This window comes from Mediterraneibacter massiliensis, from assembly GCF_001487105.1.
Lineage (GTDB): Bacteria > Bacillota > Clostridia > Lachnospirales > Lachnospiraceae > Mediterraneibacter > Mediterraneibacter massiliensis.
Genome location: NZ_LN913001.1, coordinates 770,069 through 885,411, shown reverse-complemented (window position 1 = coordinate 885,411; position 115,343 = coordinate 770,069). Strand labels below are relative to the sequence as shown.

The 115,343-nt window shown below is 42.8% G+C and carries 113 protein-coding genes, 1 tRNA gene and 5 pseudogenes (2 of these 119 running past the window's edge); 27 read left to right on the top strand and 92 right to left on the bottom strand.

The features are described 5' to 3' along the window. Positions 1-946, bottom strand: partial view of an arginine--tRNA ligase gene (argS, locus tag BN3282_RS08455; protein ID WP_059070341.1) — the 5' portion only. 821 nt of this gene lie to the left of the window's left edge; 946 of the gene's 1,767 nt are visible here — the first part of the coding sequence; it begins with the start codon at positions 944-946; the stop codon falls past the left edge of the window. 180 nt (positions 947-1,126) lie between these two features. On the opposite strand from argS, the gene BN3282_RS08450 reads away from it, so the two are divergent. The 4 genes from BN3282_RS08450 (at position 1,127) to BN3282_RS08435 (ending at position 3,994) form a co-directional block, all read left to right on the top strand. Continuing rightward, complete coding sequence (locus BN3282_RS08450; protein ID WP_059068303.1) at positions 1,127-2,035, top strand: deoxyribonuclease IV; 909 nt, start codon at positions 1,127-1,129, stop codon at positions 2,033-2,035. A gap of 104 nt (positions 2,036-2,139) precedes the next feature. Then, positions 2,140-2,511, top strand: a complete 372-nt coding sequence (locus tag BN3282_RS08445) for a GntR family transcriptional regulator (RefSeq protein ID WP_059068301.1) — start codon at positions 2,140-2,142, stop codon at positions 2,509-2,511. Beyond that, a complete protein-coding gene (locus BN3282_RS08440) occupies positions 2,508-3,206 on the top strand; it encodes an ABC transporter ATP-binding protein (protein ID WP_059068299.1) in 699 nt (232 codons plus the stop codon). The genes BN3282_RS08445 and BN3282_RS08440 overlap by 4 nt, the downstream gene beginning before the upstream one ends. After that, positions 3,200-3,994, top strand: coding sequence for a hypothetical protein (locus BN3282_RS08435; RefSeq protein ID WP_059068296.1), 795 nt, complete (start codon positions 3,200-3,202; stop codon positions 3,992-3,994). The genes BN3282_RS08440 and BN3282_RS08435 overlap by 7 nt, the downstream gene beginning before the upstream one ends. A gap of 107 nt (positions 3,995-4,101) precedes the next feature. Here BN3282_RS08435 and BN3282_RS08430 read toward each other — a convergent pair whose 3' ends face one another. The 4 genes and pseudogenes from BN3282_RS08430 to BN3282_RS15195 all read right to left on the bottom strand — a co-directional run bounded on the left by BN3282_RS08430 (position 4,102) and on the right by BN3282_RS15195 (position 5,485). Next, positions 4,102-4,434, bottom strand: a complete 333-nt coding sequence (locus BN3282_RS08430; RefSeq protein ID WP_059068294.1) for a branched-chain amino acid transporter permease — start codon at positions 4,432-4,434, stop codon at positions 4,102-4,104. After that, a pseudogene (locus tag BN3282_RS08425) lies at positions 4,425-5,129 on the bottom strand (AzlC family ABC transporter permease). The gene BN3282_RS08430 and the pseudogene BN3282_RS08425 overlap by 10 nt, the downstream one beginning before the upstream one ends. Before the next feature lie 62 nt (positions 5,130-5,191). After that, positions 5,192-5,263, bottom strand: a tRNA-Arg gene (locus BN3282_RS08420). Positions 5,264-5,311: 48 nt separating this feature from the next. After that, positions 5,312-5,485, bottom strand: a complete 174-nt coding sequence (locus BN3282_RS15195) for a DUF5688 family protein (protein WP_205408536.1) — start codon at positions 5,483-5,485, stop codon at positions 5,312-5,314. 139 nt (positions 5,486-5,624) lie between these two features. Between BN3282_RS15195 and BN3282_RS08415 the strand changes: the two genes are divergently transcribed. Continuing rightward, the gene (locus BN3282_RS08415; protein WP_059066375.1) at positions 5,625-7,373 is read left to right on the top strand and encodes an IS1634 family transposase; all 1,749 of its coding nucleotides are present in this window, start codon (positions 5,625-5,627) and stop codon (positions 7,371-7,373) included. A 97-nt stretch (positions 7,374-7,470) separates the two neighbouring features. On the opposite strand, the gene BN3282_RS08410 is transcribed toward BN3282_RS08415, so the two are convergent. The 14 genes from BN3282_RS08410 to BN3282_RS08345 all read right to left on the bottom strand — a co-directional run bounded on the left by BN3282_RS08410 (position 7,471) and on the right by BN3282_RS08345 (position 22,122). Then, a complete protein-coding gene (locus tag BN3282_RS08410; RefSeq protein ID WP_242866623.1) occupies positions 7,471-8,448 on the bottom strand; it encodes a DUF5688 family protein in 978 nt (325 codons plus the stop codon). A 251-nt stretch (positions 8,449-8,699) separates the two neighbouring features. After that, complete coding sequence (gene efp / locus BN3282_RS08405; RefSeq protein ID WP_059068290.1) at positions 8,700-9,257, bottom strand: elongation factor P; 558 nt, start codon at positions 9,255-9,257, stop codon at positions 8,700-8,702. A 119-nt stretch (positions 9,258-9,376) separates the two neighbouring features. Next, positions 9,377-9,877: a YqeG family HAD IIIA-type phosphatase gene (locus BN3282_RS08400; RefSeq protein WP_059068288.1), complete on the bottom strand. Its 501-nt coding sequence runs from the start codon at positions 9,875-9,877 to the stop codon at positions 9,377-9,379. Next, the gene (locus tag BN3282_RS08395; protein WP_059068286.1) at positions 9,877-10,662 is read right to left on the bottom strand and encodes a shikimate kinase; all 786 of its coding nucleotides are present in this window, start codon (positions 10,660-10,662) and stop codon (positions 9,877-9,879) included. Before BN3282_RS08395 ends, BN3282_RS08400 begins: the two co-directional genes overlap by 1 nt. A gap of 219 nt (positions 10,663-10,881) precedes the next feature. After that, a complete protein-coding gene (locus BN3282_RS08390) occupies positions 10,882-11,565 on the bottom strand; it encodes a peptidoglycan recognition protein family protein (protein WP_059068284.1) in 684 nt (227 codons plus the stop codon). Positions 11,566-11,734: 169 nt separating this feature from the next. Further along, the gene (locus tag BN3282_RS08385) at positions 11,735-12,178 is read right to left on the bottom strand and encodes a GNAT family N-acetyltransferase (RefSeq protein ID WP_059068282.1); all 444 of its coding nucleotides are present in this window, start codon (positions 12,176-12,178) and stop codon (positions 11,735-11,737) included. Positions 12,179-12,309: 131 nt separating this feature from the next. Beyond that, the gene (gene guaB, locus BN3282_RS08380; protein WP_059068280.1) at positions 12,310-13,764 is read right to left on the bottom strand and encodes an IMP dehydrogenase; all 1,455 of its coding nucleotides are present in this window, start codon (positions 13,762-13,764) and stop codon (positions 12,310-12,312) included. Between the two features lie 243 nt (positions 13,765-14,007). Then, a complete protein-coding gene (gene groL / locus BN3282_RS08375; protein WP_059068278.1) occupies positions 14,008-15,633 on the bottom strand; it encodes a chaperonin GroEL in 1,626 nt (541 codons plus the stop codon). 60 nt (positions 15,634-15,693) lie between these two features. Next, positions 15,694-15,978 carry a co-chaperone GroES gene (locus BN3282_RS08370; RefSeq protein ID WP_059068276.1) on the bottom strand — a complete coding sequence of 95 codons (285 nt, stop codon included), beginning with the start codon at positions 15,976-15,978 and terminating at the stop codon, positions 15,694-15,696. Positions 15,979-16,118: 140 nt separating this feature from the next. After that, the gene (locus BN3282_RS08365) at positions 16,119-16,433 is read right to left on the bottom strand and encodes a hypothetical protein (RefSeq protein WP_059068274.1); all 315 of its coding nucleotides are present in this window, start codon (positions 16,431-16,433) and stop codon (positions 16,119-16,121) included. A gap of 66 nt (positions 16,434-16,499) precedes the next feature. Next, positions 16,500-17,279, bottom strand: a complete 780-nt coding sequence (codY, locus tag BN3282_RS08360; RefSeq protein WP_059068272.1) for a GTP-sensing pleiotropic transcriptional regulator CodY — start codon at positions 17,277-17,279, stop codon at positions 16,500-16,502. A gap of 93 nt (positions 17,280-17,372) precedes the next feature. Then, positions 17,373-19,445: a type I DNA topoisomerase gene (gene topA / locus BN3282_RS08355; protein WP_059068270.1), complete on the bottom strand. Its 2,073-nt coding sequence runs from the start codon at positions 19,443-19,445 to the stop codon at positions 17,373-17,375. A 31-nt stretch (positions 19,446-19,476) separates the two neighbouring features. Continuing rightward, entirely contained in the window at positions 19,477-20,574 is a 1,098-nt protein-coding gene (dprA, locus tag BN3282_RS08350) for a DNA-processing protein DprA (protein WP_059068268.1), read from the bottom strand. A 6-nt stretch (positions 20,575-20,580) separates the two neighbouring features. Further along, positions 20,581-22,122, bottom strand: a complete 1,542-nt coding sequence (locus BN3282_RS08345) for a YifB family Mg chelatase-like AAA ATPase (RefSeq protein WP_059068266.1) — start codon at positions 22,120-22,122, stop codon at positions 20,581-20,583. A 341-nt stretch (positions 22,123-22,463) separates the two neighbouring features. Between BN3282_RS08345 and BN3282_RS08340 the strand changes: the two are divergent. Continuing rightward, positions 22,464-22,727 (top strand): annotated as a pseudogene (locus tag BN3282_RS08340) (sigma factor); the annotation flags it as partial. 29 nt (positions 22,728-22,756) lie between these two features. Continuing rightward, positions 22,757-23,347, top strand: a complete 591-nt coding sequence (locus tag BN3282_RS15190; protein WP_205408535.1) for a helix-turn-helix transcriptional regulator — start codon at positions 22,757-22,759, stop codon at positions 23,345-23,347. A 207-nt stretch (positions 23,348-23,554) separates the two neighbouring features. On the opposite strand, the gene BN3282_RS15050 is transcribed toward BN3282_RS15190, so the two are convergent. The 5 genes from BN3282_RS15050 to BN3282_RS08315 form a co-directional block, all read right to left on the bottom strand. Next, a complete protein-coding gene (locus tag BN3282_RS15050) occupies positions 23,555-23,722 on the bottom strand; it encodes a hypothetical protein (RefSeq protein WP_162858230.1) in 168 nt (55 codons plus the stop codon). Between the two features lie 44 nt (positions 23,723-23,766). Further along, entirely contained in the window at positions 23,767-23,976 is a 210-nt protein-coding gene (locus tag BN3282_RS08330) for a hypothetical protein (RefSeq protein ID WP_059068262.1), read from the bottom strand. Positions 23,977-24,033: 57 nt separating this feature from the next. Beyond that, the gene (locus tag BN3282_RS08325; protein WP_059068260.1) at positions 24,034-24,921 is read right to left on the bottom strand and encodes a rolling circle replication-associated protein; all 888 of its coding nucleotides are present in this window, start codon (positions 24,919-24,921) and stop codon (positions 24,034-24,036) included. Between the two features lie 227 nt (positions 24,922-25,148). After that, entirely contained in the window at positions 25,149-26,324 is a 1,176-nt protein-coding gene (locus tag BN3282_RS08320) for a hypothetical protein (RefSeq protein WP_059068259.1), read from the bottom strand. Between the two features lie 17 nt (positions 26,325-26,341). Continuing rightward, positions 26,342-26,743, bottom strand: a complete 402-nt coding sequence (locus BN3282_RS08315) for a hypothetical protein (protein ID WP_059068256.1) — start codon at positions 26,741-26,743, stop codon at positions 26,342-26,344. Positions 26,744-26,888: 145 nt separating this feature from the next. On the opposite strand from BN3282_RS08315, the pseudogene BN3282_RS15565 reads away from it, so the two are divergent. Beyond that, positions 26,889-27,083 (top strand): annotated as a pseudogene (locus tag BN3282_RS15565) (helix-turn-helix domain-containing protein); the annotation flags it as partial. A gap of 84 nt (positions 27,084-27,167) precedes the next feature. Here BN3282_RS15565 and BN3282_RS08310 read toward each other — a convergent pair. Then, positions 27,168-27,479, bottom strand: coding sequence for a type II toxin-antitoxin system RelE/ParE family toxin (locus BN3282_RS08310; RefSeq protein WP_059068254.1), 312 nt, complete (start codon positions 27,477-27,479; stop codon positions 27,168-27,170). After that, positions 27,463-27,729 carry a type II toxin-antitoxin system Phd/YefM family antitoxin gene (locus BN3282_RS08305; protein WP_059068253.1) on the bottom strand — a complete coding sequence of 89 codons (267 nt, stop codon included), beginning with the start codon at positions 27,727-27,729 and terminating at the stop codon, positions 27,463-27,465. The genes BN3282_RS08310 and BN3282_RS08305 overlap by 17 nt, the downstream gene beginning before the upstream one ends. Positions 27,730-27,945: 216 nt before the next feature. Here BN3282_RS08305 and BN3282_RS08300 point away from each other — a divergent pair, with 216 nt between their 5' ends. After that, complete coding sequence (locus tag BN3282_RS08300; RefSeq protein ID WP_059068250.1) at positions 27,946-29,637, top strand: recombinase family protein; 1,692 nt, start codon at positions 27,946-27,948, stop codon at positions 29,635-29,637. Next, positions 29,627-29,989, top strand: a pseudogene (locus BN3282_RS08295) (sigma-70 family RNA polymerase sigma factor); the annotation flags it as partial. The gene BN3282_RS08300 and the pseudogene BN3282_RS08295, both read left to right, overlap by 11 nt. Positions 29,990-30,087: 98 nt before the next feature. Here BN3282_RS08295 and BN3282_RS08290 read toward each other — a convergent pair. The 7 genes from BN3282_RS08290 to BN3282_RS08260 are packed head-to-tail and all read right to left on the bottom strand — an operon-like array spanning position 30,088 to position 38,247. After that, a complete protein-coding gene (locus tag BN3282_RS08290) occupies positions 30,088-31,071 on the bottom strand; it encodes an ornithine cyclodeaminase family protein (protein ID WP_059068248.1) in 984 nt (327 codons plus the stop codon). Between the two features lie 33 nt (positions 31,072-31,104). Further along, a complete protein-coding gene (locus tag BN3282_RS08285) occupies positions 31,105-31,605 on the bottom strand; it encodes a 4Fe-4S dicluster domain-containing protein (protein ID WP_059068246.1) in 501 nt (166 codons plus the stop codon). Further along, complete coding sequence (locus BN3282_RS08280) at positions 31,593-32,876, bottom strand: NAD(P)/FAD-dependent oxidoreductase (RefSeq protein WP_059068244.1); 1,284 nt, start codon at positions 32,874-32,876, stop codon at positions 31,593-31,595. The genes BN3282_RS08285 and BN3282_RS08280 overlap by 13 nt, the downstream gene beginning before the upstream one ends. A 2-nt stretch (positions 32,877-32,878) precedes the next feature. Next, complete coding sequence (locus tag BN3282_RS08275; protein ID WP_059068242.1) at positions 32,879-35,026, bottom strand: molybdopterin-containing oxidoreductase family protein; 2,148 nt, start codon at positions 35,024-35,026, stop codon at positions 32,879-32,881. 15 nt (positions 35,027-35,041) lie between these two features. Continuing rightward, on the bottom strand, positions 35,042-35,764 hold the full coding sequence (locus BN3282_RS08270) for a maleate cis-trans isomerase family protein (protein ID WP_059068240.1): 723 nt from the start codon (positions 35,762-35,764) through the stop codon (positions 35,042-35,044). A gap of 11 nt (positions 35,765-35,775) precedes the next feature. Beyond that, on the bottom strand, positions 35,776-36,843 hold the full coding sequence (locus BN3282_RS08265; RefSeq protein ID WP_059068238.1) for an NAD/NADP-dependent octopine/nopaline dehydrogenase family protein: 1,068 nt from the start codon (positions 36,841-36,843) through the stop codon (positions 35,776-35,778). Between the two features lie 18 nt (positions 36,844-36,861). Beyond that, on the bottom strand, positions 36,862-38,247 hold the full coding sequence (locus BN3282_RS08260; protein ID WP_059068236.1) for an MmgE/PrpD family protein: 1,386 nt from the start codon (positions 38,245-38,247) through the stop codon (positions 36,862-36,864). 55 nt (positions 38,248-38,302) lie between these two features. Here BN3282_RS08260 and BN3282_RS08255 point away from each other — a divergent pair, with 55 nt between their 5' ends. Next, positions 38,303-39,220, top strand: coding sequence for a LysR family transcriptional regulator (locus tag BN3282_RS08255; RefSeq protein WP_059068234.1), 918 nt, complete (start codon positions 38,303-38,305; stop codon positions 39,218-39,220). On the opposite strand, the gene BN3282_RS08250 is transcribed toward BN3282_RS08255, so the two are convergent. The 11 genes from BN3282_RS08250 to mtaB form a co-directional block, all read right to left on the bottom strand. Beyond that, entirely contained in the window at positions 39,210-40,646 is a 1,437-nt protein-coding gene (locus BN3282_RS08250) for an SLC13 family permease (protein ID WP_059068232.1), read from the bottom strand. The two genes, BN3282_RS08255 and BN3282_RS08250, sit on opposite strands and share 11 nt — an antisense overlap. A 167-nt stretch (positions 40,647-40,813) precedes the next feature. Then, entirely contained in the window at positions 40,814-41,887 is a 1,074-nt protein-coding gene (gene mobB / locus BN3282_RS15045) for a molybdopterin-guanine dinucleotide biosynthesis protein B (RefSeq protein ID WP_082667508.1), read from the bottom strand. Beyond that, the gene (locus BN3282_RS08240; protein ID WP_059068229.1) at positions 41,884-43,107 is read right to left on the bottom strand and encodes a molybdopterin molybdotransferase MoeA; all 1,224 of its coding nucleotides are present in this window, start codon (positions 43,105-43,107) and stop codon (positions 41,884-41,886) included. The genes mobB and BN3282_RS08240 overlap by 4 nt, the downstream gene beginning before the upstream one ends. A 228-nt stretch (positions 43,108-43,335) precedes the next feature. Then, positions 43,336-44,559, bottom strand: a complete 1,224-nt coding sequence (locus BN3282_RS08235) for a peptidase U32 family protein (protein ID WP_059068227.1) — start codon at positions 44,557-44,559, stop codon at positions 43,336-43,338. Continuing rightward, positions 44,556-45,209 carry an O-methyltransferase gene (locus BN3282_RS08230; RefSeq protein WP_059068225.1) on the bottom strand — a complete coding sequence of 218 codons (654 nt, stop codon included), beginning with the start codon at positions 45,207-45,209 and terminating at the stop codon, positions 44,556-44,558. The genes BN3282_RS08235 and BN3282_RS08230 overlap by 4 nt, the downstream gene beginning before the upstream one ends. Before the next feature lie 3 nt (positions 45,210-45,212). After that, positions 45,213-46,883, bottom strand: a complete 1,671-nt coding sequence (locus BN3282_RS08225) for a ribonuclease J (protein WP_059068223.1) — start codon at positions 46,881-46,883, stop codon at positions 45,213-45,215. A gap of 131 nt (positions 46,884-47,014) precedes the next feature. After that, entirely contained in the window at positions 47,015-47,488 is a 474-nt protein-coding gene (locus BN3282_RS08220; protein ID WP_059068221.1) for a Fur family transcriptional regulator, read from the bottom strand. A 76-nt stretch (positions 47,489-47,564) separates the two neighbouring features. Next, positions 47,565-47,825, bottom strand: coding sequence for a DUF1292 domain-containing protein (locus BN3282_RS08215; RefSeq protein ID WP_059068219.1), 261 nt, complete (start codon positions 47,823-47,825; stop codon positions 47,565-47,567). Beyond that, complete coding sequence (gene ruvX, locus BN3282_RS08210) at positions 47,812-48,255, bottom strand: Holliday junction resolvase RuvX (RefSeq protein WP_059068216.1); 444 nt, start codon at positions 48,253-48,255, stop codon at positions 47,812-47,814. The genes BN3282_RS08215 and ruvX overlap by 14 nt, the downstream gene beginning before the upstream one ends. A 6-nt stretch (positions 48,256-48,261) precedes the next feature. Beyond that, positions 48,262-48,525: an IreB family regulatory phosphoprotein gene (locus BN3282_RS08205; RefSeq protein WP_059068214.1), complete on the bottom strand. Its 264-nt coding sequence runs from the start codon at positions 48,523-48,525 to the stop codon at positions 48,262-48,264. 109 nt (positions 48,526-48,634) lie between these two features. Next, positions 48,635-49,945 carry a tRNA (N(6)-L-threonylcarbamoyladenosine(37)-C(2))-methylthiotransferase MtaB gene (gene mtaB / locus BN3282_RS08200; RefSeq protein ID WP_059068212.1) on the bottom strand — a complete coding sequence of 437 codons (1,311 nt, stop codon included), beginning with the start codon at positions 49,943-49,945 and terminating at the stop codon, positions 48,635-48,637. A gap of 115 nt (positions 49,946-50,060) precedes the next feature. Between mtaB and BN3282_RS08195 the strand changes: the two genes are divergently transcribed. Continuing rightward, the gene (locus tag BN3282_RS08195) at positions 50,061-50,294 is read left to right on the top strand and encodes an HPr family phosphocarrier protein (RefSeq protein ID WP_059068210.1); all 234 of its coding nucleotides are present in this window, start codon (positions 50,061-50,063) and stop codon (positions 50,292-50,294) included. A 65-nt stretch (positions 50,295-50,359) separates the two neighbouring features. Here BN3282_RS08195 and thiI read toward each other — a convergent pair whose 3' ends face one another. From thiI to pflB, 14 genes are all read right to left on the bottom strand, one after another. Next, positions 50,360-51,541 (bottom strand): tRNA uracil 4-sulfurtransferase ThiI, encoded by a 1,182-nt coding sequence (gene thiI / locus BN3282_RS08190; RefSeq protein WP_059068208.1) that lies wholly within the window; start codon positions 51,539-51,541, stop codon positions 50,360-50,362. 56 nt (positions 51,542-51,597) lie between these two features. Further along, positions 51,598-52,752, bottom strand: a complete 1,155-nt coding sequence (locus tag BN3282_RS08185) for a cysteine desulfurase family protein (protein ID WP_059068206.1) — start codon at positions 52,750-52,752, stop codon at positions 51,598-51,600. Between the two features lie 43 nt (positions 52,753-52,795). Further along, entirely contained in the window at positions 52,796-53,533 is a 738-nt protein-coding gene (locus BN3282_RS08180; RefSeq protein WP_059068204.1) for a 16S rRNA (uracil(1498)-N(3))-methyltransferase, read from the bottom strand. A gap of 15 nt (positions 53,534-53,548) precedes the next feature. Then, positions 53,549-54,502: a 50S ribosomal protein L11 methyltransferase gene (gene prmA / locus BN3282_RS08175; protein WP_059068202.1), complete on the bottom strand. Its 954-nt coding sequence runs from the start codon at positions 54,500-54,502 to the stop codon at positions 53,549-53,551. Continuing rightward, positions 54,499-55,401, bottom strand: coding sequence for a glycoside hydrolase family 25 protein (locus BN3282_RS08170; RefSeq protein ID WP_082667507.1), 903 nt, complete (start codon positions 55,399-55,401; stop codon positions 54,499-54,501). Before BN3282_RS08170 ends, prmA begins: the two co-directional genes overlap by 4 nt. 2 nt (positions 55,402-55,403) lie before the next feature. Beyond that, positions 55,404-55,838, bottom strand: a complete 435-nt coding sequence (locus tag BN3282_RS08165) for an MOSC domain-containing protein (RefSeq protein WP_059068197.1) — start codon at positions 55,836-55,838, stop codon at positions 55,404-55,406. A 1-nt stretch (position 55,839) separates the two neighbouring features. Next, positions 55,840-56,889, bottom strand: a complete 1,050-nt coding sequence (gene moaA / locus BN3282_RS08160) for a GTP 3',8-cyclase MoaA (RefSeq protein WP_242866621.1) — start codon at positions 56,887-56,889, stop codon at positions 55,840-55,842. Next, positions 56,837-57,340, bottom strand: a complete 504-nt coding sequence (gene mog / locus BN3282_RS08155) for a molybdopterin adenylyltransferase (RefSeq protein WP_059068193.1) — start codon at positions 57,338-57,340, stop codon at positions 56,837-56,839. The genes moaA and mog overlap by 53 nt, the downstream gene beginning before the upstream one ends. A 16-nt stretch (positions 57,341-57,356) precedes the next feature. Next, entirely contained in the window at positions 57,357-57,860 is a 504-nt protein-coding gene (gene moaC, locus BN3282_RS08150) for a cyclic pyranopterin monophosphate synthase MoaC (protein WP_059068191.1), read from the bottom strand. Positions 57,861-58,016: 156 nt separating this feature from the next. Next, on the bottom strand, positions 58,017-59,849 hold the full coding sequence (locus tag BN3282_RS08145; RefSeq protein WP_059068189.1) for an ABC transporter ATP-binding protein: 1,833 nt from the start codon (positions 59,847-59,849) through the stop codon (positions 58,017-58,019). After that, positions 59,842-62,082, bottom strand: a complete 2,241-nt coding sequence (locus BN3282_RS08140; RefSeq protein WP_059068187.1) for an ABC transporter ATP-binding protein — start codon at positions 62,080-62,082, stop codon at positions 59,842-59,844. The genes BN3282_RS08145 and BN3282_RS08140 overlap by 8 nt, the downstream gene beginning before the upstream one ends. Before the next feature lie 22 nt (positions 62,083-62,104). Then, a complete protein-coding gene (locus BN3282_RS08135; protein WP_059068186.1) occupies positions 62,105-62,542 on the bottom strand; it encodes a MarR family winged helix-turn-helix transcriptional regulator in 438 nt (145 codons plus the stop codon). Between the two features lie 295 nt (positions 62,543-62,837). Further along, positions 62,838-63,569: a pyruvate formate-lyase-activating protein gene (gene pflA, locus BN3282_RS08130; protein WP_059068184.1), complete on the bottom strand. Its 732-nt coding sequence runs from the start codon at positions 63,567-63,569 to the stop codon at positions 62,838-62,840. A gap of 2 nt (positions 63,570-63,571) precedes the next feature. Continuing rightward, entirely contained in the window at positions 63,572-65,824 is a 2,253-nt protein-coding gene (pflB, locus tag BN3282_RS08125) for a formate C-acetyltransferase (protein WP_059068182.1), read from the bottom strand. 263 nt (positions 65,825-66,087) lie between these two features. On the opposite strand from pflB, the gene BN3282_RS08120 reads away from it, so the two are divergent. Both BN3282_RS08120 and BN3282_RS08115 read left to right on the top strand, forming a co-directional pair. Further along, a complete protein-coding gene (locus BN3282_RS08120) occupies positions 66,088-66,477 on the top strand; it encodes a BlaI/MecI/CopY family transcriptional regulator (protein WP_059068180.1) in 390 nt (129 codons plus the stop codon). Positions 66,478-66,495: 18 nt separating this feature from the next. After that, a complete protein-coding gene (locus BN3282_RS08115; protein WP_059068179.1) occupies positions 66,496-68,256 on the top strand; it encodes a BlaR1 family beta-lactam sensor/signal transducer in 1,761 nt (586 codons plus the stop codon). 36 nt (positions 68,257-68,292) lie between these two features. On the opposite strand, the gene BN3282_RS08110 is transcribed toward BN3282_RS08115, so the two are convergent. Next, entirely contained in the window at positions 68,293-69,525 is a 1,233-nt protein-coding gene (locus BN3282_RS08110; RefSeq protein WP_059068177.1) for a DUF6070 family protein, read from the bottom strand. Between the two features lie 184 nt (positions 69,526-69,709). On the opposite strand from BN3282_RS08110, the gene BN3282_RS08105 reads away from it, so the two are divergent. Continuing rightward, positions 69,710-70,192, top strand: a complete 483-nt coding sequence (locus tag BN3282_RS08105) for a GNAT family N-acetyltransferase (protein WP_059068176.1) — start codon at positions 69,710-69,712, stop codon at positions 70,190-70,192. A 68-nt stretch (positions 70,193-70,260) separates the two neighbouring features. On the opposite strand, the gene BN3282_RS08100 is transcribed toward BN3282_RS08105, so the two are convergent. The 10 genes from BN3282_RS08100 to BN3282_RS08055 form a co-directional block, all read right to left on the bottom strand. Next, on the bottom strand, positions 70,261-71,220 hold the full coding sequence (locus BN3282_RS08100; protein ID WP_059068173.1) for a carbohydrate kinase family protein: 960 nt from the start codon (positions 71,218-71,220) through the stop codon (positions 70,261-70,263). A 34-nt stretch (positions 71,221-71,254) separates the two neighbouring features. Beyond that, on the bottom strand, positions 71,255-72,202 hold the full coding sequence (locus tag BN3282_RS08095; RefSeq protein WP_059068171.1) for a TIGR03943 family putative permease subunit: 948 nt from the start codon (positions 72,200-72,202) through the stop codon (positions 71,255-71,257). 22 nt (positions 72,203-72,224) lie between these two features. Next, positions 72,225-73,325 carry a CobW family GTP-binding protein gene (locus BN3282_RS08090; protein ID WP_059068169.1) on the bottom strand — a complete coding sequence of 367 codons (1,101 nt, stop codon included), beginning with the start codon at positions 73,323-73,325 and terminating at the stop codon, positions 72,225-72,227. Beyond that, on the bottom strand, positions 73,312-74,091 hold the full coding sequence (locus tag BN3282_RS08085; RefSeq protein ID WP_059068168.1) for an exodeoxyribonuclease III: 780 nt from the start codon (positions 74,089-74,091) through the stop codon (positions 73,312-73,314). The genes BN3282_RS08090 and BN3282_RS08085 overlap by 14 nt, the downstream gene beginning before the upstream one ends. Before the next feature lie 80 nt (positions 74,092-74,171). After that, positions 74,172-74,906 carry a tRNA pseudouridine(38-40) synthase TruA gene (truA, locus tag BN3282_RS08080; RefSeq protein ID WP_059068166.1) on the bottom strand — a complete coding sequence of 245 codons (735 nt, stop codon included), beginning with the start codon at positions 74,904-74,906 and terminating at the stop codon, positions 74,172-74,174. Then, positions 74,893-75,549 (bottom strand): ABC transporter ATP-binding protein, encoded by a 657-nt coding sequence (locus BN3282_RS08075; protein WP_059068164.1) that lies wholly within the window; start codon positions 75,547-75,549, stop codon positions 74,893-74,895. The genes truA and BN3282_RS08075 overlap by 14 nt, the downstream gene beginning before the upstream one ends. Next, positions 75,539-76,375 carry an ABC transporter ATP-binding protein gene (locus tag BN3282_RS08070; protein ID WP_059068162.1) on the bottom strand — a complete coding sequence of 279 codons (837 nt, stop codon included), beginning with the start codon at positions 76,373-76,375 and terminating at the stop codon, positions 75,539-75,541. The genes BN3282_RS08075 and BN3282_RS08070 overlap by 11 nt, the downstream gene beginning before the upstream one ends. Continuing rightward, positions 76,375-77,193 carry an ABC transporter permease gene (locus BN3282_RS08065; protein ID WP_059068160.1) on the bottom strand — a complete coding sequence of 273 codons (819 nt, stop codon included), beginning with the start codon at positions 77,191-77,193 and terminating at the stop codon, positions 76,375-76,377. Before BN3282_RS08065 ends, BN3282_RS08070 begins: the two co-directional genes overlap by 1 nt. Continuing rightward, the gene (locus BN3282_RS08060; RefSeq protein WP_059068158.1) at positions 77,190-78,128 is read right to left on the bottom strand and encodes an ABC transporter permease; all 939 of its coding nucleotides are present in this window, start codon (positions 78,126-78,128) and stop codon (positions 77,190-77,192) included. Before BN3282_RS08060 ends, BN3282_RS08065 begins: the two co-directional genes overlap by 4 nt. Positions 78,129-78,180: 52 nt before the next feature. Next, entirely contained in the window at positions 78,181-79,725 is a 1,545-nt protein-coding gene (locus tag BN3282_RS08055; RefSeq protein WP_059068156.1) for an ABC transporter substrate-binding protein, read from the bottom strand. 166 nt (positions 79,726-79,891) lie between these two features. Here BN3282_RS08055 and nrdR point away from each other — a divergent pair, with 166 nt between their 5' ends. Continuing rightward, positions 79,892-80,341, top strand: a complete 450-nt coding sequence (gene nrdR / locus BN3282_RS08050; protein ID WP_059068154.1) for a transcriptional regulator NrdR — start codon at positions 79,892-79,894, stop codon at positions 80,339-80,341. A 73-nt stretch (positions 80,342-80,414) separates the two neighbouring features. Here nrdR and BN3282_RS08045 read toward each other — a convergent pair whose 3' ends face one another. From BN3282_RS08045 to BN3282_RS07995, 11 genes are all read right to left on the bottom strand, one after another. Then, positions 80,415-80,669: a PRC-barrel domain-containing protein gene (locus BN3282_RS08045; protein ID WP_059068152.1), complete on the bottom strand. Its 255-nt coding sequence runs from the start codon at positions 80,667-80,669 to the stop codon at positions 80,415-80,417. Between the two features lie 86 nt (positions 80,670-80,755). Continuing rightward, positions 80,756-81,535, bottom strand: coding sequence for an ABC transporter permease (locus BN3282_RS08040; protein WP_059068150.1), 780 nt, complete (start codon positions 81,533-81,535; stop codon positions 80,756-80,758). Between the two features lie 15 nt (positions 81,536-81,550). After that, complete coding sequence (locus BN3282_RS08035) at positions 81,551-82,612, bottom strand: ABC transporter substrate-binding protein (RefSeq protein WP_059068149.1); 1,062 nt, start codon at positions 82,610-82,612, stop codon at positions 81,551-81,553. Beyond that, positions 82,609-83,409, bottom strand: coding sequence for a nucleoside phosphorylase (locus tag BN3282_RS08030; protein WP_242866620.1), 801 nt, complete (start codon positions 83,407-83,409; stop codon positions 82,609-82,611). The genes BN3282_RS08035 and BN3282_RS08030 overlap by 4 nt, the downstream gene beginning before the upstream one ends. A gap of 12 nt (positions 83,410-83,421) precedes the next feature. Then, entirely contained in the window at positions 83,422-84,204 is a 783-nt protein-coding gene (locus tag BN3282_RS08025) for an ABC transporter permease (RefSeq protein WP_059068147.1), read from the bottom strand. Continuing rightward, positions 84,201-84,947, bottom strand: a complete 747-nt coding sequence (locus tag BN3282_RS08020; RefSeq protein ID WP_059068145.1) for an ABC transporter ATP-binding protein — start codon at positions 84,945-84,947, stop codon at positions 84,201-84,203. The genes BN3282_RS08025 and BN3282_RS08020 overlap by 4 nt, the downstream gene beginning before the upstream one ends. 15 nt (positions 84,948-84,962) lie before the next feature. Beyond that, positions 84,963-85,697, bottom strand: a complete 735-nt coding sequence (locus BN3282_RS08015) for an IclR family transcriptional regulator (protein WP_059068144.1) — start codon at positions 85,695-85,697, stop codon at positions 84,963-84,965. A 410-nt stretch (positions 85,698-86,107) separates the two neighbouring features. Beyond that, positions 86,108-87,211 carry an IS200/IS605 family element RNA-guided endonuclease TnpB gene (gene tnpB / locus BN3282_RS08010; protein WP_059068142.1) on the bottom strand — a complete coding sequence of 368 codons (1,104 nt, stop codon included), beginning with the start codon at positions 87,209-87,211 and terminating at the stop codon, positions 86,108-86,110. A gap of 18 nt (positions 87,212-87,229) precedes the next feature. Continuing rightward, the gene (locus BN3282_RS08005; RefSeq protein WP_059068140.1) at positions 87,230-87,451 is read right to left on the bottom strand and encodes a transposase; all 222 of its coding nucleotides are present in this window, start codon (positions 87,449-87,451) and stop codon (positions 87,230-87,232) included. A gap of 80 nt (positions 87,452-87,531) precedes the next feature. Continuing rightward, positions 87,532-88,095, bottom strand: a complete 564-nt coding sequence (locus BN3282_RS08000) for a chromate transporter (RefSeq protein WP_059068138.1) — start codon at positions 88,093-88,095, stop codon at positions 87,532-87,534. Beyond that, positions 88,095-88,667, bottom strand: a complete 573-nt coding sequence (locus BN3282_RS07995; protein ID WP_117975193.1) for a chromate transporter — start codon at positions 88,665-88,667, stop codon at positions 88,095-88,097. The genes BN3282_RS08000 and BN3282_RS07995 overlap by 1 nt, the downstream gene beginning before the upstream one ends. A 111-nt stretch (positions 88,668-88,778) precedes the next feature. On the opposite strand from BN3282_RS07995, the gene BN3282_RS07990 reads away from it, so the two are divergent. Continuing rightward, complete coding sequence (locus BN3282_RS07990; RefSeq protein ID WP_242866619.1) at positions 88,779-89,696, top strand: LysR family transcriptional regulator; 918 nt, start codon at positions 88,779-88,781, stop codon at positions 89,694-89,696. Positions 89,697-89,737: 41 nt separating this feature from the next. Here the strand turns inward: BN3282_RS07990 and BN3282_RS07985 are convergent, their stop codons facing one another. Continuing rightward, positions 89,738-90,997 (bottom strand): ABC transporter permease, encoded by a 1,260-nt coding sequence (locus BN3282_RS07985; RefSeq protein WP_059068136.1) that lies wholly within the window; start codon positions 90,995-90,997, stop codon positions 89,738-89,740. Then, on the bottom strand, positions 90,998-91,771 hold the full coding sequence (locus tag BN3282_RS07980; protein WP_059068135.1) for an ABC transporter ATP-binding protein: 774 nt from the start codon (positions 91,769-91,771) through the stop codon (positions 90,998-91,000). A 179-nt stretch (positions 91,772-91,950) separates the two neighbouring features. On the opposite strand from BN3282_RS07980, the gene BN3282_RS07975 reads away from it, so the two are divergent. Beyond that, entirely contained in the window at positions 91,951-92,358 is a 408-nt protein-coding gene (locus BN3282_RS07975; RefSeq protein WP_059068133.1) for a DUF3783 domain-containing protein, read from the top strand. Positions 92,359-92,406: 48 nt separating this feature from the next. On the opposite strand, the gene BN3282_RS07970 is transcribed toward BN3282_RS07975, so the two are convergent. Both BN3282_RS07970 and BN3282_RS07965 read right to left on the bottom strand, forming a co-directional pair. Continuing rightward, positions 92,407-94,179, bottom strand: coding sequence for an ABC transporter ATP-binding protein (locus tag BN3282_RS07970; protein WP_118977226.1), 1,773 nt, complete (start codon positions 94,177-94,179; stop codon positions 92,407-92,409). Further along, the gene (locus BN3282_RS07965) at positions 94,169-95,920 is read right to left on the bottom strand and encodes an ABC transporter ATP-binding protein (RefSeq protein WP_059068128.1); all 1,752 of its coding nucleotides are present in this window, start codon (positions 95,918-95,920) and stop codon (positions 94,169-94,171) included. Before BN3282_RS07965 ends, BN3282_RS07970 begins: the two co-directional genes overlap by 11 nt. 194 nt (positions 95,921-96,114) lie before the next feature. On the opposite strand from BN3282_RS07965, the gene BN3282_RS07960 reads away from it, so the two are divergent. From BN3282_RS07960 to trhA, 8 genes and pseudogenes are all read left to right on the top strand, one after another. Then, complete coding sequence (locus BN3282_RS07960) at positions 96,115-96,816, top strand: ABC transporter ATP-binding protein (RefSeq protein ID WP_059068126.1); 702 nt, start codon at positions 96,115-96,117, stop codon at positions 96,814-96,816. A gap of 2 nt (positions 96,817-96,818) precedes the next feature. After that, the gene (locus tag BN3282_RS07955) at positions 96,819-98,432 is read left to right on the top strand and encodes an efflux RND transporter periplasmic adaptor subunit (RefSeq protein WP_059068124.1); all 1,614 of its coding nucleotides are present in this window, start codon (positions 96,819-96,821) and stop codon (positions 98,430-98,432) included. Between the two features lie 33 nt (positions 98,433-98,465). Then, the gene (locus tag BN3282_RS07950) at positions 98,466-99,707 is read left to right on the top strand and encodes an ABC transporter permease (RefSeq protein WP_059068122.1); all 1,242 of its coding nucleotides are present in this window, start codon (positions 98,466-98,468) and stop codon (positions 99,705-99,707) included. Positions 99,708-99,737: 30 nt separating this feature from the next. Further along, positions 99,738-100,127 carry a hypothetical protein gene (locus BN3282_RS07945; protein WP_059068120.1) on the top strand — a complete coding sequence of 130 codons (390 nt, stop codon included), beginning with the start codon at positions 99,738-99,740 and terminating at the stop codon, positions 100,125-100,127. A 121-nt stretch (positions 100,128-100,248) separates the two neighbouring features. After that, a complete protein-coding gene (locus BN3282_RS07940) occupies positions 100,249-101,826 on the top strand; it encodes a DUF975 family protein (RefSeq protein ID WP_059068118.1) in 1,578 nt (525 codons plus the stop codon). 14 nt (positions 101,827-101,840) lie between these two features. Beyond that, positions 101,841-102,170 (top strand): annotated as a pseudogene (locus BN3282_RS07935) (YbaK/EbsC family protein); the annotation flags it as partial. A gap of 213 nt (positions 102,171-102,383) precedes the next feature. Continuing rightward, entirely contained in the window at positions 102,384-103,313 is a 930-nt protein-coding gene (gene arcC, locus BN3282_RS07930) for a carbamate kinase (RefSeq protein ID WP_059068114.1), read from the top strand. Between the two features lie 201 nt (positions 103,314-103,514). Then, on the top strand, positions 103,515-104,174 hold the full coding sequence (gene trhA / locus BN3282_RS07925; RefSeq protein WP_059068112.1) for a PAQR family membrane homeostasis protein TrhA: 660 nt from the start codon (positions 103,515-103,517) through the stop codon (positions 104,172-104,174). 60 nt (positions 104,175-104,234) lie between these two features. Here the strand turns inward: trhA and BN3282_RS07920 are convergent, their stop codons facing one another. The 6 genes from BN3282_RS07920 to BN3282_RS07895 all read right to left on the bottom strand — a co-directional run bounded on the left by BN3282_RS07920 (position 104,235) and on the right by BN3282_RS07895 (position 109,348). Continuing rightward, on the bottom strand, positions 104,235-104,822 hold the full coding sequence (locus BN3282_RS07920; protein WP_059068110.1) for a nucleotidyl transferase family protein: 588 nt from the start codon (positions 104,820-104,822) through the stop codon (positions 104,235-104,237). A 73-nt stretch (positions 104,823-104,895) separates the two neighbouring features. After that, entirely contained in the window at positions 104,896-105,555 is a 660-nt protein-coding gene (locus tag BN3282_RS07915) for a GTP pyrophosphokinase (RefSeq protein ID WP_242866618.1), read from the bottom strand. Positions 105,556-105,662: 107 nt separating this feature from the next. Then, on the bottom strand, positions 105,663-106,697 hold the full coding sequence (locus tag BN3282_RS14670) for an NUDIX domain-containing protein (protein ID WP_082667505.1): 1,035 nt from the start codon (positions 106,695-106,697) through the stop codon (positions 105,663-105,665). A 201-nt stretch (positions 106,698-106,898) separates the two neighbouring features. Then, entirely contained in the window at positions 106,899-108,230 is a 1,332-nt protein-coding gene (locus tag BN3282_RS07905) for an MATE family efflux transporter (protein ID WP_059068108.1), read from the bottom strand. Then, on the bottom strand, positions 108,202-108,849 hold the full coding sequence (locus BN3282_RS07900) for a cytidylate kinase-like family protein (protein ID WP_059068107.1): 648 nt from the start codon (positions 108,847-108,849) through the stop codon (positions 108,202-108,204). Before BN3282_RS07900 ends, BN3282_RS07905 begins: the two co-directional genes overlap by 29 nt. Then, the gene (locus BN3282_RS07895; RefSeq protein WP_059068105.1) at positions 108,830-109,348 is read right to left on the bottom strand and encodes a MarR family winged helix-turn-helix transcriptional regulator; all 519 of its coding nucleotides are present in this window, start codon (positions 109,346-109,348) and stop codon (positions 108,830-108,832) included. Before BN3282_RS07895 ends, BN3282_RS07900 begins: the two co-directional genes overlap by 20 nt. Before the next feature lie 510 nt (positions 109,349-109,858). On the opposite strand from BN3282_RS07895, the gene BN3282_RS07890 reads away from it, so the two are divergent. Further along, positions 109,859-112,582: a BppU family phage baseplate upper protein gene (locus BN3282_RS07890; RefSeq protein ID WP_059068103.1), complete on the top strand. Its 2,724-nt coding sequence runs from the start codon at positions 109,859-109,861 to the stop codon at positions 112,580-112,582. A gap of 526 nt (positions 112,583-113,108) precedes the next feature. Here the strand turns inward: BN3282_RS07890 and BN3282_RS07880 are convergent. Next, a complete protein-coding gene (locus BN3282_RS07880; RefSeq protein ID WP_059068099.1) occupies positions 113,109-114,296 on the bottom strand; it encodes an LL-diaminopimelate aminotransferase in 1,188 nt (395 codons plus the stop codon). A gap of 47 nt (positions 114,297-114,343) precedes the next feature. Then, positions 114,344-115,343, bottom strand: partial view of an amidophosphoribosyltransferase gene (gene purF / locus BN3282_RS07875; RefSeq protein WP_059068097.1) — the 3' portion only. It continues 416 nt past the right edge of the window; the window shows 1,000 of its 1,416 coding nt (coding positions 417-1,416); its start codon lies beyond the right edge, outside the window; the stop codon is at positions 114,344-114,346.

Below are 115,343 nucleotides of genomic sequence, written 5' to 3'. Positions count from 1 at the left end.
AGATCATACAAGGGGGGACTTCCTTCTTATCCGACTCCTCCTGCACATCTACCACAAGAGCGCCTTCATCATAGTGCGCATAACCGCCTTCTTTGAGCATCTCGACCATAGGCGGGATATATTTCTGCGCATCTGCCTCTCCTTTCCAAAGGTCAAATTCTACATGCAGGTTTTGATAATTCTTCTTCAGATCTGTCACAGACACATGCATGATATGTTCCCATACCGCCCGATATCCTCTGTGCCCATTCTGCAGCAGATAGGTTGCCTTAAGTGCCTCCTCCCGATAGTCCTCATGCTCTTTTGCATAGGCACTGGCGGTCGGGTAGATTTCTTCTAACTCCGTGATCGTAAACGGTGCTTCCTTTGGATAGTCCCCCTCGAAAGACTCGTCAAAATACGGAAGATCCGGTTTACGTTTTTTCAGTTCTGTTATGATCAGTCCCATCTGGTAGCCCCAATCGCCCAGATGAATGTCCCCGATCACGGTGTTGCCTTTATATCGGATGATCCTTTTAATACTCTCTCCTATGATCGCTGAACGCAGATGTCCTACATGAAGCGGTTTTGCGACATTCGGTCCGCCGTAATCTATCATGACCGTTCTTTGGTTCTCACATTTTGAGACGCCCAGCATTTCATCCTCTGCCATTTCATTTAAAAATCCAGTGACAAATTCTTTCTTTACTTTCAGATTGATAAATCCTGGATTGACTGCTTCTGCTGTCTCAAAACAGGCGCTGTCATGTAACGCTTCCACTACGTCTTTTGCTATCATAGCAGGGGCTTTTTTATATGTCTTAGCAGCTGCCATCGCTCCGTTGCACTGGTATTCGCACAGATCCGGACGATTTGACAGCGTCACTTTCGCAAACTTTTCATCATATCCCGCTGTTTGAAACGCTTCCCGCACTTCTATCGTAATCTTTTCCAACAGTGTCTTCAATTTTCTTCCACTCTCCGTTCTTTCCAACTTCCCGCAGCCGCGTCTTTTACCGCTGCTTTTATACCATGTTATTCTAACATGTCTCCTTTGTAACGGCAAGCCAATCATTTTCAATATTGCCATTTTCATTCTGTCATTTTATAATGACTGTATTATTATAGAAAGAAAGGAATACAATACATGAAAATAGGTTCACATGTAGGAATGAGTGGAAAGGATATGCTGCTTGGTTCTGCCAGAGAGGCTGTCTCCTATGGTGCCAATACGTTTATGTTCTATACCGGCGCTCCTCAAAATACAAGAAGAAAAGAAATCCAAGAATTAAATATAGACCCTGCCTGGGCATATATGCAAGAGCATGGAATAGACGAGATCCTAGTACACGCGCCTTATATCATCAATCTGGGCAATGCAGTAAAACCAGAGACTTTTTCGCTTGCCGTAGAATTTCTGGACAAAGAGATCCAGCGTACCATTGCCTGTAAAAGCCATCTGCTCATCCTGCACCCCGGTTCCCATGTCGGAGAAGGCGCAGAGGTCGGAACCGCCCAGATCATCAAAGGACTCAACGAGGTGCTCACCAGGGAAACCGACTGCTGTATCGCTCTGGAAACAATGGCGGGCAAGGGCTCTGAGATAGGACGTACCTTTGAAGAACTAGCCGCTATCTATGAAGGTGTAACATATAACGAAAAGCTCCGTGTCTGCTTTGATACCTGCCACACAAGCGACAGCGGCTACGATATCATCCGGCATTTTGATGATGTAATCTCTGATTTTGACCATATACTGGGAAAAGAACAGATTGCTGTCTTTCATATAAATGACAGTAAAAATGTGCCCGGTGCCCGCAAAGACCGCCATGAAAATATCGGATTTGGGCAGATTGGATTTGATGCCCTGCATTATATCGTACACCATAAAGATTTTACAGACATTCCAAAGATCCTGGAAACGCCGTATATCCCTTCAGAGATCCATGCAAAAAAAGCTTACGCTCCGTATAAATATGAAATAGAAATGCTAAAAAACGGGATTTTTGATCCGCAGCTCAAACAGCATATTATAAACGCTCATGAAAAGGAATGAACAAACGGCATAATTTGTGTAAATATCTGTTGACAGCCCCCCCCTTTCATTGTATGATTGTACTATATGTATAGTACAGATAGTAAGAAAACGAGGTGACGCAGATGCCATGGGATTTAGATGATGACCGTCCTATTTATCTACAATTGATGGAACGCATCCAACAAGATATCATTTCCGGGATTTATAAACCCGGCGACAAAATTCCTTCTGTCCGCGATCTGGCTTTAGACGCCGCTGTGAATCCCAACACTATGCAGAAAGCCCTTTCAGAACTAGAACGCAGCGGTCTTGTATATTCCCAGAGAACAAGCGGGCGGTTTATCACAGAAGATGAAGTTATGCTCAAAAAAATGAAAATGCAGCTTGCAGCAGAACATATCCGACAATTTTTCGAGAAAATGCACCAACTGGGTTTTGGGGACGAAGAAACGCTTCATATGATACAGGATGCATTAAAGGGGGAGAAACAATGAAACCAATTTTAGAGTGCCAGGGTCTGACAAAAAAATACGGCAATTTTTTCGCGCTCTCTAATCTGGATCTAACACTGGAGAGAGGGCAGATCGTAGGGCTGCTCGGGCCCAACGGAAGCGGCAAAACAACGCTGATCAAGTTAGCAAACGGACTTTTAACTCCTACGAACGGAACCATCATGATCAACGGCATGTCTCCGGGCGTAGAGACAAAAAAGATCGTCTCCTATCTTCCGGAAAGAAATTATTTAAACACACACATGCGAGTAGACGACATTCTCGCATATTATGTCGATTTTTACGACAATTTTAACCCCGCGCGCGCAGCCTCTATGCTGAAAGATCTGGGGATCGACACACACACCCGACTGCGTTCTCTTTCTAAAGGCACAAAGGAAAAAGTACAGCTCGTCCTCGTCATGAGCCGTGACGCCGATCTATATATCCTGGATGAGCCCATCGGAGGTGTAGATCCTGCCGCAAGAGATTATATCCTCCAGACGATTTTGACTAATTATAACGAAAACGCCACCATACTGATCTCTACTCATCTCATTTCGGACATTGAGAACGTATTAGACAGAGTTGTATTTTTACAGTGTGGTCAGCTTGCTTTAAATGCCACTGTCGATGAAATACGCTCACAGAGAGGAAAATCGGTCGACGCATTATTCCGGGAGGTATTCAGATGCTAGGGAAACTTGTAAAATACGATTTAAAATATGGTTACAAAATCATCCTTATTGTACACGCCATTTTGTTGTTCGCGTGTATCCTGGGACGCTTTATACTGAACGGGGTGGATTTTAACGCCCCCGCTGAAGCCCTGGGCGCTTCACTGGCAATCTTTATCACATTCTTTACGCTTTTGCTCGTGGGGGCATCTTTCGCCACCTGCGCAGTTATTACTGTCCGTTTTTATAAAAATCTGTTTACAGATGAAGGTTATCTCACCTGGACTTTGCCTGCTACACCGCTTGTGCAGCTGTGGAGCAAGATCATCTCCGGTACCATCTGGTGCATCGCAGATATTCTTTTATGTTTTTTGGGGCTGATTATTCTTGTGACGGGTAATAATGTAACTTCCTTATATGTACAGATCGCGCCGGAGATAACGGAGGCACTTGGCATGCCGCTTTCCTCCTTTGCGTTATATCTATGTCTGTTTACACTATTCAGCACGGTCGCCTCTGTCATTATGATCTATGTATCTATTGCGATCGGACAGCTTTTCCCCGGGCACAGGATCCTCTGTTCTATTATTGTCTATTTTGTGCTCACCTTTGTTATACAGATGTTTTCTTTTATCTTCATGATACTCTTTGGGCTTTTCCCAAATGCCAACAATGTACTGATCGGAGACACCGCCGCCCATTACCTGTTTTCCAGTATTGGACTTGGCGTATTTTTAGTAACGATCACTGCCATACCGGAGTATATTGCCACCTACTACATTATGAAAAAGAAAATTAATCTTATATGATTTTCCGCTAGAAACGCACGCTGCCAGGTGCATAAACAAAAGTGGAGAAGATACTTCCTATTCGGGTATATCTTCTCCGCTTTTCTTTTATCACCTTTTACTTATGCTTAAAAGACCACTTGTATCAAAAACATATACAGCACTGTTCCCACGCCTATACTCAACAAATTATTTCTCTTCCAAATATGCAGCACTGCCACAGTCAATACTGCCGCCGCTTCCGGCACGCCATGCGGCGAAGCTGCTATGGCCGTGTCTTTCAGACAATACACGACCAGCATACCGATCACCGCAGGCGTCAGCACCTTACCCAGATACTCTACGACCGCAGGGATCTTCTTTCCTTTCGGAAATACAAGAAAGGGCACTACCCTCGTACAAAATGTCGTCACAGACACTACCAGAATGATCAAAATAGAAGTTCCCGCATTTACCGGCATATACCCGCCTCCTTTGAAAGCTGCTTTCTGGACACAAAGAGTATCAATATGCACAGCAGCATGGTCGGAAATACAAAGTTTGCGCTTCCAAAGATCTGAAGACATACAAACGCTGCCGTCACTCCAATCGCAGCCGGAATCCTGTTTTTCTTCTCCATCCACTGCTCTATAAAAATCACCACGAATAAGGCTGTCATAGCAAACTCAATTCCTTCTGCATTAAAGGGAAGCACGTTTTTTAATATACCGCCGATCGCCGAACCGATCACCCAGTAGCTCTGATCCAAAAGAGCGATGGCAAACAAAAACTTATCTTCTTCTACTTCCTTTGGTATCTTAACCGTACACAAAAGAGAGTATGTCTCATCTGTCAAAGAAAAAATCATATACCACCTCTTCTTTCCCATGTGGTGGAATGTATCTAACAAAGAGAGTCCATAAAATATGTGTCATATATTTACCATCAATGTCATAAACGCAACATGTAGAAAAGAAACGCCCGGCACAAAAAAATTCACCGCCAGATATTGTCCTGAACCGGCATATACCAACACGCTCATCAGCACCGCCCACAAGGCAGAATACCCTTTTTCCGCGTACATCACGCCAAAAGCAATGCCAATAAACAAATATCCCGTCAATACAGGAATCGTGTAAGGAAATGCTTTTTGAAATGCTTGTTTATACCCTCTCATCCTTCTGCCCCTTTCCAACATGTGCTTTCTTTTTTTCTTTCCGCTTACAGACATAAAAAATACACGTCTGGGCGGGATCGAACCGCCGCACATGCCTCCGGAGGGCATTGCTCTATCCACTGAGCTACAGACGTATAAAAAGCAGCACCCTGTATGTTTTTATCCCAACAGAGTAACCTTAATTATCCTAGCATAATTCCAGCAGATTGTAAAGAGCAACCTTTCAGCTTTTTCTTTGAACATTCATAAAAATACGCGTGATCGCTTAAAATTTCTTCCGCAAGGACCTGCGTTCCATTGATCTCTTTTACCATTTTGCTCATTTCTTCCGAATGTGTCCCTTTAGATGCCGGCACGATCACGGGGGTTTGACAGTTGAATAAAGAAAAAAACCTTACAATGCCTATAAAAAGGCACTTTTTTTGTCAAATTTTTTAAATTTATTAGTGCTTGTTTGTGCTAGTTGTGATATAATAAAAAGAAAAGAGGTTTTTTATGTACGTAAATATCACAGGTAGTGCAAACAACAAAGATGTATATATTTATCAGTCCTTCCGCAAAGAGAATGGAAAAACTTCCTCCCATATCTATAAAAAATTGGGAAAGATGAACGATCTCCTCGCACAATTCGACAATGATAAGGATAAGATGATGGCGTGGGCCAGAAACGAGGCAAAGAAAGAAACCGAACTTTATAATCTGAAAAATGGAAAAGTATCAGTGGACTTTTCACAAGGAGCTCGCATCCTAAAAAATGAACAGCGCCTTTTTAATACCGGATATCTCTTTCTCCAGTCTCTGGTTACAGAGCTCCGGCTGGATAAGATCTGTCGGTCGATCAAAAGTCGTCACAAGTATCAGTATGACCTGCTCGCTGTTTTTACGGATCTGATCTATGCACGCATTCTCCATCCTTCCAGTAAACGTGAAAGCTATGAGTACTGCAAAACTCTGCTGGAACCACCAAAGTATCATTTGCAGGATGTTTACCGCGCCCTTTCTGTTATTGCAGAAGAATCCGATTTTATACAAAGTGAGTTATACCGGAATTCCAACTTTGTCCATCCCCGGAACAAAAAAATCCTGTACTATGACTGCACAAACTTCTATTTCGAGATCGAGCAGGAAGATGAACTACGCAAATACGGCAAAAGCAAAGAACACCGACCAAATCCGATTGTCACCATGGGATTATTTATGGATGCGGATGGAATTCCTCTGTCTTTCGATATTTTTCCCGGAAACCAGAATGAGCAGACCACTTTAAAACCGTTAGAGCAAAAGATCATCCGGGATTTCAACTGCAGCGAATTTATTTTCTGTTCAGACAGTGGATTGGGTTCTCACAACAACCGCCGCTTCAACAGTTTCAACCACAGGGCTTATGTAATCACACATTCCCTGAAAAAAATGAAGGCGGAAGAGCGAAAAGAAGCGATGAATCCCACACAGTTCCGCAAGATAGGAGCACAGAAGTTCATCGACCTTCGTACACTGGATGAAACAGATGAAGAAATCTATAACTCCGTTTACTATAAGGAATATCCCCTTATAACAGGAGATATGGATGAGACACTGATTGTTACCTATTCTCCGAAATATGCTGCTTACCAGAGAAAGCTCCGGGAATGTCAGATTGAACGAGCACAAAAGATCTTGGATTCACCAGGAAAAAAGAGAAAAGGAACAAACCAAAATGACCCTATGCGGTTTGTAAAACGTACGACTGTTACCAAAGATGGAGAGATTGCTGAAAAAACAGTGTATGGACTTGATCAGGAACAGATAGAAAAAGAAGCAATGTATGATGGGTTCTACGCAGTAGTGACGAATCTGGAAGGAGACGTGGGTGATATCATCCGGATTAATCAGCAGCGTTGGGAAATAGAGGAAAACTTCCGGATCATGAAAGATGAACTCGGCTCCCGTCCCGCATTTGTCCGCCGAGAAGATCGGATCAAAGCCCATTTCATGACTTGCTATATCAGCCTGATTATTTATCGGCTCTTAGAGAAAAAGATTGGGAACAGATTCACTTGTGACCAGATCATCCAAACTCTGCGGGCCATGAATATGACCTTTTTAAGTGCTGCCAGTAGTTATATTCCTTCGTATACTCGCACGGAACTTACAGATGCTCTGCATCAGAGTTTTGGATTCCGTACGGATTACGAGATCATTACGAAAGCCTCTATGCGAACAATCATTAAAAATACAAAAATTTTAAAAAGACCTGAAATATAGCACATATCGATGCAAGACAAGAAACGGCTACACCTCCCATATTTACTGGGTTTGTAGCCGTTTTTTTCTCTTCTAACTGTCAAAGACGGGACCTTAATTATCCTAGCATAATTCCAGCAGATTGTAAAGAGCAACCTTTCAGCTTTTTCTTTGAACATTCATAAAAATACGCGTGATCGCTTAAAATTTCTTCCGCAAGGACCTGCGTTCCATTGATCTCTTTTACCATTTTGCTCATTTCTTCCGAATGTGTCCCTTTAGATGCCGGCACGATCACCACTTCATGTATGCTGCTTGGCAGGATATAATAATCTTCCTCCAATATCCCTCCTATCCTCTCCAGCATCTTCGGATACAGGATGCACGCAGCCCCCAGATTGCGAACACGGTTCGAAAGTACATACATGCAGTCTCTCTCCAGACTGTCATGCTGCAGCAGATCCTGTCCTTTCTGGTTTCCTATGCACTCCTCTTTTTCCATGTCTCCCTGCAATATACTACGCATAGTAAAAAACTGTGCGGGAAGTAATGTCAGCACGTTTTTCCGCGCGTCTTCCCATATCCTGCCCACACTTACGTTCCATCTGTTCAGGTGGTCGTTATACAGCAGCATTGTCGCGCTGCCATACTCTGTTATCTCCAAAAGCACGTAAAAAACGATTGAAAGATCTAACATGGAAATATGCGGCGCCAGCTTTAAGAGTTCTTTATTTTTTTCTGTATTGATCAGTTTAAACGCAATCTTTTTCTTTACGCTGTCATATGTTCTTATCTCTTCAGGATCCCAGGAATGTTCACATCGTACTTTTTCATAAAAATATACGATCTCCACCGCGATTTTTTCCAAGGATTCCCCCTCTTCAAACTCTTCATAGAACTCTTCCAGATAGATCGTAGGAGAAATATTGATCCCCGGTGTCTCTATCAGAAGACCACTCTTTTCTTTTCCATTATTTTTTACTGCCTTATAAATGACGGCTTTCATCCCTCCTTCTAATTTTCTGTTTACTTCTTCTTTCACTGCACGCACAAATTCCTGATATTCCATACTGCTCCTTTCCTTTTGCACGTTCATCTTTTTACTTTGAGAAAACCGGCACGATCTGTGCCAACAGATACTTATGATTTGCATCTTATTTGAATTGAATCTAACGGGTAATTTTAATTATAAAAGACATGCTTACAAAAAACAATCCTACTTTGTGCAACATTTTGTTGTATTCCGATTTTTCTATTCTATCATAGTGAAAAATTTCTCCTATCGAAAAACAACGCCCTGCTTGTTTTCACTGGCAGGACGCTGTCGATATATCTTTTTATATTCTATTATACTCTTGAGAGATATTCGCCTGTACGTGTATCAATCTTCAGGACATCTCCTGTTTCACAAAACAGCGGAACCATAACAGTTGCCCCGGTTTCTACTACAGCCGGCTTTGTAGCCCCCTGCGCCGTATCACCCTTGAATCCAGGTTCTGTCTCTGTGATCGCCAGTTCTACAAACAATGGCGGCTCTACAGAAAATACATTGCCATTATGTGAACAGATCTTTACTGTCTCGTTTTCCTTTACAAATTTCAATGCGTCTCCTACAACTTCTGTGTTCAGCGCGATCTGATCATATGTCTCTACATCCATGAAGTTATACAGATCTCCGTCGTTGTACAGATACTGCATATCTTTCCTATCAATGTGCGCCTTCGGAAACTTTTCTGTCGGGCGGAAAGTTTTCTCCACTGCTCCTCCGCTGATGATATTTTTTAATTTTGTTCTAACGAACGCCGCTCCTTTTCCAGGCTTTACATGCTGGAACTCTAAGATCTGATAAATATTTCCGTCTATCTCAACGGTCACACCATTTTTAAAATCTCCTGCTGAAATCATTCGTAATCCTCCTTCAACCACGCATTCCTATGCGTTCTCCTACTATCGACTGTTTATAATTCTATAATAGTTTGCTTCTTTTTTCAAGCTTTTTTTGTTTTCTGCACTTTCTGCGATTCTCATCTGCGCATTTTCTTCTCGTAAAAATGTAAAACCACTTTTTCCAGGTATCTTTTCAAAACGATCTGTATCTCTTCTTTCGGATGGAGCGGTTTCACCAAGATATTGCGTATTCCCGCACGCTTAGCTCCCCATACATCTGTAAATAACTGATCTCCGATAAAGACCGTATTTGTCCTGTCTGTTCCCATGATCTCCATAGCCTTGACATAATTTTTCGTGGACGGCTTATGGGCATTATATATATAATCCGTTCCAATGTTCTGATTGAACATCTTTACACGAGGCTCTTGATTATTGGATATAAGGCAAGTCGAAAACCCGATGCCTTTCAGCCGCGCGAACAAATCTTCCGCACGCTCGTCCGCCGGCGCGCCGTGCGGTACCAGTGTATTGTCTATATCAAATATGACTCCTCTTATACCTTCTTCATACAACTTTTCAAATGGGACGGCATATGTCGATTCCATATACACATCCGGAAAAAAACGTTCAAACATTACTTCTCATCTAACTCCATCAATTTTGTAATGATTTCTTCACATATCTGCAATACTGTCTTATGATCCGTCTGGATGACTACGTCTGCAGCCGCCTCATATTTTTCCCGCCGCATCTCCATCATCTCCGCGATCGCTTCTACGTTATTACGGCCGGCAAGCACAGGACGGTCGTCGCAGCCCTTTACTCGTTCATACACAGTCTGCGGACTGGCAGTCAAAAGAACCACCCTGCCATTTTTCTTCATCTCTTTGACATTTTCCTCACGCAGAGCGGCCCCGCCCCCACAGGAAATGACACAATTTGTTCCTGTCTGCAGCTCTTTTAAGAGTTTTGTCTCCAATCCTCGAAAATATTCTTCACCATATGTGGCAAAAATATCCGAAATACTCATTTCTTCTTGTTCTTCTATCACCTGATCCATTTCTATCAGGCGCATGGCAAACACCGTACTCAGATAATCTGATACCGTGGATTTTCCTGCTCCCATAAAACCGATCAAAACGATATTATAATGAAACAGTTTTCTCGCCTGGATCCTTTTGCTGCTGCGCATGATCCTTTTAAAAACATCCTGTATCTCTTCCTGGTATTTATTCCCTGCAAGCTTTTCTCTTCGCCGTTTTTCCTGCTTTTCTTCCTGTGCAGGCTGTAAAACGGTCATTCCATATTTTTCCTTATATGCCATGATCTTCTCTATCACAGCATTTCTCTCGATCAGAGCATCTATGATCTTATCGTCGCAGATCGCCAGCTGCTCCCGGTACATCTCTAAATCATTCATCTCTTTCTTCCTTTTCCGGCAAAACAGATCTTATCTTACGACCAGCCGCCTGTATTTGCTGTCCGCCTGCTGCGCTAACTCCTACTGCCGCCAGGGCACGAACTAGCAATCTAACATATTATAACAACTTTTGTATGTGATAGCAAGAAATATTCCTCTAACATCCGTCACCAACATCCGCTCCCAGATATATAGAGCACAGCTGCCTTTTGCGTCTACCTATTTCGCACCTTCTTCCGACCTTTCCATAGCGGCCTTTACATCTCCTTTGAATAGTTCCCACGCCTTCTCATTTTCCACAAAGTACTTTGGACAGTTCTTGCCTGTCACATCATAATGCCGGATCACTTCGTTTTCAGTAAGCCCGAATTTCTCACACAGCCATGCGGTAAGCTGTACCGCCGAACGATACGTTTCCTTTGTAAATTCCCCGCTCTTATCTGGATGACAACATTCTATGGATACTGTATCCCTATTTCTCTCATTGGATGCATACGCAACTTCCCAGGTGGGGACACATTGGATGATCTCCCCTTCCAACCCGATCACAAAATTGCTGCTCACAGATGTTTCACCGCTGTCTTTTAATCCATTAAAATAATCTCTGTTTTCCTGGGCAGTGGAGCCCGGATTGGCAGTATAATGAATCACAATGCCGGTAATGCCGTCTGACTCTATTCCCGGTCTGGAATACTCATTGACATCTAAAAGCTGTACGTCGATCTCCGGCTTCGACGCATCTACGCGGATACCTGTATTGTCTTTATTCTGCTTGCCTATACAAGCATACAGGATAGAAAGCAGGGTAAGGATAAGCAGTACACACAATCCAATCTTCGTATACAACTGCTTCTTCCTTTTACTGTATCTGTATGTATTTCTGCTGTATTTCTTTCTTTTCATTTGTATGCCCCTTAGTCGCTTGATCTGCCTCTATATTAGCACATTTTGTACACACGATTTTATAAGAATTTCTTAAATTCATTTTCCTTTTCAGAGACCTGCGATATATTCTCTCTTTATTTTCTTCCACTGTCTTTCCACGCAGTATACTCCTTCACAGCAAAATCTCCTATATATTCTTCCGCATCGTTATATGTTTCTTATCTGCTTCTATGAAAATATCTGATACTTTTTCATATCCGCATGCCTCATAAAATCCAACCGCCTCGTATTTCGCATCCATTTCTATTTTTTTAACATTTCGGCTATGATAATATTTTTCAATATATTTTACTGCCTGTTTCCCCACTCCCTTCCCTCTCCATTCTCTCAAAATGCAAAATCTCTGTATTTTCACTATATTTTCCTCTATATATAGACATCGCAGCGCTCCGGCGTCCTCTCCTTGGTTTCTTATCAAAAAATGATCACAGCGACCTTCTAACCGGTCGTATGTATCCCTTTCTACTTCTTTAGGTACTTTCTTTTCCATGACAAACACTTTTTCTCGTATTTCCAAACAACGCCTCAGACTTTCTTCATCAAAAACCCGCAAAATCTCCGCACTTTCCATAACTTCCTCCCATCGAAGCTAATTTCAAAAAATAAACTCCGCCAAGCAAGAAGAGACCTTGCAGGCTCTGTGCCGCCTGCAGGATCTCTCCTTTCCATGTTTTCCTTATCTTCTTTTCTTATCTGTTTACCCTACTCATCCACACTGTAGTTCGGAGCTTCTTTTGTAATATGGATGTCGTGTGGATGGCTCTCTTTTAAGGACGCCGCAGAAATCTTGATAAATTTTCCGCTTTCCTTTAATTCTTCGATCGTATGAGCGCCGCAGTATCCCATACCGGAACGGATCCCACCCATAAGCTGGAACACCGTATCTTCCACTGTTCCCTTATACGCAACTCGTCCTTCTACGCCTTCAGGTACCAGTTTCTTTGCGTTTTCCTGGAAATAACGGTCTTTGCTTCCATTTTCCATGGCCGCGATAGAGCCCATTCCACGGTATACTTTATACTTTCTGCCTTGGAAAAGTTCAAATGTTCCCGGACTTTCATCACATCCGGCAAAGATACTTCCCATCATACAGACATTCGCGCCCGCTGCGATCGCTTTCGTCATATCACCAGAATATTTGATACCTCCATCTGCAATGATCGGCACGCCATATTCTTTTGCTGCCTCGTAACAATCCATAACAGCCGTAATCTGCGGTACGCCGATACCTGCAACTACACGTGTCGTACAGATAGAACCTGGTCCGATCCCAACCTTTACTGCATCCGCCCCTGCTTCGATCAAGGCTTTTGTCGCCTCTCCTGTCGCTACATTTCCTGCAATCACCTGCAGATCCGGATACTTTTCCTTCACCATACGGACTGTATGCAGCACATTAGCAGAATGTCCATGCGCGGAATCCATGACAACCACATCTACTTTTGCTTTTACCAGTTCGCTTACACGCTCCAGACAATTTGCCGTGATACCGATAGCAGCTCCGCAGAGCAGACGCCCTTGAGAATCTTTAGCAGACAAAGGATATTTGATCTGCTTTTCAATATCCTTTATCGTGATCAGGCCTTTTAAATTGCCCTCTGCATCTACGATCGGAAGTTTCTCTTTTCTTGCTTTGGCAAGAATTTTCTTCGCCTCATCCAACGTGATTCCTTCCTGCGCCGTAATGAGTCCTTCTGATGTCATGGACTCCTTGATCTTCTTTGAAAAATCTTCTTCAAACTTTAAATCACGGTTTGTGATGATTCCAACCAGTTTTCTGCCTTCTGTGATCGGTACTCCTGAAATACGGAATTTTGCCATCAAATCATTTGCATCGCCTAATGTATGTTCCGGGGAAAGGAAAAATGGGTCGGTGATAACACCGTTCTCCGAGCGTTTTACTTTATCCACTTCTTCTGCCTGCTGCTCGATCGCCATATTTTTATGGATAATGCCGACCCCGCCCTGTCTCGCCATCGCGATCGCCATACGATGTTCTGTAACAGTATCCATGCCGGCACTCATCATTGGGATATTTAATTTTATTTTCTTTGTCAGATTTGTAGACAGATCCACCTCGTTTGGAATTACTTCTGAATATGCCGGTACCAGGAGCACATCGTCAAATGTAATACCTTCTCCGATAATTTTTCCCATGTTTTCTCTTCCTCTCTTTCTCAAATATGTACAACTTTGGTTTATCTGATATGGTACAAAAATTCAAAGTAATTGTCAATAGATTGCCGCACGGTATCTCTATTTGATATTGAGAATTTTTAAACTCTATTATGAAGCCCTGCTTATAAAAGAAAATTTCCTTGCTATTCTGCCAGATTTCAAAAAAAGAGAAGCCTGTTTTAGACTTCTCTTTCTTTTTCTTATCTGCTTTCGGGAAATAGATTACATCATTCCCATGCCGCCCGCTCCGCCGGCTGGCATAGCAGGTGTATCTTCTTTGATCGTAGAAACGACGGATTCTGTTGTGAGCAGTGTAGACGCAACGCTTGTCGCATTCTGCAGGGCACTTCTTGTAACCTTCGCCGGATCCAAGATTCCTTCTTTTACCATATCTACATATTCTTCTTTATATGCGTCAAATCCCATTCCTGGTTTTTCTTCTCTTACCTTATTGATGACCACAGAACCTTCCAGACCTGCGTTTGTAACAATGTGATACAATGGAGCTTCCAAAGCTTTCAAGATGATCTTAGCGCCTGTCTTTTCATCTCCATCCAGTTCTTCCGCCATCTTTTCCACTTCTTTTGCCGCATGGATATAAGCGGAACCGCCTCCTGCGATGATTCCTTCCTCAACGGCTGCTCTTGTTGCGTTCAGCGCGTCTTCCATTCGCAGTTTTGCTTCTTTCATCTCTGTCTCTGTAGCAGCGCCTACGCGGATCACTGCAACACCACCGGCAAGTTTAGCCAGTCTTTCCTGTAATTTTTCTCTGTCAAAGTCTGAAGTTGTCTCTTCAATTCCTCTTTTGATCTGTGCGACACGATCTTCGATCGCTTGTTTATCGCCGCATCCGTCTACGATCACAGTATTTTCTTTCTGTACTTTTACAGATTTTGCACGTCCAAGCTGTTCCATTGTCGTTTCTTTCAGATCAAGTCCGAGTTCTTCGGAAATCACCTGGCCGCCTGTCAGAATCGCAATATCCTGCAGCATTTCTTTTCTTCTGTCTCCATATCCAGGTGCCTTTACAGCAACTACGTTGAATGTTCCACGCAGTTTATTTATAATCAGTGTGCTAAGTGCTTCGCCTTCGATATCCTCTGCAATGATCAGAAGTTTCGCGCCTGATTGTACAACCTGTTCCAACAGAGGAAGCAGATCCTGGATACTGGAAATCTTTTTATCTGTGATCAGGATATATGGATCTTCTAAGTTGGCTTCCATTTTCTCCATATCTGTTGCCATATATGCTGAAATGTATCCGCGGTCGAACTGCATACCTTCTACCAGATCCAATTCTGTATGCATCGTCTTGGATTCTTCAATCGTGATAACGCCGTCGTTAGAAACTTTTTCCATAGCGTCTGCTACCATCTGTCCTACAGACTCATCACCTGAAGAAACAGCTGCAACTCTTGCGATCTGCTCTTTGTCTTTTACCTTACTGCTCATCGCCGCAATCGCCTCTACAGCTTTGTCAGTTGCTTTTTTCATACCTTTGCGCAGTACGATCGGATTTGCGCCTGCTGCCAGGTTCTTCATTCCTTCGTTTACCATTGCCTGCGCCAGAACAGTTGCTGTTGTCGTTCCGTCACCTGCTACGTCATTTGTCTTAGAAGCAACTTCTCTGATCAGCTGTGCTCCCATATTTTCAAACCCATCTTCCAGTTCGATCTCTTTCGCGATCGTTACACCGTCATTTGTGATAAGCGGTGCGCCAAAAGATTTATCCAGTACGACATTTCTTCCTTTTGGTCCCAATGTTACACTTACTGTATCTGCCAGCTGATTTACACCTTTTTCCAACGCTGCTCTGGCTTCAGCTCCATATTTGATTTCCTTTGCCATTTTTAAGCATCTCCTTTTTTATTTTCTCAGTATTGATTCTTTCACTTCAATTTTCAGGCTTTATTCTACGATCGCAAGTATATCATTCTGTTTTACGATAATATAACTGTCGCCTTCCAACTCTACTTCTGTTCCCGCATATTTGGAATAAATAACTTTATCCCCTGCTTTCACCTGCATTGTCACTTCTTTTCCATCTATGATTCCACCAGGTCCTACAGCTATAACTTCTGCTTCCTGCGGCTTTTCCTTTGCCTGCCCAGGTAAAACGATGCCTGATTTTGTTGTTTCTTCTGCTTCTAACTGTTTTAACACAATTTTGTCACCCAATGGTACTAACTTCATAGTAATTCCTCCTTAATTTTTGCTTTATGCCTTTTATTAGCACTCATTTGTACTGAGTGCTAACCTCATGAATATAAAATAGCACTCTGCTGACTATTTGTCAACAGAGTTTCTAAATTTTATAATTAGTTTATATTCATTTAACCTCTTCCCGTTTCATGCACACTGTAGAATCCATTTTCAATCCTAAATCTCAATATATTTCTGTTTTCAGACTGATACCTCTCTTTCACGACACCCGTGCAGTACAACAGTTCAGTTCTCGCTGAAATATAACATCTATATTTCGCGTCCAGTGAAATAGCAGTCAGGTCTTTCTCCTTTAATTCCAAAAACATCTCGTCTTCTTCCAGATCATATCTTAAAACGCGGCACTGATGTGTCACTTCGTCAAAGATTCCATCTGCCGATATCACCTTTTCCATCTTTAAGTCTACCGGATTTCCTTCGTACATCCTCGTCCCTCCTTCTGTCACATAAGGGGTATCAGTCTATTCTGATACCCCTTCTTTTCTTGTATATCACATACGTTCTTTTTTAATTTTTTCTAACTCTGTAAATACATAATCGTTCAAAACTTTTATATACGTTCCTTTCATCCCCGAAGATCGGGATTCGATCACGCCTGCGCTCTCGAATTTGCGCAGCGCATTGACGATCACAGAACGAGTAATTCCTACCCGGTCAGCCACCTTGCTTGCGACCAGGATACCTTCTGTTCCGTCCAGTTCTTCAAAAATATGGATGATCGCCTCCAACTCCGAAAAAGAAAGCGTGCTGATCGCAGACTGTACAATGTGTTCTTTCCGCGTCTCCTCTGCGCTTTCCTCATTGACAGAACGCAGCATCTCAAGTCCCACAACAGCCGTCCCGTATTCGCTTAAAATAATATCGTCTATAGAATACATATCCGTCTGCTTATAGATAAACAGTGTACCCAGACGTTCCCCCGCAATATTGATCGGTGTAACGATCGCCTGATAACCCTGCGCCGCCTCTGCCGAGAAGCCCAGCGTTTCCAGATTGACATTTTCCTTTGTGGAAAGAATATTCAGCAGACGCTCATTGAGCATACTGTCGATATGCGCGCCGACTGACTCTGTGATCAATTCGTGTATCTCGTCTACTGTATTGCATTTACTAACGCCAAGGATCTTCCCTTTCTTACTGACAACAAGAACACTGGAATCTAAAATTTCTGTAAGGACAGCACATATGTCATTAAAAACCACCTTACTAGAATTATTGTTGTGCAGCAGTTTATTAATCTTTCTTGTCTTATCTAATAACTGTACGCTCATCATTTCCTCCAAACCAATTGTATATACAAAACCCATCAATTCACTAGACAAGCATATGTTATCATATAATTTCTGAATTTTCAATACAATTCATTAAATCTTTTTCAATTCTCGGACATATCCACACTTTTCATCCGAACAAACTAACTTATTTCCCTTTTCCACCATGTATTTTCCACATTCCGGGCATTTTTCTTTGGATGGCTTCTGCCATGACATAAATTCACACTCCGGATTATTTTCACACCCGTAATATTTTCGTCCTTTCTTCGTCTTGCGGATCACAACCTCTTTGCCGCATAAAGGACACGCAACTCCGATCTTTTCAAGATATGGCTTCGTATTCCGGCATTCAGGAAAACCGGGACAAGCCAGGAATTTGCCATGAGGACCGTATTTGATGACCATATTGCGTCCACATTCCTCGCAAACGACATCTGTCACCTCGTCTTCAATCTTCACACTTTCCAACTCTTTCTCCGCTGTATTAACGGCCTCATTTAAATCCGGATAAAAGTTTCGTATGACATCTTTCCATGCTACTTTTCCTTCTTCCACCATATCCAGAAGGCCTTCCATATTCGCTGTGAAATTCACATCCACTATACTCGGGAAGGAGCGTTTCATAATACTGTTGACAACTTCACCTATTTCTGTGATATATAGATTTTTCGCCTCTTTGGTAATATAACGTCTGCCCAGGATGGTCGAGATCGTAGGCGCATACGTACTCGGTCTGCCGATGCCGAGTTCCTCTAAAGCCTTGACAAGCGTCGCCTCCGTATAATGCGCAGGGGGCTGTGTAAAGTGCTGTTTGGCATCAAACTCCTCCTTTTCCAGGCGAGAGTCTTCCTTTAGTCCGCCTACCAGTACATTGTTCTCTTCCTTTTCTTCATCTGCCTCTGTATAGACCGAGCGAAATCCCTGGAACGCGATCTTGGACGTTGTTACTGTAAAGACATATTTCCCGGCGCCGATCTTTACTGCCGTTGTCTCGTATCGGGCCGGCTGCATCCTGCTTGCCGCAAACCGCTTCCATATCAGCTGATACAGACGAAACTGATCTCTGGAGAGAGACTCTTTTAAAGAAGCTGGTGTTCTCGTAATATCTGTAGGACGGATCGCCTCATGAGCATCCTGGATCTTTTTCTCTGTCTTCTTTGTCCCTGTTTGTTCTATCACATATTCTTTTCCATAGGTCTCGGCAATATACTCTCTTGCCGCTGCATCTGCCTCTTCTGCGATCCTGGTAGAATCCGTACGCAGATAAGTGATAACGCCCACTGTTCCATTTCCTTTGATATCGATCCCCTCATACAACTGCTGCGCGATCCGCATCGTCTTTTGCGTACCAAAATTCAACGCCTTTGCCGCCTCCTGCTGCAGCGTACTTGTCGTAAATGGAAGAGGCGCTTTTCTCAGCCTTTCACTTTGCTTGATATTTGTAATAGAAAAGTGCTCTTTTTCTAATTCTTTCCTGATCTTATCCATCTCTTCTTCTGAATGGATCGTTATTTTCTCTTTCTCTGTTCCATAGAACTTTGCCGTCAGCGGTCGTTTTTCTCCTTCTACCTTAAGAATCGCATCCAGGCTCCAATATTCTTCCGGTATAAACGCATCTATTTCTTCTTCCCGATCCGCGATCAGACGGAGAGCTACAGACTGTACTCTCCCGGCGCTTAAACCTCTCTTTACCTTTGCCCAGAGAAGCGGGCTGATCCGATACCCCACCATCCGGTCTAATACACGGCGCGCCTGCTGCGCGTCCACCAGATTCATATCTATGTCCCGCGGATGCTTTAAAGATGCTTTCACGGCATTTTTTGTAATTTCATTGAATGTGATCCTGCGCATTTTCTTGGAGTCTAACTTCAATGCCGCCGCCAGATGCCATGAGATTGCTTCCCCCTCCCGGTCCGGGTCAGTCGCAAGATATACCTTGTCTGCTTTTTTTGCTTCTTTTCTTAATTTTGCCAGAATATCACCTTTTCCGCGTATGGTAATATATTTCGGGTCATAATCATGCTCCACATCCACGCCTAACTGGCTTTTGGGCAGATCCCGCACATGTCCCTGAGAAGCATCTACCGTGTAACTGCTCCCCAGAAATTTTTTGATTGTCTTTACCTTCGCCGGTGACTCCACGATTACAAGATAATGCGCCATAAAATACTACTCCTCCATTGGCAATTTATGTCTATTTGATCTTTATATAATAGTTTTTCGATATTTCTCTGATAAAGCCCTGCAATTCCAAAGATACCAGTATTTGCAACAGTTCTTCACTTCCAAGTTTCGTTTCTTCCACTAAACGGCTGATACTCTTGGGATACAGACCGACACAACTATACACCATATTTTCCGGACTTTCAAGCGTTTTTTCATTTTTGTATAGATTTTTACTTTCAGATAACATCTGCACTCCCATTTCTTCCAACAGCATTTCCGGCGACAGAAGGACACCTGCTCCCTGTCTTATCAGCTGATTGCATCCCTCGCTCAAATGACTGTTTACAGGGCCCGGAAGCGCATAAATATCCTTTCCCTGCTCCAGCGCCATATCTGCCGTGATCAAAGATCCACTGCGTTTTCTTGCTTCGATCACCAGTATGCTGTCTGCCAGACCACTTATGATCCGGTTTCTCATAGGAAAATAATGGGCAAGAGGCGGCGTGCCCGGCGGCTGTTCCGATATGATTCCTCCTCCCTGCTCTAAAATATCCACATATAATCCCATATGTTCCTTCGGATAACAGACATCCACACCTGACCCAAGCACCGCAAATGTCTTTCCTGCGCCAAGCAAAGCGCCTCTTTGCCCCATTCCGTCGATTCCTCTGGCCAATCCGCTTATGATCTCCACACCATATTCCGCTAATTTTTTTCCAAATTCAAGTGCATATTTTTCCCCGTAGGGAGTACACCTGCGCGCTCCTACAATGGCTGCCTGTTTCTTCGTTTCATCCGGCAGATTTCCTTTTACATACAGTACATATGGAAAATCTGTGATTTCTTTTAACTTTTGTGGATACGTGTCCATAAAACAAGTGATCACCCTGATCCCCATGCTTTTTATCCTATCATACATATCTTTCAAATTCTTTTCTTTTTGCGCCTGTATGACCGTATTTTGTTCTTTTTCATTTAAAAACGACACTTTTTTTATCTCTGTTTCTTCTATATAATATACCTTCTCTGCCGACGCAAATTGTGTGTGCAGGAGACACTTTTTCTGATTGGATAAATGCTTTATACGTGCCAGCCAATATTCATATTCTCTTCCTGCTTCTATCATTTCCCATCACCTTCCCCAATATTTTTTATCCAGCGTTCGATATCCGATCGCCTCTGTCAGATGTCTCGCGCAAATCTTTTCATTCGCCTCCATATCCGCGATCGTACGGGCAACTTTCAGTATTTTGTGATAAGAACGTGCCGTCAGTTTCATTGTCTCAAATGCTTGTTCTAAAATAGCCCGTCCCGTCTGATCCAAAGGACAAAACTGTTCTGTCTCTTTCATTCCCATGCTGCCGTTTGTATAAATTCCTAAACCTTGCCTCGCAAACCTTTTTTTCTGTATCTTTCTTGCTTTTATGATCCTCTGCCTCATGTCTGCAGACGTTTCCGTCTTCTTTTTTTCAGTCAGTTCCTCATACGTGACTCGCGGTGCCTCGACACATATATCTATACGGTCAAGAAATGGCTGACTGATCCTGCCTAAATAATTCTGTATCTGTGCCGGCGTACACGTACACCGTTCCATATCTGGATAACATCCGCAGGGGCATGGATTCATCGCCGCAACTAACATAAAATCCGCTGGAAAGGTATAGCTTCCATGCACACGGTTGATTTCAATCTTCTTCTCCTCCAAAGGTTGGCGCAGCACTTCCAGAACAGATTTTTTAAATTCAGGAAGCTCATCCAGAAACAAAACGCCTCCATGCGACAGACTAATCTCTCCCGGCGAGGGGATCACACCCCCTCCTGTCAGAGCCGCCTTCGTGGCCGTATGATGCACACTGCGGAAAGGCCGTTTTTCAAGAAGAGGACGTTCCGTATCCACAAGTCCTGCTATGCTATATATCTTCGTCACCTCTACACTTTCTTTAAATGACATAGGCGGCAGGATCGTCGATATCCGCTTTGCCGTCATAGATTTTCCACTTCCCGGAGGGCCTACCAACAGAAGGTTATGTCCGCCGGCAACGGCGATCTGCGCTGCCCTTTTCACAACTTCCTGCCCTTGTATATCCGCAAAATCCAATATTTCCTGCCCCAGGCATTCTCTTTGATCTTCTGCGCTTTTCGTAAAGGGAAGGAGTTGTTTCTCTCCTTTCAAATATCTATATACCTCTTCCAGCGTCTCTGCCCCGATTATCTCCACGCCGCCTGTAAGAGCGCCTTCCGCCGCATTTTCTTTCGGCAGGATACAGGTCTTTATTTGTATCTTTTTCGCCTCTGTTACGATCGGCAGAATACCCGGTACTTTTAAAACTCTTCCATCCAGTCCCAGTTCTCCGATAAGCAGCGTACTTTTTAGTCTCTCCTGTGGTATCTTCCCCAGCGCAGTCAGAACCGCTGTCGCGATTGGCAGATCAAAAGAAGCTCCCTTTTTTCGTATCGTAGCCGGGGAAAGGTTGATCACTGTCTTCTTCGGCGGATATTCTATCCCCGTATTTTTTATCGCAGTCCGCACTCGCTCCGCCGCTTCTTTTACTTCCGATGAAAGGTACCCCACCATATGGAATACCGGAAGTCCATTGCTTATATCCGCCTCCACACGGATAAACTCCACGCCAAGTCCCCTGACTGCCGCGGTAAATACTGTACTTACACTCATAATTTCCTCCGGATGAGAAAACCTGTATAGCAGATAAGCCACGCATCAAACGCATGCATTTTGATATACCTGCATGAATAGCATAGAAAACACCTCAAACGATATAAGTAACAAATCTGAAACTTGACCGAATCGGCCTGATACCTTACAAAAAGGCAAGATCACCGGAAAGGAACCTCTCCGAGAACGTATGTATATGATAGTCTATATTTACTTTACATGTCAAGAAAATCATTATAATTTATTATAAAACTTTTTTCTCTGTCCTTCTTTTCATTGGAAAAGCACCAATTCCAGCGTTGCCTCATAAACTATATCAAATGTGCTTAGAGGTGTTTCCCTTGAAATCATTTCCCACTCCCCTTACTCCTTCCGAAGAAAAATATTACATCCAAAAATATACAGAAGGAGATCTTCAGGCAAAGCACATATTGATCGAACGTAATCTGCGTCTTGTCGCCCATGTCATAAAAAAATACCAGTCTCTTGATGAGGATCCGGAAGATCTTCTCTCCATCGGGACGATTGGTCTGATCAAGTCGGTCGTCACCTTCAATCCCGCTAAGGGCAACAGGCTTGCCGCTTATGCTTCCCGCTGTATAGAAAAAGCGACCCCACCGCTTTGGCTTCACTTGTGAAAAAAGAGGTAAAGAACACACCTTTTTCTTCATGGAACGTCTATCGCCAGTTTTCCAATCAACTTTTACTGCTTTATAAAGAAGAACATGGCAGACTGACTTATAAAGTCCAATATATCCTCACCTTTCCTTTCAAAATCCCCTCATGGCTCCCTGCACATGAAAAATATCTTCTTGTATATTCTTCTCCCGATTGTTTAGAGAAAACTTCTCAAAAGATACGGTATTTTCGCCATAAAAACTGTATGTACGCAAAAGACGTAGCAAAATATCTCGGCATGGACAGAACAAATTACGGTCACTACGAAGAAGTTGCCTACGAATACTGCCCACTTGCTATATTAGAAAAACTTGCTACACTCTACCACATACCCGTTACCGACCTTATGGACGACTATCATCTTTTCCTTTACAACGGTCAAGGAAACCGAGTACTGCAATATCGGAAAAATCTACATTTAACCCAACAGGAAATGGCAGATAAGTTAGGAGTCAATCGGACAACCGTTCGGCTTTGGGAAAAAGAATTTCACCGCATGACAAGACCAACTTATGAGGCTCTCTTTATCCAAAAAATTCTCGAATGAGTTTCTTCTATAATAAGGCTTGGTTATTAGCGGTACTTCGGGAGAAAGTTTCTGCTTGTCCTCTCTTTGCGTTTTCCTGTCTTTCCAAAGGGGGCTTAGGAAAAAGTTCTCAAAGGCTCCTAAGTGGCTATTACAGTCTGTCAGAGGTAAAAAAGAAGTTTCTTCCCTGCGAAAAAGGCAGCCACGTTCTTGTGACTGCCCCTTTCCCTATTTTATCATCTTCTCAACGCCCTCTATGATTGCAACTTTTTCTTCCGTTGACAAATCAAGTCTGTTAAGGTAGGAATATATAAATTCCCCATGTAGTGTAGCAATCTGCTCACCTAAGGTATTGAGATTCTGATTATCCTCCGGATAATGTACAATAATCTCCATACGCCTACCTCTCTTACATATTCTTTTTATCTTATGACTGAACTTCAATTATCTTGACTGTTCTTTTCTAGTTCTACATCTTCCATTGTTTTCTGTAATTCTTCCAACATCTTCTGAAAGTAAAACTTACGTCTTGGATTCATAAATCCTGTTTCTTCTAATGTTGTCCACAATTCATCAATTTTTATGGATACTGATGTAATGTCTCTTTCTAATTCCTCATGGTTAAGGATTCTTACTTGTAATATCTGCATATTGAAATTCTCCTCTCTAGCAAGTCTTACAATTTAAGAATCAAAACCTATATTTCCTTATTCGTTGTAAGGATTTATTTTAGCGTTATAAGTAATGTGACCGATTCGATTCACTTCATGGTCTGTATCACACATTCTTATGGAATATCCCTGCTCAAAACAAGGTTTTCTGTTCCCTACAATTTCTTTTAGTTCTTCATCATCTATATGCAAGAGAGTCGGCTTGGCTAATCCTTTTGAAGAAGTATAAATCTTGGCATGGAGAGGATAGTATTCTAATCGTGAAGATTTTTTCTTTTTATCTTTGAAAATATCTTCTCCCAACAAATTGCAAAAGTACAAGCCTATATCATTATGATTTCTAAAGTCTGAAATTCTGATATAACCATTTCCCCATATTTTTTCGACTTCATTCTTTGATAATTTTAATCTCTGAACGGAATCCTTTTTCACTAACACATGAATATGCCATGTTCCTTTTTGATGTGGCTCAAATACTGCAATATACTCCATTTCTCCATAGCGATATAGAAAGCGTTTCCAAAACTTCTTGAAGTCATTTTTACATTTCGCCATATCGTCTGTCGGCTCTGCATAAGTAAGGGTAATATGTCTTTCACACTCCTCTCCCTTAAAATTCATGTTAATGTACTGTCTGAGATAGGAGAATTTCTTATTCATGCTCTTTCTTCTGTTACTGGCAATCATTTCTTGTGACTTTTCCACATGAGCATATTCCTTTATCTCCCCTGTACTTTTCACAACATAATGGTCTTTGTCAATCTTTTCGATGTCTGAAAATCCTTTGGTGTTTCGTTTTCTTGTTACTGTCACATCAATAATGTCATTGGTAATACATATTGTGATGTCGTCTGCTGAGGTTATCTTAACCTTATCTACCTTTCTTACATATGTATTACTGCTATTGTTTATTTTTTCGGTCATAGCATAACCCTCCTTTAATTTGGTACAGAACCTTGTCTGTTCCTCTCTAACTCGTAAATGGAGTAGTTACGCCTCCTCAAAAATTTATTATTTACAATTTGTTCACATTTTCGTCTGTTGTTTTCCTAATAATCAAGTCTTTTTCTTACAAAAGAAAAGAGAGATCTCATTTCTGAAATCTCCCTTATACATAACTCTTTATAAAGTTGTCAAACTAATATATTCCTTTATTCACTCCCCGATTCAAAAAGAATTTGTCCAGCATGTACTTTTATCACATATTTGTTATTGCTACTTACAAAATTATACCCTTCCGTAGAAGACTGTGAATGGAATGATTCTTCTATTACATTTGAAATTATGTCTCTCATTTCATCTGTAATTCCAAAGTCCGAATAAAATATCTGCATACATTTTACCATAGCATCAAGATAATAATTTGCCAATTCTTCTTCACTATTAAAGTAGTTTAGCCAATCTGCTATGTCTACATTATTCCACATATCTCCAACCTCTAATATCATACGTGGACTTCCATTTATCAATGTATCATCTTGTTTTGTATCATATCCAACTCTTAGTTCAGGCATAATCTCAAACCCCTGCGAATCCCTGCCATTATTTCCATACGGGCTACTGACGATTTTCCTGATTTTTTCATAATAATCTGCATAAATCATATCAGAATCATTCAATTCTGGAATAACTAAATTATCATAATCAACCCATTCAACTTGATTCCATTTTAGTCCTGTGTCAAGAGATTCTAATTTCGTATATGTAGAAACAACGTATGTTCCTCTTTCTGCTTCACCTAATTGTAATGTTTCTTCTCCTACACCATAATATCCGCTGTTATAATTATTTATCTGTACTGTCCATTCGTCTAGTTGTTCACTAAAAGCATTATACTTTTCCAAAAACTTCTTATCAGAATCCTCATACACATGTTTTCCTAAATATACGTCTTCTGTTAACTTTTGGGATTCTTGCGCTATCTTCCTAATAATTTGGAATACTTCTTCTGATTTTTCTCTTGATAATCTTCCTTGTTCCAAAAAACCTTGTTCTACATTTTCATATTTTGTATTTTCAATCAAAGCAGTATTATAGAAGAACTTTTCCATTTCTTCTGTATTTGTAAAAAATGCCTCTGGTGTATCAAAAACAGATAAATTCTGGAAAGCCGTAAAAAATCCTTGAAAATCTGTTGTTTCTGCATCTTTCTCTCCCTTTTCAAGAATCTCTTTCAGTTTCTTTTTCTTCCCACTATTTTCTTCTTTTTTATCCTCTCTCACCATTTGATTTGAGTCTTTCTGCACTTTTTCCTGCTTATTTCCGCAAGCACTCATACTTATACTCATGCAAATAAGTAATAGAATGATATTTATTCTTTTTCTCATTACTTTTCTCTCCCACCTTATAATAAATTCATAATCTGCTTTATTACATTCTCATTCATTTCTTGATAAATGGTTCTTGTATCTCCGTCATGTTCATTTTCTTTTTGGATTTTTCTAGGAGTATCACTAAAATCTTCTATCCACCGAACTTTTATTCCTTTTGCATTATACAATTCAGGAATCGTTCGTATTTGATTATCTACCACCACACCAATCGCTTTTACTTTTAAATCTTGAGTTGGCATAAATCGTGTCTTTATAAATATAAAATCACCTATTTTAATAGAACGAAATAACTCATAGTATTTTGGCTTTTCTTCTTCTTTAAAACCTATTACCACAGCATTTTCTTTTAAACACTCCTTTGTAATGTCCCCTTCTTTCTCTGGAAAATATGCACCAACTCCCCACACTTTCATGTAACTTCCTCCTTCTATAAACTCTTTTCTTTTTATTTTAGGTCAAATACACCCTAATAGTCAATAGGTCATACTGCCATAATTAAACTAATTGATAACATTTTACAAAAAGAGGGTGATTTTTATTTCTTGATTAAAAGATTTACGAAAAGAACGGGGCTACACACAGATTAAAATGCAACACCTAACTGGGATAGACCAAAGTGATTATTCTAAGATTGAAAACGGAAAACGATACTATACATTTGAGCAATGCAGAAAAATAGCACTTGCTTTAGATACAAGTATGGACTACCTAGCCGAATTAACAGATGAAAAGAAACCTTACCCCCGTTCTTAAAATCGCAAATAATGAAAGAACTGCCTATCATCAACCTTTCAATGACGGGCAGTTCTTCTGCTTAAAATTCTTATTCAATTTCATTTACGAAAACAGTTTAGTGTACTCTGTCTGTGTATCGGCAATATGATACACATAAACTGTTTTTTCTATCAGTCGATAGATAGAAACGTACCTTTCAGATATAACCATGCGATACCCCTTTCGGTTCAACCATTTATCCGGTGTAAGCGAACCAGAATCCGGGTATAATTCCAAACGTTCAATACTATTTAATATCTGATCTGTTACTTTCATCGCAGATTCCACACCGAATTGAAGTAAATAATAGTCCTCAATACTTTTCAAATCTTCCCACGCAGTAGGAAGAATCTCAACTTTATATTGTTCCTGCACGTTCTCTCAATTCCTTTCTTGCTTCGGAGATACTTCTTGTCTTTGCTCCGTTTAACCGTTCTTCTTCTGCCTGTATGATTTTCGCACGAAGTTCCAATGCCTGTTCCCTTTTCTCAAAGGCATCAATATTCATAAATACTCCGTCACCCTCGCCATTTTTTGTTATATAAATCGGTTCACTCGTTGACCTTGCAAGATTGGAAATAGTAGAATAATCGTTTCGTAATGTTGCTGAAGCCTTGATAATCATTTTCTTCACCCTTTCATATCATTTTCTTGATATAATTATATCCGTTTTTTCATATATTATCAAGTAAATCTTATACGGTTTTGTCATTTGCAAATAAATTTACATAACAAAATTGTTGATTTGAATGCATGACACAACTACAATCAAATTCTTTTTGCAATCCTACAAAATCACATTTATACTTAACTTTGAAAAAGGAATGAAAGAAGGTTCGATATGAAAACACAGATAAACGGAAAAATCGCTATCTACTCTCGTAAGTCAAAATTCACAGGTAAAGGCGAAAGTATTGGAAATCAGATTGAAGAATGTAAAAAACACATTGCTTATAAATACCAAATAACCGATATGAATCAGATTGTCGTTTATGAAGATGAGGGTTTCTCCGGAAAAAACACAAAGCGACCGCAATTTCAACAAATGCTGAGAGCCTGTCGAAACCATGAAATCAGTATGATTGTCTGCTATCGCTTAGACCGTATCAGCCGTAATACGATTGATTTTGCTCTTCTCTATCAGGAATTAGAACGATTGGACATCAATTTTATCTCTGTAACAGAAAATTTTGATACTACAACTCCTCTTGGAAGAGCCATGCTTTCCATTTCCTCCGCATTTGCTCAGTTAGAAAGAGATACGATAGCAGAGCGTATCAGAGATAATATGCTGGCTCTTGCTAAAACAGGACGGTGGCTTGGAGGAACAACTCCGCTTGGCTATATAAGCACAGCCAAAACTTCCGTTGACATTGAGGGAAAAATCCGTACTGCTTACCGACTGAAAACAGATTCCGATAACTTTCCTCTCGCTCGTTTGATTTTTGATAAATTTTTAGAATTTCGTTCTCTTACGAAAGTGGAAACATATTTGCTTAATTATCACTATAAAACAAGAAATGGGAAAAATTTTTCTCGAACCGGAATACGTGACATTTTAAAAAATCCTGTCTATGCTGCTGCTGACGAAGATACTCTTTGTTATTTTAATGAAATAGGAACTCTTATTTACAATGAATCATCAGAATTTAACGGAACTCATGGACTGATGGTATATAACAAATCCAATCAAGCAAGCGAGATTCCGCATAAACAACACAATTATTCAGAATGGATTGTCGCAATAGGAAAACATAAACCGTTATTGACGGGAAAAGAATGGTTACAGGTACAAGAACTTGTAGAACAAAACAAATCTAAAAGTTATCGTAAACCAAAAGATAATACTGCCTTATTATCCGGCATTTTAATTTGTGCCGACTGTGGAAGTTATATGCGACCAAAAGCGAATCGAAGTTTGGACGAAAATGGTAACAAACGCTTTTCTTATCTTTGTGAAACAAAAGAAAAATCACATGGGGAACTTTGTAACATGAACCGCCCAGACGGAAATCTACTTGACCAAATGGTATGTGATAAAATAAAAGAAATTGCTAAAGGAGAAGATGTCGATAAGTTCCACGAACAGTTAAAATATGCGAAAAAGCAATTACTGTCAAAAGAAGCATCTAATACTACCGAATTAGACCACTTACAGAAAATACTCCATGATACTGACAGAAAAATAGAAAATCTTGTACTTGCTCTGTCCGAGGCAGATAATACTCCCGCTTTTTCTCATATCAATAAACAGATAAATAACTTGCACGAAGAAAAAATGAAGATTGAAAAGCAAATTCATACATTAAATGAACTTTTACAAAATCAAAATATACTGCTTGCCAACTTTGACGTATTGATTGAGAAATTATCTTCTTTTTCAGATTCTTTTGATATGATGTCGATTGAAGAGAAACGGACAACTCTAAGAATACTGGTCGATAAAGTTGTATGGGACGGTACTCACGTGCACTTATATCTAGTTGGTCAAAACAATGAAAAAACGAAGCCACAACGAGCGGGTTGCAAATGAAATACTCATGTATCTGCGGGCGAAAAAGAAAACAAACAAAGAAATTTCCCTCTATGAACCGATCGGCACAGACCGGGAAGGCAATGAGATTAAATTATATGATATTATCGAAACCGGAGAATTTGATGTCCCCGAAAAAGTATATCTCAAAGAAAATATCCAAAAACTCTATGAGAAGGTAGAAAACGAACTTTCCAACAGGGAAAAATTAGTTCTAAAAATGCGGTATGGCCTCTATAACGGAGAAGAATACACACAACGGGAAATTGCCAGGCAACTTGGCATTTCCCGTTCCTACGTTTCCAGAATTGAAAAAAGCGCCATTGAAAAATTGCGGAGATTTTTCACCTGATGATATTCTTAGAGAGTATGCCCTTAAAGAGTATACCCTTCCCTATGAAGAAAAACCGGATAGAAGCCTTTTGATTTAGGAATTCCTTCCGGTTTTTTCTACAATTTCAATTTTATACCGCAGCCGTCTTCCAATGCTTTTTGATACACATACCATGCGCATGCCACATCGTAAATACCGGATCCCATATGTGTATACACAATGATCTCATCCTCGGACACCCTTCCCGGGATCCTTCCTTCCATAACATCTGCCACTTCTCCGGCAATCTGTTTCGGATCCAGCTTTACATCATGTGACATGTCATGGCTTTCCACTATTTCCGCAATATCCGTCTCCAATTTTCCGACAAACCACTTATCCGCCTTATACGCAAGTTCCGGATCCACGTCGATAAATCCATCAATTGCGATAACCACTGTTCCTTTTTCTATATCGTCATAGTAAAGCAAAATATCCGGGCTATTGGTCGCAACAAGAAGTACATCTGCTCCCTGCCCACTTTCCCGGCTATTCTCTACATAAGAAAATTCTGCCCGCTTTCCAAAAAAATCTGCAATTTCTTCAAACCTCTCTCTTCGCCGACAGTGAATCCGCACATTCTGTATTTCTGGAAATTCTGCTAAAAACCCTGCAATTCCACACACCGCCTGTTTCCCGCTTCCGATAACGGCAAGCGTACATACGTGCTTTTTCGCCAGTATTTTAGCTGCTACTACACCGTGCCCGCCTGCCGTTCTCATTGGTGTAATATCATCGGCGCTGACAATCGCCTTCAGCCCCCCTGTTTCAATATCATTGACAACGACGATATTTCCATGACTGAAAGGAAAGCCCGGTGCCGGATCCCTGTATATCCCGATCCACTTAAATCCCAGAATGCCGCTCCTTGACAGACATGCCGGAATATGCAGGAATTCATTGTCTTGTTCTTTCGAAACCGAAAGGAAACTATGCTTCCCCTCGGTAACACTCCCATCCTTCCAATGTAACCACAATTCTTTCATGACTGCGATCACATTTTCCGGTTTTAAATATTTCTTGACCGTTTCTTTATCCAAATAGAGAAATGTCTCTTCCACGCCGTCCTCCCCTGCTCTGCCAGGCAATTCTTCTTATTCATCAAGCAACTCCATCATTTTTTTGAGTGAACACTTGATTTTCTTTTCTTTTAATTCCTGATCTTCCATAATCGTCAATGCTCCTGTCGGACAGTTTCTCACACATGCCGGCTCCAAACCTTGCTTTACTCTCTCTACGCAGCCGTCACATTTGATCATCTTCCCATCCGCCCCGTAAGATGGCGCCCCAAACGGACATGCCATCGCACAGCTGTGGCATCCGATACAATTGGTATTGTCGTACACCGTAAAACCCGTTTCCTCATCTTTGCTTAGACAATTACACGGACATGCCTTAATACAAGGTGCGTCATCACAATGAAAACAGGCGATTGAATAATATTCATACCCGCCATCTTCATCTTCCAGGTCACAGACCATCCGAAATGGCGACACGCCTTTCGTTACATCCAGATCATTCTGATCCATACAAGCTACTGCACAGGCTCCACAGGCAGAACATTTTTGAATATCCAAATCAATTACTTTTCCCATTGTCCGTTCTCCTTTTCTTTCATCAACAGATTGATCAGTCTCTCCGGAACCCCTTCCGCCTTTAATCGTACACGTGCAACCGGACTTAATCCCTCCTCATTTCCTGCCATTTTCTTAAGCATATAAGCTTTGAGAACACCGCTTGCTCCATATGAATCCAGAAAATTCATACATACCGGAACTCCCTCTTTCATCCTGACAACAAAACGCTGCCCCTTCTCCTTGTTTTCATATTCAAATTCTTCGCCCTCCATTCTCACATCACCATAGCCAATAAAGTCCATCCCCATAAAATGCGTGATGTTGTGAAGCATATTTCCATTATAGACAGTCTCTACACCTGCCATATTAGCGCCGGCTGTCTCGCCCTGCCGCGCAGCATTGTCCCAGATTCCAATGATCTGTGTCTGTCCGCTTTGCAGGTTGATTCCTTCACTACAGTCTCCGGCGCAATAAATATCCGGCATATTGGTCCGCATAGAAGTATCTACGACAATCCCCCTATTCATAACGATTTTCTCATCAGCCACTCGCGTATTAGCTCTGGTTCCTATACACATCATTACCAAGTCACAATACATGGTCTGCCCATCTGCGAATATAATCTTTTTCTGTCCGCCTTCTTCTTCTACAGCCTGAAGTGTTTTAGAAAATGCCAGATCCACACCCTTATTCTGCAAACGTTCTTCTATTTCATGGGCAATCTGCGGCACCGCAGATACCGGGAAAATATAGGGCGCCATATCTACCAATGTACAGTGGATACCTCTGGCATGGAAAAGCTCTACAAGTTTGATCCCAACCATGGAAGCGCCTATGACGACAGCACTTTTGATCTGTTCGGCTTCAAGCACATGCTTCACCTGTTTTGCGTCACGCATTGTCCGCATGGGAAAAACATTTTTTCCATCTGTTCCCGAAATTGGCGGAACGAATGCATTCGCCCCTGTGGAAATCAAAATCTGATCATACTTCCGCACCGTTCCATCAGCCATACGCACCGCCTTTTCTTCGGAGAGGACTTTATCTACAGACTCAAAAATCACTTGCAGATCAAATTCTTTTTGAATTGCTTCTATTGTTCCAAATGGACAGGTTCCTTCTTTACTGATCTTTCCATATATATAGTAAGTTGTCAGCATCGGATTTCCGGGAGTCCATGCGGTGTCTGTATAGACATCGATCAAGCCTCGATATCCATTCTCCCTCATCGCTTTTACCGCGTGATATCCGGCACACCCGAATCCTACAATCGCTGTTTTTTGTTTCATAATTAAGCCTCCTGCGCTCTGACCGGTGTCAATTTACATCTGCTGGACTTAAAACCGGGATATCCACTGTATGGATCTGTGTGTGTACTTCCGATCAGATCATTTGCATTCGCCTCACCATAGCCATGGAACATCTGTACATCTCCCTTTCGAATTTTGACCGATGGATTTACTTTCACACGGATTTTGCCTGTAATAGTTTCAATTTCCACCAAATCGCCTTTCTCAACTCCCAATTCTTTTGCGTCTTCTGCATTAATATCAACCATCGGGTCCGGTCTTAAACTTCTGGTCCACGGTACATTGTGCAGTCTGGAATGGATCGCATTCGGTATACGGGAACCGGTCACCAGGATGTAAGGATATTCCTTTTCATCCATTCCCTCATCGTCCAATGTAGGGCGATATGTCGGGATCGGACTTAAACCCTGTTCCTTAAATTCAGCAATATAATTCGAATAAAATTCAAACTTTCCGCTTGCAGTATTCATTCCATTTGTCGTAAATTCTCCCGGAACCACGTCTCTTGCCTCCGGTACCTTAATCGGCAGATCACTCGCCTTCATATCCTCAATCGTTATACTAAGATCGCGAATCATATAATTAATCTCCGCCTCATATCCTTCTCTGAGCAGCTTATCGTCCAGCTCCATAACATCTGCCAGTTCTTTTAGAATCTGCACATCACTTTTTGATTCATAAAGCGGTTCAATAACAGGTTTTGTAAATGTTGCGTATCCCCCGATATAGGCTTTGAATTCTCCTCGTTCATAGGATGTACATGCCGGAAGTACGATGTCTGCATATTTAGCCGTATCCGTCATAAACAGATCTACATCCACAAAAAAATCTAACGCCTTCAGCGCTTCATACATTTTCTTTGTATCTGGGAACATTTTCGCGTTCATGCCCGCACCATACAATGCTTTGATCGGATACGGAGTCCCTTCCAAAATCTGCCGCGACATATCCATCGCCTGAAATTCGTCCATAAATTTACACCATAATGGATACTTCGTACATCCGATCGCCTTCGATTTTCTGTCCGGCTGCACATCCAGATAGTACTCGTGTTCATACATATCAAATCCTGCTGGCATATCGTAAAATGTAGATTTCTCCGGAATCTGTCCACCCGGTCTGTCAAAATTCCCAGTCAGTCCATTCAGACAGATCATCGCGCGGTAATTCTGGAATCCATTGATATGATGTGTCAATGAACAAGATGTTTCTGTAATAGAAGCAGGGCCGTTTGTTGCATACATTTTCGTTGCTTCATAGATATCTTCTTTTCTTAAACCTGTAATCTCCGCTGTCCGTTCCAACGTAAACTGTTTCACGTACTTTGCATATTCTTCAAATCCATATGTATATTTCTCGATATATTCCTTATCATGCCAGTCATTTTCTATGATCAGGTTTGCCATTCCCAGCGCAAGCGCTCCGTCTGTTCCCGGTTTGATCTGGAGATGGATATCCGCAAGTTTTTGTGTCGCCGGTGTCTTTCTCGGATCAATAATGATAAACTTTTTCCCTTGCTCTTTCAAACGCAGTAATCTCGGTGCTACAAGATACCTGGAATGAAATCCATTCAAGGCAAAACCTAAAATGACATTTGAATTCTCCATATCCGGATCAGAATTCAGACCAACTGTTGCCTCCCAGGCCATTTCACTTGCTTTAAAGCAGGTACTGCATTCCGTTCCATAATTAATGCTTCCAAAAGAATATGCAAAACGATGCAGATACTGACGATACCATTTTGTATATCCGGAGAAGAATGCTACACTATCTGCGCCATACTCCTTTTTTACTTTCAGAAGTTCATCTGCTACGATCCGATATGCTTTCTCCCACGTAATCGGTTCAAACTTTCCTTCTCCCCGCTCGCCTATACGGCGAAGCGGGGTCTTGATCCTGTCTTCTCTATACACATACTGCCGTCCGGCAGCTCCTTTGGTACAGAGCAGTCCGTGATTTCTCGGGTGCTCCTTTGTACCTTCCAGTTTAATGATCTTTCCATCCTTTACATAAGCATCCACACCACAATGCATTCCGGGGCAACAAATATCGCACAATGTCCTCTTTACTTCAATCCCGTTTCCCTCGCATGGTATTTTCGCTTTAGTCAATTTATTTATGTCCGGCATACTTCTCCTCCAACGTCAAATTGTAAACAATTTGCCAAGATACGGAATCTTATCTCCCACTCTTGCTTTCCTCAGCGCTCCCCACAATGTCACTTGATTACTTGTGAGCACCGGCAGACCAAAATCTGTTTCAATGGTAGATATAATATCCAGAGCATTCATGCCTGTACAGCTTATAAAAATGCTCTCTGCTCCTGTCAAATCCAAAGCTTTCACATGTTGATAAATATCATATGGTCTGTCACTTAATTCATCCAGTGTACAGCGTTCTGATGTCATGCCCTGGATCGTTGTTACATGGATTCCATTATCCTCAAGAAATTTCTTCTCCAGTACATTTGTTTCATCCGGATATGGCGTCACAACCGCTGTACTGGACACCCCCAATGCACGGAATGCATCCAAAAGCGAAGTACTCGTTGTCAGCCCCGGATATCCGCACGTCTGCTCAATTCTTTCGATGCATTTCTGGTCAAAACCACTTCCTCCAACCAGGCTTCCTGAAGTACATCCAAAAGTAATAACATCAAACGGAAGGTTATCTGCAAAAATGCGTGCCGAATCTTCCAGACAATCTACCATATCCATTAATTCTTCCGGAGTTGGATTCCCTGAAAACGGAATTCGATTCGTTACCACCGCAACTCCCTCCGGTACAAATCTATGAAAATCTGTTTCAATCGCAACACCTGTTGTCGGTGCTATCACACCGATCATAGCTCTCCAGTTATATAACATATCTATTCCTCCTAACTGATCCTAGAAATGATCTCTTCCATAGAAAGCTCTGGAGCAAATCCAGAATTCTCCAATGTACGTCCTTCTGCATAATATTCTTTTTCATTTACTGCCGAAGCCAAAGTAATAACTGACTTCAATACCGGCATTTCTATCCCAAGACGTTCTGCGCAGGATAATGCCATTGAAGCACATGCGACTGCATCTTCTTCAATATAACGGTGATGCAGACTATCCGGACCTTTCAGCGTTCTAAATACGGAATATTCAGGATGATTTTTCCAATCTCTGAGTTCTTCAAAGAATTCTGTCGCAGAATCTCTTTCTTCCAGACCGAATGCTGCCAGCAGCCGTATCCTTTCCCGCCTGATTGCTTCAGTGCAATGGACAGCATAATCTGTCAAACCGTGCTGGAACAAAATAAACTCTTCTCCCATAGCGTCTACTGTACTGGAAGCAAGAAGGGTAGTCCCGATATGCAGCACATAATTATCTGACAAAAGTGCGCCTTCCAGTACATGCTTATTTGCTATAAAATCCAGAACGCCTTTATTTCTTTCCATAAACTTTGCTGTCTTACTTCCCGGAAGGGCGGAAATTTTCTTTGCGCGAATAGGAAGTCCGACTGTTACCTCCGCAGGAGCGGTCAATCTGCAAGGGCACAAATTGCCTTCCATCTCTGCTATGATGACACTATCCGGCACATTATTTTTTTCAAATACATCTTTGAAAATAAAAGAAGCAAGATTACCTGGAAGAATTAAAACGCTCTGTTCCTCTTTCATATAGGGAGCAATTTGTTCTGCGATTTCCCGATGTCTGGCTGCCGGTACGCAGACAAATATTAATTCAGCGCTTTCTACAGCTGCTTTAAAATCATGCGTCACGCACGCTAGCGGATAGATTCCTCTTCCCGCACGTCCCCTCAACATGACTCCGCCTTCTGTTTCTACTGCCTCCAACTCCTCTTTAAAATTTTCATTATCACACAATGTAACTGCAAACCCTTTCCCTGTCAGGTATGCAGCTGCAGCGTGTCCTGTAGAGCCGCCGCCGACCACTGTAATATATTTAATCATAGTCTGTCACCTCTCAAATTATAAAGCGATATATTTACTGATTTCTGTCATATCCTCAACATGTTCCAATTTGTTTAAAATGAAATCACAAAGAGCATCTTGTTTTTCCTCACTCATCAATCCCTTTGTCGCCAGTTTGAAGCAGGCAATACATTCTTCCCTTGTGTACGGATTCTGCGGATGTCCTTTCGGGAACTGAACCGCTTCGTCGTATATGGTTCCATCTTCCATTGTAACCTTCATCGTATAGGATGGATAAGACCCCTGCTGGAATGTATCAAAGTTGTGACTGATAAGAGAGACCTCTCCTACTCCTTTTACTTTTGCAGCCATCTTCAAGATTTCCGGATCTCTTAAATATTTTTCATCCAGCCATTCTGTTCCTACCTCTGGCCCTTTTAAATACATTGCCATACAAAACGGAATACTGAACTGCGCCGCAACCAGTGAATCATATCCGTCAGCCGGACTGTCTTCACTTCTCTCTGGAATGTACGGCGACACTTCTATTAATTTAATCTTGTCTACATCGATATCATTCTTCGTCATAATGGAATGGATCATATCCATCGGCGTCTGGATCCACATATTGACTGGCCAGTTTTTAAGCATAAGTTCCATGATCATATATCTCTTTCCAAGATCTTTGTCATACCAATCCCAATCACACTGGTCAGATACCCCGAAATAGTATCCTGTATCTTCTTCCAAAACGCCCATCAGAGTAGAAATACCTTTTTCCGTGATCAAAGCACATTCTACTGCCGACTGTGCCGTCAATCCGTGCGTATAGTGATAAAAATCACTAAAACTGGAATGGATCAGATTGATTGCGATTGGAGTCATATGTCCTGCGGCGCCTAAAAGCTGGTTCATTTTATCTCCCTTGATTCCCAAAAGCTTACCCGTTACAGAAGCAGGAGCAAAAATCTGCCAGCAATGAAGTCCCCAGCCTTCTTCAAAACGTTTTGGAGACGGCTGGACAGCCATTGCAATCCTCTGGTATACATCATACCCTCCGACTAATGCTGTCAAATACTCTTTTCCACTCTTATGATACGCCTCCGCCACTGCCAAACCAGTCGGAACTGCTCCTGCTGACGGATGTCCTGTCCAACTGCAGTCTTCCCAGTCCAGCAAGTCGGCCAAAGTACCGCTGGCCAGAACCGCATTACCTACACTGACCTTACTTCCATCACCGATGATCGTTGCTTCCTTTCCGCCTGCTCCAAGCGTTTTTGCAACATCGATGATATTCTTTCCTGCTTCTGTTTTTACTGCTGAAATGGCGGCTCCAACAGTATGTAAAGTCACCAATTTAGCACGTTCGATCACTTCTGCCGGGATGTCTTCATACTTGAGGTTCGATAAATAATCTGCTATAATTTTTGTATATTGTTTCATTTTTGTTCTCTCCTTTTTATCCTTTTATTTCTATATATATCAATGAGGTAGTACTATGCGTATTGAACATTTAAATTATTTAGTTGAAGTTGCAAAACATAAATCCATTTCTACAGCTGCCAAAAAATTATACATCAGCCAAACCGGTCTGAGCGCTATCATTAACTCCATCGAAGCCGAACTCAATATTCAACTATTTTATCGAACAAACAAAGGAGTCACGCTTACTGCGGACGGTGAACAGGCAATTTCATTGATGAAAGATATTCTTTCTAAAAACGATGAACTCCATTTTCTCAGTTCTAACGAAAACCAACAGCGACGGATCATCAATCTGGGCGTCTTTCCCGCCGCCACGAATGCTCTCTCCCATTATCTTACTGATATCTGGTCCAGACAGCATAGCCACACACATCTCCATGTTTATGAAGTAGGCTATGAAGATTTACAAAACTGTATCTCCTCTCACCTTGCCAGCATTGTAATTGCTGCAGAATCTACTGCAAACTTCAGTGGTACACAGTTCCAGAATGGAAAAGTATATGTAGAGCCGCTCTGTCAGGATCACTTTTGTGTTCTTGTATCTTCTCAGTCGGAACTTGCAGCAAGAAACGAGGTAGATATAAGTGAGATCATGCATTTACATCTTTTATTGACTCATAACTATCCCAGCCCACAGGATAAACCCATCGGGCATATTCTACACAGCTTTAATACATTTACCGTTCTCAACAACCTGGAAGTCACCAAGCAGATACTGGTTGATAGCCCGGATAAAGTCATCATCACTCCCGCGCTTACTTTAAACCAAGATCCTCTAATCCAAAGCGGTCAGCTTAAAATGCTTGATGTCACGGGATTTGAAAATAACCTGACTATCTTTATGATGTGTGATGTCACTTCCCGGCTAAGCATTCAGGAAACCCTGCTAATGCAGGAAATCCGCAGCTTTTTTTCCACCCTTAAACAATAAAGCTTGCAACCAAGTATACCGGCAGTGCGCAGATGAAAAATATCAAACAATAAAAAAGTCCGTATTTATAAATATCTTTCACTTCAATCCACTTATTACTGTACAGATACGGCGCCATTCCTGAAGATCCTGGTAAAATAAATCCCATCGTCGCTACAAAAATAATGATCATTCCGACTAATGCCGGTGAGAAATAATAGTTTCCTACAAATGGGATAATAACCGTCATCAATACAATACCTGTCGCCATATTACTTCCCACATTGGTCAGGAACATCTGCAAGATCAAAATCGCGGCGAGAAATACAACCGGATTCATTCCTGAAAACAGAGGAGATAAAATATTACTCAGCAGTTCTGTCACGCCTGTCCCCTCTGATGTCAGAGCTCTTGCCGCCGGGATGATCGCCGCGCACATCATTAAAATACTCCAGCTCAATCCGGTAGACGCAGCTTTTGAAAAATCCAAAACCGGCTTGTTTTCATATCTCACAACCATTGCCAGAACAAGTACAAGTGCAAACCATCCTGCCTGAGTAATCCGGTTCAGCAATGCAACAAGCGGCCATTCTGCCGGTAAAACAATTGTTACGAGTACATACGCTACAATTAATCCAAAACATAAGAACAACATTTTATGTTGAAAATTTAACTTCAGTTCGCCTTCTCCTTCCAACTTTTCAACATCAATACCGTTCAACTTTTCAAAATCACACTTAAATACAAATTTCATCGCAAGCAGCCACAAAAGATTAACCAAGCTTTCAATAATAAAGCCAATAATGAAATATGTCACATAGTTGATTCCATATCCTGTCATGTCTTCGAATGTCTGTGCTAATACCAGCCACCAACTCTGGAATGCAAACAACCCTTCATAGATGATACACGATAAGAAACATCCTATGATCATCATAGTACTGTATCTCTCGCCTTTCTTATAGCCGGCCATATCTGCAATATTATAGAAAATTGCCCATGCCAGAATGACAGACGCATTTGAAGAAATCAGCAACGAACAAACTCCAAACACTATCATGTAAACAAATGTGAACAGCATTGGCCGATTTCGCAATACTTTTCTCGTAATAAACCATCGCGCCAGTATCTCCCCTAGTCCACTCTGACTGATTCCCTCTGCAAGGATCAAGATGATCAACATCATCCAAACCAATTCACTTCCAAATCCTGCCGCAATCGCTTCCGTTACAGTGCAATAATCTGACATCCCCAGTGCGATCAGCCCTACCATACTTGGCCAGATAATATCCACTACACAGCATAAATAAATCAAACCGATAAAGATACCTGTCACCTGCATTCCCAGATGTGTCAGCGGTCCGATCGGAGGAAGGTACTGAAATCCAAACATAATTACCAGACCAACCAAAGATTTTACATAATAACTCATGCTTTTACTCTTCATAAAATGTCTTCCTTTCATCCCTTTCTTAATTTAGATGAGCGCTCTTTATATAGTCAGATTATATATCTCGCCACATATTTTGTATAATATTTATATCAACTATCCTGCTAGCACATTTTTCGCTAGCACATTGCACAACTCTATTGTTATAGATATATTTCCTTTTTTCATTTCAATTTCTCATAACTTTCTGGATCATTTATATTTTCAAAAATCTCCTCCGGTACAGGACTTTCACTTACGTCATATCCCGCTTTTTCCAATACACGAAATACACGTCCTTTCCCTCCTTCAATTTCCATTTCTATCAGATCTGCCAGACTCACCTCATAGATTCCCAGCAAAGGTTCTAGCCTCTCGCCATGTTTTACTACCCGTATCGGCTGTCCGTCTCCCAACATCCGACTCTTCCGAAAATCTGTGATCAAAGTTCTTAAAACTTCTACTGTCACCAACGGAACATCTACTGTGATGATCAGACTATACTCCCGCTTACTCTTTCTAAATGCAGCATCCAGTCCTCCCAGCGGCCCTTTTTGAGGATATCTGTCTCTTACGATACACTCTGTACATTCCTTTCCTCTGTAACCGGATACCAATATTTCTTCAATCCCCAACTGTTTTCCTTTTTCAATTTGGATTTGAAGAAATGTCTTTCCCTTATATTTCAGATCTGCTTTGTCAACCCCCATGCGGCTGCTCAATCCGCCCGCCAAAATGGTCATAGATAGTTTCGTTTTGATAAACCAGTAGTCTAATATAAACTCGGCTATGCCCTCCGTATCATTCAGATCCAATACCGGAATCGCTTTATCCGAATCTTGCTTTATCTGAAAATCTGCCGCGACCGCCATCAATTGATACTCTCTACATATCGTTTTTTCTGAATTTTCTCTCCTCACCAGTTCAATTTTCGGGTAGCTGCTGTATTTGAACCCTTCCAGAAGGATAATATCCGCCTCCGGAAAACAAAAGGCAAGCATTTCTTCCGAAACTGCCTCTTGTTGTTTTATGATCATATATTTCGAACCGGAAAACACCGCAGTCCCATAGGCTCCCGCCTGTAGATGCCGATAGGTATCTGTGCCCGGTACATCTGCCTCAAATTCATGTCCGTCATGTTTGATAGTTGCTGTACAAAGTCCGTATTTTTTGAACAACGGAATTAATTTGGTGATCAGCGTCGTCTTCCCAGAATTCTTAACTCCGCTGATTGCAAATAGAAATGGTTGTTTTTTCATAATAAAATCCCTTTCAGTTCTGTCCCAGCGTTTAACGGTCCGCTTCCTGCCGGCACGATAGCCAATACGTCACATCCAATCGCGCTGCTGATCACAACATTGCCCTGTTTCCCAGATATTCTGATCTTTGCAGTGCCGTCGCTGATATCTAATCTTCCGCGCAGCAGACGTGTACACCGACTTGCCTTTGTAAAATCATCCGCCAATGTGACCACAATTTCCTGTGGTATATACTCTTTTCGTCCTGCCAGTTTCCTTAGGACCGGCATGACCACCGCATAAAATCCAGTCAGCGCAGATGCCGGATTGCCTGACAGACCGTAAACAGTCTTTCCATCTTTTTCCCCATAGGCACATGCCATCCCTGGTTTCATCCCCACTCCCTGCACGAGGATATGAATTCCGCTTTGTTCCATTGCTGTCGGCGTCAAGTCATAATCTCCTACGGAAACTCCGCCTGTCAGTAGCAGTGCGTCACAAGTCTGCAACCCCTTTTCAAGCAGTTCCTTGATTTCATTTATCGAATCTCCCGCTCTGCCTAGATAGATCGGTTCACATCCGTTTCTCAATACTTCTGCTGCCAAAAGATATCGATTGGTATTTCTGATCTTGCCTGCCGGAATCTGTTCTTTAGAATCTACCACTTCATTCCCCGTAGAAATCAGTCCAATCCGCGGTCTGCGATATACTTGCGGATAGAAGTCCCCTTGTGAAGCAAGTGTCCCTGCTATTCCACAGTCGATCACTGTTCCCCTTTCTGCCAGCACGTCTCCCAGCCGGATATCTTCTCCTGCACGTACAATATTTTCCCCGTTTTTTACCGGTTCCGTTAAGATCACCTCTTTCTCTGTAAATGTTGTCTTCTCATACATGACAACAACATCTGCTCCTTGTGGAATCGGCGCTCCCGTCAAGATCTTAACTGCTGTTCCCTCGGTAACAACTTTTGTTGGAACTGCTCCCGCCGCAACTTCTTCTAGTATTTTCAGCGTAATCGGATTTTCATACGAAGCTTCTGCGGCATCTTTTGCCCGGAATGCATATCCGTCATACGGCGAACGGTCAAACGCAGGCACATTTTCCGCCGCAACCAAATCTTGTGCCAAAATCCTGCCTGTACAATTTTCCAGTAGAATCCGTTCAATTTCGACAGCCTCTGCCGCATCCAGCATGATGTCTCTTGCCTCTCTAAAATCTATATCCTTTCCTGTTGTTTTCATTTTCTTTTTCTCCCTTAATACTCGATTTTATTATTCATCATATAGGATTTCATTTTGCAGTGTCAACGAATGCACCCCTATCCGGCATATCATTTTTCTCATGCCAGCTACCAGAAAAACTGCTTGCAATTCTTCATTTCTATGACTTAAAACAAAAAACGGACTCCTAAGAGTCCGCAATCCATAACATAATGAAACGATTCTTCAAAAAATCGAAACTGTCTTTCCTTATTCTGCCCTTCTTAACAGATCATATTTTTCTGCCGCATGCTCCAGTTCTACCACTAGTTCCTGTTTTGGGTGTGGAGCACTTTCCTGTTCTTTTCCCTCTGTGTCAGCGATTCTTTTGACAGTCGTCTCAATGTTTCTTCCGTCCGGCTTCATGATCTCGATTTTTTCTCCAACGGAAAATTTGTTGCGCTGTTCGATATGAACGCTGTTTCCCACTGCTTCTTCTACGATTCCCAGATACGTATATTCCTTTACATAGGTATTGCTGTCATAGATCTGGGTATTTTCATCCGGTTTTCCAAAGAAAAATCCCGTAGTGAACTGTCGGTATGTGCAGTTGGATATCTGCTCCAAATACCAAGGCATATTTTTTTCGTACAATCGAGGATCCTTCTGATAATCGTCGATCGCTTTCCTGTATGTTCTTGCCACAGTCGCCACATACAGCGCTGTTTTCATCCTTCCCTCTATTTTCAAGCTGTCCACGCCTGCGTCCAAAAGTTCCGGGATATGGCTGATCATACACAGATCTTTGGAATTAAAAATATACGTTCCTCTTTCGTTTTCATACACCGGCATGTATTCTCCCGGACGCGTCTCCTCCACGACTGCATATTTCCAGCGGCATGGGTGCGTACAGGCGCCTTTATTGGCATCTCTGCCGGTAAAATAATTGCTGAGCAGGCAGCGTCCGGAATAGGATATGCACATCGCCCCATGGACAAATGCCTCGATTTCCAGATCCGCCGGAATCTGCGCTCTGATTTCTTTGATCTCCTGCAGAGACAGTTCTCGCGCCGCCACCACCCGGCTCGCTCCCTGCTTATACCAAAACTGATAGGTTCCGTAGTTTGTATTATTTGCCTGTGTACTGATATGCCGCTCGATTTCCGGGCATATTTCTTTTGCAATCTCAAAAACACCAGGATCTGCAATAATCAGTCCATCCGGCTGTATCTCTTTTAATTCTTCAAAATATGCTCTCACTCCCGCCAGATCTTCATTATGGGCGAGAATATTTGCTGTCACATAAACCTTCACGTCATGGGCATGGGCAAATCCAATGCCTTCTTTCATCTCTTCCATTGTAAAATTTTTTGCTTTCGCCCGCAGTCCGAACGCCTCGCCTCCGATATAAACTGCATCCGCGCCGAATATGACCGCTGTTTTCAGCACTTCCAGGCTGCTTGCGGGAATTAGTAATTCAGGGTGTCTGCTCATTCTTTCTTTTCCTTTCTTACACTGACTGCCACGCCATCCCCTAAGGGAAGGATCGTAGTAAGTAATTCTTCTCTATGCTTCAGTTCGTATAAATATTCTCTCATTCTGGCATGGATCGTACGGTTTCTGCGCTCTACAGCAAATCTGGACTCAATGATTTCTCCGTCCTGCATCACATTATCCGAAACCAGTACACCATCTTTGGCAAGGAGCCGCAATACCTCTGGAAGATAGTGGATATACTGTCCCTTCGCCGCATCCATAAAGATAAAGTCATAGTTTTCTTTTAACTTTTTTAAGACTTCAGCAGCATCGCCTTCCAGTAGAATGATCCTATCCTGCTGTCCTGCACGCAGAAAGTTTTCCTTTGCCACCGGAATCCGCTTTTCATAATTTTCAATTGTCGTTATTCGGCAGTCCGCCGGAGTATACTCACTCATCAACAACGCAGAGAAACCAACCGCTGTCCCTACTTCCAGCACCTTTTTAGGCTTAGTCAGTGTCAGAAGTACTTTAAGGAAGCTCTGCATCTCCTTCCTTATGATCGGCACACGGGACGCAAGAGCTTCCTTCTCTATCGTTTCTAATATTTCGCTGTTCTGCGTTTCAAAAGAGTTGATGAATGTAATGATACGCTCATCTACTATCATATCTTACACATCCACATCCATGATAATCGGAATGACCATTGGTTTCCTCTTTGTTTTTTTCCAGATGAAATCATTCATAGTATCCCGGATCACCAGTTTAATCTTATTCCAGTCCGTATTTCTTCCGGACAAACATGTATCCAAGGCGTCTGACACAACGTTTCTCGCCTCTTCCATAAGTCCTTCCGACTCTCTTACATAGACAAAGCCTCTGGAAACAATATCCGGTCCCGCAAGCAGACGGTTCGTCCTGCGCTCCAGCGTCAGGACTACGATCATGATTCCATCCTCCGCCAAATGCTGTCTGTCACGCAGTACAATATTTCCTACGTCTCCAACGCCGAGTCCGTCTACAAGGATCGCGCCTGTATGCACCTTATCTACAACTTCCGCTTTCTCCTCGCTGACTTCCAGCACATCTCCAGATTGGATGATAAATATATTCTCTTTCGGGATTCCCAGAGATCTTGCGATACCTGCGTTTGCTTTTAAATGTCTGTACTCTCCGTGGACCGGAATCGCATATTTCGGCTTCACAAGAGAGTAGATAAGCTTTAGCTCTTCCTGACAAGCATGCCCGGATACATGCGCATCCTGGAAGATGACTTCCGCCCCTTTTGCCGACAACTCATTGATCACACGAGATACAGATTTTTCATTTCCCGGAATCGGATTCGAGCTGAAAATGATCGTATCATTGGGCTGGATTGTCACTTTGCGATGCACATCCGCCGCCATACGCGACAGCGCCGCCATAGATTCTCCCTGGCTGCCTGTGGTGATCAATACCATCTTCTCCGGCGGATAGTTCTTCATCTGGTCTATCTCGATCAACGTATTATCCGGCACATTCAAGTAGCCTAACTCTGACGCCGTAGAAATGATATTTACCATACTGCGCCCTTCTACTACAACTTTTCTGCCATATTTATACGCAGAGTTGATAATCTGCTGTACACGGTCTACATTAGACGCAAAGGTTGCAATGATCAGACGAGTGTTCTGATGTTCTGCGAAAATATGGTCGAATGTGATCCCCACCGTCTTCTCGGACTGCGTAAAGCCTTTGCGCTCTGCGTTTGTACTGTCTGACATCAGCGCCAGCACGCCTTTCTTGCCGATCTCAGCAAAACGCTGCAGGTCGATTGCATCCCCAAATACCGGTGTGTAATCTACTTTAAAGTCTCCCGTATGCACAACTGTCCCTGCCGGAGAGTAGATTGCCAGGGCAGACGCATCTTGGATACTGTGATTTGTCTTGATAAATTCGATCCTGAATTTTCCAAGATTGATAGACTGCCCGTGGCGCACAACTTTGCGCTTTGTTCCTCTTAACAGATTATGCTCTTTTAACTTGTTTTCTATGATTCCCATCGTCAGCTTTGTCGTATAGATGGGCAGATTGATCTCTTTTAACACATACGGCAGTGCCCCTATATGATCCTCATGCCCGTGCGTGATCACAAAGCCCTTCACTTTGTCTGCATGATCTTTTAAATACGTCACATCCGGTATGACAAGATCAATTCCCAACATATCATCCTCTGGAAATGCAAGTCCACAGTCTACGACGATGATACTGTCCTCATACTCAAATGCTGTAATATTCATACCAATCTGTTCAAGCCCTCCCAGCGGTATGATACGTAACTTCCCTTTATACTCTTTTTTCAAAAATCCAACACCTCCATAAATAGTATGTAATTTTCCTACTTTTCACAAAAGGAGTGTCTGCGTTTTCTTTGCACACGAAAAGAACGTGCCACGGCTCGTCCTTCGCCTCGGCACAATCAGGTAATCTGCCTCTAAGCGTTGTTTTGTTTTTCCTTCTTCAAACACTCTTTACACTGTCCGTAAAATTTCAGTTCATGATCCAATACATGAAAGCCGGATGCCTCCTCGATATGACGTTCCAGTTCCTCCAAAAGGTCATCTTCAAAAGGAATCACCCTCTTGCATGTCCGACAGATCAAATGGTGGTGATTATGTCTCATCTCTCCTTCCAAAAGATGTCCGATCTCATAACGCACACAGCCATCATCCAGATTGATGCGATCCACTAACTGCATATCCCACAAAAGCTGTACAGCCCGATATACTGTTGCCAGACCAATCTCTGGATAGTCTGCTGACACCAGTTCATAAATATCTTCCACCGTCATGTGTCTGCCCTTGTTTTCCGCCAGGACCGACAGCACAAACAACCTCTGCTGCGTAACTTTCAATCCTTTTTCCTTTAATTTTGCTTTCAGCAGTTCCTGCACCTTTTTCTGTTCCATCAGCAATACTCCATTTTATGCTGTAAGTACTCTTCCCTCATGAAAGAGCAATCTATTGTAAATATCCAAGAGGATTTTACATTTCAATATCCACATCCCCCAGCAGTTCCTCAAAGACTTTTGACACTGCCAGAAGTTCTGTTTCATCTTCAACGATCTCATATACACTTTCTGATGACGCACTGTCATTGATTTCTTTTAAGATCAGACATTCCGCATCATCTTCCTTAGAATCCGTTACAAGTATGTAGACAAAGCCACCTATCTTTGTTTGTTCCAATACAAAAAACGCAGTCTCCCCGCTTCCATCTCCAAATGCAAATTTAATCTTCTCCATATAAACTCCCCGTATATATAGAATCCAAATATCCCTGCAGTATAAACACTGCTGCAATCTTATCGATATATTTTTTACGGTTCTCCCGTCTTACACGGCTCTCTATCAATGTGCGTTCTGCCTCTACTGTCGTCAGTCTCTCATCCCACATGATCACTTCGAGCCCTGTTCGACGCACAAGCATATCGCGAAATTCCAATGCTTTTTCTGCACGCTCTCCAATATCATTATTCATATGTTTGGGAAAACCAAGCACGATCCTCTCCACTTCGTATTCTTTCACCAGTTCTTCAATACGAGCTAAAGTACGGCGCAGCTTGTTTTCCTCTTTCCGTTCGATCGTCTCTACACCCTGGGCAGTCAGACCAAGTGCATCGCTGATCGCGACGCCCACTGTCTTCGTACCGTAATCCAGTCCCATGATCCTCATGACAGATTATTCCCAGGATTGATGCTCGATATACGCTTTTAAAAGCTCTTCTACCAACTCGTCGCGCTCTACTTTCATGATCAGACTCCGCGCCCCGTTATAACTGGTGATATATGTCGGGTCACCGGACATGATATATCCTACAATCTGATTCACCGGATTATACCCCTTTTCCTTGAGTGCCTTAAACACGATTTCCAATATATCTTTTGCGGAAATCTGCGGTCCCGGCTCCACCTGGAAAAACTGGGTATTGCTTAAATCGCCCATTTCTACTCCTCCTTTTATCTGCATTGTTTATATTTTACATTTTTCATCAGGATTCTGACAAAAATGCCAAGCCTTCTATGTACAATTCTAATATAAGGCCCTTCAAAATTCAATGAATAATTTGCAAATCATTGTCAATTTGAACTTTTATGATACAATTTTGTAAATTTCTATCATCTTCTAGTGCAATTTTCATATATTCTTTCGTGTGTCCCGTCCACACTTTCTTTCCCTCATACCGAATCTGTTCTTCAATCAGTACTTCTGCTTCCTTCCCCTTATATTCCCGGATATATTTCCTGCGATGCTTTTCTCCCAGTTCTATAAGAACAGCGCTTCTCTGGGCTTTTATTTCTTCAGATACCTGGGCTTCCATAACAGCAGCTTTTGTGCCTTCTCTTTTTGAGTACTTGAAAATATGAGTCTCATAAAAACCGATCTTATCAATGAACTGCCGTGTCATCTCAAATTCTTCTTCTGTCTCTCCGGGGAAGCCAACGATCACATCTGTCGTCAGGGCGGGATGCTGAAAATACTTCCTGAGAAGCTGGCATTTTTCCGCGTATTCCTCGCTTGTATATCTGCGGTTCATCCGCTTTAATGTGGCGTCACATCCGCTTTGCATCGACAGATGAAAGTGCGGGCATATCTTCTCAAGCCCTGCAAGTGTCGCTGCAAATTCTTCTGTTACAATCCGCGGTTCCAAGGAGCCAAGACGTATCCTCTTGATTCCTTCCACCTCATGGACCGCCAAGATCAAGGAAAGAAGATCCTCTTTTTCATCTGAAATATCCACCCCATAAGAGCTCAAATGGATTCCCGTAAGTACGATCTCCTGATAGCCATTCTTCGCAAGCGTCCTTACTTCTCTTAACACATCTTCTTTGGCCCTGCTGCGAACCCGTCCTCTGGCATAGGGAATGATACAGTAGGAGCAAAACTGATTGCATCCATCCTGCACTTTGATATAAGCACGAGTATGTTCCTGCGGCTTAGTGACCGACATATTCTCATACTCATTTGTATGGTTTATATCGATCAGATCCTCTATCTCTGCATGTTTCTTTCTTTTCTGCTGTGTAAAATAGGTTTCGAGCACAGCGACCAGATCTTTTTTTCTATTATTGCCAAGCACGATATCTATACATGGATCCTTTTCTCCCTTTTTATCCTGTGCCTGCACATAACAGCCCGCTGCGACGACGACTGCGTCCGGATTGAACTTTCTGGCACGATGGAGCATTTGTCGTGATTTCCTATCTGCTATATTTGTAACTGTGCAGGTATTGATGACATAGACATCAGCCCCTTCTTTAAAAGGGACGATCTCATATCCCGCTTTTTCCAACATTTCCTGCATAGCCTCTGTCTCATAGGCATTTACTTTACACCCTAGATTGTGCAACGCTGCTTTTTTCATTGTTCTATTTCCTTCTTTTTCCTTCTTTGTTTCTTGACTTTTAAACTATCATCCCGTAGAATATATATATGGTCTGCGAGGGCCTGCAGTATCTATATCAAGGAGGGACGGTAACATGAAGACTGTACAGATTTCTTTAAATTCTATCGACAAAGTAAAGTCATTCGTCAATGAGATTACCAAATATGATAATGACTTTGATCTAGTATCCGGAAGATATGTAATAGATGCAAAATCAATCATGGGTATTTTCAGCCTGGATCTTTCTAAGCCGATTGATTTAAACATCCATGCAGATGGAGATTTAGATAATATTATGAAAGCGCTGGAGCCTTACATTATCAAATAATCCAATATGCATTGGTACAAAAGCTGTCTCTTTTCAGAGACAGCTTTTCTTTTGCGTAAATTTCTCTATCTCACCTGTATGATCTCCGCAGACTCTACTGCCTGGCGGAAAAGTTCTTCAATCTTTTCTTTCAGATTCTCTTCGGATTTCTCGATCCTTTCCAGATTTGGTTTTGTCACAGGATGTTTTGCCACAAAGATCGTACAACAGTCCTCAAAAGGCTGGATGGAAGTTTCGTAGGTATCTATCTTTTCAGAAATTTCCACGATTTCTTTCTTGTCAAATCCGATCAAAGGCCGATACACCGGAAGCGTACACACAGCATTTGTCACCGCCAGACTCTGCATTGTCTGACTCGCCACCTGACCGATACTTTCCCCTGTCACCAATCCAAGACATCCATCCTTCTTTGCAAAATGTTCTGCGATCTTCATCATATACCGCCGCATGATGATTGTCAGTTCCTCATGGGGACACTGCTCATAAATATACAGCTGAATATCTGTAAAATTCACAACATGCAGCTTGATCGGCCCTGCATATCCGGCGACAATCCTGGCAAGATCCACCACTTTTTCTTTTGCACGTTCGCTTGTGTAAGGAGGCGCATGAAAATAAGTCGCCTCCAGTTCCACGCCCCGCTTTGCCACCATATATCCGGCAACCGGGCTGTCGATCCCGCCTGACAGCAAAAGCATAGCGCTTCCGTTTGTTCCCACCGGCATTCCGCCCGGTCCCGGAATGATCTGTGAATACAGATAAATTTCTTCCCGGATCTCTACATTCAGACGGATATCTGGTTCATGCACATCCACCTTCATTTCCGGAAAAGTATCTAAGATCGCGCCGCCAAGTTCACAGTTGATCTCCATGGAATTCATCGGATACTGCTTCTTTGCTCTTCTTGCCTCTACCTTAAATGTCTTATTTTTATCCGGATATGACGCATCTATAAAACGAATCACATCTTTTTTTAGTTCTTCAAACCCTCTATCTTCCAGACGAACGACTGGACAGATTCCCACGATCCCAAAAACTCTTTTCAGGCTTTCTACTGTCTCTTCATAGTCATACGCGCCTTCACAGTCTACATAAACCCGGCCGTGACATTTGTGCACGCAGAACGTACCGTCTATCTCCTTTAAGGCAAACTTGATCTGCCGGATCAAGGCGTCTTCAAACAAATATCTGTTCTTCCCTTTAATCCCGATCTCCCCGTATTTTATCAAAAATGAATGATATTCCATTTTCCTCTCCTTTGCAAAACTTTCTTCAACAGACTCTGCAGCACTTCTTCTGTCTTTTAATGTCTCGTATATTTCCGAAGTACCGGTACACAATTATATAGTGTTTCTAATGTATAGTCAATTTCTTCTTTTGTCGTAAACTCTGACATACTGAATCTTAAGGTTGCGTCCAGGTATTCTCTGGCCGCTCCGATCCCTTTTAACACACCGCTGATCGATGGATGATTGGAGGAACACGCAGACCCGGAAGAAACATAGATACCTTTTTCTTCCAGTGCATGCAAAAGAACCTCGCTTCTGACCCCTGCTACTCCTAGACTGATGATATGTGGAGCACTGTTTTCATCCGTCAGCCCGTGCACTGTTGTATCTTCTATTTTCGATATTCCTTCAAGAAAATATTCTTTCAACTCTCTCATTAAGGCAACTTTCACATCCAGATCCTGATAGATTTTTAAAGAGGCAAGTCCAAGCCCCGCGATTCCCGGTACATTCTCTGTGCCGGAGCGGATATTTTTCTGCTGTTCTCCTCCAAATACGATCGGCTGTATTTTCACCTTTTCCCCGATATAGAGAAAGCCGATTCCTTTAGGTCCATGTATCTTATGACCGCTTGCTGTCAAAAGATCGATCCCTGTCCGTTTCGGATAAATGTGATATTTCCCAAATCCCTGCACGGCATCTGAATGGAATAGAATCCGCGGATCATACTGTTTTACGATTTTTGCTGCTTCTTCTACTGGCTGCACAGAGCCCACTTCATTATTCACATACATGACAGAAACTAATATCGTATCTTCACACAGCGCTTCTTGCAAAGCATCCAGTCTGATCCTTCCATTTTCATCTACCGGAAGATAGGTAACCCGAAACCCTTCTTCTTCCAGATGACGCATCGTATTTAAGACAGCCGGATGCTCGATGGAGGAAGTGATCAGATGATTTCCCGCCCTCCGATTGGCTCTGGCACAGCCAATCAAGGCCAGATTGTCGCTTTCCGTGCCTCCGGAAGTAAAATATATTTCCTTCGGAGCCACTTTTAAGATCTTGGCGATTCGTTCTTTTGCCTCTTTGACATAATGTTCTGCCTCCACGCCCTTTTTGTGCATGGAGGACGGGTTTCCATAATCCTGGCACATGACCTTATATACCAGCTCTCCCACTTCCGGATAGCATCTGGTCGTAGCGGAGTTATCCAAATAGATTTCCATAACATTTCTTCCTTTACTTCTTCTTACTATATAGACTATGAAATTATCCTTCCAGGTGATACATGAGTATGGACAGAGCCGCAAGCCCCGCCGTCTCCGTCCGTAAAATACGTTTTCCAAGGGTGATGGCAGAGGCGCCTGCTTCTTTTGCCTGCTCCACTTCCCATTGTTCGAATCCTCCCTCAGGCCCTATAAAGATTCCTACAGACTGTCCAGGGCGGATATGGGAAAAAATTTCCTTTGTCCTTTCCATTCCTTCCGCCAATTCATATGGAATAACAAGCACATCCATCTCCCTGCCGCGTGTGAGCGCTTCCTTCCAGCTCATGACCGGGCATACTTCCGGTACCCTCCCCCTGCCGGACTGTTCGGCAGCTCCTTTGGCGATCAGATTCCATCTCTGTATCTTACGTGTGCTTTTCTTTTCATCTAATTTCACAACACTTCGTTTTGTCTCCACAGGAATGACTTCATACACACCCAATTCCACCGCTTTTTGTACGATCCACTCCATCTTGTCCCCTTTAGGAAGTCCCTGGAACAGATACAGTCTGGCCGGCAGTTCTGTGTCATTTTCCTGCTTCTTCAATATATCCAATACGGCTGTGCCTGACTCGAATGTCTCTAGGCAGCATAAATACGTGTTTCCTTCATTATCACCGACTGTCACATCTTCTCCCGCCCTCATGCGCAGGACATTCTTCATATGGCTGACATCCCCGCCTGTCAGATAGATCTTATTTTCCCTGATACAGGACGGGTCTGCAAAAAAATGATGCATACTGTACAAACTCCTTTAATTTTTTCTCGCGGTCACGCAGACCCATTCTCCCTGGTATGTCACCTGCAGGACTTCCAGTCCGGCTTTTTCCACCGCTTCTACCACTGTCTGCTCTTTATCGTCTATGATGCCGCTGGTAATGTAGATCCCTCCCTTTTTCAGCTGATGGACGATCACCGGCGTCAACTCTGTCAGTACGTCAGCCAGAATATTGGCGACAACGATATCATAACATGCATACCCGACTCTATCCTGTATCTGCTTATCATCGATGATATTTCCGATCATAACCTCATACTGCTCTTTGGATATCCCGTTTTCTCTCATATTCTCATACGTGGCTTCGATCGCGCACGGATCCAGATCGGTCCCTACACTGTAAGCAGCGCCAAACTTCAACGCTAACATACCCAAAATACCACTTCCGCATCCTACATCTAAGATCTTCGTATGCTCGTTTACATATTTCCTGATCTGTCGGATACAAAGCTGGGTCGTCTCATGCATCCCTGTGCCAAACGCAGTCCCCGGATCTATATGGATCACCAGTTTATCTTCATCCTCCGGCTTCACCTGCTCCCAGGAAGGAATGATCAATATATCATCCACATAAAACTGGTGGAAATACTGTTTCCAATTATTCACCCAGTCCACATCTTCTGTCTGGGACTCCTCAATCGTCAGATCTCCTGCTTCTACATATGTCCGGATTTCCTCTAACTCAGCTCTTACACGGGCAAGAAGCGGCTCCTTCTCTTCTCCCTCTTCCAGATAGAAGCTCAAATACGCCGTCCCGTCGTCCGCCTCTGTTTCCGGCAGGATATCTACGAACATCTGCTCCTTATCAGACTGGCTTAAAGGGATCTTATCCTCTATTTCTACCCCCTGTATCCCCAGATCCATCAACATGCTGCTGACGATATCCTCCGCCTGTGTTGTTGTCTTTAACCGAAATTTATTCCATTTCATTTTTCTTCCTCCTGAAACCATATATTCAGATCCACATTTCCTTCAATTCCCGGCACTGCTCCCGTCTCTGAATACTGCCACATAGAAAACGCATAAGGACACTGTGGTTTCGCTTCATAATCTGCATACCATATATCGTACTCTGTCAGCCTCTCCATGTAAAGCGTAAATGCCATCCATTTCATATTGGCATAGATCATCGTATCATATCCCGCATCCTCGATCTCCTCACAGAACACCTTACAGTTTTCCGTATATTGTTCCCGCGTATTTCCATCTGTCCGCGCCGTATCCCCCTTGATCTCCTCTGTGTCAAAGACGACCGGCAATTCCAGTTTTTTCCCTTCCAACTGCGCTAAGACAAACGCAGCTTCCTCTTTTGCCTCTGTATCAGAAACTGCCTGGGAGAAAAAATATACACCTGTCTTTAGTCCTGCTTTCTGCGCTCCTTCTATATTCTGTTCAAACTTCGCATCCAGTACAAGTTTTCCTTCTTCTCCATATCCCCGGTATCCAAGCCGGATCACCGCAAAAGACATACCGCTTTCTTTTACAGCTTTCCAATCGATCTCTCCCTGAAATTCCGACACGTCGATCCCCGGTATAGAAAAGAAAGCGTTCTCCTCATCTTCATAATATGTATATCCGCCTTTTTCTTGTAAATATCTGTAATCATATTGGCACTTCGGCACATCCGGCAGCAATTCCGCCTCATACTTCTGACCATATACATCCACAAATGTATATGTATCTTTTGTTTCTTCCTGTCTTGTCTGTTCTCCTACGGCTTCTTTTCCTGTGACTTGTTCTGTCATTGTCTCCTGCCCTTTTGCCCGACAAGATGTCAAACAAAGCATCCATAAAAGTGTCATACATACCCGATAGATTTTCTTTTCCATGCTCACCTTTTCTTAATATGAATCTCGTCTCCTGCCTGTATCACGCCGCCGCTTATCACCTTCGCAAAAATGCCTTCCCTTGGCATGATACAGTCGCCCATTTTCTGATAGATCTCACAGCCATGATGACATTTCTTTCCGATTTGCGTAACTTCCAATAATACATCATTACAGGACAGATATGTTCCCACCGGAAGATTTCTAAGGTCGATCCCCTGAACGATCAAATTTTCCCCAAAGGCTCCTTCTGAGATCTCCGCTCCTTTTTCCTTAAATGCTTCTATTTTCTCATATGCAAGAAGGCTTACCTGCCGATGCCATTTTCCAGCATGGGCATCTCCTTCTATCCCATGATCCGCGATAAATTTTCCCTTTTTTATGTTCTTTTTCTGTGTTCCTTTTTCTGTACTTACACAGACTGCTATTATACGTCCCATATCATCCTCCGATTTCAGACATTCCTTTTTGTTCTATCATTTCTTGTCCTTGTATATTTTCTTCCGTATTTTCTGTGTCTGCAAACTGATGACAAAGCGGCTTTTCTGCGATTGCTTTTAAAAATGCCTTCTCTATTTCACTGTCGGAGGCGCCGCTTCTCAACAGGCTTTTCAGATCTATGCCTGTACTGTACTGCAGACAGGTCTTCAGATACCCCTGAGCAGTCATTCTCACCCGGTTGCAGCTGTCACAAAACTGATGTGACACAGCGCTGATAAACCCTACCTTTTCCTTCAGTTTCTCGAACCGATAGTATACGGCAGGACCATTGCCGAAACTGCCTTCTTCTCGTTCAGCTTCCCCATATTCTCTCTCCAAAAGCTTCCGCAGTTCCACCTGACTCCTTCCGCCGCAGCATTTGCCAAGTCCCACCGGCATCATTTCAATAAAACGCACGCACACACCTGTCTGGGACGCAAACCGTACCAGAGACAAAATCTGTGCGTCCTGCATTTCCTCAAGCGGCACACAATTCAGCTTCACCGTCAGTTCCGGATACGAACAAGCCTTTTTTATCCCCTTAAGGACCGGCGCCAAATCTCCGCAGCGTGTGATCCTTTTATAGACTGTCTCATCCACTGTATCCAGACTTATATTCACCGCGTCTAGTCCGCTTTTTACCAAACTGTCGATCTGTTCGTTCAGAAGTCCGCCGTTTGTCGTCAGCGTCACTTGCTCTATCCCCGGCACTGCTTTCAACATCCTGATGAGTGCAGCAATGTTTTTTCTAACAAGTGGTTCACCTCCGGTGATCTTAATCCTGCTGATCCCTTTTCCAGCTCCGATCCGCGCGATACGGACGATTTCATCAAAGGTCAGTATTTCCTTGTGCGTCGTCTGCCTGATCCCGTCCGCCGGCATACAATATATACAGCGCAGATTACAGCGATCCGTGACAGAAATACGCATATATGTGATCTGTCTGCCATAACTGTCTTTAAACATGATTTCCACATTCTCCTTCACTGCCGGACAAAATCCCCAGCCCATGTCCTAAGGCAGGCAGAATACAGGCAAGATTTTCTCTTACTGCCTTGGGGCTTCCCGGAAGATTGACGATCAATGTCCTCTTTCGTATGACAGATACGCCCCGGCTCAACATCGCCCGCGGCGTAATCTGAAGCGACGCGGCGCGCATTGCCTCCGCGATACCCGGAACCTGTCTTTCCCCCACCGCCAAAGTAGCCTCCGGCGTCCGGTCTCTCATAGAAAAACCCGTACCGCCTGTCGTCAAAACTAAATCCGCTCTTTTTTCGTCACATAGTTTACATAGACACTTCTCTATTTCTTCCTGTTCATCCGGAAGCAGGATCTGCTCCGTCACTTCATAGTCCTCGGTCTCTAACATCTCTTTGATCAACGGTCCGCTTTTATCTTCTCTTTCTCCTGCGTAGCTTTTGTCACTCAACGTGATAACCGCCGCTTTCCATTTCTTTTCCATTCTTTAACGTTCCTTCCTATAAAATATCTAATTGCCTCCTGTCTTTCTGTTTGTTCAAGATTTCTCCGCTCTTCCCGCCGGACTTTCTCACCAGATAGATCTCCCCAATCTCCATTGTCTTATCCAAAGCTTTGCACATATCATAAATCGTGAGCAAAGCAACGCTTACTCCTGTCAAAGCCTCCATCTCCACGCCTGTCTTACCGTCTACTTTTACCGTACAGGTGCAGTATACGGCACATTCTTCCTGCTCCATCTCAAACTGTATCTTACATTTTGTAAGAGGGAGGATATGGCACATGGGAATCAGTTCTGCCGTTTTTTTTGCTCCCATGATGCCTGCCGTCGCCGCAACGGAAAGCACATCGCCTTTTCCTATCGTCCCTGCCTGGATCGCTGTAAATACTTCCCGGCTCACAGAAATTTTCCCCTGCGCCTGCGCCTCTCTTTTCGTCACGTCCTTTTCTGTCACATCCACCATGACTGCACGCCCGTTTTCATCAAAATGTGTCAGCCCCATTTTTCCACCCTTCCTGCAATCTGATTTTAAATAAGAATAAAGATAACGCCAGTATCTACTGACGCTATCTATTATAGAGGAAACCTTTTGCAAAGTAAACCTTCCTCCGCTTATTTAGTTTCTGCCGGCGCCCTTGGGAAGCAGATGTATCGCTTCTTATGCTGCTTCTGTGGGCTTTTCAAACTGAGAATTATACAGTTCTGCGTAGAAGCCTTTCTGGGCGATCAGCGCATCATGCGTCCCCTGCTCTACAATATCTCCGTCTTTCATGACAAGGATCAGATCTGCATCCCGGATCGTAGACAATCTGTGCGCGATGACAAAACTGGTCCTGCCTTTCATCAGATTATCCATTGCTTTCTGGATCAGCACTTCTGTCCTGGTGTCAACAGAGCTCGTCGCTTCGTCCAGGATCAGGATCTTCGGATCTGCAAGTATCGCCCTAGCGATTGTCAGCAGCTGCTTCTGCCCCTGTGATACGTTGCTTGCCTCCTCATTCAGCTCCATATCATATCCACCCGGCAGAGTCTGTACAAACCGATGTACATGTGCTGCTTTCGCCGCATTGACAATTTCTTCTTCTGACGCATCTAATCTGCCGTACCGGATATTATCCCGGATCGTTCCGTGAAACAGCCACGTATCCTGCAGGACCATGCCAAACATTTCCCGCAGTTCATTTCTGTTAAAATCCCGGATATCATGTCCATCGATTTTGACGGCTCCACTGCTGACATCGTAAAATCTCATCAAAAGCTTGATCATTGTCGTCTTCCCGGCTCCGGTTGGTCCTACGATCGCTATCTTCTGTCCCTCTTTTATCTCTGCGGAGAAGTCATGGATAATCGTCTTATCCGGATTATATCCAAAGCGTACATGTTCAAATGTAACATTACCTCTGAGCCCTTCTACGCGCACCGGATCTTCTGCCGTCTGTTCTTCTTCCTTCTCGTCTAAAAATGCAAACACTCGCTCGGAGGCTGCCGTTGTCATCTGCAGCATATTGGATACCTGCGCGATCTGCTGGATAGGCTGTGTAAAGTTCCTTACGTACTGGATAAAAGACTGGATATCTCCGACTTCAATGGTTCTTTTGATCGCCAGATAGCCGCCCAAGATCGCCACACCGACATAGCCGAGATTCCCAATAAACTGCATGATCGGCATCATCATTCCGGAAAAGAACTGCGAACGCCATGCCGCGTTATACAATTTTCCATTCGTCTCATTAAAGGCACGTATCACGTCTTCTTCCTTATTAAACGCCTTGATAATGTTATGTCCACTGTAGATCTCTTCTACTTGTCCGTTTACATTTCCGAGATATTCCTGCTGATCACGGAAATACCTCTGGGAATGTTTCATAACAAAAGATAATAGTCCCGCCGAGATTGGGAGTATCAAAAGCGCCATCACCGTCATCAAAGGGCTGATCGACAACATCATAGCAAGTACGCCGATGATCGTAGTCACAGAAGTGATAAGCTGCGTCGCACTCTGGTTTAAGCTCTGCCCCAATGTATCCACATCATTGGTCACACGAGAAAGGATCTCCCCGACCGGTTTTGTATCAAAATAATCCATTGGCATACGGCTGATCTTCTCCGAGATCTCTTTTCGCAGTCGGTAGGTCGTTTTCTGCGAAATCCCGGTCATGATCATACCCTGGATAAACGTACACAAGGCACTGATGACATACAGCCCTAATGTCATGAAAAGAATCTGTCCGATCTTCCCAAAGTCCATTCCGCTTCCGCCGGATACTTTGCTGACAAGTCCGTTGAATATCTCCGTCGTCGCCTTACCCAGTATCTTCGGTCCCGCTATGTTAAATATAGTCCCGCAAACGGCGAAAATAATAACAAACAGCAGCTGCAGTCTATATGCGCTCATATATATGAGTAATTTTTTCAGCGTACCTTTGAAATCTTTCGGCTTTTCTCCCTGCATACCGCCGCCCATTCCACCATGTCCCATTCTTCTACCCATGGTTTTCAGCCTCCTTTCCTTCCTTGCCTGCTTTCAATTCCTCTTCTGAGAGCTGGGAAGCGGCGATCTGCTGGTAGACTTCGCAATTTTTCAGCAATTCTGCATGCGTTCCTATCCCCGCCATTTTGCCTTCATCCAGCACGAGTATCTGCTCTGCGTTTAAAATCGTACTGATACGCTGTGCGACGATGAGCACTGTACTTTGCGCTGTTTTTTCTCTAAGCGCCTTCCGCAGCGCAACATCTGTTTTGTAGTCCAGCGCCGAAAAGCTGTCATCAAAAATAAACACTTCCGGATGTTTGGCGACCGCCCTCGCTATAGAAAGCCTTTGTTTTTGGCCTCCGGATACATTTGTGCCCCCTTGAGAGATCAGACTTTCATATCTGTCTGGCTTCTCGTCTATAAACTCTGCTGCCTGTGCGATCTGTGCAGCCTCTTTCATCTCTTCTTCACTTCCGTCCGAATTACCAAACAGAATATTCGAGGCTATATCGCCCGAAAACAATATCCCCTTCTGTGGCACATATCCCAGACGTTCACGCAGATCATGCTGTTTTACGTCCCGGATATCCTCTCCATCTAAACGGATCGCCCCTTCTGTCACGTCATAAAAACGAGGGATCAGATTCACCAGCGTAGATTTTCCACTTCCGGTACTCCCAATGATCGCTGTCGTCTCTCCTGGTCTCGCAGTAAAAGTAATGTCATGCAGTACTTCTTCATCCGCTCCCGGATAACAAAATGACACATGATCGAATTCCAATATGCCCTTTTTCTCCCCGGAAAAGGCGGCCGGTTTCTTCGGATCCCGTATGATCGTCTTACTTGTAAGTATTTCCTCTACACGGTCTGCCGCAACTGCCGCCCGCGGCAGCATGATCGAAAGCATACAAAGCATCAAAAATCCCATGATAATCTGCATCGTATACTGGATAAATGCCATCATATCTCCTACCTGCATCTGCCCTTCGTTAATCCCATGGGCGCCCGACCAGGTGATCAATACCGAGATCCCGTTCATGATCAGCATCATCACCGGCATCATGAAAGTCATCGCGCGATTTACGAATAAATTTGTCTTTGTCAGATCTCTATTTGCCGCATCAAATCTTTTTTCCTCATGCTTCTGTGTGCTGAATGCCCGGATGACCGGAAGTCCCGTAAGAATTTCCCGTGTCACAAGATTCAGCTTATCTACAAGATTTTGCAGCATTTTAAATTTTGGCATTGCCACAGTAAATAATACAAGTATCACAACTGCGATCAGCAGGACAGCCAGTCCGATGATCCAGGACATAGATACATTTGTCTGGAACACTTGATAGATGCCTCCTATCGCAAGGATAGGCGCATATAGCACGACACGCAGCAGCATGACGATCAGCAGCTGGATCTGCTGTATATCGTTTGTACTCCGGGTGATCAAAGAAGCGGTAGAAAAATGGTCAAACTCATTATTTGAAAATCCAACTACTTTTTTAAAGACTCTGCTTCTTAGATCTCGCCCGGTAGAAGCTCCCACACGGGACGCCAAAAATCCCACTAAGACACTTGCCGCCATTCCCAGAAAGGCGAGCGCGACCATTTTCCCGCCTGTAGTGAGCAGATAATGCAGCTGCAAAGCATCCATATCCATCCCCAGATGTTTATAGGCTGTCTTGGAAAAACTGATCGCCGCCTGTTCTAAGATCGTATCCGGCATTTCCTCAATCTGTTCCCTAGCTTGTCTTACAAATTCTTCTCTCTGCTCTGCAGGCAGCATTTGCAGGATCGTAAACAGATCCGTATCTTCCGTCAGAAGATCCTGTGGGAGCTGTGCTGCCATCTTTGCTTCCATGTCAGCTGTCATACTGCTGTCAGAAGAAATGCCGGTCACCATCATCATCGGAAGCGACATTTTGTCTGAAAGTGTTTGCATTTTCTTTTCATCCTTCTTCACAGAATCTTTCAGGACATATGCCTCCGTATCATAGGAGCCTGCATCTATTTTATAAGAATCTACAACTTCCTTTTGCGCTTCTTCCGGAACAAACAAAAGTACCTTCTCCATATCGTTCGTCCCGATTGCCGTAGGTACTTTATCTTCTATCCCGCCCTGCTGTATTCCGATATTGACGATATCAGAAGTATACGCAGGAAGCGACAGATCACAATATGCCTGAAGGATCAGTACCGCTATGACTGCAAGCATAGCTTTCCAATATGTACCTGCGTACTTAAACAAATTTTTCATAATTTACATGTTCCTTTCTGTCTTATCTCTCCTCTGCCAAATTCTCACATACCTGGAGCAGCATTCTCCTCATCAGTAATTTTTCCTCCGTACTCATTCCCTGAAACATCATTTCGTCCAGCTGCTGTGCTACCTTCTTGACATTCTCGATGCAGTCTCTGCCTCTTTGCGCCAGTTCCAGACGCATAATCCGCTGATCCTTTTCATCTGCTTTTCTGCTGATGTATCCTGCTTTTTCCATTTTCTGTATCGCAGAAGTAATAGACGGAGGCGTAACATTCAAGCGTTCTGCCAGTTCCTTCTGAGAAAGAGGCTGACTCTGATGCAGGGAAAATAAAATATTCGCATGGGTCTTATTCAGATCATATTTCCCGAACATTTCCTTCGCCCTCTGCTCACACCTATGCCTCAATATGCCGATCAGTCCGATCGTTGGTATATGACTCATATCACACTTCAATCAAGCCACCTCCCAGCTCTTTAAATTAATTAGATAACTAATCTTTATATTAGTATTACTGCACAATAAAGTCAAGTTTTTAATATATAATTCACATTTTTTTCAATATTTTATACAAATTTTAATTAAATATCTAATTAATTTGAATTCTGGTAAAGCGACAGACAGTAGGAAAAGAAACAGCTCATACCATGTCATTACATATAAACATGATATGAGCTGTTTCTTTTCATTCAGTGACTGCCGATAATAAAATCATGCGTAAGCAGGATCAAGCTGACACTGTGGGAATTTTCTATCCCTGTATCTTTAATATTTTATTTGCATTTTCAATGCGTTCTTTTGTCGGTGGTTCTACGCCTTCCAGGGGATATTCCATCCCAAGTTCTTTCCACTTAAAAGCCCCTAATGTATGATAAGGAAGTACTTCTACTTTTTGCACATTGTGAAGTGTGTCAATAAATGCCGACAACCGTTTCAGATATTCGTCCCGATCACTGTATCCGGGAACAAGTACATGACGTATCCAGACCGGTTTCCCCAACTCTGACAGATAGGATGCCATATCCAGGATATTCTGGTTCGTGCAGCCTGTCAGTTTTTTGTGCTGTGCATCCTCTATATGCTTTAGATCCAAAAGGACCAAATCTGTTACTTTCATTAATGCTTGGAACTTTCCAAAAAACGGTTCTTCCCTTGTGAAGGGATTGCCGCTTGTATCCAAAGTCGTATGCACTCCTTCTGCTTTTGCCTTCTGAAATACTTCTGTCAGGAACTCTATCTGCAGGAGAGGCTCTCCCCCGCTGACAGTGATCCCCCCTTCTTTTCCCCAGTAAGCACGATACCTCAGGGCAGTTTTCAAAAGTTCGTCTGCCGTATAAAGTTTCCCATTTTTCATATTCCACGTATCTGCATTATGGCAGAACCGGCAGCGCATAGTGCACCCTGAAAAGAAGATAACAAAACGGACGCCCGGACCATCCACCGAGCCAAAACTTTCCAACGAATGTATATATCCCTGCCGCATATTTACATTCTGTCGTGGCAGGTTCTGGAAATCACATCCATCTGCTGTTCACGTGTCAAGTCGATGAATTTCACAGCATATCCAGATACACGGATCGTAAAGTTCGCATACTCTTCTTTCTCTGGATGTTCCATTGCATCGATCAATTTCTCTGTTCCGAATACGTTCACATTGAGATGATGCGCACCTTGATCAAAATATCCATCCAGCACATGAACCAAATTGTTCTTGCGTTCTTCATCATCATGCCCCAAAGCTCCCGGACTGATCGTCTGCGTATTAGAAATCCCGTCCAGTGCCTGTTCATATGGCAGTTTTGCCACAGAATTTAAAGAAGCCAGCAGCCCGTTCTTTTCTGCTCCGTAAGATGGATTGGCTCCCGGCGCAAGAGGTTCGCCTGCTTTTCTTCCATCCGGAAGAGAACCGGTCGCTTTTCCGTATACGACATTGGATGTGATCGTCAGGATAGATGTCGTAGGCTCAGAATTTCTGTACGTATGGCATTTTTTCAGTTTGCTCATGAACGTACGGAGCAGCCATACTGCAATATCGTCTGCACGGTCATCATCATTTCCATATCTTGGGAAATCGCCTTCTGTCTCGAAGTCCACCGCCATTCCTGTCTCATCGCGGATAACTTTTACTTTTGCGTATTTGACAGCGCTCAAGGAATCTACTACATGTGAGAAACCTGCGATACCGGTCGCGAACGTCCTTCTTACATCTGTATCGATCAATGCCATTTCCGCTGCTTCATAATAATATTTATCGTGCATGTAGTGAATCATATTCAATGTATCTACATACAGTTTAGACAGCCAGTCCATCATCTCGTCATAACGTTCCATCACCTCGTCGTAATCCAGATATTCAGAAGTGATCGGTCTGTAAGCCGGTCCTACCTGCTCTCTTGTCTTTACATCTATGCCGCCGTTGATTGCGTACAAAAGGCACTTGGCAAGATTTGCGCGCGCCCCGAAGAACTGGATCTCTTTTCCTGTCTGTGTCGCGGATACACAGCAGCAGATGGAATAATCGTCTCCCCATACCGGACGCATCACATCATCATTTTCATACTGGATAGAACTTGTCTTAACAGAAATATAAGCCGCATATTTCTTAAAGTTTTCCGGGAGATGCGAAGAATATAAAACTGTCAGGTTCGGTTCCGGAGAAGGTCCCATATTTTCTAACGTGTGCAGGAAGCGATAGTCATTCTTAGTCACCATGTGACGACCGTCCATTCCGATCCCTGCCATTTCCAAAGTAGCCCATACCGGGTCTCCGGAAAACAGTTCATTATAGGATGGGATCCTCGCGAATTTTACCATTCTGAATTTCATCACGATATGATCGATCAGTTCTTGTGCCTCTGCCTCTGTCAAGATTCCTTTTTCCATATCTCTCTGGATATAAATATCCAGGAAAGTAGAAATACGTCCCACGCTCATTGCCGCGCCATTCTGCGTCTTGATCGCAGCCAGATAACCGAAATACAGCCACTGCACCGCTTCTTTTGCGTTTTTCGCCGGCTGAGAAATATCATATCCATAGACTGCCGCCATCTCTTTCATTCCTTTGAGCGCACGTATCTGATCGGCAATCTCTTCACGAAGGCGGAAATCTGTCCCTTTCATACCATGTCTTTCTGACTCTACAAAATCCGCTTCTTTCTGCTGGATCAGATAGTCGATCCCGTACAGAGCAACACGGCGGTAATCGCCGACAATACGTCCTCTTCCGTATGTGTCCGGAAGTCCGGTAATGATTTTGTTATGACGGGCTTTCTTCATCTCCGGTGTATAAATGTCAAAGACACCCTGGTTATGTGTTTTATGATATTTTGTAAAGATTTCGTGCAGCTCTTTACTCGGCGTATATCCATATGTCGTACAAGCCTGTTCTGCCATCTTGATCCCGCCGTACGGCATAAAAGCCCTCTTAAGAGGTTTATCTGTCTGAAGACCTACGATCTGTTCTAAGTCTTTCATATCTTCCTTGATATATCCCGGACCATATGCTGTCAGACCGGATACCACTTCTGTCTCCATATCCAGAACGCCGCCCTTGGCTCTTTCTTCTTTCTGCAGTTTCTGCAGCTCACCCCAGAGTTTATTTGTCGCTTCTGTAGGAGCCGCCAGGAAAGATTCGTCGCCCTCATACTGTGTATAATTATTCTGGATAAAGTCTCGTATATTTACCTCCTCTTTCCAGAGTTTTCCATGAAAACCAGTCCACTGTTCAAACTGTGTCATTCTACTAAATCCTCCTTAAATAAATCTGTCATATCTTTCGTCTACGTCGCCTAGTATAACATCATGTTAAACAAAAGACAATATCTGTTTTGATAATTCTTCTCAACAAACGCCTTGTATCTAATTTTATACATGTGCATTTCCATTTCTTCCGCAAAACGGTAATTTTACCGACCATAGGGAAAGGCTTTTCGTTGCATTCTTCTTTTCTCTGTTTTATACTACACTTGTAAGAATTCATATGAACCGAAAGAAGGTATATCATGCCCCGAAAAGCGCTGCCCCAGATTTCAGAAGCTGAATTCAAAGTAATGAAAATCGTATGGAAATATGCTCCTGTCAGTACGGTTGAGATCACAGAATATCTGCGTCCTTCCACACACTGGAGTTATAACACTGTCCAGACTTTGTTAAAACGTCTCCTCCAAAAAGGAGCGCTTTCTTATGAAAAGCGCAGCCGTGTTTTTGTATATACCCCTTTGGTAGCTGAAACAGACTATATCCGTCAGGAAAGCCGTTCTTTTCTGGATAAATACTATGACGGCAGTTTTTCCTCCATGGTTTCAGCCTTTGTTCATAATGGAGAACTCTCTCCAGAAGATCTGGCGGAACTGCAAAATCTTCTGACCGAAAAATCACAAAAAAAAGCTTAGGTCCAAGGAGGCTCGAGGATGATTGCCGCGTTTACACTTTCGTTTCTGAAATCCAATCTTATATTGGCAGTATTGACCCTTGTTTTATTTTTCATAAAATATCTGTTTAAACATCGTATCTCCACGCCGATCCAATATGCACTCTGGATCCCCTATCTTGTCTTGTTGATCGTTCCTTTTCTTCCCACCGGTATTTTTACATATACCCTAAAATCTTTTTCCAGCCTGCTTACTTCCGCTTCTTTTCCTGTAGGCCCCGCAACGCCTTCTGCCACCCTTCTCCCAGAAGCTCTGCAAGATCTCAGCCTGTCTGTCAGCCGCTGTCCTGACAGTATTTTATCGGCTCTTTTTATTTGTTGGACAGCAGGCGTTTTTCTTCACAGTATACTTACACTTCTTACATGTCTACGGTTTAAAAAGTGGCGAACCGACGCTATTGCAGTCAAAGACACGTTTATTCTCCATACCTACGACAGTGTCAAAAGAGAGCTCGGTATTAAACGGGATATTCCTCTTTTAGCCTTAGATTTCAACGGTTCGCCTTTTACAGCAGGAGTATGTATGCAAAAGATTTATCTTCCGTCCCCTCTCTTGTCCTATATAGAAAAAGACAGCCTGAAATACATCTTCATGCATGAACTTCAGCACTGTCTCCACAAAGACGGTATCTGCAATTTTTTGCTGCTTATCCTAAAGCCACTGTACTGGTTCAATCCTTTCATCCTATACGCCGCCAAAAGGATCCAGCTGGATCGTGAACTTGCCTGTGATGCTTTCGTTCTCAAACATCTCAAGGAGGCAGAGTATATACTGTACGGCAAACTCCTTCTTCAGCTTTCTGCAGCCTCATGCTCTGCCCCTCTCGCCTTTAGCTCTGCACATACCAAAAAGGAGCTCAAAAGCCGAATACTGCATATTTCCTCTTATGCGGCCCCACCATGGCAAAAACGCCTGCTCGGCTATATGATCTGCCTTTGCACCGTTCTTTTCTGCCTGTCTGTGAGTCCCTGCTTTTCCGCTTCTGCACAGCTGCCCTCGTCTGTTCCTCTTCCACAGGGAGACATTCATACCCTAGAGATGGCAGACGCCTTCGGCAGGTATGAAGGCAGTTTTGTTCTGTCCGATTCCACCGGAAAAAACTGGAGCATCTATAATACAGAAGACGCCTTAAAGCGGACTTCCCCCGACTCCACTTATAAAATATACAGTGCGCTTTTTGCCCTGGACTCCTGTGTCATATCTCCTGATTCGTCTATAGTCCCCTGGGATAAAACCGCCTATCCCTTTGCTTCTTGGAATCGGGATCAGACGCTCAACAGCGCCATGTCTGCATCTGTCAACTGGTATTTCCAATATTTGGATAAAGAAATAGGAAAATCGGCCCTGCGCAGTTATTTCCAGCAGATCCAATATGGAAACCAAAATATATCCGGCGCCATAGAGGATTACTGGCTGGAATCTTCCCTGCAGATCTCCCCGGTGGAGCAGACTGTCCTCCTTAGAAATCTCTATTATAATACCTGGAATTTCCACGAAAAAGACATAGACACCGTGTTAAACTCTCTCCACCTGTCTGCAGATGAAGATTATGCCGTATATGGGAAAACCGGTACAGGAAAGATCAATGGCAAAGAACAAAATGGATGGTTCATCGGTATCCTTGAAAAGGAAGGAGAGCCCTACTTCTTCTCCGTACATATAGAGGGAAAAGACGATGCTTCGGGCAAAACCGCCTCTGAAATCGCCTTCTCCGTCTTACAGAAACTTTCCCTTCTATGACCCTTTTGCTTCTAAATCTATCCCGCCGTCTTATCTTTATTTATTTTCTCCATAGTATTTCTGCCATTCTTCATCCGTTAGTCTGGGAATGTAAGCAGGAATTTGGCTGCCTTCAAAGGGCAGGAGTTCATTAGAAAGATAGACAAAGGAGCCTTGTGGCATATCTTCTTTTCTTTCTTCCGCCGGGCGTATTTTTACCTGGTGGGTAAACGCCTTGTCAGTATTTTTCTTTTTCCATACTGCGTCTACTGTCAGGGTCACAGTACCATCTCCATTCTCTGTACCGCCCACCACCTCCGGATACGGAGTATCTGGGTTTTCACCTAGATCATGCAGGCCTCTCTGCCGGTATAGATAACAGCCTATCTCTGCGTCATATCCCTGTTCCATTCGCAGTACTTCTGTATCCACTGGCAAAAATGTCTGTATCACAGACTCAAATTCCTGTTCGGGTATCGCATATTCTTTCGTTCCTACTTCTGCGTCGAATTGTTTTGCCTCCCCCATTTTCATTTTATAAAAAGGCTCATATACATCATAAAAGCAAAGTTCTCCATAGGATTCCGCGCTCCAATTCGTCGTAAACAAATTGTTGCTTTTGTACCCTATCGGAAGAATATACTGTTCATTCCACCGTCTTAACTCCTCCGCTAACGGCTTGATCCGTATAGCTGTATGTCCGCTGGGCCCGTCGAACCCTGAGGGGCGTTCTAACTCTAAAAACAAATATCCTTTTTCTGTATACTTCCACTCCTCTGCCACATAGGAATCCACTGCTTCGGCATGCGGATTTCCCCCTTTGTCCCAGGTGAGGCTGCTTCTTTGTACTGTCATGTTTCCTTCCATACAGTGCAGATCATACCGCACGAACCCACCCTGATCTGTCACAATGAAAAGCAAAATTTCTGCTTTTTCTTCGTCTGACGCCTTTTCACAAAACAACTGCGCTTCCTCTGCATGTGTCATATTTATCTGATTTTCCGAATCTACTGCACAATATCCCTCCTCTCCTAAAATCGTTATAATCTCTTCTATAGTATTCTTGCTGTCCAAGGAATTCTCTTCCTTCGCTTTCTCATATACGGTCCTATAGTTTTCTGCCAATTGTTCGGTTTCCCTAAGAAGCCCCTCCTGACTATCCTTTTCTTCCCTCGTTTCTGTCTCGCCGGTTTCTATGTTTTTGGCATGTTCCTCTTCCGAACCACAGCCTGTAGACAGAAGTAAGCACAGCACTGCTATGAACAAAATCTTATGTATTCCTGCTTTCATATTTCCTCCTTGTCCGTTTTCTTAAATCTTACACTTGTAGTTTTTAGATGTCAACGTCCTTTTTTCCCTTGCCTTTTCCCTGCCGCCTGCTTTACAATACACGTAAAGAACACATTCTATCTCATAGCGCATTTTTATCGCATGCTATGTATTTTTTATCGAATTATAAGGAGTTTTGTCGATTATGAAAATCAGAAAATCTACTATGGATGATCTATCGTCTATCCAAAATCTGTATGAAAAAGCAAGATATTTTATGTCCACACATGGAAATCCCTCGCAATGGGGCAGTACATATCCGGAACCAGAACTTATCAAAAAGGATATCGAAACAGAGCACAGCTATGTCTGTGAAACAGACAAATGTATCGTTGCTGTCTTTTACTACAATGAAGGAGAAGACCATACATATCAAAACATATATAACGGAAAATGGATAAATACCGCTCCTTATGGTGTTGTCCACCGTATCACTTCCGACGGGACCGTAAAAGGCGCCGCTTCCTTTTGCCTTGACTGGGCATTTAAAAAATGCCGCAATCTGAAGATCGATACCCACAAAGACAATCAGATCATGCAGCATCTGCTCGAGAAAAACGGTTTCACCTACTGCGGCATCATTTATACAGATGACGGAACGAAACGGCTTGCCTACCAGAAATGCTGAAATCTAAAAACAAACCGCAGACATCATGCCTGCGGTTTGTCTTTTTCCGTCCTTATGAGTATACACTTCTATTTTCTGAGCAGCTCCAACACTTCTTCCTTCCGGGGCATTGCCTTGATGGCGCCTTTTCTGGTCGTCACAAGCGCTGCCGCGGCATTGGCAAATGTCAGCATTTCTTCAATCTGGTCTTCTGTCAGATTGAAAAGGTCATGCTCTAAAATATAATTAAGGCAGCTTCCACAGAATGTGTCGCCAGCGCCTGTCGTCTCTATGGCTTTTACCTGTACTCCCTTTTTCTCTATACGCATTCCCTTATAATACGCACGACTGCCATCCTTTCCCATAGTAAGGAAAATCAGCGGTATCTGATAATTTTCCTGCAGCCAGGCAATTCCTTCATCATAATCTTCTTTGCCGGATACAAACTGAATCTCATTATCTGAGATTTTCAATATATCGCAGAAGGTAAAACCATATTTCATCTGCTCTTTTGCCAGTTCTAAAGAACTCCACAAAGGAGGCCTCAGATTCGGATCAAAAGAAATCAGCGTCCCACTCTTTTTCGCAATATTTAATGCTTTCTTTGTTGCTTTGCGCACCTCATCATGAGTCATAGAAAGAGTTCCAAAATGGAAAATCTTCGCTTCTTCCAAAAAGTCTTCGTCGATTTCCTCTTCTGTCAGCATCATATCTGCCCCCGGATCTCTGTAGAAAGAAAATTCTCTGTCTCCATCTGGAAATGTATGTACAAACGCAAGCGTCGTATGTACACGATCATCTTCCAACAAATGCGACGTATCGATCTTCACTTCATCCAATGTATCTTTTAACGTCTTCCCAAACTGGTCTTTTCCCACTTTCCCGATGAAAGCCGTCTGTTTACCCATTTTATTCAGAAGCGCAAGCACATTGCAGGGCGCTCCGCCCGGGCAGGCTTCAAAAAGTGCGTTTCCTTGCCCGCTTTGCCCGTTCATCGTAAAATCGATCAATAGTTCCCCCATTGCAATCACATCATATCTCTTTTCCATTTTGTGAACCTCCACTTTCTCATATCCAATTTGATCAATTAAAATACACCAATTCCTCTATCGGCTCTGCTATTTCTATATTCTCTGCTTCCAAAACCGGTCCTTTCCCATGGTAAACAGAAACATTGGCAAAACCTACTTTCGCCCGAATCTTCACCCATTGTCCCGGTTTGAGTTTCGGCGCATAGGCACTCTTGCACACATAGCCCAAAAATGTCGTATCATCCGCACAACATGTCATCGCCATGCGCCCCGGAAGGAATACTTTAGATGGAAAAGTACGTGGTTTGAGTACTTTTGCTGTGAATTCGATCACTTTTTTATCATACCGCTCTGGATTTTCCATCATATCCACATACCAGATCCCATAATCTTCTCTGTGTATCTCAATGACCGGAGCGTCCAAATCATAAGGAACGTCATCTTCAAAAATATGATCCAGTTCTCCTTCTTCCCCCTCAAAGATCACTTCTGCCTGGGGACTTACCACCTTCACGCTGCGTCTGTATCCGGCAAGCGGCTTTATATCTTCACAACGGTTAAACAAGACCATCTCCGCACCTCTTACCATCTCGACAAACAACGGTTTTAAATTCGTAAGATACATCTGAAAAGTGCTGGCATCCACTGTCGTGATCTTCTGTTCGATCACCCAGCCTTCCGGCAGCGTCATTTTCTCAAAATCACTGACTTTCCACATTCCATTGTACTCTATGATCACACGCTGCGGCCGGTGCTTTTCCTCCATTTTCTGAAGCCACGCTTCTGTCAGTTCTTCTTGTTCCTCCACATGCTCGATAACGACTCCGTATTTCAGCATTTCGCCTGCGGGATATTCTTCTTCTCCTTCTTCACAGAGGATCAAAAGAGTCTTTCCGTCGATCTGGAAATAGTCCTGCTGCAGGGTAAACTTTAAAAACTGAGTTTTCCCGCTGTCCAAAAAACCTGTCATCAAATATACTAACGTCTCTGGTTCTGTCATTTGGCTCTCTCCTCTCACGCAGCTATTCTGCAAGTCCGAACAGCTTCTCCAGCTTTTCTTCTTGCAATTTGGATCCGATCACGCAGATCCTTCCTGTATATTCCGGCGCGCCGCTGCGGACTTCCTGTTCCTCCGGGACCATATCGAAATAGATCCAGTTTCCATCTTCTCCCGCCACCATGCCTTTTGCACGCAGCACGGTACCAAATTTTTCCTCTTGTTCCAGTTCCTTTAGTATATATTCGATTTCTTCTCGTGTATACGTACGGATCGTCTCTTTTCCCCAGCTGGTAAAAATTTCATCTGCATGATGATGTCCATGTGCGTGATGATGGTGTTCGTGTTCTTCTCCCTCATGGTGATGATGGTGATGTTCGTGTTCTTCTCCCTCATGGTGGTGATGGTGATGTTCGTGTTCTTCTCCCTCATGGTGATGATGGTGATGTTCGTGTTCTTCTCCCTCATGATGGTGATGACATCCGCATACCGGGCAGGGCATTTCAGAAAGCAGCTCTTCTTCCAATGATCCTTCTGCCTCCATCACTTCCAACAGTTTACTTCCAGGAAGCTCATCAATCGGCGTCGTGATGATCGGCGCCTTTTCGTTTAACTCGCGCAGCAGCGCCACACTTTCTTCTATTTTTTCTGGTTTTGCCTTATCTGTACGACTTAAAATGATCGTCCCTGCATAAGCGATCTGATTACTGAAAAATTCCCCGAAATTTTTTCTGTAAATTTTACATTTTGTCACGTCGACTACCGTCGTAAAACTGTTCAGTTTTGCGTCAATACTCTCCTGCACATCCTGTACTGCTTTGATCACATCGGATAGTTTCCCCACACCGGATGGCTCGATCAAGATTCTTTCCGGATGATACGTATCCACCACTTCTTTTAAAGATTTTCCAAAATCTCCTACAAGTGAACAGCAGATACAGCCTGAATTCATTTCCCGGATCTCAATGCCTGCCTCTTTTAAAAAACCGCCGTCAATCCCAATCTCTCCGAATTCATTTTCGATCAGTACGACCTGCTCTCCTGCAAATGCCTCTTTCAGCATTTTTTTGATAAATGTTGTCTTTCCGGCTCCCAGGAAACCGGAAATAATGTCAATCTTTGTCATGATGACTGCCTCCTTCCTTTATATCCAATTCTACCGGGCAATGATCTGACCCCATCACGTCCGTCAAAATTTTTGCATTTTCCAAATGATCTTCCAGCGACTTTGATACGCAGAAATAATCAATACGCCATCCCGCGTTTTTCGCGCGTGCGCTGAAGCGGTATGACCACCAGGAGTAAACGCCTTCTTTCTCCGGGTAAAAATAGCGGAACGTATCGATAAACCCTGCTTCTAAAAGTTCCGTAAACTTCTGTCTTTCTTCATCCGTAAAACCTGCGTTTTTCCTGTTTGTCTTTGGATTCTTCAGATCGATCTCCTGATGCGCCACATTCATATCACCCGTTACAATGACTGGTTTCTTTTCTTCCAGACGCTTTAAATATGCCTGGAAGTCTTCTTCCCACTGCATACGGTAGGCAAGCCGTTTTAACTCATTCTGCGAATTTGGCGTGTATACCGTCACTAGGTAAAACTCTTCAAATTCGCATGTGATCACACGACCTTCCTGGTCATGTTCCTCGATCCCGATCCCATATGTCACCGCCAGCGGTTCTTGCTTCGTAAACACAGCGGTTCCGGAATATCCTTTTTTCACTGCGTAATTCCAATATTGATGATATCCTTTTAGATCAAGCTCAAGCTGCCCTTCCTGCATTTTCGTCTCCTGTATGCAGAAAATATCTGCATCTGCCTCTTGGAAAAAGTCCAGAAATCCTTTCTGCACGCATGCCCGGATCCCATTTACATTCCATGAAATAAGTTTCATATCCGCCTCCTTATCCTCTTCCCGAAAGGAAAATGTCTCAAAAACAACTTTTGAGACACTTTCTTTGTAAGGAATATAGCCTAATAATATACTTCTTTTAAAAACAATCCTTTTGCCGGCGCCATAAAACCTGCCTTTTTTCGCTCCCCTGTCACGAGCGCGCCGGCGATTTCTTCTGTCGTAAGCTTTCCCATTCCGACTTCCAGCAAAGTCCCGGTCAGGATCCGTACCATATGATATAAAAAGCCATTCCCACGATACGTGATCTGTATTTTCCCGTCTTGTCCGGCTATCATTATATCATAAATTGACCTTATTGTGGACTTTTCTTCCTTTTTATCCGTAAATGCGGCAAAATCATGCGTACCTATAAGAATACGCGCTGCTTCTTCCATTTTCTTTTTGTCCACCTTATAGGGAAAATGATAAGAGTACCGGCGTTCAAACACATCTTGTTTCTGCCGTGTATCTATATGGTACTCATAGCATTTGCCGGAAGCGCTGTAACGTGCGTGGAAACCATTTTTCACAAGTTCCGTACGTATGACACGAATATCCTCCGGAAGCAGACTGTTTATCACTTCCTGAAACGTCTCTTCCCTAATCTTGCCTCTTAAACTACAGGACAAAGTCTGTCCTTTCGCATGTACGCCGGCGTCTGTCCGCCCAGAACCGTATATCTCCACAGGATATCCCGCCGTTTTTCCAAGAGCGTTTTCTACTATTGCCTGTATCGTCTTGTCTGTATTCTTTTGCTTCTGCCACCCCTGATAACGGGTGCCGTCATAAGATACTGTCAACTTATATGTTCTCATATTCTGTCACATTCCCGTCCTTTAAAAACAATACACGGCTGCAAAGCATACTGACTACGTCCAGATCATGTGAGACAAACAGATACGAGAGCCGTTCTTTTGCCTGCAGTTCTTTTAACAACTGTATGATCTGTGCCTGTACCGTTACGTCTAACGCAGAAAGTGGTTCATCCGCAAGAATAAACTTTGTCCCTGTAATAAGAGCCAGTGCGATACTGACACGCTGCCTCTGTCCGCCGCTTAGTTCTTTTGGATACCGGTCGTAAAGATCTTCTGGAAGATGAACCCGGCGCAGCATTTCTTCCGCCTTTTTCCGGCGTTGTTCTTTTGTATATTTCTTTTCTGCCTTCAGCGGTTCTTCCAAAAGCCAGCCGATCTTTTTCCTGGGATTCAGAGATTTGTAAGGATCTTGAAAAACCATCTGCGGATGTTTTGTATACTGGATGATCTCTCCTTCATATTCTTTTAAAAGTCCCAGCACACATTTGCAAAGTGTAGATTTTCCGCTCCCGCTTTCTCCCACTAATCCAACCATTTCGCCCTCATAGAGCGTGAAAGAAACATCCTCAAGTATCTGTTTTTTCCTCCGCCCTTCCCGATACCAGGCATTTACATGTTTTAACTCCAGCACTTTATCCTTCATGCATTTCACCAGCCTTTTCTTTCAACAGATCGTAGTACATGCTTCCCTTCGTCCTTGAAGGGATCGCCTCGATCAGTTCTCTTGTATAAGCTGTCTTTGGATCTGCAAAAATCGCTTCCGCCGTACCTTCTTCCACGATCTCTCCCTCTTTCATTACAAGCACACGGCTGCACAGTTCTTTTACGACCCGCAGATTATGCGAAATAAACAAGATCCCCATCTTATATTTTTTATTCAGTTTCTTCAATAATGTTAAGATCCCTTCCTGGGTATGCACATCCAGCGCCGTCGTCGGTTCGTCTGCGATCAAAAGTTTCGGCCTGTCTATCACGGCTGCGGCGATCATCACTCTCTGGCGCATTCCTCCTGACAACTCATGAGGGTATTTCTTATAGACTGACTCTATATCTTTTAATTCTACATCTCTTAAAGCCTGAAAAGCCCTCTCTTTTCTTTCTTTCCGGGACATCTTTTCATGCAGCAGAAGTGTTTCCTCCACCTGACGCCCAATGCGCAGCGTCGGATTGAGTGCCGTCATTGGCTCCTGAAAGATCATGCTGATCTCTTTTCCCTGTATGTCTCGCAATTCCTTCCCTGTCAGAGAAAGCAGCTCCTTTCCTTCAAATGCTATCTTTCCACTCTCAATCCGTGCATTTTTCTTCAAGATTCCTGCGATCGTCAGCGCCGTCATTGTCTTCCCAGAGCCAGATTCTCCAACGATGCCTAAGATCTCTCCACTGTCCATAGAAAAAGAGATTCCTTTTACGACTTTTTCCAGAGTGCCCCTGTCCTCAAACCAGATGGACAGATCTTCTACTCTTAGCATTATCTTCCACCTCCGAATCTATCCAGGATCCCTTCTCCCAGCATCCCCACACCAAGGATCAAAAGCACAAGAAAGACACCGGGAAATACAGCACACCACGGACCTCCTGCCAGATATGTCTGGGCTTCTGAAAGCATCCTGCCCAGGCTGGCATCCGGAGGCTGTACACCGATTCCCAGATAACTCATCCCCGCTTCCGCCAGAACCGCATTATTAAAACCGATCGCCAGTGCCGACAAAAGTGCAGGAAGAATATTCGGCAGAATGTGTACAAATAAAATTCTGGGTACCGATACGCCGATCAGTTTTGCGCTGATCACATAGTCCTCTTTTGCGCACCGCATAAATTCTCCCCGGACAACTCTGGCAAAACTGGGGATAAACGCGATCCCAAGCGCCAACATAACTTTATACGTACCCGGTCCCGAAATACTTACAATGACCAATGCCAAAAGAACACTCGGGAACGCCGCCAGCGCATCGTTGATCCTCATGATCCCTTCGTCCAGCCAGCCGCCAAAGTATCCTGTTACCGCTCCGAGCACGCTTCCGATCGTTCCTCCGATCACGATCGTTCCCGCTGCGATCACAAAGGTATTGCCCGCTCCTGCCAGCACTCTGCTCAACACATCTCTCCCAAACTGATCTGTACCAAATACATGGAGCAGGGACGGTCCTTTAAGTTTTAGTGTACCTGCCATTGCTTCCGGGTCATAAGGCGTCCAAAAAAAACCTGCTATGATCAGGATCGTCATAAAAATCGTCAAGGCAAGACCTGCCGTAAAATAGAAGGAATGTACTTTCTTACTTTTTCTCATATCTCGATCCTCTTATCTAATCTTCGATATAACAGATCCACCGCCACATTGATCACAAGGATCACCACAGCGAGCCAGACGATGACTGCCTCTACTACAGGATAGTCTCTTTTTGCGATCGATGTGATCAGCGTCCTTCCAAGCCCTGGAATTCCAAATACCTGCTCTACCACGATGCTGTTCGCTATCACATCCGCTATCATCACTCCCAAAAAAGTGAGAACCGGCAGAAACCCATTTTTAAATACATGCACAAGCAGGATCCTCCATGGACTGTTTCCCCGGCTTCTTGCCGTACGGACATACTCCTGCCCCATCTGGGAAAGCATAGAACTTCTTAACATCTTCATCGTCATCGCTGCCTTGGGCAGCGCGATCGCCAGAGAAGGCAGCACCAGATATCCCAAAAATCCACCTATATCTTCGGTATAAGAAATATACTCTCCCGGGGTAAACATGTGAAAAAATAGACCAAATACGACTGTCAGGAGCATACCAATAAAAAACGGAGGCACTGACATCATAATCTGATTCAGTACAAGAAAGATCTTGTCCACCATCCGGTTTTCAAAACGGACACATAGTATCCCCAACGGAACAGATAATAGAAGGATACCGATAAAGCTCATCAACGTCATGGCAGCTGTGATCGGAATCTTATCTGCGATCAACTCCTTTACCGGAATCTGATAGGAATAGGATGTGCCCATATCCCCTGCCACAAAATTCTGGATCCACTCTCCATACCGGACAGGCAGGGGCCGGTTCAGCCCCATCTCATCACGCAGCGCTTCTACTTTTGCTTCGGTCGCTTCTGTCCCGAGGATAGTCCGGGCCGGATCTCCCGGAATGACCTCAAATGCCAGGAAAGCAAGAATGCTGACAATTAATAATGCGATTATAAGACCTGTGATTTTTTTTATTAGAAATTTCATGCTTTCCTCCCATGGGACCCTGTATACATATCGTTTTTCTCTTTTTTATACGCTACTCTACCTTATATATCGCGGACATATCCTGCACATACAGCGGATAAAACTCATATCCGTCATACGCATCACTGATCGCGACTAAATTGGCAAGATCCTGTATATAGACATTTGCCGCTTTTTCTGTAAGGATCCCTTCCAGTTCTTTATATAACGCTGTCTGTTCCTCCTCATCTATCGCCGCGATTGCTTTTTGGAATGTCGCATCATACTCTTTATCGTTAAAATTGATAAAGTTTCCATCCGCATCTGAGACAAATCGTTCCAACATAGCACGCGCCGACAGATTGGAAGCGTCTACGCCGACGACCGTAGACTGGAAGTTTCTCCCCGCGTAAACATCCTCCAGCCATGCCTCCCATTCGACCGGTTTGATCGTGGCATTCACCCCGATATTCTTGAGTTCTTCTACGATCACCTGCGCCGTATCCACATGCGGCTGATCTGCCGAACACACTGTGATTTCCAAATCAAAACCGTCTTCATAACCGGCTTCTTTTAACAATTCTTCCGCTTTCTCATAATCCTGCGCATAATATTTCGTATACGTATCGTCAAAGTATTTTTTCAGTCCCGGATACATACTTGTTCCTACCCGGACTCCCTTTCCATCCGCGATCATCGCCATGATCTCTTCCGGATCGATGGCGTAACAAAGCGCCTGGCGAACCTTTTCATTATTCAAGGGTTCCGCGTCATTATTCAGATACAGCGCCTGCACCAGGTTCATAGTACCTTCCTCAATATGGAAGCCTTCCGTAAGTTCCGCCGCCTGCGCAGATGTCAGACGCATATACATATCGATAGAACCACCTTTTAGATTCGTCACTACCATATCCGCATCTGCTATGATCCTAAATTCCACTTCGTCTAAATGTGCTTTTTCTCCCCAGTAATCCTCATTTTTCTTCAAAATGATATTCTCCTGCGGGGAACGCGACACAAATTGAAAAGGACCCGTTCCTACCGGTTCCGTCTCCAGTTTGTCATATCCTTTCGGGATAATAGCCGTTGTCATATAGGCAAGAAATTCCGTATTAGGCTCTGACAGGCGTATTTCTACCGTCTTGGCATCCAGTATATTTACACTCTCGATAATAGAATACGCCGATACGAGCGGTTCTCCATTCGACGTATCGGCGCATCTGTCAATTGAATATTTTACATCTTCTGCCGTAACGTCACTCCCATTATGGAACTTGACTCCATCACGCAAGGTAAACGTATATACCTTTGCATCTTCTGTTATTTCATAACTGCTTGCTACGGCTTCTGTTAAATTTCCATCTTTATCTGGTTTTACCAGACCTTCATATACATTAAATAAAACCTCTTTTGTTCCTGCCGCAACTGCTTTATGTGGGTCAAGACTGTCCAAATCCTGGGAAATACCAACACGGATACTTCCTCCTTCGACCGGTTTCCCTGAAAGTTCATTCTCGGTTGCAGACCCTGCCTCTTTCTTGTCACCTGAACACCCGCTCAGTGCAACAGACAAGACAAATGTCAACACCAAAAGAATCGCTGTTCCTCTTCTTTTCATGCTTGTCTCCTCCTTCAAATAACCTTCATTATTAAATTGTCGAAATTATTGTAAGTGATTTTTCTGCATTTTGCAAGTGTTTCCTTTACAAAAAGCAGGCAGATTGTGTATACTTAAAGACAGAATAAACTGATAGTAAAAGTAACAAGAAAGGCAGGTTCTTATTATGAAGTGTCCATATTGTGGTCATCCAGATACAAGAGTGATCGATTCCAGACCAGCAGAAGATAAAAACTCTATCCGCAGACGGCGTTCCTGCGATGAATGTGGAAAACGTTTTACTACCTATGAGAAAGTAGAGACTATTCCCCTCATCGTCATCAAAAAGGATAATAACCGTGAACAGTACGACCGCTCCAAGATCGAACACGGTATTTTAAGCGCTTGCTATAAACGCCCTGTTCCGGCAAATGAGATACAAAAAGCCATCGATTCTGTTGAACTGGAGATTTTCAACAGGGAAGAAAAGGAGATCCCAAGCAGTCTGATCGGTGAGATCGTCATGGACAAACTAAAAGCGCTGGATCCCGTAGCGTATGTAAGATTCGCCTCCGTCTATCGAGAGTTCAAAGATGTCAATACCTTTATGGATGAATTAAAAAAATTCCTTCAATAAAAAATCTCAAAAGCAGAGAAGAAATAGGCACTGTCCTGCAAGATCTGTGCTATTTCTTCTCCGTTTTTTATTTCTACAACTTCTGTAAAAATTTCTCTTCCTGGATCTCTACCAGTATGATATCCGGTCCTATTTTTTTTATACAGGCAAAGGGGATCACATACTCGCTGTCCGTTCCCAAAAAACCACAGATTTTCCCCGGTCCCGGGATAATGATCGCCTCCACACAGCCATCGCAGATATTCATTTCAATATCTACCACACAGCCCAGCCTTTTACAGTTGCATATATTGATCACTTCTTTTTCCCTTAATTCACAGATCCTCAATCCTATTCTCTCCCGGCCGGATATATCCTCTTGCTGTCAATATATGCAGAAGTACAGCAGACTGTGCAGCAGAACATGCAGCTGTATCAGCCCATAACTTCTTTATCGATCACTTTCCAATAAAGCGCATGCTTTTCTATAAACTCAGACACCAAGTACAATAAAAGTCCGATAGCGCTCAATAAAATAACGGCGTTTAAGATCAGTTTAATATCAAAAGTCTCCCTGCCCAGATTTAATAAATATCCAAGACCTGCTTTCGCTCCGATCATCTCTCCGATCACCGCGCCTGTCATAGCCTGGGTCAGAGCTAATTTGATACCAGACAAAAGCATCTCAACTGAATACGGCAATTCTATTTTCACAAAACGCTGCCAAGGATTTGCTTTTAAAATCTTCATTAAATTATAAACATTCGGATCGATCGAACGGATGGCCGATACTTCATTTATCATAATCGGAAAGGACACGACAAGTATTACAAGCGCGGCTTTGGACTTAAGCCCCAGTCCCATCCACAATATAAACAGTGGAGCCAGCGATATTTTAGGAGCTGTCTGGATAATAATGACAAACGGCATGATCAGACGCTCTAAAATCTTTATCTTTGCCATAATGTATCCTAATACTAGCCCTATAGCAATACCGATCAAGGTTCCTAAAAATATTTCCTGCATCGTCACTGCTATATGCGGCCAGATCGTTCCCCCTGTAAATAATTCAATAAATGAGAGCAAAAGAGCATAGGGATCCGGCAGCACATAACTGGAGATATGGAAAATTTTAATGTATGCTTCCCAAATGATAAGTAATATCGGGAAAACAATGACTGGAAGAATGATCTTCCTATTTTTTCGATAAAACATAGCTCTTTATTCTCCTTATTTTCCCGGTGTATATAAAAGTTCTTCCGCTTGGAATCCCTCGTCAATAATTCCGTATTTTACTGAATCGTCGATCAATGCCTGCCACTTTTCCGGATCAGAGGCCCCGATTCCCTTTTCTTTCGTATACTCACTCTGCCATAATGTCGGAATAAACACTTCATTTAAGATCTGTACTGCCACATCTCTTTTCGCTGTATCAAACGTCTGCGCATGATTTTCTATAGAAAAATCTACTGCTTCCTCTGCATGTCCATCTATGACATATTCAATACCTTTTGTAAGTGCTTTTGTAAATCCTTCTATCACTTCCGGTTCCTTGTTTGAAAGTTCTTCACTTGTGATCACAACGTTTCCGAAGGACGGCAGAAACTGGTCGCACAAGATCTCTTCCGCTTCATATCCCGCATTGTTTAATTCGATCGTTCTTAATTTCGAAAATACGATCGCATCGACCTGACCTTCTGTCAGAGAGTTCAAGATCGCCCCTGTCCCGATCACTTCTACTTTCACATCATCTACTGTAAGTCCCGCCGACTCCAGCGCTGCCTGCAGCTGAAAATAATTGGCGCTGCCAAGACTTGTAACAGCCACTGTTTTTCCTTTTAAATCTGCCGGTTCTTTGATTCCGGAGTCAGCGCCAAAGATGATCGCGCCCAATCCTTCCTGATATGTCGTATGCGCCACTTTTACCGGGATACCTTTTGATTTTGCCGCTACTACCGCATCTGCATTCGGAAAACCAAAATCCACATTTCCACTTGCTACATTTGTGACAATATCTGCTGCCGCAGCATAATAGAACTCCACATTTAATCCTTCTTCTTTAAAATATCCTTTCTCCTGCGCCATATAAAGCGGAGCGTAATATGGCACTGCCGCTCCATCGATCTGAATAGAAACCGTCCTTAAACCGCCTGCTTCCTCCTTATTTTCCTTCTGCTGTGCCTGTCCGGTCTGCTTAGTGTCATCGGCTGTTCCGCTGCCGCATCCGGCAAGAACAGATACTGCCATTGCAACACCTAATACTACTGCTGTGATCTTTCCTTTTAACTTCATGATTCTTTTCCTCCTTTTATATAACGTTTATTTAACTTCCAAGCTCCTTCCAGAGCTAGCATACACATTCTTCTCTGTGCCTTTGCATTGTCCACCTCCCATTGATCTGTGACCCGGTTGCAGTGCACGGAACAAATACTTCCGGCATATATGTTCTGCAGAGATGCCATCGTATAGATCGTCTCCGCTTCCATTTCCAAATTGACCAGATTCAATTTCTGATATTTTTCCAATTGAGAAGCTTCATCATATTCCTTTTCATAAGGAAGTGCTCTGCCTTGTCCGTGGTAAAAAGACGCGATAGACGCACAAATTCCTGTATAATACTGTATATGGCTTTCTTCACAGGCCTCGATCAAAGAATCGATCACCTCCACAGACGCTACTGCCGGATATTCTAGAGGCGCATAAAAAGTAGACGTACCGCCAAGCCGCATTGCTCCTGTATTGATGATCATGGAACCGCAGGGAATTTCTTTCTTTAAAACTCCCGTCCCTCCTATACGGATAAGCGCTTTTGCGCCAAGCCCGATCAATTGGGCAACGGCAATTTCTGTAGAAGCCGCCCCAATTCCCGTAGAACATACGGAAATCTTCATATCTTTATAATAACCGGTTCCTATCGTATATTCCCTGTTTCTGCTTATAATGCGAAACTCTTCGCACAGTTCCTGAAACAGCTCTACTCTTCCAGGATCCCCCGGAAGAAGGACGATTTCTCCGATATCTCCTTCCTCACACAATAGATGGGGCATTTTTCCATTAATTTTAGGTGATGACGCTGATATAAAATTCAAGTTGTGCCTCCTTTATTTCTTTGATTCATGCCAATATAAGGCTTTATTTTCGAATATACTGACAATCTCATACGTTACGATCCCCAGTACAATCGTCACAATGATCCCCGCCAGCAATGCCGGTGTGTCATAGGTAGAAGAAGAATAGGTCAAAATATACCCAAGACCAACTTTTCCTGACATCCATTCTGCAACGATCGCTCCAATGACCGCCTGTATAATTCCGATCTTAAAACTAGAAAATAATGCCGGCATTGAATACTGCATTTCGATTTTTGTAAAAATCTGCCATTTGGATGCTTTTAATACCTTCATCAAGTCTTTCGCTTCCTTTGGTATGGAATCTAATCCAAGCATCATGCCTGACAGGACAGGAAATAATACCATTGTAATGATCAAAATAATTTTTGATACGATGCCGATTCCAAACCAGACTACAAAAAGCGGAACAAGCGCGATCTTCGGAGCTGTCTGGAAAAATATCAGATACGGCATCAAAGCTGTCCTGAGCACATCCACCTTTATAAAAAGATAGCCAAGCGCCATTCCCAGCACGCTTCCGATAATAAAGCCGAGGATCACTTCATAAGTCGTAGCCCATAAATGTGGATATACCGTTCCATCCGCGAACATTTCTATGAGGCTCTTTCCCACTTCTGCCGGACCGGGAAGGACATACAGCGGCACATCCTTTACCGTAGTATAGATAAGCCATGCCAGCACAAACACACCAATAGATAGCACATATTCTAGTATGGAGCTTAACAGCTTTCTCGTTTTATTTCCCTTTTTCATCCGATGATCCCCCTCAAATATTTACTATATTCTGTAAATTCAGGAGCATTTCTTGTACTTTCCCCTCTCGGTCTTGGCAGATCGATATTCACGATCTCTTTAATCCTTCCCGGACGGGGTGACATAACTACTACACGATCCGATAAAAATACCGCTTCTTCAATACTATGCGTAACAAAAATAATGGTTTTCTTTGTGTTTTCCCATATATGCAGAAGCTGTTCATTTAAATTGTCCCTTGTCAATGCGTCCAACGCACCGAAAGGCTCGTCCATCAATAAAAGCGGCGCATCATAGGAAAGTGCTCTTACAATAGAAACTCTCTGTCTCATGCCTCCGGACAACTCTCTGGGGAGAGCTGTCTTAAATTCTGTCAGTCCCGCCAGTTCCAGCAGTTCATCTAACCTTTTTAAATTTTCCGGTGTTTTCTTCTTCTGTATCTCTAATGGAAATTCTGCATTTTTCTGCACATTTTTCCACGGAAGCAGCGTCGCATCTTGAAATACAAATCCCATCTGCTGGTTCACGCCGTCTCTATATTGGATTTCTCCTTTACTCGGCTTTTCCAGATTTCCTATCATTTTCAGTAAGGTCGATTTTCCGCATCCTGACGGACCGATGATGGAGATAAACTCGCTCTGTCTTATATTCAAATTAATATTTTCTAATGCAACCGTATCTGCCTTTAATAAATTGCTGTAAATTTTAGATAAATTTTTTATTTCCACACTATACTCTGCCATATGTACCACCTCTTCTTAACTGATCGCTTTCGTAATAGAATCCGCACTTTGTTTTAATTTTTCAATAATTTCATCCGTGATCATCCTGCTTTGCTTCATACTCGTCAAAGCCAGCGCAGCCGCCACTTTTTTATTATTATCAAAAATAGGGCTTGCCACGCCTTGTATCCCCATTTGCAGTTCCTCATCGATCAGCGCATAGCCTTTCTCACGGATATGATCCAATTCCTCCAAAAGTTCTTGGATCTTTGTTTTTGTGTAGGGAGTACTTGGTTTCAGATCCATATTTTCATAAATTTCTTTCACTGTACACCTGTCCATATACGCACTGAATACACGGCCTGCCGATGTTGAATAGAGAGGCATCTGTTTGCCGATCTTCACCATATACATAGAGTGTTCATCGCTTTCAATACAGGCAATATTGATAATATGATTCTCCTCCATTACACATAAAACTACTGTCATTTGTATCTCTTCTGATAGTTTCTGCATGATCGGTTTTGCAAGGTTCACAAGTATATTATTTTTACTCATATTCGAGCAAAGCGTATACAATTTATATCCTATCTTGTATTTTCTGCTCTCACTGTCCTGGATGATAAAGTTGTTTTCTTTGAGACTTGCCAGGATCCGATGTATCGAACTAGGCGGCAAAGACAACTTTTTCGCCAGACCAGACACAGATAGACCATTCGTCTCTTTACTTAATATCGTCAATATTTCCAATGCTCTGTCTATCACCTGCATGTTTTTCTCCTCCTTCCTTATTCCGTTACACGGAATGTCATTCCACTTGTTTTCCTTAATCTGTGGCGACAGCTTATCACCGCTTATCACAATTGTCAATCTATTTCTATTTTTTAATATTTTTTTGTTAAACCTTCCCAAAAACATCTCCATTTTTTTGTAAAATAATCCTATAACGGACACATTCTCATATAACAGACAATACTATCAATCTAAAGATAACTGCTTATAAAAAACGCCCCACATTGAACATCTGATCAATGTGAGGCAGTATATTTTACATACCTTCAATACTCTTTTTGTGAACTACCCATTGTTTAAAGCCATTGGGCTTCCTGCTTCATCGACCTCGTAACCTACTATCTCCACAGGCGTTAATTCGGGCAGTTCCTGCCCTATATATGCTTCTTTTATGCTATTTGCCTTAATCCTTCTGCCAGTATATTTTTTGCGGCATTGATATCTCTATCTTGTTTTGTTCCACAATTCGGACATATCCATTCCCTTACCGATAAATCTTTTGTATCTGTATTTTGATATCCACAGGCAAAACACAACTGGCTACTGGCATAAAATGTGTCTATTTTGACATATTCCCTGCCATTCCATTTTGACTTATATTCCAGTTGCCTTGTAAGCTCATACCATGACACATCACTGATTGATTTTGCTAAATGATGATTTTTTACCATGTTTTTTATCTGCAGATTTTCCGAAACTATTACTTGGTTTTCGCTGACAATTTCGTGTGAAATCTTATGTAGATAATCTTTTCTGCTATTTGTTATCTTCTCATGGCATATTGCGATTTCTTTTTTCTTCTTCTCGTAATTTCTGCTGCCTTTTTCCTTGTGTGCCAGTTGCCTTTGCAGTCTCGACAGCTTCCTCTCATTCTTTTTTATTATCTTTGGATTTTCGTACCTTATCCCATCCGATGTGATACATAAATCCTTAATTCCTAAATCCAATCCTATATTTTGATTTCTGTGTGGCAATTTTTCATGCTCTGTTTCTACCAGTATTGACACATAGCATTTCCCACTTGGAACCTGACTGACCGTGGCTGATTTTATTTTGCCATGGAATTCTCTGTGCAGTTTTGCCTTTACTTCTTTTAACTTTGGCAGCTTTATTTTTCCATTCTCTAAATCTACAGCTATATTTCCATTCGTAAAATTCGTTGTATAGGATTTATGGTTATCGTGTTTACTCTTAAACTTTGGATAGCCCGTATGTTCTTTGAAAAACTTCTGATAAGCTGAATCCATATTATAGATTGCATTCGTCAGGGCAAACTTATCCACTTCTTTTAACCATTCATATGTCTTCTTTAATTCTCTGTTACAGTAATTGTTGCAGCCTGTTTTACTGATGGTTTTTTTCTCTTTCTCGTAAGCTTCTTTTCGATATGCAAGCGTCTGGTTATATACAAAACGGCAACAGCCAAATGTTTTAGCTATCTGCATTTTCTGCTCATTGTTTGGATATACCCTGTATTTATATGCTTTTAACATTTGCTGCCGCCTGCCCTTCTATCCTTGATTTTCTATATACTTCTTTAACATTTCTTCGGAAACATTTCCTACACTACAGGCAAAGCATCCATCTGTCCAAAAGGTATGTTCTTTCCAAAAATGTTTTATATCATCTGATATTTGCTTTGATGTCAGTAATTTCTTTCTATACTTGCACACAAAAATAATATGATATTGGAGTAAATATTTGTGTCTGTTTTTTGATTTCCATGTTCCCATGGCGTAAGTATAACACAAGCCACTACTTTTGCCTACCTTAACCCACCGTCTAAAGCCAGTGGGATTGCGGTAGCCTTATTTCAAAATAGGGAATACAGGACAGTTCCCGCAACACCGGAACCTGCCATGATCCACAGTGGATTCAGTTTCCATTTTCTCAAAACACTTATGCCGATCGCGAAAATAATCACGGCAATCACATCCAAAGATGCCAGATCAGCAGGCAACATTCTCTGTCCGTACAGCGCCATGATCAACAGAGAGATACCTGCAGAGGCGATCATAGCAATCACTGCGGGACGCAGCCCTGCAAGCACCCCCTGTACCATGTCCAAACCACGGAAACGATAGTACATGTAAGCCAGCGTCATCACGATCACGCAGGAAGGGAACACGCAGCCGACTGTTGCGATAACAGCTCCCGGAAATCCTGCAACTTGTATCCCAACAAAAGTCGCAGAATTAACAGCAATAGGACCGGGGGTCATCTCAGCGATCGTCATGATATCTGCGAATTGTGCCATAGTCAGCCAAGAATGAAGATCCACCACTTGATTTTGGATCAAAGGCATGGCGGCATAACCGCCGCCAATACTAAATAGTCCGATCTGGAAAAAACTCCAAAACAATTGAAGATATAGCATCACTTATCACCTGCTTTCTGTCGTTTTTTCTGATACCATGTATCAACCGCGCCAATACCGCCGCAAACGAGAATGATAATGATGATATTTACAGAAAAAAAGCGTACGGCTATAAAAGAAGCAAACAGCACAAAAACAGGTAGTATACGCTTCTTTTGAAAAATACTTTTTGACATGTTGATCACGACATCACATATAACAGCAGCTACACCGCAAAGCATTCCCGTCATTGCCATATTCACAATGGGATTATCCCGAAATGCCTGATAGAATATCGAGATTACTGAGATAATGATGAGCGGCGGCAGTACTGTTCCCACTACCGTAAGTACAGCACCGGAAAATCCCGCAACATGATAACCGACTAAAATGGATGCATTAACTGCTATTGCTCCCGGAGAGGACTGCGCAATCGCTGTCAGATCCAACATTTCATCTTCTTCAATCCAACCAAGTTCCTCTACAAATTTTTTTCTCATCAATGGAATGATCACAAAACCTCCACCAAATGTACATGCACTGAGCTTAAAAGTGGAGAAGAATAATGTCCTATATTTCTGCAAACTGTTCACTGCAAAATACCGTCCTTTCCCTATCTATTAACATTATATCTCTTGATTTTAAATAAGGGAAATAATATAATTTAATCATTAAGATAAGTAATTCAGTATAAGGAGAAAAATATGACCATACGCCACATGATAATATTCCGCACGATCTGTGAAAATGGCTATAATTCAACCAAAGCAGCCGCTGTTTTGCATATAACACAACCGGCAGTCAGCCTTGCCATTAAAGAATTAGAGCAATATTATGGTGTACGCCTTTTTGACCGGATCGGACGAAGGCTGCAGATCACAGATACAGGACAGTACTTTCTGCAATATGCCATACATATATCCGACTTATTTTCAGATATGGAAACAGGACTGCGTGATTGGGACTCCAGCGGAATCTTCCGTGTCGGCGCAAGTATTACGATCGGTTCGCAATTTCTGCCTGATTATGTAAAAGCATTTTCGAAAATCTGCCCTGGTATTGATGTCAGGGTTACAATCGAACAATCTGAACGTTTAGAACAAAAAATATTAGCAAATGACCTGGATTGTGCACTGATTGAAGGGATTGCCCATGATCCCAATATTATTTCGGAAGCATATATGGAAGACCATTTGAGTGTCATATGCACTTCCGAAAGAGGTTGGGTACAAGGACAAAGTGTGTCATTGGAAGAATTTCAAAGACAACGTTTCCTCCTACGCGAAAAAGGCAGCGGTACACGAGAAGTTTTTGACCGTGTGACCACACAGGCCGGTATCCACATTGTCCCTGCATGGGAAGCCATGAGTACAACAGCGCTGGTCAACGCTGTCATCAATGGATTAGGTATTTCTGTTTTACCGTATCGGATGATCGTTCCTGCATTAAAACAAGGATTAATTTGTACTGTTAAAGTAGAAGATTTGAATTTCAGCCGAAATTTCCATATCATTCATCATAAAGATAAATTTATGACAACTTCTGCTAAGCAGTTTATCTCTTTATGTAAAAATTATGAAGCTGAGCACCCAGGCCCCTATTATAACGGACTGTATGGATAAATACTAAAAGCCGCATCCCATGGATTGCGGCTCTTGTATTTTTATACTGCCATCACTTTTTCACTCTCAAAGGCTTTTGCGATCGCGGCGATCAAAATCCCTCCCGTCAGGAGCGTCACGCCCAGGGTCATTCCATACTGCGCCATTGTCACCTCCTGTGTCAGTATCCCCTGTAGTGTAAGAGACGTATTATAGATTGGTATCACATAAAACCATTCTTTTGGAGAACCTGTCGTAAACATCGTAGTGATCCCCAAAAGTAAAATCACCATATATACCGGCATCATATAGGAATTTGCCTCTTTTATGGTCTTGGCAAATACAGAAACAAGTACGATCACCGCAGAATATAAGAACGCGATCGCGATCAGCAGGATTGCCAGCATGGCGATCTGCTCCGGTCTAAGGCTCAGATCGATCCCCAGTTCTTTGCCAGACAGTCCCCCCATCATTTGCGGCATAAAAGCAACCATTGCTGCCACATAGACAACTGACGTCGCTCCGGAAATGATCATCAGCGCAAATACTTTGCCCAGCACAATAGAACTGCGCTTGACCGGAGATACTAAAAGACTTGCCAGCGTGCCCCGTTCTTTTTCTCCCGCGATCATATCCGTTCCAATTCCCATGGCGCCTGCAAATAAGAGAATCGTAATAAAATATGGAAGCATCGTACCAAGTACTTTTCCTCCTGCTTTCTCCTTATCCTGCACGATCATATCCGGGTTATCTGCATTCACCGTAAATACTGTCAATCCTGCCATATCCGGCACCCGCTGGGATAACAAAGTCTGCCGGTAACTTTCCAGCACACCGTTCGAGATCTTCTCAAATGCCGCTTTCGAATACTCCTCAGAAGGGTTATAATATGTCTTTACCTGCGGGATCTCATCTCCTGTCTGATAGTCATAGACATTCTCCGAAAACCCTTGTGGGAACTCGATCATCAGATCTATACCGCCTTCTTTGATCGCTGTTTCTGCTTCTTTTCTTCTCTGGCTTTCATCCAGCGCTCCTTTCGTCTCCAGCCGCAGTACTTCCCCAATATTTTTTTCTGTATAAATACTTACGTCTTTATCCGCTGCCAGGAGGAACTCTTTAAATTCTTCCGGGACATTTTCTATATAAACGATAGACTTATGTGCTTCTACATCCTTTTCCATACGGCTTGTCAGGTTGCTCACCAGACTCATCACTACGATCATGATCGCAACCGGGAACACAAACACCGAAATCAACATTTTCCCGTCCTTAAATACTCTGGCAAGTTCCTTTGTGCATATCTGTTTGATCCCTTCCATCTATCTTGCCCCCTTCTGCTCTTTATATAATGCAAAAAACGCATCTTCCAGATCTTGTGTATTCGTCTCATATAAGATCTCATCCAGGCTTCCTTCTGCCGCTTTTCTTCCATCAATGATCATGCCTATCCTGTCACAGAGTTTTTCCGCCTCTGACATAATATGCGTCGATATGATGACCAGCTTGCCGTCATCTCTTAGTTTTTTCAGATAGTCTGTCACACTTCTTGCCGTGACAATATCTAGTCCATTTGTCGGCTCATCAAAGATGATGATGTCCGGATCGTGCACAAGACATACGGCAATAGCTGCCTTCTGCGCCATGCCCGTAGATAATTCCTTGATCTTCTTTTGTGCAAAATCTCGCATTCCAAAGTAGGCGAATAATTCTTCTTTTCTTGCTTTTAATTGATCTGCCGGTACCTTATGGAGTTTTCCAAAAAAATCAAAAAGATAGTCCACGGAAAACTGCGGATCCAGCTTTATGTCCCCTGTCAGAAAGCCGATTTCTTCCCGGACTCTCTCCGGCTCTTTTTGCACTTCATGTCCGGACACAAGAATTTCTCCCTTTGTAGGTTTTATGATCGTCGAAATACAGCGCAGTGTCGTCGTTTTCCCTGCACCGTTCGGTCCGAGCAGACCATATATCTCTCCCGGCCTTGCCGTCAGACTCAGATCATCGACAGCTGTTTTGATCGGATTTTTCGTCTTAGACTCTTTCATTTGTTTTTTATTCAAACGATATATTTTAGTTAAATTTTTTATCTCGATCACTCCATTATCCTCCTTGTCTTGCGCCTATTGTATTGTTGTGTTAGTACAATTATACTTTTGTTCCCTATTCTTGTCAATCACTTCTTTTTCCTCTTTCATTTTTTCCTGAAATCCTCTACAATGATAACAGCAGGACATGTTTCTGCTTCATTACTATAAATATAACAGGAGGGAAATAAATGAAAGAAACCATTTTACTTTTTCATGCACCTGATAAGGACACTCTTTTAAAAATAGAGATGGCGCTTTTCCCGCTGCACGTTCGCCTGCGCCGCATAGCAAAAAAGGATTATAACCAGCCTCTGGGCGCTCTTGCCGGTCTTAAAGAAATACGGCGTCTGGAAGTTCCTTATGAAGGAGAAGAACTCCCAGACACATTCTTTGTCTTTGCCTTCTTCACAGATGCGCGCTTAAACCAGGTTTTGGCAGCGCTTAGAAAATCCGGAGCCGGTCCTTTCCCCTATAAGGCCATTCTTACCCCGACAAATCAAAACTGGGATGCGCTGCAGTGTTTTCAAGAGATCCGCAGCGAACACGAAGCCATACAGCAACAGCTGAAAGAAAAAAACAGCTCCACAGATAAATAGCAATCATTCTCCTATATATAACAATGTACAAAAATAAAAGCGTCGGTTTTACTGCCCGGCGCTTTCACTTTGCACAAATTGGCTTTCATACAGATGTCTGTAAAAGCCATTTTTCTTCAACAAACTTTCGTGGTTCCCTTGTTCAATGATCTTTCCATCTTTCATGACTAAGATCACATCTGCCTCCCGTATAGTGGAGAGCCTGTGCGCTACGATGAAGGTCGTCCTGCCTTCCATCAGTGTCGCGAATGCCTCTTGGATCTTCATCTCTGTCCTTGTATCAATAGAAGATGTCGCCTCATCCAGTATCAGCATCGGTGGACTAAGCAGCATGACTCTAGCAATACACAGGAGCTGTTTCTGTCCCTGTGAAAGGGCATTGCCGTCCTCTGTGATCCACGTGTCATATCCTTTTGGAAGACGGCGGATGAAACTGTGTATATGGGATGCTTTCGCTGCCGCGATGACCTCTTCCTCCGTCGCGTCTGGTTTCCCCATTGTGATATTTTCTCGTATTGTTCCCGTTTTCAGCCAGGTATCCTGCAATACCATTCCGTATCCTGCCCGCAGACTTTGGCGAGTCACCTCTCGGATGTCATGCGCATCCACTTTTATGCTGCCGCCTTCTACATCGTAAAACCGCATCAACAGATTGATCAACGTTGTTTTTCCACAGCCAGTCGGTCCGACGACCGCGACCTTCTGTCCCGGACTGACCTGCAGATGAAAATCCTCGATCAGCTTCTGTCCCGGAATATAAGAAAAATACACATGCTCTGCTTTTACATTCCCTTCTATAGCATTTAAACATACCGCCCCGTCTGGTTCTGGAATTTCTGGTTCCTCCTCTATGAGTGCAAAAATCCTGCCGGCGCATGCTACCGCATTCTGCAATTCTGTCAAAACACCTGATATTTCATTGAAAGGCTTAGTATACTGATTCGCATAACTTAAAAAGCTGGTAAGCTGTCCTACACTTAAACTGCCGCCTATTACAGAAAATGCCCCTGTGATCCCCACACCCGTATACACAAGACTGTTAACAAACCGTGTGGCTGGATTCGTAATAGATGAGAAAAAGGTTGCACGCAGAGAATGCTTCTGCAGCCGTTCATTTATTTCATCAAACTGTTTCGTCACGGCTTCTTTTTGCCCAAACATCTGCACGACTTTCTGATTTCCGATCATCTCGTCTATCAATCCTGTCTGTTCTCCCCTTGTCTCCGACTGTCGTTTAAACATAACAAATGTATGTTTCGCGATAAAATTTGCCACAAAGAAGGATACCGGCGTAATCAGGACAACTACCAAGGTAATCTTTACATTAACAGACAGCATGAAGCAAAATGTCCCCAAGATCGTTGCCGCTCCCGTGAAAAACTGCGTAAATCCCATCAGCAGTCCATCAGCGAACTGATCCACATCTGCGATCACCCGACTTACTACTTCTCCATGGGGATGGCTGTCTATATATTTAAGCGGCAGTATCTCCAACTTTTGAAATGCTTCATTGCGTATATCTCGGACGGCCTGGTACGTCATTTTATTATTGCATACGTTCATGAGCCACTGAGCCAATGCCGTGAACAGTGTACATAGGCCAATCGACAGCATCACTTTGTATACACCGGCAAAATTGACCATATCTTCTTCGATGATATGATCTACAGCCTGTCCGATCAGTTTTGGCACATACAAAGTCAGCGCCACAGACACCGCTGCCAGTACCAGAGAAAACACGAAAAAAATACGATACTTTCCAAGACGGCGGAACACTTTTTTTACAATCTCCGTCTGTTTTAGTTTCTTCTTATCCTGCATTTTCTTCCTCCTTTGGGAACTGTGAATAATAGATCTCCTGATATGCAGGACAAGACATGAGCAGTTCCCTGTGTGTTCCTTTCCCCACGATCTCTCCGTCATCCAATACAAGGATCTGGTCTGCATCCTGTACTGCTGCCGCTCTTTGAGATACAATAAATATCGCTGGTTTTTCCGGTCTGCTGTGTATCGCTCTGCGAAGCGCGGCATCGGTAGCAAAGTCCAAAGCGGACGCACTATCGTCCAGTATCAATATCTCCGGCTTTCTCACAAGCGCTCTTGCTATCGTAAGCCGCTGTCTCTGCCCGCCGGAAAGGTTCCTGCCGTTTTGTTCAATGTGATAAGCAAGTTTTCCTTCCTTTTTTTCTACGAATTCCAGTGCCTGCGCCGCTGCCAGAGCCTCTTTTATTTCCGTCAAAGAAGCATCTGCCTTTCCCCATCTTATATTTTCCTCGATCGTTCCTTTAAAAAGAACTGCCTTTTGCGGGACAACACCGATCCTGGAACGAAGATCCTCCATCTCATATTGTTTTACATCTTTCCCCTTTATCCGTACTTCTCCTTCTGCTGCATCATAGAAACGAGGAAGCAGGTTCACAAGGGAAGATTTTCCGGATCCGGTTCCCCCTATGATGCCTATCGTCTCTCCTTTTCGCACAGAAAATGTAATGTCTTTCAAAGATTCTGCGCCATTTCCTTTATATAAGAGAGATACTTTATCGAATTCAATGAACGGAACGTCTGTTTTTTCCTCTCTCACTTCTTCCTGCTCCCATTTTTCCGTTCCATCCTGCATATCCGGTTCTTCCTGTAATACCTTCTCAATACGATTTCCACAGGCTATAGCTTTTGTCACTGTAATGATCAGATTTGCCAGTTTTACAAGCTCTGCCAGTATCTGAGACATATAGTTAACGAGTGCGACCACTTCTCCCTGTGTCAGAATCCCGCTGTCCACTCGGACGGCGCCCGTATAAAGAAGTAGGATGATTCCTCCGTTGACGATCATATACGTAAGCGGGTTCATCAATCCCGCTATACGTCCCACAAATTTCTGCGTATCCGTCAGTGACTGATTTTCGGACAAAAATCGTTCTTTTTCACTATCTTCTTTGTTAAAAGCACGGATCACCCTTGCCCCTGTCAGATTTTCTCTTGTCACGAGAAGCACTCTGTCCAGATTTTCCTGCACTTTTCTATAAAGCGGCATTGTGATCAGCATAATGCCAAACACGATCACAGAAAGAAGTGGTATCACAATAACGAAAGTCACCGCTGCTTTTGTGTCTACCATAAATGCCATAAACATTGCTCCAAGCACGATAAAGGGCGAGCGCAGGAACAAGCGCAAAACCAGATTCACGCCTGCCTGCGCCTGATTGATATCACTTGTCATTCTTGTGATCAGCGTAGACGTACCGATCGAATCCATATTTGTAAACGAAAATTTCTGTATATGCCAGAACAGCGCATGACGAAGCCCTGTCGCAAATCCGGCCGCCGCTTTTGCCGCAAAATACTGGGCAGTGATAGAACAGGCAAGACCGATGACTCCAAGCAAGATCAGAACCAGGCACATCTTTACAATATATGGTCTGTCCCCATTGTCTATCCCCACATCTATCACCGCCGCCATCACAAGTGGTACGACCAATTCAAAAGCTGCCTCCAAAAGTTTGAACAAAGGGGCAAGTACGGTTTCTTTTTTATATTCTTTTAAATATACCAATAAAGATTTCATTTTTTCTCCTGCCTTTTTTGCCTTGCGTTCCGCTTTTACGCTATCCTCAGTATAAAGCAACCGGAAACAAAAAGAAAGGCAAAAAATATATTGACATTTTGCAAAAGTAGGTCTATTGTATTATTTAACTAATACAATAATGTTTCTATCTGACACCGGATGTTCTGAATCGTATAACGGATGGAGGAACTTTTATGGATCCACTCATTAAAGTCGAAGACTTACATAAAATTTATAATCCCGGAGAAAACGAAGTACGTGCGCTGGACGGGATCAGCCTTACAATACAGAAGGGAGAATTTGTCGCGATCGTCGGACATTCCGGCTCCGGTAAATCCACATTCATGAATGTGCTTGGCTGTCTGGATATTCCCACCTCCGGGAGTTACTTTTTAAATGGGAAAGACGTATCCCACTTATCTGACAATGCCTTATCTGACATACGTAATAAAGAGATCGGATTTATTTTTCAAGGCTTCAATCTGATTGCCAATTTAGATGCTATTGACAATGTAGAACTTCCGCTCATATACCGGGGGATCAAAAAAAGCAGACGCCGACAGCTTGCCACACAGGCACTCAAAAAAGTAGGTCTTGACGCAAGAATGAACCATAAGCCTAGCGAACTCTCCGGCGGACAGCAGCAGCGTGTCGCCGTGGCACGCGCCATAGCGGCGCAGCCTCCCATCATTTTAGCAGATGAACCGACCGGGAATCTGGACAGCAGCTCCACACAGGAGATCATGCATATCTTAAAGACTCTCCATACGGGGGGCCGCACAGTCATCATCATCACCCATGATGAGGAGATCGCCGACCAGGCCGACCGTGTGATTCGTATCATAGACGGCAAAGTAGAGGCTGATTATTTAAATAAAGAAAGAGAGGACGCATAACTATGTTTTCGAAAAAGAAAAAAGCACAGAAAAAACTCCCTGCCTGGGTCATCCTGCCGATCCTCGCAGTTTTGCTGCTCGGCGCCTTTGGGATTTCTAAACTGGCAGGAAACGCCAAAGAAGCGTCTGCCGGCACAACCTTAAAAGTGACCAAAGCTGCCAAAGGAAATGTAAAAGAAATCTATACTTCTACCGGAACCGTCGAAAGTGAAAATACAAAAACCTACTATTCCCCTGTCTCAGCGCCTATTAAAGAGTGTAAGGCAGAGGTAGGTAAAACAGTCAAAGCAAATGATCTGCTCATCACGTTCGACACAACAGAGTTAGAACGCAGCAACGAGCAGGCACAGCTCACCCTGCAGTCAAACCTCAATACATCGCAGGCAGCCCGCGCGCAAAACGCCGCGGCAATAGACGCGGCACATGCCGCCAACGCACAGGCTGCAGAAAATGCCAATGCACTGGTCGATACGGTAAATTCTCTTGCGGAACAGGTAAACGCCGCTTATACACAATACCAGGCAAATCTCGCTGCTGCCGGGACACAGACACAGCAAATACAGGCTGAAAGAGATAGGCTGAACACGATCATTGCCGAAAATACAAAAACGGTGAATTCTAATCAATCGCTTATCGACAGCATTGATTCCGGTTACTCCGGCGGGCGCGCACAGATTGCCGAGCTGGAATCCAAGACCAGCCGCACACCAGAAGAAGAGACTCTTCTCACCTCTCTCAAAGCAGTCTTTGCCGACTATGACAATGCCATAGCAGCCCGCGACACAGCCCAGGCAGCTGTGAATGATGCCACAAATCAATTAAACTCTCTTACAGATCCGGCTGTGGACGATGCAGGATATGCCTCGTTAAAAGCGCAATATGAGGAAGCTTACGCACAGTGGCAGTCTGCCTATGCGGCCGCAGGCGGCACGGTTTCTCCTGGTATGAGTTCCGCCGAACTGAACAATCTGGATATCAGCGATAACCTGGCAGAACTTGCCGCGCTTTCTCCTGAAGAACTTATGGAAAAAGGAAAAGAAGGAATGAAGGCAGATATGGACGGTGTCATTGCCTCGGTAAGTATTTTGGAAAGCAATATGGCTGCACAGGGCATGGCGCTTTTTACAATTGCCAGCACAGAAGACGTCCGTGTAAAGATCGAGGTTTCACCCGATGATTACGAAAAGTTGAAAATTGGCAATACTGTTTCTATTAAAATCGGCAAACATGCATATCAAGGGACTCTGACCGAGACAGACAAGATCGCTACCAAAAATGAAAAAGGAGCCTCCGTTATCTGCGCCAGGATCCACATCAGCAATCCGGATGAAAACATCTGTATCGGCGCCTCCGCCAAGATCACCATGACCGTTGCGCAGGCGGATGATGTCCTGGTTGTTCCAAATGAAGTCATCAATGCTTCTACTGACGGCGATTTCGTGTATATAGTAGAAGACGGCGTCATAAAAATAAAACCGGTGGAACTTGGCACTGTCTCGGTCACCCATACAGAAATCAAAAGCGGCTTAAAAGAAGGCGATAAAGTAGTAAACGACCTGAACGCAGATATAAAAGAGGGCATGAAAGCAATCGCCGTGGAAAAAAAAGAGGACTAATGCCTTTGCATAAAAAAGAAAAGAGGACAAATCATGGGACAATTTCTTGAATATGTAAAAATGGCGCTGGGTAATATCCGCTCCAACAAAGGTCGTTCCTTTCTGACAATGCTTGGCATCATTATCGGCATTACATCCGTTGTCACGATCGTCTCCATTGGGAACGGGCTGAAAAAAGATGTGGTAGACGCTTCCAATGAGCAGAACAATACGGTCACCGTGCAGGCGAACACAGATGAAGTCACAAATACCAAGATCATCACAAATGATGATATCGCATATTTAAAAACGACTTTAAGTTCTAGTGCAAAAAGTATCTCTGCCGCGGAGACCTCCTTCGGGAAAACGACGACACGGAAAGGAACATTTGATACTTATATCACATTTACTACAGCGGATTACGAAAATGCGCAGTATACCTCCCCGCTCATAAAGGGGAAATATTTTACAGCCAACGATGTTTCCAACGCAAATCCCGTCTGTGTGATCGATGAGATCGCCGCTTTATATCTCTTCGGAAATACCAATGTCATCGGAATGAGTTTGGAACTCGCCATTGACAGCGGAATACAGGAAGTGACCATTGTCGGCATACGGGAGACTTCGGATGATATGATGGAAGTGGAACAAACATATCAGATGATGGGGATGGAAAAATCCATATCTACTCTGGAAATGCCTTACACGACCGCAGAATCTTTCGGGATCCCGCTGGATGCCTTTTCGTCTATATCTATCACTGTATATGATCCGGAAGACGCTTCTAAGACAGCTTCTTCTGCCGTACAGGTGTTAAATGCAAGACATCAGAATCTGGGCGACACGCCTTTCATGCAGCAAAAGCCATTGAATCTATCTGATATGATGGGCTCGATCATGGATGGTGTAACAGCCTTTGTCGCCCTGGTCGCCGGGATATCTCTTATCGTCGGAGGGATCGGCGTCATGAATATCATGCTTGTATCTGTTGCAGAGCGCACCCGCGAGATTGGCATCCGTAAAGCATTGGGCGCAAAAACCGGTTCGATCATCTCGCAATTTTTGTGTGAATCTGCTATCATTTCCGGTATGGGCGGGATCATCGGTATTCTGCTCGGAGGAGCGCTGACCGCTTTGATCAGCGCATTGGAAATCGGCGGCATCCATGCGCAGCTTTCCCTGCCTGCCGTTATCATCGCAACCCTTTTTTCCTGCGGCATAGGGATTATCTTCGGTATTTATCCGGCACGCAAAGCCGCCCAGCTAAGCCCTATTGAGGCTCTGCGGCGAATATAGATTTCTTTATTATAAGGAGGATAAAAAATCATGTCAAAACCAAGTAAACTATTAAAAGTTGTTTCTATCATTGTGATCATTCTGGGAAGTCTTTCTGTTTTGGGAGGCATCTTTACTACCGTAATGGCAGTCACTATGCCCGACTTGATCGCACAATCCTATGAACTTCTCGGACAAAACGCGCCCTCTGCCGGGTACTATGTATATACGATCGCATCCGCCTGTGTTGTCCTCATGGCCGGTATCATTGGCATACTGCACAGATCAAAGAAGTCTGTCCTGATCATGGCTGTTATCTATCTTGTGCTGGAATTCGCAAGTGTGATCTATTCTTCTATCGGATTCGGCTTCTCCTTTCTGTATGTGGTAGATCTGATCCTTCCAGTCCTCTACACATGGGGCTGGTATCAATCTGAATAGTGTCTTACTAAAAAAGAGCGCCTGCTGGTATGCTTTCCAGGGGAGCTCTTTTGACTTGCAATTAAATGCTTTCTAAACTATAATAGATAGCACGATTGGATTCAACGGGGGAATATGGGCAATGTGGAAACGGACTATAGTCAAAAAAGAAGCAAAAAAACACTTCAAATCCGGCAGTTGGCGTATGATCGCCGTCTGCTTTCTGATTGCCGCCCTGACGACCACCTATCCTCTTGCTACTACCTTCTTCCATCAATACACTCCACATATACAGGAACAAGCTGCCTCTGCCTATATTCCGGACTATTCTAATTCTGAAGTATTAAATAACACGATCATACATATCTCTCATGACTTTAACATCACACAAATATTAGACAACGTTTCTTTTCAAATAGCGGATATCCTTATAGACCTCTATTCCAGCGCTTCTTCCGCTGTTTTCTCTGTTCTTCGGGTATTAAACAGCTTTTTTGCTGAAACATTTAGTCTCTCTACGCTTTTTTTGCTGCTAGGTATGGTTCTGGCATGTATTTACCAACTTTTCATCTCTAATATCCTGCGCGTTGGGGAAGCGCGCTTTTTCTTGGAATTCCGCAATTACTCTCAGACAGGGATCAGTAAGATTTTCTATTTATATAAATTACGGTATCTTCTGAAGCCTGCTTGGGTTATGTTCTGCCGTTCTGCCTTTCAATTTTTATGGAATCTGACGATTGCCGGCGGTATTATCAAACATTATGAATACAGCATGATTCCTTTTATTCTGGCAGAAAATCCTGCTGTTGGAAGAAAAAATGCATTTTATTTATCAAAGCAGCTTACACACCACAATAAATGGAAACTTTTCCTGCTGGATATCTCCTTCTTGGGGTGGAAATGTCTTTCTTTTCTCACTCTGGGCGTCTTGGATATTGTATTTGTAAACCCGTATATTGCCTGCACAAAGGCAGAGTTGTATATGACTCTGCGGCGTAATTATGTCCTCTCCCGTTCTCCCCTCTATGAGAAACTTAATGACGCTGCTCTCGAACATGTCCTTTCCGAAGATGAGCTGCTGATCAGCAAAGCTCTCTATGACGACTCAAATGGACCTTACACAAAAACTGCCTATTTTGCCCCAAATCAGTACCCTGCCTTTTTGTACTCTATCCAACCTCCGGAATATGCAGTAAAAATGCCGCTTAAAGTGCAGCAGAAATATTCCTTTCTTTCTCTGTATTTTTTGTTTTTTGTCTTTTCTGTCTTTGGATGGCTTTTCGAAACAGGTGTCACCTTACTCCGTGACGGTACATTTACCAGCCGCACTTTCCTTATCGGTCCATGGATCCCGCTCTATGGTATATGTGGCTTCTGCATCCTCGCCGTAATGTACAAGTTCAGCGAAAAACCCATTCTCGTCTTTTTATCTATCGCAGGCATCTATTCCCTTCTCGCGTATGCCGTCAATTGGATCGTAGAATCGGAGTTTCATGTCCGTCTCTGGAATTATGAGCAGTATTTTCTAAATATAAACGGACGGATATACATTGGCGGAAGCATTGAGTTTGCTCTTCTGGGCTGCGCATTTCTGTATTCCCTTGCTCCCAGATGGAACCGCTTATTTTTAAAACTTAAGAGGAAAAAAAGAATCTGGCTGTGCATTCTTCTAACGGTTCTTTTCGCCGCAGATGTCGTATTTTCACTTTCCTTGTTATAAACGGAGGAATTCTTATGGTAAACACAGAACTTTTCACAGAAAAACCTGATTGTACTGACCGGCTCCCCAAAGAAGAACGGGTATACGATCTTTTACATACGCTCGCCATTCCTTTTGTAGGAGTCGATCATGATGTTGCTCCTACTATTGAGGCATGCCGGGAGATTGAAAGTGTACTAGGCGTTATGCCATGTAAAAATCTATTTCTCAGAAACCGCCAGAAAACGGAATTTTATCTTCTCTTGATGCCGGGAGATAAAAAATTTGTCACAAAAAATTTATCTCACCAACTGCAGATTTCCCGCCTTTCTTTTGCCGAACCAGAATTTATGGAAAAATTTATAACGTATACAGGACATCCCTACACAGCCGTACATTTATAATCTTGCTTTTTTCCCGGAAAAATATTATACTTTTTATTAATCATGAAGTTCTCGCTGTCCGAAAATGAGAGGAAACCTGCCTGCTCAACTAGCCAGGCGCTGTCGATTATTTTCCCTCTGTTCTTTACATACACAGTCTTTTTCAGGCAGCAGAAAAAAAACTGGAGGAATACTATGAAAAAACGAGTTGTTGTCGCCTTAGGACACCGTGCGCTGGGGACCACCCTGCCGGAACAGAAAATTGCCGTAAAAGCTACTGCAAAATCCATCGCAGACCTGATCGAAGAAGGATACCAGGTTGCCATTACGCACAGTAATGCTCCGCAGGTAGGTATGATCCATGCTGCTATGAATGAATTCGGAAAGGCACATCCCGACTATACAGCTGCTCCGATGTCTGTCTGCTCTGCCATGAGCCAGGGTTATATCGGATACGATCTGCAGAATGGAATCCGTGAAGAGCTTTTAAACCGCGGCATTTATCGCACAGTAAGTACTGTGTTGACGCAGGTCATTGTGGATCCTTATGATGATGCTTTCTACACGCCGACCAAAGTACTGGGACGTTATATGAATGTACAGGAGGCAAATGAAGAGCGCAAAAAGGGCAATTATGTTATTGAGGAATCAGGAAAAGGATATCGCCGTGTCGTTTCCGCTCCAAACCCGGTTAAAATCGTAGAATTGGATGCTGTCAACGCCCTCCTTGACGCTGACCAGATCGTCATTGCAGCTGGCGGCGGCGGAATCCCTGTCATGGAACAGGACAATCATCTAAAAGGCGCAAGTGCTATTATCGAGAAAGATCTTATAGCCGGAAAATTAGCAGAAGGCGTCAATGCTGACTTGCTCATGATCCTGACAAGTGTAGAGAAGGTATGCATCAACCTAGGACAGGAAACAGAAGAAAAACTTGGAAAGATCACTGTAGAACAGGCAAAAAAATATATGGATGAAGGCCATTTCGGTATCTATAACATGCTCCCCAAATTCCAGGCAGCCATTGAATTCATACAGGAAGGGGAAGGACGCCAGGTTCTGATCACTTCTTTTGATAAAGTAAAAGAGGGGTTGAAGGGAAAAACCGGAACAATTATTGAATAAATACGAAGATAGAAAGCAGACCACAGTGGATCTGCTTTTTCTTTTTCTTCCCCACAGGAAATTTTTCATAAAAAATGTATTTTTCACTTTTTTATATTTATTTACTTGCTTTTTCCGAATACACGTCGTAATATATACATATACTTAATGTAGTTTTTAAAACTACATGTCATTGTTTAGTTATAGCAGGAGGCGTATATTATGGAAAAGAAACAGCATATTAAAGATCCCGGCAGCGCGATCACACATTTTATCGGAATGTTAATGGCGATTTTTGCCGCTGTCCCTCTTTTGATCAAAGCGGCACATGAACCCGGCAAAATATATATCATCTCACTTGCTATTTATGCAGCCAGCCTTATTTTATTATATGCAGCAAGTACGACCTATCATACTTTTGATATTTCCAAGAAAATCAATACTATCTTAAAAAAAATAGACCATATGATGATCTCTGTGTTAATAGCAGGCAGCTATACGCCTATCTGCCTTCTTGTTCTAAAAGGTAAAACGGGCATTCTTCTTTTAAGTCTTGTATGGGGAATCGCAATTGTAGGTATTTTGATCAAAGCCTTCTGGGTATTCTGTCCGAAATGGGTCTCTTCCGCCCTGTATATTGGAATGGGATGGACCTGCGTACTAGCCTTTACACAGATCCTCAATAATATGCCGCCCGCCGCCTTTGGATGGCTGCTGGCAGGCGGAATCATTTATACTGTCGGTGGAATCATTTATGCACTGAAAGTACCTCTGTTCAACAGCAAGCACAAAAATTTCGGAAGCCATGAGATTTTCCATCTCTTTGTGATGGGCGGCAGCGCATGCCACTTTATTGTCATGTATGCCTTTGTACTTCCTTAAAAAATATTTCCCGCAGCTGTGCTTTTATAAAGACGCAGCTGCGGGAAATTCTTGTTATACTTACGTATTTTTCTTTTCTGGAGGTGCATATACGTATTGAAGCTGTCTGATCCTCTGTTCAATCCCGTGGTCAAGAATATATGCACACACTGTTTTCGGCACATAGGTCTTCCATTCTTCTTCATCCGCGATCATCTCGCGGAGTTTAGACGATGTGATCTCCTTCTCTTCCTTCTTTTTCTGAAAAAGGATCTCCACATTTTGCCCTAAGTCCAATAAAATCTGTCTTCTTTCTTCATCCCATTCTCCGCATATATTCATATAGTGAACAGCATCTGCCGGGATATATTCCTTTAAAATAGCCGGCTGGCTGACTGGAAAGGGCAGAATATCAAATTCTTCTCGTTTCACCCCAAAATCAAGCAGAGCGTCCCTGATCATTTCAAATCTTTCTATATATGTCAAAGGATTATCCCTCTTTGTTATCCCATGTATATCCGCTGCAAAACTGCCTGGATAGGCCTGGATATCTGGATGTGTAATACCTATATACAACTTCTTGCAGCGCATCTTCGCGGCAAGCAGATACTCCATATGCTTTAAATGCAGCACCTGAAATCTCCCATGAGCCATACCTTTTTCTGTCATCTGACCGATCTCCTTCTGTGCTTTTATTTATTCTTCAAGTATAATATGTTTTTATCTATAACGCAAATTTCACCTATATCTGTTCTATCTTTTTTCGGATATGCAGCATCTTTGCATCTAATTTCTGGATCATACGGGCGCATTCCTTTAATTCCGCATCCATCGTCTGCATATTTTCCCCTTCCTTTTTATACCGCAGCTGGTGATCCAAACTTGCCCAAAAATCCATCTCAACTGTCCGCAGCTGCAGTTCCGCATCCATCCACTGTACTTCCTTTTGACCACCGATCGGAACCTGCAGGATCACATGAAGGCTTTGATAGCCCGATGATTTTGGTTTTTGTATATAATCTTTCACCTTGGTGATACGAATATCAGACTGTTCTTTTAGTTTTTTTTCAATCCTGTATATGTCATCCACATAGTAGCAGACAGCCCGCACACCGATCAAATCGTGTATTTTCTTTACCGCTGTGGGTATATTCTGTTTTAACCCCTTTTTTTCCAGCTTTTTACAGGTACTCCTGTAGGATTTCATCCGTCCGCTTTTTGCCTGTATCACATTTCTTCCCAGAACCATAGATAATTCCATATCTATCATCTCAAGCTTTGTGAGAAGAAGCTGGATGACACACTGCCCCTTTACAGGGAAGATTCCCTCTGTAAGAAATTCTCTTAACTGCTCTTTATTCTGCTCCAAACTTTCACTTCTTTCTACTGTTTCCTGATTCACACTATATTTATAGGTATATATTCTCCCGCAGTCTTTTACTACTATATGCTAGCAGATCTGTTTTCATGCGAACAGCAGAAAATGGTTATTTTCTTGTAAATAATTCGTTAAAAGTTTTTAACCGGACATATATTTAAGGCTTTTCCCAACATCGCAAATTCCTCTGTGTAAATACAATTTGGCAGACTCCCCTCCGTGATCTTTTTTCTGCATTCTTCGTAATCCATCCAGATTACCTCTTCTACTTCTGATTCCTGAAGTTTTAACCTGGAGATATGGACCGGTTTCTCGTATAAATACACCCTGCTCAACTCATTATCCTTAAATGGCAGACCATGAAATACTGCCTCATATCTGCCTCTGTGACTTCCAATTTCCCGCAATTCCTCATCTTTCGCCTCAATCCCTAATTCTTCCCGCAATTCACGGAGCGCACTTTCTAAATGTTCTGCCCCTGCCTCTATATGTCCTGCTGCGGAAATATCATAGCACCCCGGATTCGAATCTTTTTGCACACTCCGTTTCTGTAAAAGTACATCATATCCGCTCTTATCATTTTCTCTTACGATCCATATATGCACCGTACCATGCAGCAGTCCTTCCCGATGTACCACTCCTCTTTCCTGTATCATTCCGCTCTTTGTGCCATCTTCATGTATGATGTCAAATAATTCCATCGGTGCTCCGTTAAGCGCCGCATACCGAAGCACATCCTGCGTGTCATATACAAGCTTTAGAGAAAAGAAGCCTTCCATCTCATCCAGAAGGCGAAAGAAGATTTTATCTCCTGCCCAAAGCTCCAGAGAAGATATTTTCTCTTTATCCACCCACGCAAGTTCTCCTTCGTCACAGGGAATCGGCTGCCCTATAAATCCATCCGCTGTATACAGGGACATATATTCCACGACATCCTCCCCATATACAAATGTCACGATCCCCCGATAATTCCATGAGGTCAGCGTATACCCCGTTTCTTCCTTTACCTCTCGCAGCAGGCATTCTTCTGGACTTTCTCCATGCTCAAAATGTCCTCCTACCCCGATCCATTTGTCCTTATTGACATCCTTTTTCTTCACTGTCCTGTGCAGCATCAGATATTTCCCGTCTTTTTCTATGTAACATAAAGTACTTGCTCTTTCCATTGTTTTCATCCTTTTCCCATCACTTATGATGTAATAGTAATCCTTTCCTGAAGTTCTTGCAAGCTTAAAAATAACCGTTCTGTTCTCTACGCATATACTGCATTCCTAGGAATGCCTATCACTTCAAAACTATCAACTTCTTTGTAATAATAGTTAAAGTTATATTTACAAATTTAAGAATCAAACCAGTTTGATTCATTATTAAAAATAGTGATATTTCTTTCTTTGAGTAACTAAAAATATGATAGAAAGCAAAAACGCGAAGATTTCCGCAGATACATCAGCCCACCATATTCCATCAAGTCCTACTATCAGCGGTAAAATCAAAACTGTAGCAAACTTAAAAATAAAAGTACGAAGAAATGAAATTGCTGCAGAAATACCACCATTGTTCAATGCTGTGAAGAATGAAGAAGCAAAGACATTAAATCCTGTAATCAGAAATGCAAGGGATGAAATGCGAAGTGCATGAACCGTCATATTCAGCAAATCCATATCATATCCAACAAATATCTTTGCCAGTGGCACCGCAAAAACCTCTGCGTTCAATACCATAATGCCTCCGATCCCTACCATAAGCAGTGTGCTTTTTTTCAGCAGATTCTTTAACTCACTATGATTATCTGCGCCATAATGGTATCCAATGACAGGTGCGATCCCCATGGAATATCCGATAAATATGGCTGCCAACGTAAACTGGACATACATTAGAACTCCATAAGAAGCAACGCCATTTTGCCCTGCATACTTCAAAAGTTGAAAATTATAAAGAATACCTACCACAGAGGATGTAACGCTGGATACCATTTCTGAAGAACCATTGACACAGGCTTTTACAATCGGTCTTATTTCTAACTTTGTTTTGACAAGTCTTAAAAGGCTGCGGTTCAGTCTGAGGAAATAAAACAAAGGAATCAATCCTCCCACACACTGGCTCACTCCCGTAGCAAATGCCGCACCTGCAACGCCCCAGTGAAACACCCCGATAAACAAGGCATCCAGAACCATATTTGTGATACCTGCAATAACCGTTACTGCCAGTCCCAGCGAAGGTTTTTCGGCGGTAATCAAAAAGCCCTGAAAGGCATTTTGCAGCATAAACGACACATTAAAAGCCATCATAATACGCCCATAAAGAATACAGTTGGGAAGCATGGCTTCATCCGCACCTAAAAAAATAGACACAGGACGCATGATTCCAATACCAATGGCAGAAATAATCACACCTATAATGACAGTAATCAAAATCATCATCGTAAAATAACGGTTTGCTTTTTCCGGCTCTTTTTCTCCTAATGTTTTTGCAACAAGGGCACTACCGCCGGTTCCCAGCATAAAGCCTATACCGCCGAAAATCATATCGACAGGCATAATCAGATTGATTGCGGCAAATGCAGCTTTCCCAACGATATTTGAAACGAACAGTCCGTCTACTACCCCATAGATAGAGGTAAATACCATCATAATGATGGATGGGAAAACAAATTTAAGAAGCCGTTTATAATTAAAGTGATCCGATAATTGAATTGCCATCTGTGTTATTCCTTTCAAACCATATTTTTGCAAAATCCGCCAGAGAGGATACCATCTTAGGAATCATGATTCCTGATGTATTGATACAAAGCTGATATGCTTTTTTATCTCCCCACGAATATTCCGAAACAAGTGCATACGCAGCCGCTCTGCTTTTATCTATCTGCTTCATTTTTTGTTTTAACTCGTTTTCACTTAATCTTTCCTCTTCGGGTGCTCGATTTCTACAACGGGCAACTTTAGATGCTTGGTCTGCGTAAATAAAAAGTGAAAAGGGATTATACTCCCGCAAAATCGCATCCGCACCCCGTCCAACAATGATACAATCCTCTTTTTCTGCAAGGGAACGAATGATTTTATTCTGTTCCGCCAACAGTTTCGGAACCTGACTTACTTGAGAAGGTGTCTGATAGAAGCTGCGTCTTATCGTATAGGGATACGCAATCGTGATAGATTTATTCAGTTCTTTTTCAATGTAACCCTCATCCATCTGCATTCTCTCTGAAATCATGGATAGTATCTCTTTGTCATAATAGGCAAAGCCTAATTCTTCTGCTAAGCGTTTTCCCAATTCCCTGCCGCCGCTGCCAAATTCACGGCTAATTGTTATAATTCTCATGGTATTCCTCCTGTTTTTTCTGTTTTTGAACAGAAATATATTTTTTAGGATGTCTTTTGTCATATTCTTTTCTCATATACCCATTCATTTTTTCAAACATTCTTATAAAATTTTCCCGCTCATCCTGCGTAAATTCAGAATATGCAGCGAATTCTATTTCTACGGTTTCTCCAATAACTATATGACAAAACTCCGCACCTTCTTCTGTTAAAATGATTCTTTTTTTATTTCTGGTATTTGGAATTGCTTCTAATTCAATCCAACCTTTCTTAATCATAGCCGCAACAGCAGAGTTTATCGTCTGTTTGGAATAATACCAATTATTGCACAAATCCGCTTGGGATATATCTGTTTCCATATCGGAAAGAACACTAAAGATCCAGAATATCGTATCAGAAATCCCATAGTTTTGTGCGATGTTATGATACAGACAATCCAACTCGTTACTAAGTCTGTTAATTTCTGTCATTTGTTTCGTAATACTTTTATCGTTTATCATAAACCCTCCTTTATCAGCTGATCATTTTCGTCCGTTTTCGGACTTATTGTAGTCCGATTTCAGACTCTTGTCAAGAACAATTATTCATTTATTTGAAAAAAGCTGCCAAATCATGAAAAACCGCATAATCACTATATCTATCAACAAAATAGAAAAGAAAAATAAGGAAATTTACAACGAAATTACAACAAATGAAAGAGCCTTATCTAACGACTTATAAGAAGATATATGATAATATTTCAATATGTAGAAAAATATATAGACATCTATTGTCAAACCTTGTAAAATAAAGGTGATTGCAAGAGATTAAAAACTTTGCGAAATACACAAAAAGGGGTTGACAGTCATGTTCAGAAACTGCTACGCTCACGACAGACAGACAGACAGACAGCAAATAAGTCTGCCCTTTTGGTGTGCAATCAAATATCAATAAACCAAGAAAAGCATAGCTATCTTTGTAACGAAAGTATGGCTGTGCTTTTTTGTGTTTAGGAAAGGAAAGAGAAACGTATGAAACAAAAACGCATGAAAAAACTAGGCTCATTTCTGCTTGCCGGTGCAATGGTATTAACGATGTTTCCAACATTTCATACAGAAGTTCACGCAGTAGAAAATCAATTGCCTACAAAAGAACAGTTTGCGACCGTAGAACAATTAAAGTCATTTAACACAAATGATAGTGACAAAGAAAAAAATCCGGCAAAAGTTTATTTTGGTAATAACAATCACCAATGGTGGATTGCCGGAAGTCAAGATGGAAATTTGACTTTGTTCGCAGAAAGTCCGCTTGCAAAAAGTCAACAGTTTGAACCAGATTATAGGAACAATAAAGCATATAGTGATGCTTGGAACTGTGACTATACGAGTACAGGAGGCACTGCTCCAACAGACGTTTATCCAAACCATTACGGGGCAAGTCCTTTGAGAACTACATTAAAAGGCTTGGAAAGTTCAAACTTTACAAGTGCAGAACAAGACTTGATGAACGATACGACCATTTATACCAATGATACAAAAAATGGCAGTGTCTATTCTACAACAAATAAATTGTATCTTGCTTATGGAGATGATCAAGACAATCAGTATATTACAGTAGGAACAAACAGCCAGAATAGTTTAAACAACGGTCTTCGTGTTGATAAGGGTTACTGGGGAAATAATGGTAGTTTGTGGCTCCGTGCGCCGGTCCCGATCCCTAAGTGCGGTGCGCTGATTGCGAACCCGGAGCGCTATGTGTACTACATCGATGTCTACAATGATCGTGCGTTGGTGCCCGCTTTTGAGTTGAATCTGTCATCTGTCATCTTTGCATCTGTTGCGTCAGCAGCATCATCTGACGGACAGCTTTCAGAAAACGACGCATTTACATTGCGCCACCAATCGCAAGCGGACATTGGAACTGCAACAATCAGTCAATCAAAAGGAAGTATTGCAGTAACAGATGTTACAAATGAGAATACTTATCTTGTCGTGCAAAACAGCGACGGGGCATGGGCTAAAAAAGTATCAAGTAATGATTTAGTATTTGCCGCTGACATGGATTCTTCCTTAACTTCCTTTGAAAACTGTAAAGTTTGGCTGGAAACAACAAGTGAAAATATTACTTATGCAGAGGAAGCAACACAAGGAAACGGACATAATGTGAAAGTAAATGTTGGAGATAATCTGACAGTAACTGGTGGAAATACCTTACAAACTAATGTGCCTGGGAATATCGCAGAGATTACAGTTGAAGTTAATGACGGATATTATCTTCCAGATGATTATATTAACAAGCTTCAAGGACAGTTGAATAACGGATTGTCAGTAACCGAAACAGATAACGGTTTTAAGATTTCCGGTACACCGACAAGTGATGTGAATATCACACTTCCTGCTGCAACGAGGAAAGTTTACAGCATGACTGTTACAGGCAACGGAACTTTCACAACGGTTTGTAAAGGCTATCAGCCGGTTAACGCAAATGAATTTACCATTACAAATAACGGAAATGTTGATTTGACAAATGTCAAAGTATCTCTTACAGGAACTAACGCGGATAAGTTTGAATTGAGTGAGAATAAAGTTACTACGATTCAGCCAAACGGAATAATCAAGGTAACAGTAAAACCAAATAACGATTTAGCTGTTGGAACATATCAGGCAACACTATCCGTATCGGCAGACAATGTAGCCGAACAATCAATAGCTTTACAGTTCACAGTAAGTGAACACGATTATGAGAAGGACGTTACACCGCCGACTTGTACAGAAAAAGGATATACAACTTATACTTGTAAGAAGTGTAGTCACAGTTATAAAGGCGATGAAGTAGACGCAAAAGGTCATACCTTTGGAGAATGGGAAATCATTACTTCTCCAACTTGTGATAAAGATGGAAGCAGAAAACACACTTGTACTGTTTGTGGATTTTCAGAAACAGAAAATCTAAATCCAACAGGACATGACTGGGAAACGGAATATACAGTAGATAAAGAACCGACATGTACAGAAGACGGAAGCAAGTCTATCCATTGCAGGAATTGTGACGCAGTCAAAGACAGTACAACCATCGCAAAACTAGGTCACAGCTTTACAAATTATGTTTCTGATGGTAATGCAACCTGTACAAAAGACGGTACAAAAACAGCGAAGTGCGACCGCTGCGACAAAACAGATACCGTTGTTGATACAGGAACTATGTTAGAGCATGAATACGAATGGGTATATAACAATGACGCAGCTTGCGAAAAGAACGGAACAGAAACGGGAACCTGCAAGCATTGTCAAACAACCGTAACAAGAGAAAAAGCAGATACCGCATTAGCACATGAATTTAAGAACTATGTTTCCGATGATAACGCTACTTGTACAGAAAACGGTACGGAAACAGCAAAATGTGAGCGCTGCGACAAAACAGATACAAGAGTGCAGGAAAATTCTGCATTAGGGCATGATTTAGGAGAATGGAAAGTTATCAAGGACGCAACGACAACAGAAACCGGAATAAAAGAAAGACATTGCACACGCTGTGACTATAAAGAAACAGAGAGTATTCCAGTGATTTCCAAACCGGCTCAGCCAAATGACAACAGCTCAGATAAAGATAATGCTAATGCTGATACAAACAAGGAAAGTCCAAAAACAGGCGATCAAACAAATGCAGGTTTCTTTACTGCTCTGCTTTCCATGAGTGCACTTGGTATCGCTGTATTAACGGTATTAAAGAAAAAGAAAGCGTTGGAGCATAAATAGGAATATTTTTAGACATCTTGAAAGATAAAAAGCGGAAATGCTGACGCGCTCGCATGGGAGAAGTGAGCCGGCTCTGGTGGCATGGCTTTAGCCAACAACACCATGCCGGCTTGCCGGCAAAGAGGCGGATTGCTTTGACCATGAGCGAGCCTTATAAGCCCCCGTTATCTAACAAGGGGGGGCACAAAAAACAAGAGACAAGAGACATTACTAAGCGGAAAACGCTGTATTTACAAGGCAAAACCGCTTTTAAAGGGTGTTAACTAAAAGACACTATATTTCAAGTGCCATTCTCTTATACATCAATATTCTGCAAACAGATAAACATAGGTTATTTCTTACTATCCTTTTGTTTGGGAAACTCCCATATCCCAGCTGTTGATTTGGTCGCCGGTCATATCCTGGCGGTTTCTATACTCCCCGCCGAAGATATACTTTCACCTTTTCTCCATAGAGATACGGAGTATTTTCTCTGACGATACCCTCTTGTGTCACATAATTGCCGATAACCTCTCGATCTGTGTTTTTATTTCGAGAGCAATTTCACAAGTCTTTCTGCCGCTTCTTTTGTATCTTCCAGCGAACCAAAGGTAGAAAAACGGAAATATCCTTCCCCACAGGCTCCAAAACCTTCTCCCGGTGTTCCCACTACTTGAATTTCATGAAGCAGGTAGTCAAAAAATTCCCAGCTTCCCATTCCATTCGGGCATTTCATCCAAATATAGGGGGCATTCTTTCCGCCGCAATACCATACCTCCAGTTTGTCGAGCGCTTGCATTAAAACTTTTGCATTATTTTTATAGACCTGTATATTCTCATGGATCTGTTTTTGTCCTTCTTCTGTAAAAACTGCGGCTCCGCCCTTTTGAATGATGTAGGAGACTCCGTTCGTTTTGGTGGTACGGTTGCGCACCCACATCTCATGCAAACACATCCCATTTCTTTCTAGTTCTTTTGGAACAATCGTATATCCTAATCTCGTTCCCGTAAATCCGGCTGTCTTGGATAAAGAGCAGATTTCTATCGCACAAGTCCTGGCACCATCCAGTTCAAAAATGCTGTGAGGAAGTGTCTCATCCTCAATAAAGGCCTCATAAGCCGCGTCAAAAAGAATGACTGCGCCATGTTTATTCGCGAAATCCACCCATGCCTGCAACTGCTTCCTCGAAAAAACAGCTCCTGTCGGATTGTTCGGAGAACAGATATAGAGTAGATCTGCCTTCACTTCCTCATTCGGTTCGGGAAGGAAGCCATTTTCTTCCCCTGAATCCAGATGTACGATCTTTCTGCCCGCCATGACATTCGCGTCCACATATGCAGGATATGCCGGCTCAACGACTAACGCAGAACTGGAACAAGCAAATAGATCCAGAATATCTCCCAGCTCATCACTTGCTCCGCTCGATACAAAAACTTCCTCGGGAGATACAGAAACGCCTCGGCTCTCATAATATTTCGCAATTCTTTCTCTTAAGAATGCGGCGCCACACTCCGGCATATATCCATGAAAACTTTTTGGGGAAGCCTGCTCTTCCACCGCCTCATGCAGCGCCTGGATCACGGCGTCACATAACGGCAGTGAAACATCTCCAATACCCATTTTTAAAAGCTTTGTTCCCGGATGTTCCTCTATATAAGTTTTGGTTTTCTGGGCAATATTATAAAAAAGATAAGAATCCTTTAATTCCTTATAGTGCATATTCGGTCTGATCATGACAATCCTCCTTCGATCATTCTGTATTGCTATCTGTATCACTTTGTCTAAATTTCTGACAGTTTCCTTTCAAAACGGTCTTTCCTAAGATCTGTCGGGATCTTCGTCGGATATTCTCCGTTAAAGCAGGCAGCACAGTACTCTGTGCTATCCGCCAGCCTGCACAGATTATCTGCCTCCAGATATCCCAAAGAATCCGCACCTATGATCTTTGCGATCTCTTCCATACTATGATGGCAGGCGATCAAATTTTCTTCCGAATCAATATCGGTACCATAATAACAAGGATGCAGAAATGGGGGAGCCGAAATCCTCATATGGATTTCTTTTGCCCCCGCTTCGCGCAAAAGCTTTACGATCCGCCTGCTGGTTGTACCTCTTACGATGGAATCGTCAATAAGAACTACCCGTTTCCCAGCAATGACACTTTTCACAGGAGAAAGCTTTATTTTCACCTGATCCAATCGCTCATGCTGTCCCGGAGAAATAAACGTTCTCCCTATATATTTGTTTTTTATCAAACCGATCCCGTAGGCAATTCCTGCTCTTTTCGCATATCCCAGAGCTGCGTCCAGCCCGCTGTCCGGAACTCCGATCACAATATCCGCATCCACAGGATAACTCTCTGCCAGCAGTTCGCCCGCTTTCATCCGAGATTGATGGACAGACACACCGTCTATGACAGAATCCGGTCTTGCAAAATAAATATATTCAAAAATACAAGTTTTTTTCTTCTGTTTTCCGCAGTGTTCCCGCCTAGATTCCACACCATTTGCACTAAATACCAAGATCTCGCCTGGCAGTAATTCCCGGATAAGTTCCGCTCCCACTGCTGATAATGCGCAGCTTTCTGATGCCACTACATAAGCGCCGTCCTGCATCTTTCCATAGCAAAGCGGTCTGAATCCGTACGGGTCTCTTACCGCGATCATCTTTGTGGAGGACAGCAAAACCATAGAATAGGCTCCCTCCAGTACATGCATCGCATTACTGACAGCTTCTTCTATACTCGATGTCTTCAGTCTTTCCCTGGTAATCACATAAGCA

Excerpts from the sequence above, each read along its gene's own strand:
- BN3282_RS08450 (WP_059068303.1), top strand. The coding sequence starts at position 1,127 with ATGAAAATAGGTTCACATGTAGGAATGAGTGGAAAGGATATGCTGCTT.
- BN3282_RS08445 (WP_059068301.1), top strand. The coding sequence starts at position 2,140 with ATGCCATGGGATTTAGATGATGACCGTCCTATTTATCTACAATTGATG.
- BN3282_RS08440 (WP_059068299.1), top strand. The coding sequence starts at position 2,508 with ATGAAACCAATTTTAGAGTGCCAGGGTCTGACAAAAAAATACGGCAAT.
- BN3282_RS08435 (WP_059068296.1), top strand. The coding sequence starts at position 3,200 with ATGCTAGGGAAACTTGTAAAATACGATTTAAAATATGGTTACAAAATC.
- BN3282_RS08430 (WP_059068294.1), bottom strand. The coding sequence starts at position 4,434 with ATGCCGGTAAATGCGGGAACTTCTATTTTGATCATTCTGGTAGTGTCT.
- BN3282_RS08415 (WP_059066375.1), top strand. The coding sequence starts at position 5,625 with ATGTACGTAAATATCACAGGTAGTGCAAACAACAAAGATGTATATATT.
- BN3282_RS08410 (WP_242866623.1), bottom strand. The coding sequence starts at position 8,448 with ATGAACGTGCAAAAGGAAAGGAGCAGTATGGAATATCAGGAATTTGTG.
- efp (WP_059068290.1), bottom strand. The coding sequence starts at position 9,257 with ATGATTTCAGCAGGAGATTTTAAAAATGGTGTGACCGTTGAGATAGAC.
- BN3282_RS08400 (WP_059068288.1), bottom strand. The coding sequence starts at position 9,877 with ATGTTTGAACGTTTTTTTCCGGATGTGTATATGGAATCGACATATGCC.
- BN3282_RS08395 (WP_059068286.1), bottom strand. The coding sequence starts at position 10,662 with ATGAATGATTTAGAGATGTACCGGGAGCAGCTGGCGATCTGCGACGAT.
- BN3282_RS08390 (WP_059068284.1), bottom strand. The coding sequence starts at position 11,565 with ATGAAAAGAAAGAAATACAGCAGAAATACATACAGATACAGTAAAAGG.
- BN3282_RS08385 (WP_059068282.1), bottom strand. The coding sequence starts at position 12,178 with ATGGAAAGTGCGGAGATTTTGCGGGTTTTTGATGAAGAAAGTCTGAGG.
- guaB (WP_059068280.1), bottom strand. The coding sequence starts at position 13,764 with ATGGGAAAAATTATCGGAGAAGGTATTACATTTGACGATGTGCTCCTG.
- groL (WP_059068278.1), bottom strand. The coding sequence starts at position 15,633 with ATGGCAAAGGAAATCAAATATGGAGCTGAAGCCAGAGCAGCGTTGGAA.
- BN3282_RS08370 (WP_059068276.1), bottom strand. The coding sequence starts at position 15,978 with ATGAAGTTAGTACCATTGGGTGACAAAATTGTGTTAAAACAGTTAGAA.
- BN3282_RS08365 (WP_059068274.1), bottom strand. The coding sequence starts at position 16,433 with ATGTACGAAGGAAATCCGGTAGACTTAAAGATGGAAAAGGTGATATCG.
- codY (WP_059068272.1), bottom strand. The coding sequence starts at position 17,279 with ATGAGCGTACAGTTATTAGATAAGACAAGAAAGATTAATAAACTGCTG.
- topA (WP_059068270.1), bottom strand. The coding sequence starts at position 19,445 with ATGGCGCATTATCTTGTAATCGTGGAGTCACCGGCGAAGGTAAAGACA.
- dprA (WP_059068268.1), bottom strand. The coding sequence starts at position 20,574 with ATGATAGAAGCAGGAAGAGAATATGAATATTGGCTGGCACGTATAAAG.
- BN3282_RS08345 (WP_059068266.1), bottom strand. The coding sequence starts at position 22,122 with ATGAGTGTAAGTACAGTATTTACCGCGGCAGTCAGGGGACTTGGCGTG.
- BN3282_RS15050 (WP_162858230.1), bottom strand. The coding sequence starts at position 23,722 with ATGGAGATTATTGTACATTATCCGGAGGATAATCAGAATCTCAATACC.
- BN3282_RS08330 (WP_059068262.1), bottom strand. The coding sequence starts at position 23,976 with ATGCAGATATTACAAGTAAGAATCCTTAACCATGAGGAATTAGAAAGA.
- BN3282_RS08325 (WP_059068260.1), bottom strand. The coding sequence starts at position 24,921 with ATGACCGAAAAAATAAACAATAGCAGTAATACATATGTAAGAAAGGTA.
- BN3282_RS08320 (WP_059068259.1), bottom strand. The coding sequence starts at position 26,324 with ATGAGAAAAAGAATAAATATCATTCTATTACTTATTTGCATGAGTATA.
- BN3282_RS08315 (WP_059068256.1), bottom strand. The coding sequence starts at position 26,743 with ATGAAAGTGTGGGGAGTTGGTGCATATTTTCCAGAGAAAGAAGGGGAC.
- BN3282_RS08305 (WP_059068253.1), bottom strand. The coding sequence starts at position 27,729 with ATGATTATCAAGGCTTCAGCAACATTACGAAACGATTATTCTACTATT.
- BN3282_RS08300 (WP_059068250.1), top strand. The coding sequence starts at position 27,946 with ATGAAAACACAGATAAACGGAAAAATCGCTATCTACTCTCGTAAGTCA.
- BN3282_RS08285 (WP_059068246.1), bottom strand. The coding sequence starts at position 31,605 with ATGGGAAAAGTAATTGATTTGGATATTCAAAAATGTTCTGCCTGTGGA.
- BN3282_RS08280 (WP_059068244.1), bottom strand. The coding sequence starts at position 32,876 with ATGAAACAAAAAACAGCGATTGTAGGATTCGGGTGTGCCGGATATCAC.
- BN3282_RS08275 (WP_059068242.1), bottom strand. The coding sequence starts at position 35,026 with ATGCCGGACATAAATAAATTGACTAAAGCGAAAATACCATGCGAGGGA.
- BN3282_RS08270 (WP_059068240.1), bottom strand. The coding sequence starts at position 35,764 with ATGTTATATAACTGGAGAGCTATGATCGGTGTGATAGCACCGACAACA.
- BN3282_RS08265 (WP_059068238.1), bottom strand. The coding sequence starts at position 36,843 with ATGATTAAATATATTACAGTGGTCGGCGGCGGCTCTACAGGACACGCT.
- BN3282_RS08260 (WP_059068236.1), bottom strand. The coding sequence starts at position 38,247 with ATGAAACAATATACAAAAATTATAGCAGATTATTTATCGAACCTCAAG.
- BN3282_RS08255 (WP_059068234.1), top strand. The coding sequence starts at position 38,303 with ATGCGTATTGAACATTTAAATTATTTAGTTGAAGTTGCAAAACATAAA.
- BN3282_RS08250 (WP_059068232.1), bottom strand. The coding sequence starts at position 40,646 with ATGAAGAGTAAAAGCATGAGTTATTATGTAAAATCTTTGGTTGGTCTG.
- mobB (WP_082667508.1), bottom strand. The coding sequence starts at position 41,887 with ATGAAAAAACAACCATTTCTATTTGCAATCAGCGGAGTTAAGAATTCT.
- BN3282_RS08240 (WP_059068229.1), bottom strand. The coding sequence starts at position 43,107 with ATGAAAACAACAGGAAAGGATATAGATTTTAGAGAGGCAAGAGACATC.
- BN3282_RS08235 (WP_059068227.1), bottom strand. The coding sequence starts at position 44,559 with ATGAGCAGACACCCTGAATTACTAATTCCCGCAAGCAGCCTGGAAGTG.
- BN3282_RS08230 (WP_059068225.1), bottom strand. The coding sequence starts at position 45,209 with ATGATAGTAGATGAGCGTATCATTACATTCATCAACTCTTTTGAAACG.
- BN3282_RS08220 (WP_059068221.1), bottom strand. The coding sequence starts at position 47,488 with ATGGAACAGAAAAAGGTGCAGGAACTGCTGAAAGCAAAATTAAAGGAA.
- BN3282_RS08215 (WP_059068219.1), bottom strand. The coding sequence starts at position 47,825 with ATGGAGAAGATTAAATTTGCATTTGGAGATGGAAGCGGGGAGACTGCG.
- ruvX (WP_059068216.1), bottom strand. The coding sequence starts at position 48,255 with ATGAGGATCATGGGACTGGATTACGGTACGAAGACAGTGGGCGTCGCG.
- BN3282_RS08205 (WP_059068214.1), bottom strand. The coding sequence starts at position 48,525 with ATGGGCGATTTAAGCAATACCCAGTTTTTCCAGGTGGAGCCGGGACCG.
- mtaB (WP_059068212.1), bottom strand. The coding sequence starts at position 49,945 with ATGAAAAAAGCAGCGTTGCACAATCTAGGGTGTAAAGTAAATGCCTAT.
- BN3282_RS08195 (WP_059068210.1), top strand. The coding sequence starts at position 50,061 with ATGAAGACTGTACAGATTTCTTTAAATTCTATCGACAAAGTAAAGTCA.
- thiI (WP_059068208.1), bottom strand. The coding sequence starts at position 51,541 with ATGGAATATCATTCATTTTTGATAAAATACGGGGAGATCGGGATTAAA.
- BN3282_RS08185 (WP_059068206.1), bottom strand. The coding sequence starts at position 52,752 with ATGGAAATCTATTTGGATAACTCCGCTACGACCAGATGCTATCCGGAA.
- BN3282_RS08180 (WP_059068204.1), bottom strand. The coding sequence starts at position 53,533 with ATGCATCATTTTTTTGCAGACCCGTCCTGTATCAGGGAAAATAAGATC.
- prmA (WP_059068202.1), bottom strand. The coding sequence starts at position 54,502 with ATGAAATGGAATAAATTTCGGTTAAAGACAACAACACAGGCGGAGGAT.
- BN3282_RS08170 (WP_082667507.1), bottom strand. The coding sequence starts at position 55,401 with ATGGAAAAGAAAATCTATCGGGTATGTATGACACTTTTATGGATGCTT.
- BN3282_RS08165 (WP_059068197.1), bottom strand. The coding sequence starts at position 55,838 with ATGGGACGTATAATAGCAGTCTGTGTAAGTACAGAAAAAGGAACACAG.
- moaA (WP_242866621.1), bottom strand. The coding sequence starts at position 56,889 with ATGGGCTGGGGATTTTGTCCGGCAGTGAAGGAGAATGTGGAAATCATG.
- mog (WP_059068193.1), bottom strand. The coding sequence starts at position 57,340 with ATGGAAAAGAAATGGAAAGCGGCGGTTATCACGTTGAGTGACAAAAGC.
- moaC (WP_059068191.1), bottom strand. The coding sequence starts at position 57,860 with ATGGGGCTGACACATTTTGATGAAAACGGGCGTGCAGTCATGGTGGAT.
- BN3282_RS08145 (WP_059068189.1), bottom strand. The coding sequence starts at position 59,849 with ATGGGTAGAAGAATGGGACATGGTGGAATGGGCGGCGGTATGCAGGGA.
- BN3282_RS08140 (WP_059068187.1), bottom strand. The coding sequence starts at position 62,082 with ATGAAAAATTTGTTTAAGTACGCAGGTACATATTGGAAAGCTATGCTT.
- pflA (WP_059068184.1), bottom strand. The coding sequence starts at position 63,569 with ATGCGGCAGGGATATATACATTCGTTGGAAAGTTTTGGCTCGGTGGAT.
- pflB (WP_059068182.1), bottom strand. The coding sequence starts at position 65,824 with ATGACACAGTTTGAACAGTGGACTGGTTTTCATGGAAAACTCTGGAAA.
- BN3282_RS08120 (WP_059068180.1), top strand. The coding sequence starts at position 66,088 with ATGCCCCGAAAAGCGCTGCCCCAGATTTCAGAAGCTGAATTCAAAGTA.
- BN3282_RS08115 (WP_059068179.1), top strand. The coding sequence starts at position 66,496 with ATGATTGCCGCGTTTACACTTTCGTTTCTGAAATCCAATCTTATATTG.
- BN3282_RS08110 (WP_059068177.1), bottom strand. The coding sequence starts at position 69,525 with ATGAAAGCAGGAATACATAAGATTTTGTTCATAGCAGTGCTGTGCTTA.
- BN3282_RS08105 (WP_059068176.1), top strand. The coding sequence starts at position 69,710 with ATGAAAATCAGAAAATCTACTATGGATGATCTATCGTCTATCCAAAAT.
- BN3282_RS08100 (WP_059068173.1), bottom strand. The coding sequence starts at position 71,220 with ATGGAAAAGAGATATGATGTGATTGCAATGGGGGAACTATTGATCGAT.
- BN3282_RS08095 (WP_059068171.1), bottom strand. The coding sequence starts at position 72,202 with ATGACAGAACCAGAGACGTTAGTATATTTGATGACAGGTTTTTTGGAC.
- BN3282_RS08090 (WP_059068169.1), bottom strand. The coding sequence starts at position 73,325 with ATGACAAAGATTGACATTATTTCCGGTTTCCTGGGAGCCGGAAAGACA.
- BN3282_RS08085 (WP_059068168.1), bottom strand. The coding sequence starts at position 74,091 with ATGAAACTTATTTCATGGAATGTAAATGGGATCCGGGCATGCGTGCAG.
- truA (WP_059068166.1), bottom strand. The coding sequence starts at position 74,906 with ATGAGAACATATAAGTTGACAGTATCTTATGACGGCACCCGTTATCAG.
- BN3282_RS08075 (WP_059068164.1), bottom strand. The coding sequence starts at position 75,549 with ATGAAGGATAAAGTGCTGGAGTTAAAACATGTAAATGCCTGGTATCGG.
- BN3282_RS08070 (WP_059068162.1), bottom strand. The coding sequence starts at position 76,375 with ATGCTAAGAGTAGAAGATCTGTCCATCTGGTTTGAGGACAGGGGCACT.
- BN3282_RS08065 (WP_059068160.1), bottom strand. The coding sequence starts at position 77,193 with ATGAGAAAAAGTAAGAAAGTACATTCCTTCTATTTTACGGCAGGTCTT.
- BN3282_RS08060 (WP_059068158.1), bottom strand. The coding sequence starts at position 78,128 with ATGAAATTTCTAATAAAAAAAATCACAGGTCTTATAATCGCATTATTA.
- BN3282_RS08055 (WP_059068156.1), bottom strand. The coding sequence starts at position 79,725 with ATGAAAAGAAGAGGAACAGCGATTCTTTTGGTGTTGACATTTGTCTTG.
- nrdR (WP_059068154.1), top strand. The coding sequence starts at position 79,892 with ATGAAGTGTCCATATTGTGGTCATCCAGATACAAGAGTGATCGATTCC.
- BN3282_RS08040 (WP_059068150.1), bottom strand. The coding sequence starts at position 81,535 with ATGTTTTATCGAAAAAATAGGAAGATCATTCTTCCAGTCATTGTTTTC.
- BN3282_RS08035 (WP_059068149.1), bottom strand. The coding sequence starts at position 82,612 with ATGAAGTTAAAAGGAAAGATCACAGCAGTAGTATTAGGTGTTGCAATG.
- BN3282_RS08025 (WP_059068147.1), bottom strand. The coding sequence starts at position 84,204 with ATGAAAAAGGGAAATAAAACGAGAAAGCTGTTAAGCTCCATACTAGAA.
- BN3282_RS08020 (WP_059068145.1), bottom strand. The coding sequence starts at position 84,947 with ATGGCAGAGTATAGTGTGGAAATAAAAAATTTATCTAAAATTTACAGC.
- BN3282_RS08015 (WP_059068144.1), bottom strand. The coding sequence starts at position 85,697 with ATGCAGGTGATAGACAGAGCATTGGAAATATTGACGATATTAAGTAAA.
- tnpB (WP_059068142.1), bottom strand. The coding sequence starts at position 87,211 with ATGTTAAAAGCATATAAATACAGGGTATATCCAAACAATGAGCAGAAA.
- BN3282_RS08005 (WP_059068140.1), bottom strand. The coding sequence starts at position 87,451 with ATGGGAACATGGAAATCAAAAAACAGACACAAATATTTACTCCAATAT.
- BN3282_RS08000 (WP_059068138.1), bottom strand. The coding sequence starts at position 88,095 with ATGCTATATCTTCAATTGTTTTGGAGTTTTTTCCAGATCGGACTATTT.
- BN3282_RS07990 (WP_242866619.1), top strand. The coding sequence starts at position 88,779 with ATGACCATACGCCACATGATAATATTCCGCACGATCTGTGAAAATGGC.
- BN3282_RS07985 (WP_059068136.1), bottom strand. The coding sequence starts at position 90,997 with ATGGAAGGGATCAAACAGATATGCACAAAGGAACTTGCCAGAGTATTT.
- BN3282_RS07975 (WP_059068133.1), top strand. The coding sequence starts at position 91,951 with ATGAAAGAAACCATTTTACTTTTTCATGCACCTGATAAGGACACTCTT.
- BN3282_RS07970 (WP_118977226.1), bottom strand. The coding sequence starts at position 94,179 with ATGCAGGATAAGAAGAAACTAAAACAGACGGAGATTGTAAAAAAAGTG.
- BN3282_RS07965 (WP_059068128.1), bottom strand. The coding sequence starts at position 95,920 with ATGAAATCTTTATTGGTATATTTAAAAGAATATAAAAAAGAAACCGTA.
- BN3282_RS07960 (WP_059068126.1), top strand. The coding sequence starts at position 96,115 with ATGGATCCACTCATTAAAGTCGAAGACTTACATAAAATTTATAATCCC.
- BN3282_RS07955 (WP_059068124.1), top strand. The coding sequence starts at position 96,819 with ATGTTTTCGAAAAAGAAAAAAGCACAGAAAAAACTCCCTGCCTGGGTC.
- BN3282_RS07950 (WP_059068122.1), top strand. The coding sequence starts at position 98,466 with ATGGGACAATTTCTTGAATATGTAAAAATGGCGCTGGGTAATATCCGC.
- BN3282_RS07945 (WP_059068120.1), top strand. The coding sequence starts at position 99,738 with ATGTCAAAACCAAGTAAACTATTAAAAGTTGTTTCTATCATTGTGATC.
- BN3282_RS07940 (WP_059068118.1), top strand. The coding sequence starts at position 100,249 with ATGTGGAAACGGACTATAGTCAAAAAAGAAGCAAAAAAACACTTCAAA.
- arcC (WP_059068114.1), top strand. The coding sequence starts at position 102,384 with ATGAAAAAACGAGTTGTTGTCGCCTTAGGACACCGTGCGCTGGGGACC.
- trhA (WP_059068112.1), top strand. The coding sequence starts at position 103,515 with ATGGAAAAGAAACAGCATATTAAAGATCCCGGCAGCGCGATCACACAT.
- BN3282_RS07920 (WP_059068110.1), bottom strand. The coding sequence starts at position 104,822 with ATGACAGAAAAAGGTATGGCTCATGGGAGATTTCAGGTGCTGCATTTA.
- BN3282_RS14670 (WP_082667505.1), bottom strand. The coding sequence starts at position 106,697 with ATGGAAAGAGCAAGTACTTTATGTTACATAGAAAAAGACGGGAAATAT.
- BN3282_RS07905 (WP_059068108.1), bottom strand. The coding sequence starts at position 108,230 with ATGGCAATTCAATTATCGGATCACTTTAATTATAAACGGCTTCTTAAA.
- BN3282_RS07900 (WP_059068107.1), bottom strand. The coding sequence starts at position 108,849 with ATGAGAATTATAACAATTAGCCGTGAATTTGGCAGCGGCGGCAGGGAA.
- BN3282_RS07895 (WP_059068105.1), bottom strand. The coding sequence starts at position 109,348 with ATGATAAACGATAAAAGTATTACGAAACAAATGACAGAAATTAACAGA.
- BN3282_RS07890 (WP_059068103.1), top strand. The coding sequence starts at position 109,859 with ATGAAACAAAAACGCATGAAAAAACTAGGCTCATTTCTGCTTGCCGGT.
- BN3282_RS07880 (WP_059068099.1), bottom strand. The coding sequence starts at position 114,296 with ATGATCAGACCGAATATGCACTATAAGGAATTAAAGGATTCTTATCTT.